Genomic DNA, 87,881 nt, shown 5'->3' on the forward strand with positions numbered 1-87,881 from the left:
AGTGCTTAACCAAGCAGTAGCAGACTTGTATGTGGCTCACATTGCCCTTCACCAAGTACACTGGTACATGCGTGGTCGTGGTTTCCAAGTATGGCATCCTAAGATGGATGAATACATGGATAGCCTAGATGGTTACCTTGATGAAATCAGCGAACGCTTGATTACACTTGGTGGCAAACCATACTCTACTTTGACAGAATTCCTTCAACACAGTGAAATCGAGGAAGAAGTTGGAGAATTCCGTAATGTAGAAGAAAGTTTGGAACGTGTTCTTGAAATTTATCGTTACCTCATCACTCTTTTCCAAAAAGCCTTGGATGTAACAGATGAAGAAGGTGATGATGTAACCAATGATATCTTCGTTGGTGCTAAGGCAGACCTTGAAAAAACTGTCTGGATGCTTGCAGCAGAATTAGGACAAGCACCTGGTTTGTAAGATACTCTATTTTGTCAAAAATCCGTAGAAAGTTTCTACGGATTTTTTCTATTTCGGAGGGCGTTCCAAAACAGTCTTTTTTCAAGATTTTTGATAAAATAGAACTATCAATAAAAAGGATGAAAGCATGACTAAGAAAATCGTAGCCATCTGGGCCCAAGATGAAAAGGGTGTAATCGGAAAAGAGGATCGCTTACCATGGCATTTGCCAGCAGAGTTAAAACATTTTAAAGAAACAACCTTGAATCATGCCATCTTGATGGGACGTGTCACCTTTGATGGGATGGGACGACGTTTGCTTCCAGGACGTGAGACTCTGATTTTGACGCGCAATCCTGAAGAGTCAATTGAGGGTGCTCTGGTTTTCCAAAATGTTGAGGACGTTTTAGACTGGTATCAGAACCAGGATAAAAATCTCTATATTATTGGAGGCAAGCAGATTTTTCAGCTTTTTGAACCATATCTCGATGAGATTATTGTGACACAAATCCACGCTCAAGTTGAAGGGGATACTTATTTCCCGGAAGATTTTGATTTGACTGTTTTTGAGACTCTTGCAAGCAAATCTTATGCTAAAGATGATAAAAATGCCTATGATTTCACCATCGAATATAGAAAGAGAAAGGAAGTCTAATGGAGCGCAGTATTTTTGGATTTTTTACAGCTCTTTTGTGTGCTGTCTGTCTTGTAGCTGGAACACACGCTTTTCGTAAAAAGCGCTTTGGACTTGCTACTCTACTTTGGCTAAATGCCTTTACAAACTTGGTGAATAGCATTCATGCTTTTTATATGACCTTATTTTAGATAGAAAAATCATTTAGAACGGAAGGGAATCATGCCTACTAATAGGAAAAATGATATGATGGTTTATTGCTCATTTTGTGGCAAAAGCCAAGAAGAAGTTAAAAAAATAATCGCTGGGAACAACGCCTTTATCTGTAATGAATGTGTGGAGTTGGCCCAGGAAATTATTCGTGAGGAGTTGGCTGAGGAAGTCTTGGCAGACTTGTCTGAAGTACCAAAACCAATCGAACTCTTAAACATCTTGAACCACTATGTAATCGGTCAAGATCGTGCCAAACGTGCCTTGGCAGTGGCTGTATATAACCACTACAAACGCATCAATTTCCATGACACTCGTGAAGAGACAGAAGATGTGGATTTGCAGAAATCAAACATTTTGATGATTGGTCCAACTGGTTCAGGGAAGACTTTCCTTGCTCAAACCCTTGCTAGAAGTTTGAATGTTCCTTTTGCCATTGCTGATGCAACAGCTCTTACTGAAGCTGGTTATGTCGGTGAGGACGTGGAAAATATCCTCCTCAAACTCTTGCAAGCAGCTGACTTTAACATCGAACGTGCAGAACGTGGAATTATTTACGTAGACGAAATCGACAAGATTGCTAAGAAGAGCGAGAATGTGTCTATCACACGTGATGTTTCTGGTGAAGGTGTGCAACAAGCCCTCCTCAAGATTATCGAAGGAACTGTAGCTAGTGTGCCACCTCAAGGTGGCCGCAAACATCCACAACAAGAAATGATTCAAGTGGACACTAAGAATATCCTCTTTATCGTGGGTGGTGCCTTCGATGGCATCGAAGAGATTGTCAAACAGCGTCTTGGTGAAAAAGTTATCGGCTTTGGACAAAACAACAAGGCTATTGACGAAAACAGCTCTTATATGCAAGAAATCATCGCAGAAGATATTCAAAAATTCGGAATTATTCCTGAGTTAATTGGACGCTTGCCTGTCTTTGCAGCCTTGGAGCAGTTGACTGTGGATGACTTGGTTCGCATCTTGAAGGAGCCAAGAAATGCCTTGGTCAAACAATACCAGACCTTGCTTTCTTATGATGATGTAGAGCTTGAATTTGACGACGAAGCTCTCCAGGAAATTGCAAACAAAGCCATCGAACGTAAAACGGGTGCGCGTGGTCTTCGCTCAATCATCGAAGAAACCATGCTAGACGTTATGTTTGAAGTTCCAAGTCAAGAAAATGTGAAAACAGTTCGTATCACAAAAGAAGCAGTTGACGGAACGGCTAAGCCAATTCTAGAGACAGCCTAGAGGTGACTATGGAAATCAATACACACAATGCTGAGATTTTGCTGAGTGCAGCCAACAAGTCCCATTATCCGGAGGATGAACTTCCTGAGATTGCTCTTGCAGGTCGCTCAAATGTTGGAAAATCAAGCTTTATCAACACCATGCTTAATCGTAAGAATCTAGCTCGTACTTCAGGAAAACCAGGAAAAACACAACTACTCAATTTCTTTAATATTGATGATAAGATGCGCTTTGTAGACGTTCCTGGTTATGGTTACGCCCGTGTTTCCAAAAAGGAACGCGAAAAATGGGGTCGTATGATTGAGGAATATTTAACTACTCGAGAAAATCTACGGGCGGTTGTTAGTCTCGTTGACCTTCGTCATGATCCGTCAGCAGATGATGTGCAGATGTACGAATTTCTTAAGTATTATGAGATTCCTGTCATCATTGTAGCGACAAAGGCAGACAAGATTCCGCGTGGAAAATGGAATAAGCACGAATCAGCTATTAAAAAGAAATTAAATTTTGATCCAAGCGATGATTTTATCCTCTTTTCATCCGTAACAAAAGCAGGAATGGATCAAGCTTGGGATGCTATTTTAGAAAAATTGTGAGGAATACAAATGGCAAAAACAATTCATACAGATAAAGCTCCAAAGGCAATCGGACCTTACGTTCAAGGAAAAATCGTTGGCAACCTTTTGTTTGCTAGCGGTCAAGTTCCACTATCTCCTGAAACTGGAGAAATCGTAGGAGAAACGATTCAAGAACAGACTGAACAAGTTTTGAAAAACATTGGAGCTATTTTAGCAGAAGCAGGGACAGATTTTGACCATGTTGTTAAAACAACTTGCTTCTTGAGTGATATGAACGACTTTGTACCTTTTAACGAGGTTTACCAAACAGCCTTTAACAAGGAATTTCCAGCTCGTTCAGCTGTAGAAGTAGCTCGTCTTCCTCGCGATGTAAAAGTCGAAATTGAAGTCATCGCAGAGATTGGATAAGCGAGTTGAAGTTTGGTTCTTCCAAACTTCTTTTGATATAAGGAGACAAAGATGACAAAAAAACAACTTCACCTGGTGATTGTTACAGGGATGAGTGGTGCAGGAAAAACTGTAGCTATTCAATCCTTTGAAGATTTAGGATATTTTACCATTGATAATATGCCACCTGCCCTCTTACCAAAATTTTTACAGTTGGTTGAGACCAAGGATGATGACCACAAGTTGGCCCTAGTGGTTGATATGCGTAGTCGTTCTTTCTTCTCAGAGATTCAGACTGTCTTAGATGAATTGGAAAATCAAGATGATTTGGACTTTAAAATCCTCTTTTTGGATGCAGCAGATAAGGAATTGGTGGCACGCTATAAGGAGACTAGAAGAAGTCACCCTCTGGCAGCAGATGGTCGTATCTTGGACGGGATTAAGCTGGAACGCGAACTCTTGGCACCCTTGAAAAATATGAGCCAAAACGTGGTAGACACAACAGAATTAACTCCTCGTGAACTACGTAAGACCATTGCAGAGCAGTTTTCAGATCAAGAACAGGCTCAGTCCTTCCGTATTGAGGTTATGTCTTTCGGGTTTAAATATGGCATTCCTATTGATGCTGACTTGGTATTTGATGTTCGTTTCCTCCCAAATCCCTATTATCTACCAGAACTTCGCAATCAGACAGGTGAAGATCAGGCCGTTTATGACTATGTTATGAATCATGAGGAATCTGAGGATTTCTACCGCCATTTGTTGGCCTTGATTGAACCAATCCTACCTGGCTATAAGAAAGAAGGAAAATCTGTTTTAACCATTGCAGTAGGTTGTACAGGTGGACAACACCGGAGTGTTGCATTTGCCAAACGATTAGCCACTGATTTGTCTAAAAATTGGCCTGTAAATGAAAGTCATCGTGATAAAGACCGAAGAAAGGAAACGGTAAACCGTTCATGAGAAAACCAAAAATTACGGTGATTGGTGGAGGAACTGGAATCCCTGTTATTTTAAAAAGTTTGCGGGAAAGAGATGTTGACATTGCAGCCATTGTAACTGTTGCTGATGACGGAGGTTCTTCAGGTGAACTGCGTAAAAATATGCAGCAGTTGACACCACCTGGGGATTTACGCAATGTCCTTGTGGCCATGTCTGACATGCCAAAGTTCTATGAGAAGGTTTTTCAATATCGCTTTTCGGAAGATGCAGGTGCCTTTGCTGGACATCCGCTGGGGAATATTCTCATAGCAGGGCTTTCTGAAATGCAGGGTTCAACCTATAACGCCATGCAATTGCTGAGTAAATTTTTCCATACGACTGGAAAGATTTATCCATCTAGTGATCATCCCTTGACCTTGCACGCAGTCTTTAAAGATGGTTCAGAAGTAGCTGGGGAAAGTCACATTGCAGACCATCCAGGCATGATTGACCATGTTTATGTCACCAATACCCTGAATGATGAAAAACCCCAAGCAAGTCGCCGAGTTGTCAATACCATTCTTGAGAGTGATATGATTGTCTTAGGGCCTGGTTCACTCTTCACCTCCATTTTGCCGAATATTGTCATTGAAGAGATTGGACAAGCGCTTCTTGAAACCAAAGCAGAGGTGGCTTATGTTTGTAATATCATGACCCAACGTGGTGAGACTGAGCATTTTACAGATAGTGATCATGTGGAAGTCTTGCATCGTCATCTTGGTCGCCCTTTTATTGATACAGTACTTGTCAATATCGAAAAGGTTCCAAGAGACTATATGGACACCAACCGTTTTGATGAGTATCTAGTTCAGGTTGAGCATGATTTCGATGGTTTGTATCAACAAGTTCCCCGTGTCATTTCATCCAACTTCCTACGTTTGGAAAATGGTGGTGCCTTCCATGATGGGGATTTAATCGTGGATGAATTAATGCGCATCATACAGGTGAGAAAATGAGTTTCACAGTAGCAGTAAAAGAAGAAATCCTAGGTCAACACCACCTGAGTCGCTATGAGTTATCAGCCATTATTAAGATGTCTGGAAGCGTAGGTTTGTCTAGTTCTGGCTTGACCTTATCCGTTGTTACAGAGAGTGCCAAGCTTGCCCGCCATCTCTATGAATCGTTCTTACACTTTTATGGTATCAAGTCGGAGATTCGTCATCATCAGAGAAGCAATCTTCGTAAAAATCGGGTCTATACTGTGTTTACAGATGAACAAGTCCAAGAACTTTTAGCGGATTTGCGTTTGGCTGATTCTTTCTTTGGTCTGGAGACGGGAATTGATCCAGATATTTTAGGAGATGAAGAAGCAGGTCGTGCCTATCTCTGTGGTGCATTTTTAGCAAATGGGAGTATTCGGGATCCCGAGTCAGGCAAGTATCAGCTGGAAATTAGTTCAGTTTATCTAGATCATGCCCAAGGGATTGCTTCGCTCTTGCAGCAGTTTTTGTTAGATGCTAAGGTTATCGAACGAAAAAAAGGTGCAGTGACCTATCTCCAGCGAGCAGAAGATATTATGGATTTCCTGATTTTAGTAGGAGCTATGCAGGCGAGAGATACTTTTGAAGGTGTCAAGATTCTCCGAGAAACTCGAAATGACCTCAATCGTGCCAATAATGCAGAGACGGCAAATATTGCTCGTACGGTTTCAGCGAGTATGAAAACCATTAATAATATCAGTAAAATCAAAGATAGAATTGGCTTGGATAATCTGCCAGCAGATTTGCAGGAAGTTGCTCGTCTGCGTATCCAGCATCCAGACTATTCTATCCAAAAGTTGGCAGATAGTCTGACAAATCCCTTAACCAAAAGTGGTGTCAATCATCGCCTGAGAAAGATCAACAAAATTGCAGAGGAATTGTAAAAACCACGAATCGGATGATTCGTGGTTCTTTTCTTATAGACTTGTAGAGTGTTTTGGTTGTACTTTTTGTTCGGGGTCAATGTAGTTAATGGCATTGTTGACAGCAGTTGGTGCTTCACCTAGACCTGTCGCAATCAAGTCAATCTTACCTTCGTAGTAGCAGCAGTCACCAATAGCATAAATTCCAGCCTGGCTTGACTCCTGCTTGCTATTGACGATAATCTTGTGGCGGTTCAGTTCTAATCCCCATTTTTTAAGATTACCGACAGAAGATTTAAAGCCATAGTTGACAAAGAGGTGGTCCAATTCAATGGTTTCGGTTTCATCGGATTTGACTTTTGTAATTTCAAGCTTGTCTAAAGTTTTTCCATCTCCAAGAAGTTGACTCGGCACAAATGGTGTTTTGATAGTTACAGAAGACTCTTGCAAGGCTTGTACGCTATGCTCAAGTGCACGGAAGTTATCGCGACGGTGCACAAGTGTAGTTGGAGCAATCTTTTCAAAAGCTAAAGCCCAGTCAACGGCTGAGTCTCCACCACCGAGAATGGTTATTTTCTGACCAGCGTATTGTTGAATGTTAGAAACGTGGTAGTGGATATTGTCATAGCCTTCAACACCTTCTAATTCAAGTGGACGTGGTTTAAAAGCACCGCCTCCCATAGCAATAATAACGGTTTTAGAAGTATGATTTCCCTTATTAGTTGTAATCTTAAAAACATCATCCTCTTTTTCAATCTCAAGAACAGTTTCATTGAGGTGAACAGGTGTCTCAAACCCTTCAAGTTGTTCCAAAAGGCGGTTAGTCAATTCTTCCCCTGTGAGGTTTGGAAAACCTGGAACATCGAGAATTTGTTTTTCAGGATATAGGATGGCAGGTTGACCACCTAGTTGAGGAAGAGAATCGATGATTTGTACTTTGGCTTGACGAAGGTGAGCATAAAAGGCTGCGAAAAGACCGACAGGTCCACCTCCTACAATGGTAATATCATATAGTTCAGACATGGTTTCTCCTTAATTCATTTCTATCATTTTATTCTATCATATTTTCTACCAATTTAAAATGAAGTAGGGGGAAGAAAATTTTCATATAAAATGATATAATGAAGAGTAGCTTTTTTATGGAGAGGAGGCCTAGAATGAATTTTCAACAATTATCTAATCTTCAATACTGGTCTAGTTTATTTTCCAGTCCTTGGAGTATTCTGATAAATGTGATTGATATTCTTATTGTTGCCTATATCTTATACCAATTTACAAAATCAATTGCAGGAACCAAGATTATGATCCTGGTTCGAGGTGTTTTAGTGTTTATCTTAGCTCAGATAGCAGCAAATACCCTAGGCTTAACAACTATTTCCTGGTTGATCAATCAATTGATTACTTACGGTGTTATCGCAGCGGTTGTTATTTTCTCTCCAGAAATTCGGACAGGTTTAGAGCGATTAGGACGTGCGACTGATTTCTTTTCAAGTACACCAATGAGTTCAGAAGAACAGATGATTCAGGCCTTTGTTAAAGCGGTAGAATATATGAGCCCGCGAAAAATTGGAGCACTTGTATCAGTTCAGCGTGTCAGAACTTTGCAGGAATATATTTCCACGGGGATTCCTTTAGATGCTAAGATTTCTGCAGAACTCTTAATCAATATCTTCATTCCAAACACACCTTTACATGATGGTGCAGTCATTATAAAAGGTGAACGAATAGCTGTAACATCTGCTTATCTTCCACTTACTGAAGACACTGGTATTTCTAAGGAGTTTGGAACGCGGCACCGTGCAGCCATTGGTTTATCTGAGGTTTCTGATGCTCTCACTTTTGTGGTATCAGAGGAAACTGGAGGTATTTCCATTACCTATAATGGTGTCTTTAAGCATGATTTAACGATGGAAGAATTTGAGGAAGAGCTACGTCGTATACTGATTCCGGAAAATTCACAAGAGCCAAGCTTAACAGAGCGTATATTAGGAGGCTGGAAGAATGAAAAAAAATAGTTTATATATCATCTCCTCACTCCTCTTTGCTTGCGTTTTATTTATTTACGCTACCTCTATTAATTATCAAAATAATAATAATGCAAGACCGGCTCGAACAGAAACCTATACCAATACGGTCGTAAATGTACCAATTGATATTCAGTATGATAGTGAGCAGTATTTTATTAGTGGTTTTAGTTCAGAAGTAACGGTATTTTTAACTGGATCCAATCGAGTGACCTTGGCTAGTGAGATGCAAGAAAGCACTCGTAAATTTAAGGTTACTGCAGATTTAACACAGGCGACAGAAGGAACCGTTGAAGTTCCCTTGACCATTGAGAATCTACCAAGTGGTTTAACAGCCCTAGCAACACCGCAGAAAATCACCGTTAAAATTGGGAAGAAAGCAACACGGGATAATTTACCAGTCACTCCACAGATTGACTCTGGTAAGGTTGATGAACGAATTCTTATCGATAGTGTGACTGTTTCAGATGAACGCGTTTCGGTTACTAGTGATGTTGATACCTTGTCTAAGATTGATAAGATTGTGGCTGTTTTACCAACTAGTGAAAAAATTACAGGAAATTATACGGGTTCAGTTCCTCTACAAGCTATTGATAAGAATGGAACAGTTTTACCAACGGTGATTACACCGTATGAAACAAGCATGAAGATAACAACGAAACAAGCTAGATCAGCAAGTAGTTCTAGCTCATCAACGACAAGCTCATCTTCGGGCAGTTCGTCTTCAACTGGTTCTGAAACCAAGCCAGACTCTTCAAAAAAAGATTAATAAAACAATAGAAAAGGATAAAAAAATGGGTAAATATTTTGGAACGGACGGAGTCCGTGGAGAAGCAAACGTAGAACTTACGCCAGAATTAGCTTTTAAATTGGGACGTTTTGGAGGTTATGTTCTTAGTCAACATACGACTGAAGCTCCGAAAGTGTTTGTAGGACGTGACACTCGTATCTCAGGTCAAATGCTGGAAGCAGCTTTGATTGCTGGCCTCCTTTCAGTCGGAATTCACGTTTACAAACTAGGCGTTCTTGCAACACCAGCAGTAGCTTATCTTGTTAAAACAGAAGGTGCGAGCGCAGGTGTCATGATTTCAGCTAGTCACAACCCAGCCCTTGATAACGGAATTAAATTCTTTGGTGGTGACGGCTTTAAACTTGACGATGACAAGGAAGCAGAAATCGAAGCCTTGCTAGATGCCAGTGAAGATACTCTTCCACGTCCAAGTGCTGAAGGTTTAGGTACTGTTGTTGATTATCCAGAAGGCTTGCGTAAGTATGAAGGCTACCTTGTTTCAACTGGAACTCCTCTTGAAGGGATGAAGGTTGCCTTGGACACAGCAAATGGTGCAGCAGCAACAAGTGCTCGTCAAATTTTTGCTGATCTAGGTGCTCAATTAACAGTTATCGGTGAAACACCAGATGGCCTTAACATCAACTTGAACGTTGGTTCAACTCATCCAGAAGCCTTGCAAGAACTTGTAAAAGAAAGCGGGTCAGCTATCGGTTTGGCCTTTGATGGTGATAGCGACCGTTTGATTGCTGTTGATGAAAATGGAGAAATCGTTGATGGTGACAAGATTATGTACATCATCGGGAAATACCTTTCTGAAAAAGGCCAATTGGCTCAAAATACGATCGTAACAACCGTTATGTCTAACCTTGGTTTCCATAAAGCCTTGGACCGTGAAGGAATCAATAAAGCAGTCACTGCTGTTGGAGACCGCTATGTAGTTGAAGAAATGAGAAAGTCTGGCTATAACCTTGGAGGTGAGCAGTCTGGTCACGTTATCTTGATGGACTACAATACAACTGGTGATGGTCAGTTATCAGCTGTGCAATTGACGAAGATCATGCAAGAAACAGGTAAGAGCTTGTCTCAGTTGGCAGCAGAAGTGACTATTTACCCACAAAAATTAGTCAATATTCGAGTTGAGAATAGCATGAAAGAAAAGGCAATGGAAGTTCCTGCTATCAAAGCCATTATCGAGAAGATGGAAGAAGAAATGGCAGGGAATGGCCGCATCCTCGTTCGTCCAAGTGGAACGGAGCCACTCTTGCGTGTCATGGCTGAAGCCCCAACCACTGAGGAAGTTGACTACTATGTAGATACTATTGCCCAAGTTGTTAAAACTGAGATTGGTATTTAGTAAATCTAGCAGAAAATAAAAAAATATGGTACAATGGCAACTATATTGTAATTGTACAAATGGAGATGAAAATGAATTTAAAACGTGAACAAGAATTTGTCAGCCAGTATCACTTTGATGCGCGTAACTTTGAATGGGAAAATGAAAATGGAGCACCTGAAACTAAGGTTGATGTAAACTTCCAGTTGCTTCAGCATGATCAAGATAATCAAGTTACTTCTTTGGTAGTTGTTTTGAGCTTTATGATTGTCTTTGATAGATTTGTCATTAGTGGAACGATTTCTCAAGTCAATCATGTTGAAGGTCGTATTGTCGACCAACCAAGTGATTTCAACCAAGAAGAAGTTGAGACACTAGCTCGTCCATGTTTGGATATGCTTAATCGTTTGACTTACGAAGTAACAGAAATTGCCCTTGATTTACCGGGAATTAATTTGGAGTTTTAAGAAATGAAATTAGCGGTCATAACAGACTCGTCTGCTTTTCTACAAGCGGAAACCTTGCGGAAAGAAGATTTATTTGTGCTAGACATTCCTGTGAATATCGATGGACAGGAGTATGTTGAAGGTGTAAATCTAACCGCTCAAGAATTTTATGAAAAAATGGCTTCAGCAAGCGAATTGCCAAAAACGAGCCAACCAAGTATTGCCAAGTTAGATGAAATTTTATCATCATTAAAAGCTAAAGGCTATACACATGCCTTGGGTCTTTTCCTATCTTCTGGAATTTCAGGGTTTTACCAAAATATCCAATACATGAAGGATGAGTTTGAAGGTTTGACCATTGCTTTTCCAGATACTCGAATTACAAGTGCTCCTTTAGGATACATGGCTGAAAGTGTCTTTAAATGGGCAGAGCAAGGAGATGGCTTTGAGTCTATCTTAGATAAAGTAACTGAACAGATTGAAAATACCTCAGCCTTTATTATGGTGGATGATCTTGACCATCTAGTTAAGGGGGGACGTCTTTCAAATGGTGCAGCCATTTTAGGGAATCTCCTTAGTATCAAGCCAATCCTATACTTCAATGACCAAGGTGTGATAGAAGTATATGAAAAGGTTCGTACAGAGAAAAAGGCTACCAAACGCTTGGTTGAAATTGTTAAAGAAGCAACAGCTATTGGGAATTACCAGATTACTGTCATTCACGGGAATGCTCCTCAAAAAGCAGCAGATTTACGTCAACTTTTGATCGATGGTGGAGTGGCTACAGATGTTTCAATTGCAACCTTCGGTAGTGTTATTGGGACTCACCTGGGAGAAGGAAGTATTGCTTTGGGCTATACACCCATAATCTAGACTATTTTTAGGGGCAACTAAGGTCCTTTGTATCTTGAAATTCAACACGCCTGAAACCCTGTGTGAAAAAGATAGTTCTTCCAAGAAGTATACACTCCTTGACCAGACCTCCTATTTTCACTTTGTGTTCTTACAGGCTTTGTATCTTAAAATTGAACACGGACTATCTGCCTCTTGAAAAAAGATGCCTGTCTTGCCTTTCGTGGAAAGTCAGCGCCATTCCCTATTTTTTATGGGCAGCTAACGTCCTTTGTATCTTAGATAGGAGTAAAGATGAGTATTCGAGTAATTATTGCTGGTTTTAAGGGAAGAATGGGCCAATCTGCTTGTCAGATGGTTTTGTCAGATCCTGAACTTGAACTGGTAGCGGTTTTAGATCCTTTTGAGTCTGCATCTGACTGGCAGGGAATTTCAGTATTCAATGATAAGAATGACTTGGCAGGTATTGAGGCAGATGTATGGGTGGACTTTACAACACCAGCTGTTGCCTATGAGAATACCCGTTTTGCGCTTGAAAATGGCTTTGCTCCTGTCGTTGGAACAACAGGTTTCACTAGTCAAGAGATTGAAGACCTAAAAGAATTTTCTCGTTCTAAAAACTTGGGTGGCTTGATTGCTCCTAACTTTGCCTTGGGTGCTGTCTTACTCATGCAATTTGCGACACAAGCTGCAAAATACTTCCCAAATGTAGAGATTATTGAGCTTCACCATGACAAGAAAAAAGATGCTCCTAGCGGAACAGCTATCAAAACAGCGGAATTGATGGCAGAAGTTCGTAAGTCTATCCAACAAGGTGCTAGTGATGAGGAAGAACTCATTTCAGGTGCACGTGGTGCTAACTTTGATGGTATGCGAATCCACTCAGTCCGTTTGCCAGGTTTGGTAGCTCATCAGGAAGTTATATTTGGAAATCAGGGAGAAGGATTGACCCTACGTCATGACTCCTATGATCGTAGCTCCTTCATGACAGGGGTGAATTTGGGAATCAAAGAAGTTGTCAAGCGTCATGAGCTTGTCTATGGATTAGAACACTTATTATGAGATTAACACAAATGCCTTCTGAATTTCAGAAGGCTTTACCAGTATTAGAAAAAATTAAAGAGGCTGGCTTTGAAGCCTATTTTGTTGGGGGCTCTGTTAGGGATGCCCTACTTAATCGTCCCATCCATGATGTGGATATTGCGACGTCATCTTATCCAGAAGAGACCAAGCAGATTTTCCCTCGTACAGCTGACATTGGGATTGAGCATGGAACCGTCTTGGTTTTAGACGGAGATGAAGAGTACGAAGTGACCACTTTTAGAACTGAGGATGTCTATGTAGACTACCGTAGACCAAGTTCAGTTTCTTTTGTTCGTTCGCTAGAAGAGGACCTCAAACGACGTGATTTCACAGTTAATGCCTTTGCCTTAGATGAGATGGGCGAAATCATTGATTTGTTTGATGGTTTGAGAGATCTAGAAAATCAAGTTTTACGAGCAGTTGGTGTAGCTAGTGAGCGTTTCAACGAAGATGCCCTACGCATCATGCGTGGCTTTCGTTTTCAAGCCAGTCTTGGTTTTGAACTCGAGCAAGAAACCTTTGAAGCGATGAAAACCTTAACGCCACTCTTAGAGAAAATTTCTGTGGAACGTACTTTTGTTGAATTTGATAAACTTCTTCTGGCTCCTCATTGGCGAGTAGGTCTGTCTTCTATGATTGCAAGTAAAGCTTATGATTATTTTCCAGATATGGCTGGTAGTCAGGACAAACTCCAATCTTTGTTTGACTTAGAGGCTGATCTTACCTTTGAATCTTCTGAGCAAGCCTGGGCTGCACTCTTATGGGTTTTAGAAGTGGAAGATGCTCAACAATTTTTGAAACATTGGAAAACTTCTCGTCAATTTGCCAAGCAAGTTCAAGATTTACTTACGATCTTAGAACTTCGTGAAGAAGGAGAACTAAGCAAGCGCGATTGTTACCGCTTTGATCTAGATTTACTTTTACAGGCTGAAAATCTTCGTCAGGCTCAAGGAAAAGAAGTCAATCCACAGGCCATCACAGAGACTTATCACAGCCTAACTATCCATGATAAGAAAGAAATTCAAATCAATGGTGGGATTTTGATCAAAGAATATGGCTATCAACCAGGACCAGAAATGGGAGAAATTTTAGCAGAGATTGAGTATGCTATTGTGGATGGAGATTTGGAAAATAACTTGGAAGCTATTCATGCCTACTTGAGGGAGAAAAAATGAGTGATTTTATTGTTGAAAAACTAAGTAAATCCGTTGGAGACAAGACTGTCTTTAAGGATATTTCCTTTATCATTCATGACTTGGACAGAATCGGTCTTATCGGCGTCAATGGAACTGGGAAAACAACCCTTTTAGATGTACTTTCAGGAGTTTCTGGTTTTGATGGTGATGTGAGCCCTTTTTCGGCAAAAAATGATTACAAGATTGGCTATTTGACTCAGGACCCAGATTTTGATGATAACAAGACTGTCTTGGATACTGTTCTATCGAGTGATTTGAAAGAAATCCAGTTGATCCGTGAGTATGAATTGCTCATGCTCAACTACAGTGAGGATAAGCAGGCACGTTTGGAAAGGGTTATGTCAGAGATGGATTCCCTCCAAGCTTGGGAAATTGAGAGTCAGGTCAAGACCGTTCTCAGCAAGTTGGGTATTCAGGATTTATCAACTCCCGTTGGAGCCCTATCAGGTGGTTTGCGAAGACGGGTTCAGTTGGCGCAAGTCCTTCTGGGCAACCATGATCTTCTGCTTCTTGATGAGCCTACCAACCACTTGGATATTGCCACCATTGAGTGGCTAACCCTCTTCTTGAAAAATTCCAAGAAAACAGTGTTATTTATCACCCACGACCGTTACTTCCTAGATGCGCTCTCAACGCGAATCTTTGAGTTAGACCGAGCTGGTTTGACCGAATATCAAGGAAATTACCAAGACTATGTTCGTCTCAAGGCTGAACAGGATGAGCGCGACGCAGCTCTTCTTCACAAAAAGGAACAACTCTATAAACAGGAATTAGCCTGGATGAGAAGACAACCACAAGCTCGTGCAACCAAGCAACAGGCGCGTATTAATCGTTTCCATGACTTGAAGAAGGAAGTTTCAGATAATAGTGTTGAGACAGACTTAAGCATGAATTTTGAAACTAGCCGTATCGGTAAAAAGGTCATCGAGTTTAAGGATGTTTCCTTTGCCTATGACGACAAACAGATTCTGCAACATTTTAACCTTTTGGTTCAAGCCAAAGACCGTATCGGAATCGTTGGTGACAATGGTGTTGGGAAGTCAACCCTTCTTAACCTAATTGCAGGAAGTCTTGAACCAACTGATGGACAAGTTATCATCGGCGAAACGGTTCGCATCGCCTATTTCTCTCAACAAATCGAAGGCTTGGATGAGAGTAAGCGGGTTATCAATTATCTGCAGGAAGTGGCAGAAGAGGTTAAAACTAGCGGTGGCTCTACGACCTCTATCGCTGAGTTACTAGAACAATTTCTCTTCCCGCGTTCAACACACGGTACTTTGATTGAGAAGTTGTCTGGTGGTGAGAAAAAACGACTTTACCTCCTTAAACTACTCCTCGAAAAACCCAATGTGCTCCTCTTGGATGAGCCAACTAATGACCTAGACATTGCAACCTTAACTGTTCTAGAAAATTTCTTACAAGGTTTTGCAGGTCCAGTCTTAACAGTTAGTCACGACCGCTATTTCCTTGATAAAGTTGCGACTAAGATTCTTGCTTTTGAGAATGGTAGCATTCGTCCTTTCTTTGGGCATTATACCGACTACCTAGATGAAAAAGCCTTCGAAGCAGAAGCGACAAATCAAGTTCAAAAGGCTGAGAAGGAAAAAGTCGTCAAAGTTCGTGAAGAAAAGAAACGCATGACCTACCAAGAAAAGCAAGAGTGGGCAAGTATTGAAGGTGACATCGAAGCCTTGGAAAACCGTATCTCTGTCATTGAAGAGGAAATGCAGGCTAATGGCTCGGACTTTGGGAAGCTAGCTACTCTTCAAAAAGAGTTAGATGAGAAGAATGAAGCCTTGCTTGAAAAATATGAACGCTATGAATATTTAAGTGATTTGGCGTAATGGAAGAAAAAATTATCAAATGGAGCAGTAAGAAAATCATTTGGACTATTGTTCTCTGCTTCCTTGAGTTAGCTTTTCTTCTTTGGATCCTATCTTTTATGATGACCTATCCCAAGGAGGCACCTGTGGGATTGGTGGCATTAAGACTCTTTGTCTTATTCTTAATCATCATTGTTGGATGGATTTTGTATGAACGTTTGCGACTTCTTTTTTCAGATAAAGAGTATTTGAAATGTACGGCCCAAGGTTTTTCCTATAAGCCACATCCTAAAAAAGATTGGCAGTTTTATTCCTGGGGGCAGGTAGAAACATTTTCTCTAATGAGAATCAAGGGTGGTAGAAGTTCAAGGGATTTTTATACTATTGAAGTTCATTTTAATGATAAAGATCTTTTGAAAACCAACTCTTTATGGAATCGTCTACGAAGTAGATTTTCGACTGCAAAGCAAGCAAATTTTTTGAAAATCCCAATCTACTTGCTGGATGTCGGTTTACCGCGAAGAGTATTTGAAACCATGTCCTACTTTGAGCGAGAGTGGCGCATCCAACAAAATCGTCAACGCAATCAAAACTCTAAAAGCAAAAAAAAGGCAAGAGTTCATTAAACGAGCAATAGTTACAGATTTGATCAGAAGCCTTGGACTCAGTTTCCAGGGTTTCTTTCTATTTCTCTTTTTTAAGAATTATGGTATAATAGGGAGTAAAAACTTAAAAAGAAAGAAATGCTATGAACTTAAAAGATTACATTGCAAGTATTGAAAATTATCCACAAGAAGGAATTACATTCCGTGATATCAGCCCTTTGATGGCCAACGGCAATGCCTACAGCTATGCTGTTCGTGAAATTGTTCAATATGCTACTGACAAAAAGATCGATATGATCGTAGGACCAGAAGCGCGTGGATTTATCGTTGGATGTCCAGTTGCTTTTGAGTTGGGAATTGGTTTTGCTCCTGTGCGTAAACCTGGAAAACTACCACGCGAAGTTATTTCAGCTGACTACGAAAAAGAATATGGTGTTGATACTTTGACTATGCACGCAGATGCTATCAAACCAGGACAACGTGTTCTTATCGTAGATGACCTCTTGGCAACAGGTGGTACTGTTAAAGCAACCATCGAAATGATTGAAAAATTGGGTGGAGTCGTAGCAGGTTGTGCCTTCTTGATCGAACTGGATGAACTCAAAGGTCGTGAAGCTATCGGAGATTACGACTATAAAGTGCTGATGCATTATTAATGAAAAACAGTCCCTAGGGCTGTTTTCTCTTCATTTGATATAAAAATAAGCTATATCTAGTTAGAGAAAAACTATAATTGAAAACTATATCTTCATACAGTATAATAAAGGGAAAGAGAAACGTCAGCATTTTTCCCCGTTGACGATACCATGTTTACTTGAGTCCAATATGATACAGTAAGGAGATTTCTATGCCGATTCGAATTGATAAAAAATTACCAGCAGTTGAGATTTTACGAACGGAAAATATTTTCGTCATGGATGACCAGAGGGCGGCTCATCAGGATATTCGACCACTGAAAATTCTGATTTTAAACTTGATGCCACTGAAAATGGTTACAGAAACTCAGCTTTTACGCCATTTAGCCAATACTCCTTTGCAGTTAGATATTGAATTTTTATATATGGAAAGTCATCAGTCGAAAACAACTCGTTCTGAGCATATGAAGACTTTTTATAAGACCTTCTCAGAAGTTCAAGACCAGTATTTTGATGGCTTGATTATTACAGGTGCTCCAGTTGAACATCTCCCTTTTGAAGAAGTGGACTATTGGGAGGAATTTACTAAGGTTATCGATTGGTCTAAGACTCATGTCTTTTCAACCCTGTATATTTGCTGGGGAGCACAAGCGGGTCTATACTATCGCTATGGCGTAGATAAATACCAGATGGACCAGAAGCTTTCTGGGATTTATTCTCAAGATGTTTTAAAAGAAGGTCATCTTTTGCTGAGAGGTTTTGATGACTTGTATGTGTCTCCTCATTCTCGTCACACAGAAATTCTCAAAGAAGACATTGTAAATAAAACCAATCTAGAGATTTTAGCATCTGGAAAAGAGGTGGGAATCTCTATCCTTGCAAGCCGAGATTTAAGAGAAGTTTATAGCTTTGGGCATTTGGAGTATGATCGTGATACGCTAGCGAAAGAATATTTTAGAGATCTAGATGCTGGTTTAGATCCCCATATACCAGAAAATTATTTCAAAAATGATGACATCCATGAACTTCCTTGTATGCGTTGGAGTTCCTCAGCTGCTCTCTTTTTCAGTAACTGGGTAAATTATGCAGTTTACCAAGAAACGCCTTTTGAGTGGAAGAGTGCAGAAGAAGATGTGTCTCATTTTGGATATTTATAAGAGGAATTATGACATATTTAGATGCTTTCAAATCAGGGAACTTGGTGCTACCAAGTGCTCTGCTCTTAAACTACAATCAACTGTTTTCATCAAGCGATGATTTCTTAGTTTGGCAATTCTTTTACCTGCAAAATACAACAGCTTTAGGGGAATTGTCCCCAAGCCAGATTGCTGAGAAAATTGGAAAGCAAGTCTTTGAAGTCAATCAAGCTATTTCGCGCTTGACAGAAAAAGGCTTACTTCAATACCGAACCATTGAACTCAATGGTGAGATAGAAGTGATTTTTGATGCGACTTTAGCTTTAGAGCGCTTAGACCAACTTTTTGAAAAGCAAGAACCAAATCAAATGGTACCTGCTAAAAATGATTTGAAAGACTTGGTGGAAACCTTCCAACAAGAGCTAGGTCGTCTCTTAAGTCCTTTTGAAATCGAAGATTTAGAAAAGAGTTTGAAAGAAGACGGAACCAGTGCGGACCTGATCAAAGAAGCCCTACGTGAGGCCGTTTTGAATGGAAAACCAAATTGGAAGTACATCCAGGCTATCCTAAGAAACTGGCGTCATGAAGGTATTAAGAGTGTAGTCCAGGTAGAGGCTAAGCGTCAGGAGAGAGAAGCGACTAATCCTCAAAATGTTCAAGTTTCTGCAGATTTTCAAAATGCTATGGATCTTTGGAAAGACTAGTTTTAAGTATTGATAATAGAAAAAAATGCCTACAGGCTAGAAAGAAAATCTAGCTTGTGGGCATTTTTTGTGTGTTTTATACTCAATGAAAATCAAAGAGCAAACTAGGAAGCGAGCCGCAGGTTGCTAAAAACAATGTTTTGAGGTTGCAGATGGAAGCTGACGTGGTTTGAAGAGATTTTCGAAGAGTATTAATTGATTAGTTAGCCAGTCCCCATACACTAAGCGAGCGTTCTGTAACTGGGAAATCTCCATAACCTTCAGCATTGATAGTTACTTGGTCAGGATGGTTACCAAGCAAATCAACAAAGGTTTGGTCAGCCCATTCTTGACCGACGAACATGGTTTTAGAGTTTGCTTGGGTATTAGAAATCACGATGGCAAGTGGTGATTGATTTTCAGCTCCTGAACGGACCCAACCGATACAATTTGGGTCATCAAAGTAGTCGATTTGCTCTCCGTAAGCCAACTCTTTTCGAATAGCTAGCAAACGGTCAAGAACATCTTTGAAATCTTGCTGAGCATATTGACCAGAAATACCGTAGTAGTCTCCGTAAAATACACATGGAAGCCCCTGCTCTCGCAAAAGAATGAGGGCGTAGGCTGCTGGTTTAAACCATTCTTCAACAGTAGACTCCAGAGCTTGACCTCGTTGGGTGTCATGGTTTTCGACAAAGGTTACAGCCTTATCTGGCTTGATTTGAACGAGACTATCATTAAAGATGGTACGCAAATCATAGTCTGCACCAGCTTGGCTTGCTTCAAAGAGATTCATATGGAGGCGAACATCGACAAGATCAAAGCGCTCTTCAATCTTTTCAAGGTAGTCCAGATTTGCTTCCTTGTCTGGATTCCAGAATTCTCCAAAGACATAAAAATCTTGACCATATTTTTCTTTGATATCGCGAATGAAGTTGCGCATAAAGAAAGAGTCTATGTGTTTAACTGCATCCAAACGGAAACCAGCTACACCAGTCGTTTTGATAAACCAATTTGCCCAATCGTAGATATTTTGTATGACTTCTGGATGCTTGAAATCTAGGTCTGCATACATGAGATAGTCATAGTTGCCATTTTCGTTATCAACTAATTCCTCGTTAGCCCAGCCTTTATTATCACCTTGAATCAAATAGATGCCAGACTTACGACGCTTGGCATCATAGTCAGTTCCAGTAAAGTGGTACCAGTGCCAGTGGAAGTCATTGTAGGTGTTTTGTCGTCCGTCAAAGGTAAAACCAGTCCAGCCATTGATGGTAAAAGGTTCGCCTAGTTCAACAGTTCTATCTTCTGGATCAACTTCGATGACTTGGAAAGATTCCAAATGGTCTGCAGCAGCCTTATGATTTAAGACGATATCAGCCATTGGTTGAATCCCATGAGATTTTAAAGTTTGGATGGCATGAAGATAGTCTTCTTTAAAGCCATACTTGGTACGTACAGTACCCTTCTGATTAAATTCTCCAAGGTCAAACAAGTCATAGACACCATAACCAACGTCTTTTTCATTTGTTGCCTTGAAGGCAGGGGGCATCCAAATGTGACTAATACCTAAGTTGGCTAGATGTTCAGCGTCGTCAGCTAGGCGTGTCCAGTGATTTCCATCGTGGGGGAGATACCACTCAAAATATTGCATTAGGGTTTGATTTTTCATAGTTGATCCTCTTACTTACAGTGATGAGAATTATTGTAGCACAAAGCCAAAGAATATGCAAACGTTTGCGTTATAATTAAACTCTTTGAAATTTATGTCTATTTTTCAACTGGAAGTGTTGAAATACTATAAAAGAAAAATAGTAGGACTAATGGGAGGAAAAATTCTCTCAGATAGGGCAAGATGATGGATGAATCAATAGTTTCTATTTTGTGAATTGTCACAAAATTTGTTATAATAGTATTTATGAATAAAGTATTCGTCAGTAGACGTGTTGAAAAAAAACTAAACCAAGGTCTAGTACTTTTGGAGGAAATTGATTTTCCAGAACTATCTGAAACTGATCAAGAAGTCGAGTTATTTAGTCAAAACAAGCAGTTTTTGGGCAAGGCCTATTTATCTCGTCAAAATAAGGGGATTGGTTGGTTTGTAACGAACCAGAAGCTTTCTTTTAACCAAAAATTCTTTGAAAGTTTGTTTGAAAAAGCCAAACAAAAACGTTCTTCTTACTATCAAGATGAGTTGACAACTGCCTTTCGTTTGTTTAATCAAGAAGGCGATGGTTTTGGTGGAATGACTCTGGACCTATACGGAGATTATGTTGTTTTCTCCTGGTATAACTCCTATGTCTATGGGCTTCGCCAACAGATCCTAGCAGCCTTTGCTCAGGTTTTCCCTGAAGTCTTAGGTGCCTATGAAAAGATTCGTTGTAAAGGTCTAGACTATGAGTCTGCCCATATCTATGGTCAAGAAGCACCAGAAAATTTTACAGTTCTTGAGAATGGAGTTCTCTATCAAGTCTTTATGAATGACGGTCTTATGACAGGCATCTTCTTGGACCAACATGAAGTGCGTGGTAGCTTGGTTGATGGTTTAGCTATGGGGAAATCCTTGCTTAATATGTTTTCCTACACAGCAGCTTTCTCAGTTGCTGCAGCTATGGGAGGAGCTAGTGAAACAACCTCTGTAGACCTAGCCAAACGTTCCAGAGAACTGTCAGAAGCTCATTTTCATGCCAATGGACTCAGTCTTGACAATCATCGTTTCATTGTTATGGATGTCTTTGAATACTTTAAATACGCTAAACGTAAGGGCTTGTCTTATGATGTGATCGTTCTAGATCCACCTAGCTTTGCCCGTAATAAAAAGCAAACTTTCTCTGTAGCTAAGGACTATCACAAGTTGATTTCCCAGAGTTTAGAGATTTTAAATCCGGGAGGTATGATCATTGCTAGCACCAATGCTGCCAATGTTTCCCGTCAAAAATTTATAGAACAAATCGACAAAGGATTTGCAGGAAGAAAGTACCAGGTTCTTAATAAATATGGACTTCCAGCAGACTTTGTCTACAATGAAAAAGATGAAAGTAGTAATTACCTTAAGGTGATTAGCATGAAGGTAACTAAATGAAATTAGTCGTTTCAGTAATGCCAAAGAGTTTAGAAGAGGCGCAAGGAATCGATGCCATGCGGTATATCGATGCTGATATCATTGAGTGGCGTGCCGACTTCCTACCAAAGGAAGTCATTTTACAGGTAGCTCCAGCTATTTTTGAAAAATTTGCAGGCCGCGAACTCCTCTTTACCCTGCGAACTCGTGCTGAGGGAGGCGAGATCGATTTGGATTCGGCGGAGTATGTACAAATTATCAAAGATGTAGCTCAACTCTATCAACCTGAATATATCGATTTTGAGTATTTTTCTCACAAGGATGTTTTCGAAGAAATGCTTGATTTTCCAAATCTAGTTTTGAGTTATCATAATTTCCAAGAAACTCCAGAGAATATGATGGAAATCTTATCCGAGCTAACCAGTCTAACGCCAAAAGTGGTTAAAGTATCGGTTATGGCTCATACAGAACAAGATGTATTGGACCTTATGAACTTTACGCGTGGCTTTAAAACACTGAACCCAGAACAAGAATATGTGACGATTTCTATGGGGAAAATGGGTAAGGTTTCTCGTATCACTTCAGATGTGACGGGTTCTAGCTGGTCTTTTGCAAGTCTGGACGAAGCCAGTGCTCCAGGACAGATTTCTCTATCTAGCATGAAAAAAATTAGGGAGATACTAAATGAAGATTGATGGCTACACACGTTTAGCAGCTGTAGTCGCCAATCCTATCAAACACTCCATTTCACCCTTCATTCACAATCAAGCTTTTGAGGCAACCAATACCAATGGGGTTTATCTTGCTTGGGAGGTAGAAGGAACTGACTTGGCAGAAACAGCTGCCAACATTCGTCGTTACCAGATGTTTGGAATCAATCTTTCTATGCCCTACAAGGAACAGGTGATTCCTTATTTGGATCAATTGAGTGAAGAAGCTCGTTTGATTGGTGCTGTCAATACAGTGGTGAATCGAGAGGGAACTTTAATTGGATATAACACAGATGGCAAGGGATTCTTTAAGAGCTTGCCTTCTTTTAAAATATCAGGGAAAAGAATGGTCTTGTTAGGAGCAGGTGGCGCAGCCAAGGCAATTTTGGCACAGGCAATCTTGGATGGAGTCAGTCAAGTTTCTGTCTTTGTACGCTCGGCTTCAATGGAAAAAACAAAACCTTACTTAGAAAAGCTACAGTATGAAACAGGTTTTAGAGTAGATTTGTTTGCCTTAGAGGATGCTCAAGAGCTCCAAGAGAACATTCGAAAAGCTGAACTCTTGGTCAATGCGACCAGTGTGGGGATGGATGGAGCATCTCAGCCAATCCCAATAAGTATCGTTTTACCAGAGAGGCTCTTGGTAGCAGATGTGATTTATCAACCCTTTGAAACACCATTTCTAAAGTGGGCAAGAAACCAGGGCAATCAAGCTATCAATGGCCTAGGCATGTTGCTTTACCAAGCGGCGGAAGCTTTTCAGTTATGGACAGGCAAGGAAATGCCAACCGCTCAAATCTGGGAATTACTAAAACAAAAGTATCAAAAATGAAAAAAGGAGAACTGCTATGAAAATCAAAATAGACCTTCCCCACCATCCTTATGATATTCAGATTGAAAAAGGATGCCTGTCTCAAGCAGGAAAATGGTTGCGGGAACTTTGGCAACCGCAAAAAGTCGTTATCATTACCGATAACCATGTGGCTTCTCTCTATGCAGAAAAGGTCAAGCTGAACTTAGAGGATGCTGGTTTTCAAGTGGCTCTATTTGCTTTTCTAGAGGGTGAAGAGCGAAAAAATTTAACCACAGTTCAAAAGGCTTATGAATTTCTAGTTAAGCAAGACTTGACTCGCAGTGACGGCATCGTAGCTTTAGGTGGTGGTGTCGTTGGTGATTTGGCTGGCTTTGTAGCCTCAACCTATATGCGAGGTATTCACTTTGTTCAAATTCCGACCAGTTTGACTGCTCAAGTGGACTCTTCAATCGGTGGTAAGACAGGAGTGAATACTCCTTTTGCTAAGAATATGGTGGGAACTTTTGCCCAACCAGACGGCGTTTTGATTGATCCAACCGTTCTTGAAACCTTAGGTAAGAGAGAGTTGATTGAAGGAATGGGTGAAGTCATCAAGTATGGCTTAATTGAAGATCCAGAACTCTGGGACCTATTATCCGATATGGATGGTTCTGTCGAAAGCATATTGGAACATTCAGAAAGTTTGATTGAGTACTCTTGTCAGGTCAAGCGCAAGATGGTAGTTGAAGATGAATTGGACAATGGCATTCGTCTGTATCTCAATTTTGGTCATACAATTGGCCATGCTATCGAAGCGACTGCTGGTTATGGACGTGTTATGCATGGTGAGGCAGTAGCGATGGGAATGGTTCAGGTCTCAAAGGTCGCAGAACAAAAAGGCCTTATGCCAGTTGGAATCACTCAGTCAATCCGAGAAATGTGTCAGAAATTTGGCCTTCCTGTGGATTATGAAAACTGGGATGTTGATAAGCTTTATCAGGCTTTAATTCATGATAAAAAAGCGCGTGGCAACACTATGAAATTAGTCTTGGTACCAGAACTTGGTTCAGCAAGGATTCACCCAGTTTCTCTCGAAGAAATGAAAGATTACTTGGTAAAATAAGGAGAATGTATGAGATATTTAACAGCAGGAGAATCACACGGTCCTCGTCTGACAGCAATTATTGAAGGGGTTCCAGCAGGTCTTCCTTTGACTGCCGAGGATATCAATGAGGATCTCAAACGTCGCCAAGGTGGTTACGGTCGTGGTGGACGCATGAAGATCGAGAGCGACCAAGTTGTCTTTACTTCTGGTGTTCGCCACGGGAAGACGACAGGGGCTCCCATTACCATGGATGTCATTAACAAAGACCATCAAAAATGGCTAGATATTATGTCTGCCGAGGATATTGAAGACAAACTTAAAAGTAAACGAAAAATCACTCATCCTCGCCCAGGTCACGCTGACTTGGTAGGCGGTATCAAATACCGCTTTGATGATTTGCGAAATTCTCTGGAACGTTCATCTGCCCGTGAAACGACCATGCGAGTAGCAGTTGGGGCCGTGGCTAAACGTCTATTGGCTGAGCTTGATATCGAAATTGCCAACCATGTTGTTGTCTTTGGTGGCAAGGAAATCGATGTTCCAGAAAACTTAACAGTCGCAGAGATCAAAAAACTAGCTGCCCAGTCAGAAGTTTCTATCGTTAACCAAGAACGTGAGCAGGAAATCAAGGACTATATTGATCAGATTAAACGTGATGGAGATACCATCGGTGGTGTTGTCGAAACAGTTGTCGGTGGCGTTCCAGTAGGTCTTGGTTCCTACGTCCAATGGGATCGCAAACTAGATGCAAGATTAGCTCAAGCGGTTGTCTCCATCAATGCCTTTAAGGGTGTGGAGTTTGGTCTTGGTTTTAAAGCAGGTTATCTCAAGGGTAGCCAAGTCATGGATGAAATCCTCTGGTCACAAGCAGATGGCTATACTCGTCGTACCAATAATCTTGGAGGTTTCGAAGGTGGTATGACCAATGGTCAACCGATTATTGTTCGTGGGGTCATGAAACCAATTCCAACTCTCTATAAACCATTGATGAGCGTTGATATTGAAACCCATGAGCCTTATAAGGCAACGGTGGAGAGAAGTGATCCAACCGCTCTTCCAGCAGCAGGTGTTGTTATGGAAGCAGTCGTAGCAACAGTTTTGGCCCAGGAAATTCTAGAGAAATTCTCTTCTGATAATCTGGAGGAATTAAAAGAAGCTGTTGCTAAACATCGGGAGTATACAAAGAATTATTAAGGAGTTCTTATGGCTAAAACCATCTATATCGCAGGACTAGGTTTGATTGGTGCTTCCATGGCACTGGGAATCAAGCGGGATCATCCTGATTATGAAATTTTAGGATACAATCGCAGTCAGGCATCTAGAGATATTGCCTTGGAGCGAGGAATGATTGATCGTGCGACGGATGATTTTGCCAGTTTTGCTCCACTTGCAGACGTCATCATTCTTACCCTGCCAATTAAGCAAACCATTACTTTTTTACAAGATTTGGCAACTTTGAATTTGAAAGAAGGTGTCATTATTTCCGATGCTGGATCGACCAAGTCAGCTATCGTGGCTACAGCTGAGAACTGTTTTGCAGATAAGCCTGTTCGATTTGTTGGAGCTCATCCTATGGCAGGTAGTCATAAGACAGGAGCGGCCTCTGCAGATGTTAATCTTTTTGAAAATGCCTACTATATCTTCACGCCTTCGAGCTTAACGACTCCAGACACGCTCGAAGAAATGAAGGACTTGCTGTCAGGTTTGCACGCTCGTTTCATTGAAATCGATGCTGAAGAGCATGACAGAGTGACTTCTCAGATCAGTCATTTTCCTCATATCTTAGCATCAGGTTTGATGGAACAAACTGCTAGTTATGCTGAAGAGCATGAGATGGCCCGACGTTTTGCGGCAGGTGGTTTCCGTGATATGACTCGAATCGCCGAAAGTGAGCCAGGAATGTGGACTTCTATCCTCTTATCCAATCGAGAAACTATTATTGAACGCATCGAGGATTTCAAGCAACGTTTAGATGAGGTTGGACAAGCTATTAGTAAGGGTGATGAAAACCAAATCTGGAACTTTTTCAATCAAGCGCGGGAGCAACGCCAAGCTATGGAAATCCATAAACGTGGCGGTGTTGACAGTTCTTATGACCTCTATGTCGATGTTCCCGATGAGGAAGATGTTATCTTGCGCATCTTGGAATTGCTAAGAGGAACTTCCTTGGTCAATATCCATATCAATGAGGAAAACCGTGAAGATATTCACGGTATTCTGCAGATTTCCTTTAAGAATGCTCAGGATTTAAAACGTGCTGAGCAAGTCATTACAGAAAATACGAATTACACAGTCGTTATTAAATAAGGAGGACAATTATGTCAAATATTTATGATAGTGCAAACGAACTTAGTCGTGGACTACGTGAGTTGCCTGAATACAAGGCGGTTAAAGAAGCTAGAGATGCTATTCAAGCCGATGCAGAAGCTAGCAAGATTTTTGCGGATTATGTTGCTTTTCAGCATGAAATCCAAGTGATGGCCCAAACTGGTCAAATGCCAGACGCTTCTTTCCAAGAAAAAATGGAAAGCTTTGGCAAGTTGATTCAGGGCAACGCTCTCTTGTCAGCCTTCTTTGCCAAACAGCAACAACTTTCTATTTATCTATCTGATATTGAAAAAATTGTTTTTGAACCAATTTCAGAACTTTTAAAATAAGAATTTACCTCATAAAGTCAGGAATTTTTAAGAAATTTCTGACTTTTTATGATAAAATAAGAAAAAGTATTGTCAGTATGAGGTCTAGTATGAAGTTAAAAACAAACATTAACCATTTGAATGGTAGTATTCGAGTACCAGGTGATAAGTCCATCAGTCATCGCTCGATCATTTTTGGGAGCTTGGCTGAGGGTGAGACTAAGGTTTATGATATCTTACGTGGTGAAGATGTTTTGTCAACCATGCAAGTTTTTCGTGACCTTGGTGTTGAGATTGAGGACAAAGACGGTGTCGTTACCATTCAAGGTGTTGGTATGGATGGATTGAAAGCCCCTCAGAATGCTCTCGATATGGGGAATTCTGGTACCTCTATTCGTTTGATTTCAGGCGTCCTTGCTGGTGCAGATTTTGAAGTGGAGATGTTTGGAGATGACAGTCTTTCTAAACGTCCGATGGACCGTGTGACCCTTCCATTGAAAAAAATGGGAGTTAGTATTTCAGGTCAAACAGAGCGAGACTTGCCACCCTTGCACTTAAAAGGTACAAAAAACTTAAAACCTATTCATTATGAATTGCCGATTGCCTCTGCTCAAGTTAAATCAGCCTTGATTTTTGCGGCTTTGCAGGCTCAAGGTCAGTCTGTCATCATTGAGAAGGAGTGCACTCGTAATCATACAGAAGATATGTTGCGTCAATTTGGTGGAGACTTAAGTGTCGATGGTAAGAAAATCACTGTTCAGGGACCACAAAAACTAAGTGGGCAAACGGTTGTCGTACCTGGAGACATTTCCAGTGCAGCCTTTTGGTTGGTGGCAGGTTTGATTGTTCCTAATTCTCGTGTGGTACTTAAGAATGTCGGTATTAATGAAACTCGTACAGGGATTATTGATGTTATCCGTGCTATGGGTGGCAAATTAGAGATTACTGATATTGATCCAATTGCTAAGTCTGCAACCTTGACTGTTGAAACTTCAGATTTGAAGGGAACAGAAATTGGTGGAGCTTTGATTCCACGTTTAATTGATGAATTACCAATTATTGCTCTCCTAGCTACCCAAGCTCAAGGGCAAACGGTCATCAAAGATGCAGAAGAACTCAAGGTTAAAGAAACTGACCGTATTCAAGTTGTCGCAGATGCTTTAAATAGCATGGGAGCAGCTATTACTCCTACAGCAGACGGCATGATTATCGAAGGAAAATCTACCCTCCATGGTGCCAGAATCAATACCTTTGGTGACCACCGTATCGGCATGATGACAGCCATTGCAGCTCTTTTAGTTGCAGATGGAGAGGTCGAATTGGATCGTGCAGAAGCCATTAATACTAGCTACCCAAGCTTCTTTGATGATTTGGAGACTTTGATTCATGGCTAAGGTTTTACTAGGTTTTATGGGTGCAGGAAAATCAACTATTGCTAGAGGATTAGATCCTGACTTTGTAGACATGGATGCCTTGCTTGAAGACCGACTGGGGATGCCAATTGCTCGTTTCTTTGAAGAAAAAGGAGAAGCAGCCTTCCGTCAGATAGAAGAAGAAGTTTTGGCTGACCTACTAAAAACGGACCAAGTCGTGTCTACTGGTGGTGGAGTGGTCATTTCTCAGAAAAATCGTGACTTACTCAAGCAAAATCCAGACAACATCTATCTTAAAGCAGATTTTGAGACCCTTTACCAGCGAATTGCAGATGATAAGGACAATCAACGCCCGCTATTTCTAAAAAATAGTAAGGAAGATTTGGCAGGAATTTTTAATGAAAGACAGGCTTGGTATGAGGAAGTGGCTAGTAAAGTTATCGATGTGTCCAAGCTAAGCCCAGAGGAAATTATAGAGGAACTAAGATGAAAATTGCCTATCTAGGTCCCAAAGGATCTTTTTCGCACCATGTGGTGCAGACGGCTTTTCCTCATGAGGAACTGGAGCCATTTTCAAATATTACAGACGTTATCAAGGCATATGAACAGGGATTGGTAGACTATTCAGTAGTGCCGGTTGAAAATTCCATTGAAGGTAGTGTCCATGAGACTCTGGACTATCTTTTCCACCAGGCTCGCATTCAAGCTGTGGCAGAGATTGTTCAGCCAATCCATCAACAGCTGATGGCAGTATCAGGACAGTCTAAAATAGAGAAAATCTTTTCTCATCCGCAGGCATTAGCCCAAGGGAAGAAATTTATCGATGAACATTTTCCAGACGCTCAATTAGAGGTAACGGCAAGTACAGCTTATGCTGCTCGGTACGTTTCCGAACATCCAGATCAACCATTTGCAGCTATTGCTCCAAAAAGCTCTGCTGAGGAATATGGATTAGAACTGGTCGCTCAAGATATTCAAGAAATGGAAGCCAACTTTACTCGCTTTTGGGTTTTGGGGCCTAACTTACCACAAATCCCTTTGGAAGCAAGTTCTGAAAAGATGAGCCTGGCCTTGACCTTGCCGGATAATCTACCAGGTGCATTATACAAAGCACTTTCTACCTTTGCATGGCGTGGGATTGACTTGACTAAAATTGAGAGTCGTCCCCTAAAAACAGCCTTGGGAGAATACTTTTTTATCATTGATGTCGCTTATACTGATAAAGAACTGGTCCACTTTGCTCAAAAAGAACTGGAAACGATTGGAATCCAGTATAAAGTACTAGGTGCTTATCCTATCTATACCATACAGGATAAAGGAAAGGAGAAGGAATGACTAGAGAGAATCCTTTGACACACCATGAAAAACTGAGATATGACTATCTTTTGAAAAATATTCATTATTTAAATGAAAAAGAAAAGAGAGAATTTGACTTTTTACATGCTAAGTTAGAAGGTCAAAAAGGTTCAGCGGAAGTTTTCAATCCAGAAGCCAAGGAACAACTTCTTTCAGATTCTGGTATCGACCTGCCAACCTATGCTAATCGTAGTCGCTCTAGCCGCCGTAGTGGTGGAGCTCAACTGGAAACGAAGGTTCCAAAAACTAAGAAGCTGAAGAAAAAAAGAGGTTTTCGTTTTAAACGCTTATTTGCTTGGTTAGGGATGTTATTCCTTTGTGTAGCAGTTGGAATGATCGTCATGTTCTTAAAGGGCTTCCAATCGGCGAATCCTAATAGCTCAAATGGGACCAAAGATGCCAAAGCTGCTCAGGTTGAAGTCTTCAATGGACAAGATACGCGTGATGGGGTTAATATTCTTATTTTAGGAACAGACGGCCGTATTGGACAGAATAGTGCAGAAACACGGACAGATTCCATTATGGTTCTGAATGTAAGTGGCAAAGATAAAAAATTGAAGCTCGTTAGCTTTATGCGTGATAACTTGGTCTATATTGATGGATATAGCCAAGTCATCAATGGTCAAAAACAGACCGACCATAAATTAAACTTAGCCTACGAATTAGGGGAACAAGAAGGTAAACAAGGAGCTGAAATGGTCCGCAAGGTCCTCAAGGATAATTTTGATCTAGACATCAAATATTATGCCCTTGTCGATTTCCAAGCCTTTGCGACAGCCATTGATACGCTTTTCCCTGATGGTGTGACCATTGATGCTCAGTTTTCAACTCTAAACGGGGTTCCAGTTACAGAAGCGACTGTAGGAGATGACTTGCACGCAACGGAAACTGAGTCACCGACTCAAACCATTCGAGCTGGGAAACAACAGATGAATGGTTCGACTCTTCTCAACTATGCACGTTTCCGTGATGATGATGAAGGGGACTATGGGCGTACTCGTAGACAGCAACAAGTCATGACTGCTGTTTTACAACAAATTAAAGATCCGACAAAACTTTTCACTGGTTCGGAAGCACTAGGAAAAGTATTCGCCATGACCTCTACAAACCTTCCATATACTTTCTTATTGACCAATGGCTTATCAGTCCTTGAAGGTGCGCAGAATGGTATTGAAAGATTGACAGTTCCAGAACTTGGAGACTGGGTAGATGACTTTGACGTATACGGCGGTCAATCCCTTCGAGTGGACCAAAAAGCTTACCAAAATAAATTGGCCCAAATGGGATTTAGATAAAATGTAAAATGAATCAGAGCTTGAGGTACATATGAAAAAATGTATCTTAGGCTTTGATTTTTCACATGGTCAGATGGATTTATAAACTATTTTTATGGTATAATAGAATGATGTATTCTATAGAAGAGGAAGAGAATAAGATGAGTGATTTAAAGGCAATTCAAGCTCGTAGCCTAGAGATGGCTGAATATTTTGTCGCCTTTTGTAAAGAACACGATTTACTCTGTTATTTGTGTGGTGGAGGAGCTATTGGAGCTCTACGAAATAAAGGTTTTATTCCTTGGGATGATGATTTAGACTTCTTTATGCCCCGCAAGGATTATGAAAAATTAGCAGAGTTATGGCCTCGTTATGCGGATGAGCGTTACTTCTTATCAAAAAGTGATAGAGACTTTGTTGATCGCAACCTCTTTATCACTATTCGAGACAAGGCAACAACTTGCATCAAGCCTTACCAACAGGACTTGGATCTTCCACATGGCTTAGCCTTGGATGTTCTTCCCTTGGATTACTATCCTAAAAACCCAGCAGAACGTAAGAAACAGGTACGTTGGGCTTTGATTTATTCTCTCTTTTGTGCCCAAACCATTCCAGAAAATCATGGAGCTCTCATGAAATGGGGGAGCACGATTTTATTAGGATTAACTCCTAAAGCCCTTCGTTATCGTATCTGGAAAAAGGCTGAGAAAGAAATGACTAAGTATGGTCCAGTTGAAAGTGATGGCATCACAGAGTTATGTTCAGGTCCGGGCTACATGAAGAAGAAGTATCCAATTCATGCCTTTGAAGATAGCATTTTCTTACCATTCGAAGGAACAGAAATGCCTATTCCAGTTGGTTACGATGCCTATCTAAGCACAGCTTTTGGTGATTACATGACACCACCACCAGCTGACAAGCAAGTGCCTCACCACGATGCCCTTATAGCAGATATGGATAAGAGTTACACTGAATATAAGGGAGAATATGGGGCATGATGAAAGAAAAAATTAGCGTTATTGTTCCAGTTTATAATGTAGAAGCTTATTTGGAACGATGTGTAGAGTCGATTTTAAAACAGACTTATACCAATTTTGAATTGCTTCTTATTAATGATGGTTCGACAGACCAGAGTGGTGACTTGTGTGATCAGTTGGCATCTAAAAATGAAAATATCAAAGTTTTTCATATTAAGAATGCTGGAGTTTCAAATGCTAGAAATGTAGGTATTCAACATTCAAGAGGAGAATGGATTACTTTTATTGATAGTGATGATTTTATTACACCAGATTATTTGGAAACTTTAATAAGTGTAGTTGATAGTGACGATTCTATCGGCTTTAGTATAGCGCGTCTCCACCATATAAAAAATGGTCAAATTACAGAATTACCAGTTTTTTCAGGAAAGAAAGAAAAGTGGTCGACAGAGGAGACAATGAGAGAATTATTGATAACAACCCGGACTTCTTTTTTCCCTGTTGCAAAATTGTTTAAAAGGGAGATTATTTCAGGTTTTATATTCAATACAGACTATCATTTGGCTGAGGATGCATTGTTTTTAACAGAAGTTTTACTAAAAACCAAATGTACAAGCGTATTTATTGATAAACCAATCTACTATTATGATCATCGTCAGGGAAGTGCGACAACTTCTGTCAACAATCATGTATTTGATACCATAGAGGTCTATAAGATTATTATTTCTGAAGTTTTTCAAAGATTTCCAAAACTCAGAACTGAATTAGTGAATAGAGAATGTTGGTCCTATATCACAGTGTATGATAAAATAATTTTTACAGATTCAAGCCAATATCGAACAGAAAAAGTTAAGTTGAGAAAGTGGATTATTAATCATTTATCTGAGATATTAAAAGACCCTTATTTTACTCATTTTCGAAAAATAGCCGTTTTGTCGCTCCTTGTTTCTCCATGGATCTATAGACAAATTGTCGGCTTGAATTAATAATGTCATTTAAAGGAGTTGAAGATGAATTTTTCAAAAACGAATGAATGCTTTGAAAAATCAAAATTTTGGATTTCATATCTGTTTGTTTTTATTTCGATTTTAAGCATGAGTTCACTAGTCTATAAAGTAACAAATCCTGTTTACAAGGGATTATCAGCAGTTGTTGTTCTTTGTATTTGTTTAACCTTATTGTTAAATTGGAAACGAATAGAAATCGATAAGAAATTCCTAGGTTTATTTGGGCTTTTGACGGGGAGTCATCTAGTAGCAACACTGGTTAATCGTTCAGGCCACTTACTTGGAAATATGGTTGAAATCTTCTTTATGATAACTTACATTTTACTATTTACCATGGTGAATTTAGAGTATCTAAAGAAGTTAATTCGCTTGATTGCAGGAACGGTTCAAATTGTTTCTTTTTTCTCAGCCATATTTGCTTTTGTTCTTTTAATATTTAGAGTCTTAATATTATTTAAAATTGGAGAACAATCCTATTATTATGGTGTTATGAATGGACGCTTGTGGGGAATTGTTAATCCAAATGCAAGTGCTATTTTTTCTTATATCAGCATTGTTTTTGCTTTGTACCTTATTCATAAAGGAAGTAAATACTCAGTTTATCTAAAGATAAATAATCTGATTCAGTTAATCTATTTTGCAACCATGCAGAGTAGAGGAGCACTCTTATCAGTCATTTTGATGCTTGGAATTTATTGTCTTTTTATTTCTAGAGGAAAATTACTCAAAAAATGGCTTACTTTTCTAGTAGCTAGTATCTTACTCACAGGTAGTAATATTGGTATTAGTTATGTAACTTCTATATACATTTCAGCAGCCAAGGCAACTGTAATTGACTTAAATAAAGGCAAATCATATTCAGAGACAGATTCGGACGTAGCCAAGAAAAACGGGGAACTTCACCTAATCGAGACGACACCAAGTGGTCGTACTTATATCTGGAAAAATGCTATTAAAATGGGAAGTGCAAAACCGTTATTTGGCTATGGTGTTCGAAATGTTACCGATTACTATAAAGAGTACTTTAGTAAATTTGAAATTCAGAATTCGCTGATTGGTGGGAACTTCCACAATATATTTGTAACAATTTTTGTAAGTTCAGGATTATTAGGTTTACTTTCTTTCATCATTTTAATAAGTTATATCGCTGGAAGATTTGTTACTTATTTAATTGTGTCTAAGAAGAATAGCGAAAAATTTATTATGATTCTATTTTTTGGTATTTTATTTGGACAATTGTTTGAAAGTCAGATCATGTATTCTACAAACTTTATCAATATTATTTTCTGGTTAGTGATTGGTTATGGTTTAACAGTCTGTTCGAAAGAAAAAAATATCCGTTATGAGGAAGTGACAGATATTTCTGAAATCCAACAGATGGAATTAGGAATCATGGAGTATATTCATGAAGTTTGTCAGAAAATTGGTGTTAAGTATTTCTTAGCTTATGGTAGCTTAATTGGCGCAGTTCGTCATCAAGGTTTTATTCCATGGGATGATGATATGGATATTTGTATGCTTCGAGATGATTATGAAAAATTACAAGATTATTTGATTGCCCATCCAGATGAACGATACGAAGTCATGTCTTATAAAAATAATATCAATTATGTTTATCCTTTCATGAAGGTTCAAGATAATCGAACCTACCTACTTGAGGAAGATGTGCGAATTGATTCAAATATGGGTATCTATGTAGATATTTTCCCTGTAGATGGTTATGAAGATGATCAGGCGTTTAAGGATAAAATGACTAAAATCATCAAGAAACGCCAGTTAAGTTGTTATACTTTCAAAGGAATTACGAATACTAAAAGTGTAGTAAATTCAATTATCCGCTATATTTCTGTTATTATCTTTTATTTCACAAACACAAATAAGTACGTTTCTCAAATCGATGAATTGGCAAAATCTAGAAAAGTAGAAGATTATGAACAAGTAGACTATCTTATCTATAAAGATATGAATAAACCTGTTTGGAAACGAGAATGGTTAGAAGATGTTGAAATTGGTAATTTTGAAGGGAAAGAATTTTTGATACCAAAACACTACCATGAAATTCTTACTTCCGATTATGGAAACTATATGCAGTTGCCACCAGTGGAGCAACAGGTTTCCCATCATGACTTCAAACTGTGGAAAATTGTAGAGAATGGATAATATTTTTTCATCTTAGGAAAGAGTAAAAAATAGGAGTGACAAAGATGTCTGAGAAAATTTTAAGTCTAGAAGAGATCAAGCAAGTAGAACTTGATATTCTAGAGTATTTACATAAAATCTGTGAAAAACATGATATTAAATATTTTATCGATTTTGGAACCTTGCTTGGGGCTGTACGTCATAAAGGCTTTATTCCTTGGGATGATGATACAGACATTTCTTTAGCTAGAGATGAATTTGAAAAGTTATACGCAGTTCTAAAAAACGATAACCACCCATACTATAAGCTGATTTCTTTTAGAGAAACGAAGGGTTATCCATATAGTTATATGCGTGTTTACGATATTCGAACACGGAGAGATTCGAATCTTTTAGATCCAAGTGTTGTGCTTGGAACTTGCGTAGATGTCTTCCCGTACGATGGTCTTGTTACGGACGAACAAGATCGTAAGAAAATGAAACTATATAAACAACTAATTCGTCTATCGTCTTTGAACTTTAAAGGAATTAAATACGAAAACGGAGGGATTAAAAATCTTCCTCGTTATATCGCGTCAGCAATATTCAGATTTACATCTCCTCAATTCTGGAATCAAAAGCTAGAACAACTTGCCTTAAAATACAGTGTTGAAAATTCTACAGACTTGGTTTGTTCAACTTATGATTCATACTATCCAGCTGGCATTAAAGCAGAATGGCTGTATGATACAATTGATATGCCATATGAAAATCTAATCCTAAAAGTACCAAGAAGATATCATGAGATTCTTGTCTATGAATTTGGGGAAGATTATATGACTCCGCCTCCTGCTGACAAACAGATACCAGGAAATGAGAAGAATTATTGGATTGATTAGCGAAAGAGTATATAAAAAATAGAAAGTTGAATGCCTTATGAAAACTATTAAAAAATCAATATTACTTAGTGCCTTGATCTTATCGGCATCAATAATTCAAGCACAAACAGTAAATGCAGATACAATCTCAGCAGGTTCAGGGAATCGTATCCACTTTATCAATACAAAAGCTAACTCTGGAAGTGATGCTATTTTACTAGAAAGTAATGGTCATTATGCTTTGATTGATATGGGAGAGGATTATGACTTTCCGGATGGAACGGATACACGTTATCCAAATCGATGGGGAATTTCTATTAACAATTATCAAGTTTTGGAAGATCGGTTGATTCGCCATCTTGATCAATTAGGTGTCAAGAAATTAGATTTTATATTAGGAACTCATGTTCATAGCGACCATATTGGTGGAGCAGATGAAATTCTTAATCGCTATCAAGTCGATAAATTCTATTTGAAAAAATATTCGGATCAACGAATTACAAGCACTTGGGGATTGTGGGATAACCTTTTCAATTATGATAATGCTCTTCGTGCTGCACAGAATAAGGGAGTTACACTTATTCAAGACATAAAAGATGAAGATAGCAAGTTCAAATTTGGGGATATGGATATTCAACTTTATAATTATAAAAATGAATATGATGCTGATGGAAACCTAAAAAGAGTTCTTGATGATAATTCCAATTCAATTGTTGCAGTAGTGACTGTAGCAGGAAAAAGAATTTATCTTGGTGGCGATTTGGATAATGCTGAGGGAGCTGAAGATAAATTAGGGCCTGTTATTGGAAAAGTGGATATGATGAAATGGAATCACCATTACGATGCCAAGGTTTCTAATACAATTGGTTTCATTGAACACCTTTCTCCTAGTATGATTATCCAAACAACTGGAGGAGATATTAACCTCGCTTCAACGAGAGACTATCTAAAAAATAAAAATATTCAAGTGATTCATGCATCAAGTAAAACTCAGGATGCAACTGTATTTGATATTAGTGATAAAGGCTTTACAAATGTCTCAGGAGATTTTCCGAATATTCCTACTGTTGAAGAGAAATGGTATAAAGAAGATGGTTACTGGAAGTATCGTTTAAAAGATGGTCAGATGGCTATTGGTTGGCATGATATTGCTGGTGCTACATATTTCTTTAACGGAAAAGGTCAAATGCAGAGTGGTCGTTGGCTCCGTATCACTGACGAATGGAATGGAGAACCAAAATTTAATGATTACTACCTAAACAATGATGGTAAAATGCAGACGGGTGGTTGGTTCTATCATGATAATACTTGGTACTATATCCAGTCAAACGGTGCAAGACGTTACAATGAACTAGCTGAAATTGGTGGTCAAAAATACCTCTTTGATAAGGATGGTAAAATGCTAACTGGCTTACAAGTCTTCAATGGTAAGAAGATGCTCTTTGCAAGTAGTGGTGCTCTTCAAACAGAAGGAACTGCATCTAGTTGGCAAAAAATAGATGGAAACTGGTACTACTTTGATGAAGAGGGAACTCGAATCGTTGGAAAAAAAGAAATCAATGGAGCTACCTATTATTTCAATCAAGAAGGGATGATGCAAACCGGTTGGATCTTTACTGAAGGTCATTGGAACTATTTTGCAAGTTCTGGAGCTATGAAAACAGGTTGGGTTAAGGATAAGGGTACATGGTATTATCTGGATAAAGACGGTGTCATGCTAACGGGTCTTCAAGAGATTGATGGCACTCGTTATTACCTCAATGCAAGTGGAGCTATGCAGACCGGTTGGAAATGGTTAGACAATCATTATTACTACTTCACAACTAGTGGATCTATGAAGACAGGTTGGCTTAAAGATAAAGAACTCTGGTACTATCTAGATAAAGACGGCATCATGTTAACAGGTCTTCAAGAGATTGATGGAACCCGATATTACCTTAATACAAGTGGAGCCATGCAAATTGGTTGGAAATGGTTAGACAATCATTATTACTACTTCGCAACTAGCGGAGCTATGAAGACAGGTTGGTTCAAAGATAAAGGGCTTTGGTACTATCTCAAACCTGAGGACGGTGTCATGGCAACAGGTCTTCTAAATGTTGATGGCACTCGTTATTATCTCAATGCAAGTGGAGCTATGGAGACAGGATGGCAATTGCTAGATAACCAGTATTACTACTTTACAGAAAGTGGAGCCATGAAGACAGGTTGGTTCAAAGACAAAGGACTTTGGTACTATCTCAAACCTGAGGATGGTGTCATGGCAACAGGTCTTCTAGATGTCGATGGCACTCGTTATTATCTCAATGCAAGCGGAGCTATGCAGACTGGCTGGAAACAACTGAATGGCAACTGGTACTATTTCCAAGCAGATGGTTCCTTATTGAGAAATGGAACAACACCTGATGGTTACAAGGTCAATCAAGATGGCATTTGGAGCTTGAATCCTGATAAAGTAGAAGTTCAGGAAAGTCAAGAAAAGCCTAAGAAGGATTCTGATAAGCTAGTAGAGAAGGAAGAAAAATCGGCAGAAGTCAATGAAAAAGATGAAGCTGCTGAAACAAAACCGACTTTGAAGGCAGATAAAGAATGATCTTAGTTGCTTTGCTAGAAAGCTGATTAGGTGCTACGTTCAGACCTGTCAGATACTTTTCTTTTAAAATAGTATTTATATACATCTCAGAGAATCAATCAATGTTTTTAGAATGAGAATATTGGTCAGCTTTGGGGTGTTTTTTGATTCTTTAAACCCTAACTTGTTGAAAGAACCCCTTCGTCTTCAAATAGAAATATTTTGATAAGAAATTTTAAAAAACACCGATTAGATAAATAAGAAAAATTATGGTATAATAAAACGATACAAAAAAGGAGTATATATGGACATTTCAGAAATTCGTCAAAAAATTGACGCCAATCGTGAAAAATTAGCTTCTTTTAGGGGGTCTCTTTGACCTCGAAGGGTTAGAAGAAGAAATTGCCATTTTGGAAAACAAAATGACAGAACCTGATTTTTGGAACGATAATATTGCGGCCCAAAAAACGTCGCAAGAATTAAATGAACTAAAAAATACCTACAATACTTTCCACAAGATGGAGGAGTTGCAGGATGATGCTGAAATCTTACTAGACTTTTTAGCAGAGGATGAGTCTGTTAAAGATGAGTTGGTGGAGAAGTTAGCTGAGCTAGATCAGATGATGACTAGCTACGAGATGACTCTGCTCTTGTCAGAGCCTTATGATCATAATAATGCTATTTTAGAGATTCACCCAGGTTCTGGTGGAACAGAAGCCCAAGACTGGGGCGATATGCTACTTCGTATGTACACTCGTTATGGTAATGCTAAAGGCTTTAAAGTTGAAGTCTTGGATTATCAAGCTGGTGATGAGGCAGGTATTAAGTCAGTGACCTTGTCTTTTGAAGGCCCAAATGCTTATGGACTTCTCAAGTCAGAGATGGGAGTTCACCGTCTGGTACGTATCTCGCCATTTGACTCAGCTAAGCGTCGTCACACCTCCTTTACTTCTGTAGAAGTTATGCCAGAGTTGGATGATACTATTGAAGTTGACATCCGAGAAGATGATATCAAGATGGATACTTTCCGCTCGGGTGGAGCAGGTGGACAGAACGTCAACAAGGTTTCAACAGGTGTCCGTTTGACCCACATTCCGACAGGGATTGTCGTTGCATCAACCGTTGACCGTACTCAGTACGGAAACCGTGATCGTGCGATGAAGATGCTCCAGGCAAAACTCTATCAAATGGAGCAGGAAAAGAAAGCTGCTGAGGTAGATGCCCTTAAGGGGGATAAGAAAGAAATTACATGGGGAAGCCAGATTCGCTCCTATGTATTCACCCCTTATACCATGGTGAAAGATCACCGTACCAGTTTTGAAGTTGCGCAGGTAGATAAGGTTATGGATGGGGACTTAGATGGTTTCATCGATGCCTATCTAAAATGGCGTATTAGTTAAAAGAAAGGAAGTCACATGTCGATCATTGAAATGAGAGATGTTGTCAAAAAGTATGACAACGGGACAACAGCCCTACGTGGCGTCTCTGTGAACATTGAACCAGGAGAGTTTGCCTATATCGTAGGTCCTTCAGGTGCAGGTAAGTCAACTTTTATCCGTGCCTTGTACCGTGAAGTTAAAGTTGAAAAAGGAAGTTTGCAGGTTGCAGGTTTTAATCTTGTTAAGATTAAAAAGAGAGATATTCCGCTTTTGCGTAGAAACGTAGGCGTTGTCTTTCAGGATTACAAACTCTTGCCAAAGAAAACTGTTTATGAGAACATTGCTTACGCAATGGAGGTTGTCGGTGAAAGCCGTCGCAATATCAAAAAACGTGTTATGGAAGTTTTGGATCTTGTCGGCTTGAAGCATAAGGTTCGTTCATTCCCTAATGAATTATCAGGTGGTGAGCAACAACGTATCGCCATTGCTCGCGCTATCGTAAACAATCCTAAGGTATTGATTGCCGACGAACCGACAGGTAACTTGGACCCGGATAACTCATGGGAAATCATGAACCTCTTGGAGCGCATCAATCTCCAAGGTACGACTGTTTTGATGGCGACCCACAACAGCCAAATCGTAAATACCTTGCGCCACCGTGTCATTGCCATCGAGAATGGTCGTGTGGTTCGTGACGAAGCGAAAGGAGAGTACGGATACGATGATTAGTAGATTTTTCCGCCATCTATTCGAAGCTTTAAAGAGTTTAAAGCGTAATGGGTGGATGACCATTGCTGCTGTCAGTTCAGTAATGATTACCTTGACCTTGGTTGCTATTTTTGCCTCAGTTATCTTTAATACTGCAAAATTGGCAACGGATATCGAAAACAACGTTCGCGTCATGGTTTATGTCCGTAAAGACGTTGAAGACAATAGTGAAACCATTGTCAAAGAGGGCCAAACAGTTACAAACAATGATTACCACAAGGTTTATGATGCCCTCAAGGCTATGCCAGCTGTTAAAAATGTAACTTTCTCAAGTAAAGAAGAGCAGTACCAAAAGCTGACTGAAACCATGGGTGACGAGTGGAAGGTTTTTGAAGGAGATGCCAATCCTCTTCATGATGCCTACATCGTAGATACCAATTCACCAAGTGATGTGAAACCAGTCGCTGAAGAAGCTAAGAAAATCGAAGGAGTTTCGGAAGTTCAAGACGGTGGTGCCAATACGGAACGCCTCTTCAAGTTGGCTTCCTTCATCCGTGTTTGGGGATTGTTCATTGCAGGACTCTTGATTTTCATCGCGGTCTTCTTGATCTCAAATACCATTCGTATCACTATCATTTCACGTAGTCGTGAAATCCAAATCATGCGTTTGGTTGGTGCTAAAAACAGCTACATCCGTGGCCCATTCTTGCTAGAAGGAGCCTTTATTGGTTTGTTGGGAGCAGCTCTTCCATCAGTTCTGGTTTACTTTATCTATAACCGAGTATTCCAATCTGTCAACCCATCCTTGGTTGGACAAAACCTATCCTTGATTACCCCAGATACCTTTATTCCATTGATGATTGGTCTTTTGTTCCTCATCGGAATCTGTATCGGTTCACTTGGTTCAGGAATCTCAATGCGTCGATTCTTGAAAATCTAAGTAAGATAGTTTACTAAAATCTATAAAAGTAGGATTCAACAGGCTTCACCGAGTCTGATGGTCCTACTTTTTATGTTGAACTTATAAAGCAGTTGCTTGCCAATTTTTGGGAAACAGTGTATGATAGGAAAGGACCTTTTTGCTAAAAGAGTGATAGGGACTAGAAGAAAGGAATCTTTTTTCTCTAGAGTAATATCTAGCTCTTTTGACTTAACATAAATAATGAATGAGGATAAGATGAAACAATTTTTGGAAAAAGTGAGTATACTTTCCCTGTCGTTAGTATTGATCACATCATTTTCTATATCAAGTGCCCTACCAGCCATGTTTGACTATTATCAGGGCTATTCGACTGGTCAGGTCGAGCTCTTGGTCAGCCTTCCATCCTTTGGGATTATGGCCATGCTCCTCTTAAATGGAGTTTTAGAACGGATTTTTCCTGAACGTCTCCAGCTGACCTTGGGACTTTTGATTTTGTCAATCAGCGGAACAGCTCCCTTCTGGTATCAGGGGTACTACTTTGTCTTTGCTACTCGTCTCCTTTTTGGAATTGGTGTGGGGATGCTAAACGCCAAGGCCATCTCGATCATCAGTGAACGGTACCATGGCAAAACTCGTATCCAGATGCTTGGTTTTCGTGGGTCAGCTGAGGTAGTGGGAGCCTCTATCTTGACTCTGGCAGTTGGTCAACTCTTGACCTTTGGATGGACTGCAACCTTCTTAGCCTATGCAGCAGGTTTAGTGGTTCTTGTACTCTTCCTTCTCTTTGTCCCTTATAACAAAGAAGAAGTTCATGAGTCCAAGCAAAAGACAGAAGAAGTAGCGAAACTAACTCGCTCCATGCTACAGTTGATTTTCTTTCTAGCTATCGGTGCTGCAGTCATTGTATGTACCAATACAGCTATTACCTTCCGAATTCCTAGTCTCATGATTGAGGCAGGCTTTGGAGATGCTCAATTGTCTAGTCTGGTCCTCAGTGCCATGCAGTTGATTGGGATTCTGGCCGGAATTAGCTTTTCTTTCCTCATCTCTGCCTTTAAGGAAAAATTGTTATTGGTTGCGGGTGTAACCTTTGGTATTGGGCAAATCATCATTGCTCTTTCACCTTCTCTTTGGGTTGTCGTTGCTGGTTCGGTCTTAGGAGGATTTGCCTACAGCATCGCTCTGACGACTGTCTTTCAGTTAATTTCTGAGAGAATCCCAGCAAAGCTCCTTAACAAAGCAACTTCCTATGCTGTCTTGGGATGTAGTTTTGGTGCCTCCTTAACACCATTTGTTCTTTCAGGAATTGGTTTAGTAACAACGAATGGTCGAATGACCTTTATCATTCTAGGAGCATGGATGATTGCGACATCAGTCCTTGTTTCTCTCCTATTGAAAAAAGAAGGTTAACAAAAAGAGGTTGAGAAAAAATCTTTACAATCAGAAAAACGCATATTATCAGGTGTTGAAAAGCCTTGATACTATGCGTTTTATTTTTTTTCATTTTCTGATAATACTCTTCGAAAATCAAATTCAAACTGCGTCAACGTCGCCTTGCCGTATATGTGTTACTGACTTCGTCAGTTCTATCCACAACCTCAAAACGGTGTTTTGAGCAATCTGCGGCTAGTTTCCTAGTTTGCTCTTTGATTTTCATTGAGTATAAAATTGAGTTTTTGATCAACTTTTTTTAGTGCTCAGGCGAACATTTGCCAAAAGTAATCAATGATGTAGGTCAAGCCGTATGTGTAAACGACCAGGGTAAAGGGCTTGGTCAGAACGATGATAGTCATGTAACGCTTGAAGCTCATCTTGGTTAGAGCTGCTAGCATACAGAGAAAGTCCGCTGGACTAACCGGCCAAATCATCATAAAGATAAAGAATCGATCAAAGCGATTGCCCTTGTCTAGCCAACCGATGTACTTATCATAGGTACGCTTGCTGACGACAGATTGAACAAAGGGTGCTCCGTAGAGGCGAACCAGGTAAAAGATAATGGCGCAACCAATGACAATGCCGATATAGTTGTAGATTGTCCCAATAATGTGACCGTAGATAAAGACACCTGCAACGGAGGTCAGAGCACCAGGAATGATAGGAACCACCGTCTGTAAAATCTGCAAAAAGATAAAAAGTGGTGGCCCCCAGATACCGGCCTGTTGGATAAAGGCAGATAGGGTTTCCTTGGAATGCAAAACGCCAGCCTGATAGGCCCAGATACAGAAAATCAAAGTACCAACTCCACCGATGATGGAAGAAATATTGATTGCTTGCTGTAGAAGGGGAGAAACAGCTTTCATTTCTTTATCGTGTGACATGTAAACTCCTCTTGAGTAGTATGATTCTACTATACCATATTTTGAGGAGAAAGACTATATGGGGTACTTCATGTGACTTTGCCTCAAGTATGGTAAAATGGGAATAAGAAAATGGCAGCTTAGAATGAGGAAAATCATGTTAGGATTGAAGTTTAATGGCACTTGGCGCAACTACCAAAGACAGGTCTTGGATAACTTTCAGGAATATCAAGCAGATGGCCATGTCCACTTGGTGGCAGCACCAGGTTCTGGGAAAACAACCATTGGTATCGAGTTGATTGCCCGATTTGATAAGCCAGCTCTGGTTTTGGTGCCAACGGTTACCATTCGGGAACAATGGGTGGATAGAATTCGCCAGGCCTTTTTAGAGGATGAGGACCAGATCAAAGGTCTCGTGTCTCAAAATCTTAAGGACATGAAGCAAATCACTATCGCTACCTACCAAGCTTTTCACAGTGCTATGCAACAGGTGCAATCTCAAGAAGAGAATGGTGAGACGGTGGATTTTGGCGGTTTTGACCTGCTTGCCAAACTCAAGGAAAAGGAAGTTGAAACCCTCTGTCTGGACGAATGCCATCACTTGAGAAATGAATGGTGGAAAAGCCTAGAAGATTTCCGTAAAAATTACCAACAACTGCAAGTCATCTCTCTCACAGCAACACCTCCTTATGACAGTGAGCCAGAACTCTGGGATCGCTATCTCCAGATGTGTGGCGAGATCGACCAAGAAATCACAGTGCCAGAGCTAGTCAAAGAAGACACTCTCTGCCCTCATCAGGACTTTGTCTATATCTGTTTTCCAACCAAGGAAGAGGACAAGCGTCTGGAAGAGTTTGAAGAGACCAAGTGGCAGTATGTCAGCCAACTAGTCGTTGATCCTGATTTTCAGACGCTCATTAGGTCTTCCAAGGTTCTCAAAGGGGAAATTTCTGCGGATATGCTCCTCGAAGATCCCAAGTATCTCTCAGCACTCCTCATTTATCTACAGGCTCAAAAGCTGGAAATCCCCAAGCATCTACAAGATTTACTGGGAGCTGAAGGCTTGCCTGCTCTCAATTATTATTGGCTCGAAGTTCTCTTGCAAGGTCTTCTCTATCAGACTCCTGACTGGTATGAGAATCCGCAGGAGACAAAGAAAAAGATAGAAGCAGAACTGAAATCAAGAGGACTGATTGAAAAACGTCAGGTCTTCTTGGTAAAATCCAAGGCCAATGACCAAATCCTCAACCAATCATTGGGGAAATTATCTGGAATTGCTGATATCTTTGCGACCGAGTATGCTAGCCTCGGAAAAGACTTGAGACAACTAGTCCTAGCAGACTATATTCGTAAGGACTTTGCTAACTATCTAGGGGATGATCAGGCACCTATCACTCAATTAGGTGTCCTACCTTACTTTGAAATAATTCGCAGAAGTGCACAAAAGCAAGGTCTTTCTGTCCCTATAGCAGTTCTTTCTGGTAGTGTCGTTATCATACCTGCCAGTGTCAAGGCTGAACTCGAAGCACTCATCCCAAACACTAGCTTGACCTTCTCTGCCATCGGAAAACTTGACCAAGGGACCTATCTCCAAGTAGGTTTTCCATCCAGCTTTAAGGGGATGGTCGCAGCAGTGACCGAGCTCTTCCAACGTGGTTCTATCCAGGTCTTGGTCGGAACCAAGTCTCTCTTGGGAGAAGGATGGGATGCACCTTGCGTCAACTCTCTCATCCTCGGAAGTTTTGTCGGAAGCTTTATGCTCAGCAATCAGATGCGGGGCCGTGCCATCCGTATCTGGCCAGGACATCCAGATAAGACTAGTAATATCTGGCACCTAGTAGCCATCAAACCGTACAAAAAACCAGCCTTTTCTAAGGAGGATCAAGAAGAACAAGATCTCAATCCTTATCAAGACCTCCAAACCCTTGCCCGTCGTATGGACCATTTCCTTGGTTTATCTTATAAGGAGGATACCATCGAGACAGGGCTGGATCGCTTGGACTTTCCTAAAGCTCCTTTTAAGAAAAGTAAGATTAAAGCCTATAATCAGAAAATCAAGGAATTGTCCAAGGACCATAGCTCCCTTCGCAAAAAATGGCAGGAGGCGTTAGTAGTTGTGGATAAACTGGAGATTGTCAATGAGGTAGCGACGGATCGTAAGCAAATCCCTCTCTTGACACTAGTTGATGCTGAAAAGTGGCTTCGCTATTCTTTCTTATTGATTGCAGTTAATCTCCTCCTCTATCTTTTTAAAACAAATGGTATTCGTCTTGCTTGGTTAACGACTATTAGCCTTGTTTTGCTGACTATTGCTTTGGTCCGTTATTTCTTTTACAAGAGTCCTTATGTACGCCTACGTCAGGTGGGTGAAGGTATTCGTAATGCCATGCTAAAGACGGGGCATCTTTCCGATGATCAGTCGCGCGTGCAGGTGGAAGAAGATAAGGATAGCTATTGCGTTTTTGCCTATCTTAAGGGTGGCAGTATGCGAGACAAGGAACTCTTTTCTCAGACCTTAGGAGAATTCTTTGCACCCGTTGACAATCAACGCTACCTCTTAGTCGCTAAAAAAGCACCAGCAGGTCAGTCCAAGTATTTTGTAGTTCCTAGCCTTTTTGAAAAGCGCAAGGAAGAAGCACAGCACTTCCAAAATGCCGTCGCCCCTCATTTAGGTGATTACCAGCTAGTCTACACCCGTAACGAAGCAGGCAGAAAAGTCTTACTCGAAGCCCGACTCAAATCCCTAGCCAACAAAAATGACCGCCTCATCACCAAGAAAAAAGTCAAAAGTGCGTTGAAGTAGGGAGGGAGAGGAGGTTTAATCTCCTCAGTAAATAAAAAAGAAAGAAATAATCATGGCAGATACATTTTTAATTCTAGGTAATGGTTTTGATATTGCAATGGGAAGAAAAACAAAGTATACAGATTTTATTGAGTTTGAAAAACAATTATTTTCTAATCCTGATGAGGAATTGCTAGAGTTTTTAAAAGCTAAAAAAGTAAGGATTGAGAAATACAGAGATAATTTGTATTTGAAATTTATTAATGAAAATAGAGATAGACTTGGAGAAAATTGGTCTAACCTTGAAATCATGATTTCTCAACTTGCGGATGCAATAATGTATTTTAAAGAGAACAATGAAGTACTATTTAAAGTTGCTACTACAGGACGAATTTGGTTATTGGAAGAGAGTTTATTACAAGAAAAAAATTATAGGTCAAGATTATATATTGCAAATATGTTTTTTTCACTTTTTCATGAAAAAGGTTGGAGTTCTTTAGAAAGAGAAGTTGCATTGGATAAATTAAATAACGAATTTATTAGGCAACTTGATTTACTAATTGAACTGTTAGAAATCTATCTGTCGTATTTGGACTATCTTGATTTTAGTGTAATAAATATTCAAGTAAGCCCAACAGCTCTAGACAGGGTTCCAAATTTATTAAATTCCTATGTTCTAAATTTTAATTATACCAACACATCTGGTCATCTATTTGGGATCTCTGAGGAGAATACTCACTTCATACATGGGCGAATTGATCTAGAGAGAACTTTCAATCGAATCAATACTATGGTCTTTGGAATTGAGGACAAAGAAAATAATATCAATAGTGGTTTAATTCCTTACCAGAAATTCTATCAACGAGTTGTTAAAGAAACCGGAAGTAAATTCGAAGATTTTTTTAGTATCACAAATTTAACAAAAGACTATATACATGTATCAGGAAAAAAGTTTCCTGTTACCCATAGAACTCCTAAAAACATAGTTGTGTTTGGTCATTCTGTAGACCCTTTGGATAAAGAGATATTCCAAAAATGTTTTGCATTAGCAGAGAAAGGTGAGTACTCTTATCGGTTTATTTTTACTTATTTTGATGAACCAGCTAAACGTTCGATTATTAAGAATCTCGCAATCATCCTAGGTAAAGAAAAACTGATAGAGTTGACAACAAAACGCAATATCGTATTTGTTAAAAGTGATGATAAAGAAAGTATGGAAAAATCCTTACTCCCATAATATAGTCATAAAGTAATTGAGTTTATAGAATACAATTGTAAAATTGTTTTCAAAAAAGTTTGTAGCCCACTCGTCCTTTCTAGTTCGAGTGGTTTTTCTTGAAATATGATAAAATAGAAAAGATAATACATGAATTAAGGAAAGTAAAAATGGCAAGTAAAGAAAATGCAGAACGCAAGGAGCTGCATCGTAAAATTTGGGCGATTGCGGACGATGTTCGTGGTGCTGTAGACGGTTGGGATTTCAAGCAATACATATTGGGAATCCTATTCTATCGCTTTATTTCTGAGCATATGGCTGACTATTTTGATCACGCTGAGCAAGAGGCTGGGGATTTAGAATTCCGTTATGCTGATTTGAGCGACCAAGAAGCTGAGCGAGATTTTAAACCAGGGACAGTTGAAGATAAGGGATTCTTTATTCTTCCTAGTCAACTATTTGAAAATGTCGTTAAGAACGCTTCACAAAATGAAAATTTAAACGAGAACTTAGCCAATATTTTCCAAGATATTGAGAAGTCAGCGATTGGATTCAAGTCTGAGGATGATATTAAAGGTTTGTTTGATAACTTGGACACACGAAGCAACATCCTTGGTGGAACTGTTCCAGAAAAAAATAAACGTCTTTCTGATATCCTCAATGGTATAAACGGTATTAACTTTGGGAACTTTGAGGAAAATGATATTGATGCCTTTGGGGATGCTTATGAGTTCTTAATTTCCAACTATGCCAGTAATGCTGGTAAAAGTGGTGGTGAATTCTTCACTCCTCAGACAGTTTCGAAATTACTTGCTCGTTTGGTGATGGTTGGTAAGGACAAGATTAACAAGGTTTACGACCCAACATGTGGCTCGGGTTCGCTCTTGCTCCAGATGAAAAAACAATACGAAGACCATATCTTGGAGGATGGTTTCTTTGGTCAAGAAATCAATATGACCAACTATAACTTGGCTCGTATGAATATGTTCTTGCACAATATCAACTACAATAACTTTGATATCAAGCGAGGAGATACCCTTTTAAATCCTCAGCATTTGGATGAAAAACCTTTTGATGCTATTGTTTCTAACCCTCCATACTCAGTCAAATGGGTGGGAGATGGAGACCCAACTCTCATAAACGATGACCGTTTTGCGCCAGCTGGTAAACTAGCTCCTAAGTCAAAAGCTGACTTTGCTTTTATTATGCATAGTCTCAACCACTTGTCTAACAAAGGTCGAGCAGCTATTGTTTGTTTCCCAGGTATTTTCTATCGTGGTGGTGCTGAAAAGACCATTCGTCAGTATCTAATAGATAACAACTTTATTGAAGCAGTGATTGCTCTGCCTGATAATCTCTTCTTTGGAACTTCTATCGCAACCACTATTTTAGTGTTAGCTAAGAATAAACTAGAAAATAAAACGTTTTTTATTGATGCGAGTAAAGAATTCAAAAAAGAGACCAATAATAATGTCTTGACGGATGATAATATCGAACATATCGTTGAGTTATTCACTAATTATCAAAGTGTTGACTATAAAGCAGCTCTTGTTGATAATGAAGTGATTGGTTCAGAGCAGGATTACAACCTTTCTGTCTCAACCTATGTCGAACAAGAAGATACACGTGAGAAGATTGATATTGATGAGCTCAATCAAGAAATCGCTGAGACTGTTGCTAAGATTGACCACTTACGTGCAGAGATATACAAGATTGTAGAGGAGCTAGGAGGTAAATGATGAATATCCTAGAAGAAATCCAAAACTGTCCCGTTGAGTGGAAAGAGTTGGGGGAAGTGACTGATACTGTTACAAGTCCAGTAAAATTAACTAAAAAGGAGTATCAAGTATCAGGGAAAATACCAATTGTTGATCAAGGGGAACAATTCATTGCAGGTTTTTCAGATTATGGGAAATATCTGAAAAAGGATGAATATATTATTTTTGGGGATCACTCAGAGCATGTAAAATATATAGATTTCGCTTTTGTTCAAGGAGCTGATGGTTTAAAAATTTTGAAACCTAAGAGTGGCATAAAAGCAAAATATATATACTATTGTTTTTGTAATTTTTATAAGAAAGAAGGAAGTTATAAAAGACATTGGAGTAAAGCAAGAACTACTCTTATACCAATTCCTCAAAGTGAAGAAATTCAAGAAAAAATCGTGCAAACACTTGACAAATTTACGGATTATGTTACAGAATTGACCTCAGAATTGACCTCAGAATTGACCTCACGTAAAAAGCAATATTCTTTTTATCGAGATAAACTCTTATCATTTGAGGATGAGGTTTATCAGGTTGAGTGGAAGATGTTAAATGAGTTTCTTAAAAAAGGGAAAGGAACTAAAATTACAGCTAGTCAGATGAAATTACTTCACAAAGAAGGTGCGCCAATCCGTATCTTTGCAGGAGGTAAGACATACGCTGATGTAAATTATGGAGATATCCCTGATAAAGATATTCATACTGAAGAAGCAATTGTTGTAAAATCTCGTGGAATTATTGATTTTGAATACTGTACAGAGCCATTTAGTTTTAAAAATGAATTTTGGTCATACAGTTCAGACAATGAAAATATCAACCTAAGATATATTTATCATTACTTAGTTCATAATAAAGAACATTTTCAAAACATTGCTAATAATATGCAAATGCCGCAAATTTCTAGTAATGATACTGAAAAATTCAAAATCCCAGTCCCATCCCTTGAAATTCAATCTCGCATTGTTCAAGTTTTAGATAACTTTGAAATTGTTTGTAACGACTTAAATATCGGACTGCCCAAGGAGATTGAACTGCGTCAAAAACAGTACGAATATTTCCGAGAAAAACTCTTGACATTCGTCGCCGAAGGCGAGTACACTGAGAGTAGAGTAGAGGAGTGGGACAACTCCGCTATTATTAAACTTTTACAGTGGGTATTTGGCCCAATTCGAGTGAAGGTGGGACAAGTTGTCAATTTGCAACGTGGGAAACGTCTTGTTAGAAAGCAACTAACTACTTCAGAAAGTTTTCCGGTTTATCAAAACAGTTTGATGCCTTTAGGATATTATACTGAATCAAACAGAGTGAAAAATACTAGCTTTGTAATTTGTGCAGGGGCGGCTGGTGAAATTGGATATAGCGATAGGGATTTTTGGGCAGCAGATGATGTCTACACATTAGAGACGTCAGATAATATTTCTGATAAATTTATGTACTATGTCTTGTTAAGTAAGCAAGATAGACTCAAATCACAAGTTCGAAAGGCTAGTATTCCGAGATTATCTAAGGATGCTTTTGATAAAGTAACGTTCTACTTACCATCTCTTACTGAACAAGTAAGAATCGTCTCCATACTTGACAATTTTAACACCCTAACCAACTCTCTTTCTGAAGGTCTTCCAAAGGAAATTGAACTAAGACAGAAACAGTATGAATACTGGCGAGAACAATTATTAAACTTTGCTAGATAAATTCTTTAATCAATGTGAGATGGAATCTCAATTAAAATAAAAAAGGAAGCATGCTATGGTTGATTATTCAAAAATACATGAAGTAATTGCGGAAACAAATGAAGGGATTCTCTTGGCTGAATATCAACCAGAGTATCGCACAGATAGAGAGTATCAGTCAGAGGCAGATTTAGAAAATCAGTTGATTTCTGATTTGGTGGATTATCTCAACTATGAACGCTTAAATATTCACACACCTGAAGAGCTTTTAGCAAATGCCAAGGTGCAAATAGAAAAACTTAATAAGGTGACTTTTTCGGATGCTGAGTGGGATCGCTTTGTAGTAGAGTATTTAGACTGCCCCAATGAAGGATTAGTTGAAAAAACTCGAAAAATTCAAGAAAATTATATCTATGACTTTGTCTTTGACGATGGACGAATTAAGAATATTTTTATCATTGATAAGAAAAATATTCACAACAATAGTATGCAAGTCATCAACCAAGTGATACAAGTAGGGAGTCATACCAACCGTTATGATGTTACGATTTTAGTGAATGGTCTTCCGTTAATTCAGATTGAATTGAAAAGACGTGGTGTTAGTCTTAAAGAGGCTTTTGAACAAATCCATAGATATAGTAAGGAAAGCTTCAATAGTGAAAATTCCTTATACAAGTACATTCAGATCTTTGTTATTTCTAATGGGACTTATACGCGCTACTTTGCAAATACGACAGCTCAAAATAAAAATCATTATGAATTCACCTGTGAATGGGCAGACCGTAAAAATAAAACCATTCACGACCTGGAAGACTTTGCTGTTACCTTTTTGAGCAAACGAGTTCTCTTGGAAGTGTTGACCAAGTATTGTGTCTTTGATGCTGATAATACCTTACTCATCATGCGCCCTTATCAGATAGCAGCAACAGAGAGTATTTTACGAAAGATTCATTCCACAAATGAAATGAAGAATTTCGGTACGATCAATGCCTGTGGCTATATCTGGCATACGACGGGTTCTGGGAAAACTTTGACCAGCTTTAAGACCGCTCGTTTAGCAACAGAGTTGGACTATATTGATAAAGTGATATTTGTGGTGGATAGAAAAGACTTAGACTATCAAACCATGAAGGAATATCAAAAATTCCAACCAAATTCAGTAAATGGTAGTAACAATACAAAAGAACTCCAACGTAGTATTGAAGAAAATGATGGTAAAATCGTTGTCACAACTATTCAGAAGTTAAATAAATTTATAACAGCAAATCCAAATCATGAAATCTACAGTAAGAAATGTGTCTTGATTTTTGACGAGTGCCATCGCTCTCAGTTTGGGAAGGCGCAAAAGCGTATCAAAAAAGCTTTTAAACAGTATGTTTTATTTGGATTTACAGGAACTCCGATTTTCCCAGAAAACAGCTTAACAGGAGAAACAACACAAGAGGTTTTTGGAGAGCAACTTCATAACTACGTTATCACAGATGCTATTCGAGATAAAAAAGTGTTGAAGTTCAAAGTTGACTATAACTATATCAAGCCAGAAATCAATAAATATAGAGAAGCAGAAAAGGCAGTCGGTCGAGAGCTCGATGAGAAGAAACTCAAAAAGATGGAGAAGGAACTCCTTTTGCATCCTGAACGGATTGCAACCATCACAGAGTATCTGTTGAGAGTTTATAATGATAAGACGCACCGAAATCAACACTACACTCACAAACAAAAACAACTGTCTGGATTTAATGCCATGCTGGCTGTACAAAGTATTGAAGCTGCGAAATTATACTATGAAGAACTTCAGCGACAACAAGCAGCATTACCAGAAGCTAAGCGTTTGAAGGTCGCGACTATCTTTAGCTTTGCGCCTAACGAAGAACAGTCAGCTTATGGAGAGATTCAAGATGAAGAGCTAGATCCTCAAGATACAGCCATGCCTCTCTCTTCTAAAGAGTTTCTGGCTAAGGCAATCTACGACTATAATCAAATGTTCAAGACTAACTTTTCGACTGATGGGAAAGAGTTTCAAAATTACTATCGTGACCTTTCTAAACGAGTTAAGTCCAAGGAAGTGGATTTGCTGATTGTAGTAGGTATGTTCTTGACAGGTTTTGATGCGCCAACCATGAATACCCTTTTTGTCGATAAAAACCTACGTTATCATGGCTTGATTCAGGCTTTTTCTAGAACCAATCGAATTTTTAACAAAGTTAAACCTTTTGGGAATATCGTATGTTTCCGTGATTTAGAAAAAGCTACGCAAGAAGCTATTAGAACCTTTGGGGATACCAATAAGCTTGATATTATCTTAGAAAAAAGCTTTAGTGAATACATGGATGGTTTCGTGGACCAAGTAACGGGTATCGAGGTCAAAGGCTATACTGCGGTTTGTCAGGAAATTCTGGAAAGATTCCCAAATCCGCAAGAAATTGAAACAGAACATGATAAAAAAGAATTTGTTAAGTTATTTGGTGAGTTTCTGAAGCTTGATAACGTCCTTCGAAATTATGATGAGTTTCAAGAAATCGATAAGCCTATTTCTGAAGGTTATCTCCAAGATTTAAGGAGTTCTTATGTAGAAATTCGAGATGAATTTTTGAACCTTAAAAATTATGAAAAGACCAAGGATTTGGATGTTGATCTTTCAGATGTTGAATTTGAAATCGAACTCTTAAAAACAGATGAGATTAATCTGGATTATATTCTGGCATTGATTGTTGAAAAATCTAAGAATTCTGAGTCTAAAGAAGTAATGAAAGCGGAAGTTAGTCGTGTGATTCGTTCTAGTATCGATATTCGTGCCAAAGAAGAGTTGGTTATCGGGTTTATCAATGACACTGATTTGCAAAAATTGAAAGACCATGATGAGATTATCAATGCTTTCTATGCTTATGGTAAAGAACGTAAAGCAGTCGCTATTCGTGAATTAGCAGAGTCTGAAAATCTTGTAAAAGATTATCAATTATTCATTGATCGTTCTATTCAACGTGGTTATGCTGAGAATAGTGGAGCTGATCTGGATTCGATTATTCCACCGACTTCTCGTAGACAAGGAGCTCGTGAACGTAAGAAACAAGAAGTTTTACATCAGATTCAAACGTTAGTAGAGATTTATTCAGGAATTTAGCGAAGTGGACGTTAGACTCATCTAAAAATCGATTCACTCATTTTATAGAAATAACTTTGTTTCCGTATTTCCTGGGAACTAATAGAAAGTAAGGAGAAATATGGAAAATAACAACCAACGTGTCCTTTGTCAGCAACTCTGGGCGGAAAATAAATACCTTGTTTTGAGCCATTCCAGCAATATTTACAAGGATATTCGCCAGTATCTCAAGCAAGAAGTGGTGGAGTTGAGTCATGTTCAAGAGATGATTGACTGTGCCTGCCAGATTCCAGAACACAGGGGTCAGGCTTGCAATGCTTTTCAGCATATTTGGGGCTATTTTAAAAAGGAAGCCAGTCCTGATGAGCGCAAAGACTATATGCTCTTGCTGGATCGCTATCGCTTTGGTCAGGCTTCCAAGCAAGACTTGATTGCTAGAACTAGAGATTTGCTTGAACGCTACCCAAATGCTTATCTGCAACATTCTACTTTGTTGAAAGGAGACTCCCATGAGACTTTGGCATGAGGCTTTGATTCCACACCTTCCCCGTCCTCAGCTCTTGGGGCAACATCGAGAGTGCTGCGCCCTTCGTGGCAATGGCTGGGGCAGAAAGCATGCGACGATTGACTATGTCTTTACCCACTCGCCCTATCGTCTCTATGCCTATCATCGTTTGATCATGGAGGAGATGGCTGACCGTGGCTACAATGTCAGTCCAGAGTGGCTGGACAAGAACTACCGTGGCAAGAGCTGCCCTCCTTATGAAAATTTAACAGAGGAGAAGCTGAGAAATCCTATCTATAGCGAACACGACTCTGCCTACCATGAGGAGTGTCTGGCTAATCTCCGTGAGAAAGGCATTGAGCTGGAGTAAGGGTCAGGATTAACTCTAATTAAGAACTCTTTTCGTAAATTTTTCGAATAATAAAAGTGAGACCTTTAGAATGATTCTAAGGTCTTCTTTTTACAAGTATTTGGATTTACTTTTAATAACTTTTAAGTTATAATTAAATTGAAAAGAGGTTGCTTGGTGCACACAATTTACTTCTATAAGGACAAAAATGGAAATGAGCCAGTCTTGGATTATATGAGAGAATTGGCTAGTCGTAAAAGTAAAGATAGTCGCATTAAACTGAATAAACTAAACGACTATATTGAGTTGCTTAGTCAGCATGGGACTAGAGCTGGTGAACCCTATATGAAACATTTGGAAGATGAGATATGGGAATTAAGACCTCTTAGGGATAGGATTTTATTTGTAGCTTGGCTTGATGGTAGTTTTGTTCTTTTACATCATTTTGTCAAAAAGACTCAAAAGACCCCTAGAAGAGAGATTGAAAAAGCCAAGCGTGAACTGAAGGACTTAAAAGAAAGAGGAGTAAGTGATGAAAAATAGTGCCATCGGGAGTAATTGGAAGGATGTTCGGTCTCAACTCTTTACCAAGGAAGAAATCCTTGAAAGTGATATGCGAGTAGCTATCATGAGTGAGTTGATTGAAGCTAGGCATGAGCAAGGAATTAGCCAGAAAAAGTTAGAAGAACTTAGTGGAGTGAGCCAGCCAGTCATAGCTAGGATGGAAACAGGAAAGACCAGTCCTCAGTTGGATACCGTCTTAAAAGTTCTAGCCAGTTTAGGCAAAACACTCGCAGTTGTCCCACTTGAACAGGAAAAAGGTTGATAGGGATGGAATGACTTGGTTTGCTAAAATCACCCACTGGATAATTTTACCTCCCGTCCGCACTTTATCAGGGAAATATCAAAATTACAAAAGAAAAGCAACATATAGTCTTTTCTAATAACAAGCCATAGTCAGGCTCCTAGTTATGAATCTGTGACGGTAATCTTGTTTTACTTGAAAATCTATTAACCATTGTCTATCAAGGATTTGGGGAATCTTCTCCAAATCTTTTTTTTTGCTTTAAAAAGCGATATAGTTTCAAACTATATCAAAGCCTAATTTTTTACAATTATACAGATGATTTCTTTTCTGTTAAGATAGTTTCAACAACAATTTTTGGAGGACAAAACATGTCAACTACAATTATCGGTTTCCCACGTTTGGGTGAATTCCGCGAATTAAAATTTACAACTGAAAAATACTTTAGAAAAGAAATCTCAGAAGAAGAACTTTTAGCTGCTGCTAAAGAATTGCGTGCAAAACACTGGAACATCGTTAAAGAAAAAGGCATCACTGAAATCCCATCAAATGACTTTTCTCACTATGACAACTTCCTTGATGCTGCCTTCCTTTTCAACGTAGTTCCTGCATCTGTTCAAAACTTGGACTTGTCAGACCTTGAACGCTACTTTGCTTTGGGACGTGGTTACCAAGGAGAAAAAGGTGATGTTCGTGCCCTTCCAATGAAGAAATGGTTCAACACTAACTACCACTACATCGTACCAAAATTTGAAAAAGAAACTCAAGTAAAATTGGCTGGTCACAAGATCTTTGATGAGTTCCAAGAAGCTAAAGAGCTTGGTCTTAACACTCGTCCTGTCCTTGTCGGTCCATTCACGTTCCTTCAATTATCAGACTTTGAAGAAGGCGTGAAAGCAGAAGACTTCGTAGATAGCTTAGTAGCTGCTTACCAAGATGTTTTTGCGAAATTGGCTGAACTTGGTGCAACTCGTATCCAACTCGACGAAGCTGCTCTTGTCAAAGACTTGACAGAAGAAGAAAAAGCCCTCTTCTTGAACATCTACAACAAACTTTTGGCTGACAAAAAAGGTCTTGAAGTCTTGCTTCAAACTTACTTCGGAGACGTTCGTGACGTTTACGCTGACCTTGTGAAATTGCCAGTAGATGCAATCGGTCTTGACTTCGTTGAAGGTAAGAAAACTCTTGAACTTGTTAAAGGTGGCTTCCCAGCTGACAAGACTCTTTATGCAGGTATTGTCAATGGTAAGAACATCTGGCGCAACAACTACGAAAAGAGCTTGGCTATTCTTGAGCAAATCCCAGCTGAAAACATCGTTTTGACAAGCTCATGTTCACTTCTTCATGTGCCATTTACAACTGCTAATGAAGAATTCGAACCAGCTATCTTGAACCACTTCGCATTTGCAGTTGAAAAATTGGATGAAATCCGTGACTTGGATGCTATCCGCAACGGTCAAGGTGCAGAAGCTCTTGCAGCTAATAAAGAACTCTTTGCGACTGAACGTGTTGGTGAAAATGCGGAACTTCGTGCGCGTATCGCTGGATTGACTGACGCAGACTACACTCGTTTGCCAGCCTTCGCAGAACGTGAAGCTATCCAAGAAGAAGCATTCAAACTTCCAGCTCTTCCAACAACAACGATCGGTTCATTCCCTCAAACTAAGGAAGTTCGTGCTAAACGTTTGGCCTTCCGTAAGGGTGAATTGTCACAAGAAGAATACGATGCCTTCCTTGCTGAAACCATCGACGAATGGATCAAATGGCAAGAAGAAGTTGGATTTGACGTGCTTGTACACGGTGAATTCGAGCGTAACGACATGGTTGAGTACTTCGGTCAAAACTTGTCAGGTTACCTCTTCTCTAAGAACGGTTGGGTACAATCATACGGTATGCGTGGAGTTAAACCACCAATCATCTGGGGTGATGTGACTCGTCTCAACCCTATCACTGTGAAATGGTCTAGCTACGCACAAAGCCGTACTGACAAACCTGTTAAAGGTATGTTGACTGGACCTGTTACTATCCTTAACTGGTCATTCCCACGTGAAGACATCTCTATCAAGGATTCTACTCTTCAAATTGCTCTTGCTATCAAGGATGAAGTTCTTGACCTTGAAGCTGCAGGCGTGAAGATTATCCAAATCGACGAGGCTGCTCTTCGTGAGAAATTGCCACTTCGTCGTAGCGACTGGTACGAAGACTACCTTGACTGGGCTATCCCAGCCTTCCGTTTGGTACACTCAACAGTAGCACCAGACACACAAATCCACACTCACATGTGTTACTCAGAATTTACAGATATCATCCCAGCTATCGACAACTTGGATGCAGACGTTATCTCATTTGAAGCTAGCCGTTCAAACCTTGAAATCTTGGATGAACTCAAAGCGAAAAACTTCCAGACAGAAGTGGGTCCTGGAGTTTACGATATCCACTCACCTCGTGTGCCTAACGAAGGCGAAATCGACCACACAATCGAAGCAATCCTTGCGAAAGTACCAAGCAGAAAAGTTTGGATCAATCCTGACTGTGGTTTGAAAACACGTGGTATCCCAGAAACGAAAGAAAGCTTGATCCGCCTTGTAGAAGCTGCAAAAGCTGCGCGTGAGAAATTGTAAGAAAAGACAATTCTCCCTACACGGTTGATCAGTAAGAAATCAACTAGAAAAGGTTCATACATATGTCACGTCAAACACCGTCCCTCTCATTTGAAGTTTTCCCTCCAAACCCAGCAGTAGGCAATGACAAAATTATTGCAGCCCTGAAAGACATGCAGGGCTTGGCACCACACTTCATCAGTGTGACTGCTAGTAATAATAAATTTAATATCAAAGAGACGACGGTTCGTTTGGCAGACTATATCCAAAATGACTTGGAGATTCCAACCATTGCTCACTTGCCAGCTATCTACTTGACTAAGGATAAGGTGGCTGAGACTATTGCAGATTTGGATAAGGTTGGGGTTCAGAAAATCTTGGCCCTTCGTGGAGATATCATTCCAGGTGTTGAGCCACAAAAGGATTTTCGTTATGCGACAGACTTGATTGAGTTTATCAAGGAGCAGGCACCACATTTTGATATTATTGGAGCTTGTTACCCAGAAGGGCACCCTGATTCACCAAACCAAATCTCAGATATTCAAAATCTGAAAAGAAAAGTAGATGCAGGCTGTTCAAGTCTTGTCACTCAGCTTTTCTTTGACAATGAGCGTTTCTACGATTTTCAGGACAAGTGCACCTTGGCTGGGATTGATGTACCGATTCATGCAGGAATTATGCCAATCCTGAATCGTAACCAAGCTCTTCGTCTCTTGAAGACTTGTGAGAATATCCATCTTCCACGTAAGTTTAAAGCCATCTTAGACAAGTATGAGAATGACCCTGAGTCACTCAGAGCAGCAGGACTTGCCTATGCCGTAGACCAAATCGTGGACTTGGTAACGCAAGACGTAGCAGGTGTGCATCTCTACACTATGAACAATGCAGATACTGCTCAGTACATTCACCAAGCAACCCATGCCTTGTTCAATCATCAATCTTAAAATATTAAAAAGCAAACCATTCTTCTTTTCATAGAGGAATGGTTCCTTTTTGATAGAAAAGACCGCACTTTTTAAGAAAAATATGATAAAATAGACTCTGTACGTACTTGATACAAAGATGAGGGTATTAAATAATACAATGCATTCAAACTGCAAGGTTTAGCGACACGAGCGAGTCAAATCGATATCATTTGACGAGGGAGTTAGTAAAGCATCTAGCTAATCGCCTAATAGCGATTAGCATGAAAGGCTTAGATGCTTTAGCATCAATCCTTTCTGATGACTAACGGTAGGAAGAGCGACACGAGCGAGTCAAATCGATATTATTTGACGAGAGAGTTAGTAAAGCATTTAGCTAATCGCCTGATAGCGATTAGCGTGAAAGGTTTAGATGCTTTAGTATCAAACCTTTCTAATGATTTGTATCTTGATCTTTGTAGGCAAGGCGTATAATTTTATCAATCCAAAGGGGATTAAAATGACAAAACAAGTGTTTCAAACGACTTTTGCGGGTCGTGAGTTGATCGTAGAGACTGGTCAGGTTGCTAAGCAAGCAAATGGCTCTGTTGTCGTGCGTTACGGTGAGTCAACTGTCTTGACTGCTGCCGTTATGTCTAAGAAGATGGCAACTGGGGATTTCTTCCCACTTCAAGTCAACTACGAAGAAAAAATGTATGCGGCTGGGAAGTTTCCTGGTGGCTTTATGAAACGTGAAGGACGTCCTTCAACAGATGCGACCTTGACAGCGCGTTTGATTGACCGTCCAATCCGTCCAATGTTTGCGGAAGGTTTCCGTAACGAAGTGCAAGTCATCAACACAGTTCTTTCTTACGATGAAAATGCATCTGCACCAATGGCTGCCATGTTTGGTTCATCATTGGCTTTGTCTATCTCAGACATTCCATTTGACGGACCAATCGCTGGGGTACAAGTGGGTTATGTTGATGGGGAAATCGTCATCAATCCTACTCAAGAACAAGCAGAGCAATCGCTTCTTGAATTGACAGTAGCAGGTACGAAGCACGCTATCAACATGGTAGAATCTGGTGCCAAAGAATTGTCAGAAGAAATCATGTTGGAAGCTCTTCTTAAAGGACACGAAGCCGTTAAAGAATTGATTGCCTTCCAAGAAGAAATCGTTGCGGCAGTCGGTAAAGAAAAAGCAGAAGTAGAATTGCTTCATGTGGATGCTGACTTGCAAGCTGAAATCATCGCAGCCTACAACAGTGACCTCCAAAAAGCGGTTCAAGTTGAAGAAAAATTGGCGCGTGAAGCTGCAACTCAAGCAGTGAAAGATCAAGTAACAGCAGTTTACGAAGAAAAATATGCAGACCACGAAGAATTTGACCGTATCATGCGGGATGTGGCTGAAATCTTGGAACAAATGGAACATGCAGAAGTGCGCCGTTTGATCACAGAAGACAAGGTTCGTCCTGACGGCCGTAAGGTCGATGAAATCCGTCCTTTGGATGCTCAGGTTGACTTCCTTCCTCGCGTACATGGTTCAGGTCTCTTTACTCGTGGACAAACTCAGGCTCTTTCTATCTTGACTTTGGCGCCAATGGGTGAAACGCAAATCATCGATGGTTTGGATCCAGAGTACAAGAAACGCTTTATGCACCACTATAACTTCCCACAATACTCTGTTGGTGAAACTGGCCGTTACGGTGCACCAGGTCGTCGTGAAATTGGTCACGGTGCTCTCGGTGAGCGTGCTCTTGCTCAAGTATTGCCAAGCTTGGAAGAATTCCCATACGCTATCCGTTTGGTAGCAGAAGTCTTGGAATCAAATGGTTCTTCTTCACAAGCGTCTATCTGTGCGGGTACTCTTGCCCTTATGGCAGGTGGTGTGCCAATCAAGGCACCAGTAGCAGGTATTGCCATGGGTCTGATTTCAGATGGAAACAACTACACTGTATTGACAGATATCCAAGGTTTGGAAGACCACTTTGGAGATATGGACTTCAAGGTTGCAGGTACTCGCGATGGGATTACAGCCCTTCAAATGGATATCAAGATCCAAGGGATTACTGCAGAAATCTTGACTGAAGCTCTTGCCCAAGCCAAGAAAGCTCGTTTTGAAATCCTTGACGTCATCGAAGCTACTATTCCAGAAGTTCGTCCAGAATTGGCTCCAACTGCTCCGAAAATTGATACCATCAAGATTGATGTGGACAAGATTAAGATTGTTATCGGTAAAGGTGGAGAAACGATTGATAAGATCATCGCTGAAACAGGCGTTAAGATTGATATCGACGAAGAAGGTAACGTATCTATCTACTCTAGTGACCAAGCTGCCATTAACCGCGCTAAAGAAATCATTGCTGGTTTGGTTCGTGAAGCGAAGGTGGATGAAGTTTACCATGCCAAAGTTGTGCGTATCGAAAAATTCGGTGCCTTTGTCAACCTCTTTGACAAGACAGATGCCCTCGTCCATATCTCTGAAATGGCTTGGACTCGCACTAACCGTGTCGAAGACTTGGTAGCCATTGGTGATGAAGTGGATGTTAAGATTATCAAGATTGACGAAAAAGGTCGTGTAGATGCTTCGATGAAAGCACTCTTGCCACGTCCACCGAAACCTGAACATTCAGAAGATAAAGGTGAAAAGGGTCATCGTCATGGCGATCGTCCTCGTCACCACAACAAGGATCACAAACCTAAGAAAGAAACTACAGAAACACCAAAAGACTCAGAATAAGAAAAGGAGAATTGTATGGGATGGTGGCGTGAAACCATTGATATCGTAAAAGAAAATGATCCAGCGGCTCGCACCACTTTGGAGGTTCTATTGACCTATCCTGGTGTGAAAGCCTTGGCTGCCCACCGTCTCTCTCATTTTCTCTGGAAGAATGGCTTTAAGCTCTTAGCTCGTATGCACAGCCAGTTTTGGCGTTTTTGGACTCAGATTGAGATCCACCCAGGAGCTCAGATTGAATCAGGTGTCTTTATCGACCATGGTTCAGGTCTTGTAATTGGGGAGACGGCTATCGTTGAAAAAGGAGTTCTTCTCTACCACGGGGTAACTCTTGGCGGGACAGGGAAGGATGTTGGCAAACGCCATCCGACCGTTCGTAAAGGAGCTCTCATCTCTGCTCATGCTCAAGTTATTGGACCTGTTGAAATCGGTGAAAATGCCAAGGTCGGTGCTGCAGCGGTTGTCGTAGCAGATGTTCCTAGTGATGTGACGGTTGTCGGTATTCCTGCCAAGATTGTTCGAGTACATGGACAAAAGGATGAACCCACCATTCATGAAGTTGAAGGAAAACGGGAATACTACGTCAATAAACTCGAGCAAGCGAGAGATGCTAGTCATAGATCGTCCGAGCTGTAGAGGATACCTATATGATTCAAGCAAGAAATAAGTTAAGCCATGAGGAGCTATCTGAGGCGAAAAAACTAATTAACTGTTGTCAAGCCTATGATGGAACTTATCGTGATCCCTATCTTTCTAACATGCTTAATTTTGACCCAAACATGCCCGCCTTTTTCCTTTATTATGAAAAAGGCGAACTTGTTGGTTTGTTAACTGTATATGCTGATGACCAAGATGTGGAAGTGACGATACTGGTTCATCCAAATCATCGCCGTCAGGGAATTGCGCGTGCTTTGTTTACGAGTTTTGAGAAAGAAACGGCTGCTTTTTCTATTCGTTCAGTTACTTTTCAGACAGAACGTATTTTTCTAGAGCGTCATCCTGATTTTGTCAGTAACTGGGGATTGGTCGAGGATGAAGAGACAGAAACCTGGTTAGGACGTGATCGAACTGCTTATGCATTAGATTCCCGTTCGGATGTCGATGTGCTCTTGGCAGAACCTTCTTATCTTGAAGCCATTGCCCAGCTCCACCACCAAACCTTTTCTGATGAAGTGGAAGCACCGGAAGTGAGCCACAGATACATTTCGGAGGCCTTGAAGGATCCTGATAGTCTGCTTTACATATTACTCAAAGAAGGTCAAGTGATTGGCGTTTGTACGGTCGATGTGTCTGGAAAATGCAATTACCTTTATGGACTTGCGATTGCTGAAGTCAATCGTGGGCAAGGTTACGGGAGCTATCTAGCAAAATCCCTCGTCAACCAACTGATTGAGCAAAATGATAAGGAATTTCAGATTGCAGTAGAGGACAGCAACGTAGGTGCCAAACGCTTATATGAAAAGATTGGCTTTGTCAAACAAACCCAAGTGGTTTATCTGAATGCGAAAGAGTAATAAATGCTATTAGAAGAATTTGAAAATGTACCTGCTGTTATAGAGCCAACTGATCGAAGCCTTCTTCGTGGTGGAGAAATCTGTGATACCATTATCTTGTCTTTTAATGGAGAAATCCTTGAACGAGTAAAGCAGATAGATGGTGTCTACGAAGGTGGCTATCTTACCAATCTAAATGGCAAACTGCCATGGTATATCTATGAAAAAGATGGGAGTAAGGTAGCAGTTGCTATGGCTACGATTGGTGCTCCAATGGTTGTTGGACTCTTAGAAGAACTCAAAGCAAGAGGATTTAAGAACTTTATTGTTTTAGGGTCTTGTGGAGTTCTAGACCAGTCTATTCAAGCAGATAAGATTATCCTACCAAGCTCGGCTTTACGTGATGAAGGTACTAGTTATCACTATGCTCCAGCAAGTGATGAAATAGCTTATGAGCGATCTCTACTCTTAAATATGGAAAAAGCCTTGGATAAAGCTGGTATTGAGCATATTCGAACAAAGTCTTGGACCACAGATGCCTTTTATCGTGAGACAGCTGCTAAGGTCAAACGAAGACTAGCGGCAGGAGCTAGAGTTGTAGATATGGAAGCTTCAGCTATCATGGCCTGGGCCCAATATCGACAAGCCAATGTCTATCAATTTTTCTACACAGCTGACTATGTCGACCATCACAATCATGAATGGGATGCTAGACGCGAGGATAGAAAAGCGGATGCTATGACTTTCTTTGAGATTGCCCTAGTCATTGCTCAAGAGTTAGTTTAGACTAGTCTTTACGATAAATTCGAAACAAGAAAGGAAGGGAGCCTAACGGAAAACATAGCAATAAAACTTCCGTAGTGACTCCCTTCATCTTTTTACTGTATTCTTCTTTTATGTTTAGAAAGGAGCAAGGAAATCCGATTTGTGACTAGCAATCGGACTAAAATTTAGTTGAACAGTTTAGTTATGAAAATATCTGTTTATGAATTTTAGCTTTCCTGACTATTATTTTATGATTAAAATCTATGACACCATGTCTCGTGATTTGCGAGAATTTGTCCCAATCGAGGACGGCAAGGTTAAGATGTATGTCTGTGGGCCGACAGTTTATAACTATATCCACGTGGGGAATGCTCGCTCAACAGTAGCCTTCGATACCATTCGTCGCTACTTTGAGTACCGTGGTTATGAGGTTGCCTACATTTCCAACTTTACGGATGTGGATGATAAGATTATCAACCGTGCCAAGGAAGAAGGTATCACACCTCAGGAAGTAGCGGACAAGTATATTGCTGCCTTTCGTGAGGATGTGACGGCTTTGGGGGTGAAGCCTGCGACTCGTCATCCTCGTGTAGTCGAGTTTATGGCTGACATCATCCGCTTTGTGGAAGATTTGATTGAAAAAGGCTATGCTTATGAGAGTCAAGGAGATGTCTATTTTCGTGTAGAAAAATCTCATAACTATGCTAAATTGGCCAATAAAACCCTAGAAGACTTGGAACTAGGTGCTTCAGGTCGTACAGATGAGGAAACAGCTCGTAAGGAAAATCCTGTGGACTTTGCCCTCTGGAAAGCTGCCAAACCAGGTGAGATTTCTTGGGATAGTCCATGGGGACCAGGTCGCCCAGGCTGGCACATTGAGTGTTCAGTCATGTCAACTGAGATTTTAGGAGATACCATCGATATTCACGGTGGTGGAGCAGACCTTGAGTTCCCTCACCATACAAATGAAATTGCCCAGTCAGAAGCTAAAACAGGCAAGACCTTCGCCAACTACTGGATGCACAATGGCTTTGTCAATATCGACAATGTCAAGATGTCTAAGTCTTTGGGAAACTTCATTACGGTACACGATGCTCTCAAAACTATCGACGGTCAAGTATTGCGTTTCTTCTTTGCGACTCAGCACTACCGTAAGCCTATCAATTTTACGGAAAAAGCAGTTCGTGATGCAGAGACAAATCTTAAGTATCTCAAAAATACTTACGAGCAACCATTTACTGGAACTGTATATGCTCAGGAGTTACAGGCATTTAAAGATAAGTTTGTAGCGGCTATGGATGAGGATTTCAATACAGCTAATGGAATCACAGTTGTCTTTGAAATGGCCAAATGGATCAACTCAGGCAACTATGATGCAACCGTTAAGGAAGCTCTTGCAGCCATGTTAGAAGTTTTTGGAGTGGTCTTTGTTGAGGAAGTTTTGGATGAAGAGATTGAAGCCTTGATTCAAAAACGCCAAGAAGCGCGTGCCAATCGTGACTTTGCGACAGCTGACCAAATCCGTGACCAACTAGCTGCACAAGGGATTAAGCTACTTGACACCAAGGATGGAGTGAGGTGGACACGTGATTGATGTCAATCTCATTAACGGGATTGCTCTAGCTTTTGAAGGAGATGCAGTATATTCTATGTATATTCGTCGCCATCTCATTCTCAAAGGTATGACCAAGCCCAATAAACTCCATCAAGAGGCAACCAAGTATGTATCAGCTAAGGCTCAAGCACACTTGATTTCCCTCATGCTGGAAGAAGAAATCCTAACGGAAAAAGAAGAAGAAATCTATAAACGGGGTCGCAATACCAACAGTCATACCAAGGCTAAGAATGCGGATGTGGTGACCTATCGTATGTCTACTGGTTTTGAAGCGGTCATGGGCTATCTTCATATGACTGAAAATGTGGAACGCCTAGAAGACTTGATTTCTTGGTGCATCCAAAAAGTGGAGGGCTAGAAATGATTGCAAAAGAACTACTGGATTGGTTTCCTGATGGTAAAATCTTAGATCAGCCAGTTGATAAAGAGGGTTATCTAAGTCTACCTCTGTCAAATTATCAGTGGCTTTTGCTTGAGGAAGCTAGTCTTAGTGAGCGTGAAAAACAACTGGTGGCTCTCTTAACTAAACAGGAGCAAACCATTTCCCTCAATCCCTGGTATAGTTATCTCATTGAAGGAAAAGGACAGGCACCGCAAAACTTTAAAAAATTGCAGCTTGTCTATTGTCACCTATCTTATTTTCAACAGGAGAATTTAACGTCTTGGTTAGAGATGATGGGAACCCTCTTTCCAAATTGTCAAACAGTGCTTCAGGTGGGAGCGCAGGATTACATTTTTGTTCTCCAACAGGATAAGTACACATCAGTTCGCTCTATCTTGATGGATACCTTGGAAGCCGTAGAATATGACTTTGGAGTACGTTTATCCATCATGTTAGGTCAGGTCTGGTCACAGACAGGATATCAGACTCTGTCAGATCTCATCAAAGCAGAACGTGATTTGTTCAAAAACTGGTGGCGACAAGGGCATCAAGGGTTCCATACTTTTTCTCAACTCTATCTGTGGAGTATGGGTGAAAGAATCGTGGATCTCCGAGTTGTCAAGGAATATCTGCATCAGATGATTGTGGACCAGGATCAGATTCAGGAAATCATCCTTTCACTGTGGGAAAACAGTGCAGTCCTGACTAAAACAGCACAGCAGCTCTATCTGCACCGCAATTCTCTCCAATACAAGATTGATAAGTGGGAAGAACTGACAGGACTGCAGTTGAAAGAATTGACTGATTTGACCTTGTGTTATCAGTTTATTTTACCAGATATAATCTAAAGTTTTGTGCAAGTTGCACAGAACTTTTTTATTTTTTTGGTCACCTTGCCATAGAAATGTAAAGCGTTTTCATCTATAATAAAACTATCAAATGACAAAAGGAGTTCACCGAAATGGTAGAATTAAATCTTAAAAATATTTACAAAAAATATCCAAATAGCGAACACTACTCAGTTGAAGATTTCAACTTGAACATCAAAGACAAAGAGTTCATCGTTTTCGTAGGACCTTCAGGATGTGGTAAATCAACTACACTTCGTATGATTGCAGGTCTTGAAGACATCACAGAAGGTACTGCATCTATCGATGGCGTGGTTGTCAACGACGTGGCTCCAAAAGACCGTGACATTGCCATGGTATTCCAAAACTACGCTCTTTACCCACACATGACTGTATACGATAACATGGCTTTTGGTTTGAAATTGCGTAAATACAGCAAAGAAGACATTGACAAACGTGTACAAGAAGCAGCTGAAATTCTTGGTTTGAAAGAATTCTTGGATCGTAAACCAGCTGACCTTTCAGGTGGTCAACGTCAACGTGTTGCCATGGGTCGTGCGATCGTCCGTGATGCAAAAGTATTCTTGATGGACGAACCTTTGTCAAACTTGGATGCTAAACTTCGTGTATCCATGCGTGCTGAAATTGCTAAAATCCACCGTCGTATCGGAGCTACAACTATCTACGTAACTCACGACCAAACAGAAGCGATGACACTTGCAGACCGTATCGTTATCATGTCAGCAACTAAAAACCCTGCTGGTACAGGTACTATCGGACGTGTTGAACAAATCGGTACTCCTCAAGAAGTTTACAAAAACCCAGTGAACAAATTCGTAGCAGGATTTATCGGAAGCCCAGCTATGAACTTCATCAACGTTAAATTGAATGGTGACCACATCGCTGCTGACGGATTTACTTTGAAAGTTCCAGAAGGTGCTTTGAAAGTTCTTCGTGAAAAAGGCTACGAAGGAAAAGAATTGATCTTCGGTATCCGTCCAGAAGACGTAAATGCAGAACCTGCTTTCCTTGAAACATTCCCAGAATCAGTTGTGAAAGCAACAATCTCTGTATCAGAATTGCTTGGTTCAGAATCTCACCTATACTGCCAAGTTGGTAAAGATGAATTCGTTGCAAAAGTTGACGCTCGTGACTACTTGCAAGCAGGTGCAACAGTTGAACTTGGATTTGACTTGAACAAAGCACACTTCTTCGACGTAGAAACTGAAAGAACAGTTTACTAAGATAGATTTTAAACAATGAGCACTACTAGAGTTTTTCTAGTAGTGTTTTTTTATCAAGTTTAGCAAACTCTTACATAATGGGCTTTACTAGTTTTCATATCCTCAAAAAAGTGTTAAAATGGTAGGAAGAATTGGAGAGTATGCATGCCGAAAGAAGTAATTTATTCAGGCGATGAAGTCGTCGCTTTAACGCAAAAATATTTATCGAAAGAAGATGTGGCTTTTGTACACAAGGCCTTGGTTTACGCTGTAGAATGCCATAGTGGCCAATATCGTAAATCAGGTGAGCCTTATATTATCCACCCTATTCAGGTAGCAGGTATCTTGGCTAAACTCAAGCTAGATGCTGTCACTGTTGCCTGTGGTTTTTTGCATGACGTGGTAGAAGACACAGATGCTACTTTAGATGACTTAGAACGCGAATTTGGTCACGATGTTCGAGTGATTGTAGATGGTGTTACCAAGCTTGGTAAGGTTGAGTATAAGTCTATCGAGGAGCAGCTGGCTGAGAATCATCGCAAGATGCTCATGGCTATGTCAGAAGATATCCGTGTTATCTTGGTCAAACTATCTGACCGCCTGCATAATATGCGCACCCTTAAGCACCTTCGTAAGGACAAGCAGGAACGTATTTCCAGAGAAACGATGGAAATCTATGCACCACTTGCTCACCGTCTGGGGATTTCAAGTGTGAAGTGGGAACTGGAAGATCTCTCTTTCCGTTATCTCAATCCAACTGAATTTTACAAGATTAGTCACATGATGAAGGAAAAACGTCAAGAGCGTGAAGCCTTGGTCGATGAAGTTGTGACGAAACTCGAGGAATACTCATCTGAGCGCCATCTTACAGGAAAAATCTACGGTCGTCCAAAGCATATCTACTCTATCTATCGCAAGATGCAGGACAAGAAAAAACGCTTTGAGGAGATCTATGACCTGATTGCTATTCGTTGTATCCTAGACACTCAGAGTGATGTCTATGCGATGTTGGGCTACGTTCATGAGCTTTGGAAACCGATGCCGGGACGTTTTAAAGACTATATTGCCAATCGTAAGGCCAATGGTTACCAGTCTATCCATACGACTGTTTATGGACCAAAAGGGCCGATTGAGTTCCAGATTCGTACTAAGGAGATGCACGAGGTTGCTGAGTACGGGGTTGCGGCTCACTGGGCTTACAAAAAAGGAATCAAGGGTCAGGTTAATAGCAAGGAATCTGCTATTGGAATGAACTGGATCAAGGAGATGATGGAGCTCCAAGATCAAGCAGATGATGCCAAGGAATTTGTGGATACTGTCAAGGAAAACTATCTGGCTGAGGAGATTTATGTCTTTACTCCAGATGGGGCGGTCCGTTCACTTCCAAAAGATTCAGGTCCGATTGACTTTGCTTATGAAATTCATACAAAGATTGGGGAAAAAGCGACTGGTGCCAAGGTTAATGGCCGCATGGTTCCATTGACGACCAAGTTAAAAACGGGTGACCAGGTTGAAATCATCACTAATCCAAATTCATTTGGACCAAGCCGTGACTGGCTCAATATGGTCAAGACCAGCAAGGCACGCAATAAAATTCGTCAGTTTTTTAAAAACCAAGACAAAGAATTGTCCATCAATAAAGGCCGTGAATTGCTGATTAGTCAGCTCCAAGAAAATGGCTATGTGGCCAATAAATTTATGGACAAACGCCACATGGATGAAGTCCTTCAAAAAACCAGCTACAAGACAGAGGAAGCGCTATTTGCTGCGATTGGTTTTGGAGAAATCGGAGCCATCACTGTCTTTAACCGTTTGACTGAGAAGGAACGTCGTGAAGAAGAGCGTGCCAAAGCTAAGGCAGAAGCTGAAGAACTGGTCAAGGGTGGCGAAGTCAAGGTGGAGAACAAGGACACGCTTAAGGTTAAGCATGAGGGTGGAGTAGTCATCCAAGGTGCTTCTGGGCTCTTGATCCGGATTGCCAAATGTTGTAACCCTGTTCCAGGTGATGATATCGTCGGCTATATTACAAAAGGACGTGGAGTTGCCATCCACCGTGTGGACTGTATGAACCTTCGTTCACAGGAAAACTACGAACAACGTCTACTAGATGTTGAATGGGAAGACCAATTCTCAAGTAAGGAATATATGGCTCATATTGACATCTATGGACTCAACCGTTCTGGTCTATTGAATGATATCTTGCAAGTCCTATCAAATACAACTAAGAATATCTCAACAGTTAATGCCCAACCAACCAAGGATATGAAATTTGCTAATATCCATGTTTCCTTTGGAATTTCAAATCTTTCAATGCTGACCACCGTAGTTGATAAGATTAAGAGTGTACCAGAAGTCTACTCGGTTAAACGTACCAATGGTTAAGTTGGCTTGATATCATCAGAAAGGATTGCTATGAAAATTGTCGTTCAGCGTGTCAAGAAAGCTCAAGTTTCTATTGAAGGTCAAGTATATGGGAAAATCCAGCAGGGGCTCTTACTCTTAGTAGGTGTTGGACCTGAGGATCAAAAAGAAGATTTGGATTATGCAGTCAGAAAGCTTGTCAATATGCGGATTTTCTCAGATGCTGAAGGCAAGATGAACTTATCGGTTAAGGATATTCAAGGCCAAATCCTCTCCATCTCTCAGTTTACTCTGTTTGCAGATACCAAAAAAGGCAATCGTCCAGCCTTTACAGGCGCTGCTAAACCGGATATGGCGGAAGCTTTCTATCAAGAATTTAACCAAGAACTAGCCAAGGAAGTTCCTGTTGAGACAGGAGTCTTTGGAGCAGATATGCAGGTGGAACTGGTCAATGATGGCCCAGTAACCATCATCCTTGACACCAAAAATAGATAAGAAAAACCAAGCTCGCGGGCTTGGTTTTTCTTATCTATCACAAAATATTCCAAAATGAAATGGGTTCTTGATAGGCTTGGGGGAAGTCTCTTTTCAGGCTTTGGCAGGTGCGATAGGAAGGGATGAGATATCCTAGGATGAGGAGACTTCCCTGAAGGAAAAGTGGGATACCACTTAAAAACAGCAAGGAGAGAATTATCAGGTTATCCCATAGGAGGATTTGTAAGGCAAAACGCCAGAATCTCGATCTAATCTGGGAATAGAGTTGACTAAAGTGGTCACAAAGTTGGTTGGAAAGATAGGTAAACAGCACAGGGTGAAAGAAGATGAGCCAACCATTGTAAATCAAAATCCAATCCCAAGTGAGCCCCTCTTTAAATGTCAAAAATGCCAGCATGATTCCATCGATGATGAGGAGTTGAATGGTTTTGATGGAGATGATTTTTTTCATGATAAAACCTTTTTTTCCTTAGAGACACTCCCACAAAGAGATATGTTTGTCATAAAAGTCTGGATAGTTTTCTCTTAGGTGGCTGGCCGTTATATAATAAAAAGTAGAATGACAGGAAGTAAAGACTGGAGTAAGAGAGTAAAAATGTTGAGGGCCAGTGATGGCTAAAAAGACAAATAATAGTAGGTCAGCGGAGAGAATCTCTAAGTAGTAAAGGCGAATTTTTTTGTTCATCTGAGGATAAATCTCAGAGAAATGTTTTTTGAGTCGATTGACCAAGCGAAATAGCAGTAGTCCTTGAGCAAGGATGAAAATGAAGCAAAAAATCAGGCCTCTCTCCAAAGAAAGTTCGTATCGGGGTCTGAAAGTTACCAACAGTAGCAAATCGCTGACTACGATGGCTGTAAAATGGATTCTAAAGAGATTTTTCATAAGATGACCTCCCTCTTTTATCTAGCTTCATTCTACTCCAAAAGAATGGGAGTTACAAGTAAAATGATAAAAAATTTTAGTAAGGAGATTCTATTAAGTCGGCTTGCTTTCTTTATTTGAGTTTCCTTCTATTTTTCCACTTCTTCATCATTCCAGACAAATAAAGCTCCGATTGCATTGAGGATATAAAAGATGTATTTTCCGATATTGGCAAAGTTTCCTTGAATGCCAGCCTTTGTCAGCTGAACGAAATTGTAAATCAACCAAAATCCCCACTGAGTTGTCAGTTTCAATGCATTCAAAGCATTGGCAATGAGGGAGAATGCAAAGGCAATAGTTGTTACGTAGGCAAGGAGATTCATCTTTCCTCCATAGCCGATATAGTTGGTCATAAATGCAAAGAGGAAGGCGATGATTGAAATGATGATGGCAGCTAATTTTATCTGTTTTTGGCTCATTTGGTTGGGTCTGCCTTCTTGCGAAGCTTCCCATTTCTTAATAGCAAAGGTATAAATGAGGAAGGTGACAGGATAGGTGATAATGGCCGCCTTATTTCCAAGGATATAGTCAATGGTGCCGGACAAAATCGTATTGACAATGCCAAAGTAATTTCCCCATTTGCTTAATTTTCCCGTGAAACGAGTGGACAACATGGAAATCCCAACGTTGGTTACGGAAATCAATCCAAAGGGCACAAGGGCAGTCCATGGGCCCCAGTCTACGAATTTATCGAGACGGGAGTTGAGGTAACCAGATGCGATCGCAATTCCAACGACCAGAGCAACCCCAAAGAGGTCAAACCATTTGGATGTCGCAAAAATTTTTAGTGATTTTTTCATAGGTTAAAATATCTTTCTTTTTTTTACAAACATTCTACAACAAAACGAGAGTAACATCAAATGCTAGAAATAAAACCCTGAAAATCAAGCTTTCAGGGTTGGTAGGGGACTTGAGAAATTAGTTCAGTTTTTCAACATAGAGCTGTTTGGCGATTTCTAGGCTGACTTGGAGTTCTTCATTCTTGTGAATCAGAGTGAAGGTATTAGAGAAGCCGTCAAACTGCTTGACTTGGAGTTGGTCTCCAATATGGATGCTGTGTTTTTCCAAATACTGGAGAAGTTCAAAGCTATCATGGACCCTAGTCAGTAGATAAGTTCCTGCTTCTTTGATATCAGAGAGAGGAAGGTTATTGATCTCAACTAAAAGCTCTCCCTTGGCAGGAATAGTTCCTCCATGGGGACAGGTTTTTGGAAAGCCTAACATTTTGTCTAATCTCTCGACAAAAAAGTCTGAAACCGTATGTTCTAATACCTCGGCTTCCTCATGAATTTGGTCGCTGGTATAGTCTAGATGGTGCACCAGAAAAACCTCAATCAAACGGTGTTTACGATAGAGCTCAGATACAAGTTTTAAACCAATATCAGTCAATAAGTATCCTTTTTTCTTGTCTTTTAAGATGAGATTTTCGGACTGCATGCGCTTGATCATTTCGGTTACAGCTGGAGGAGATACCTGCATTCGAGCAGCAATTTCCTTATTGGTAATCTTAGGAAGTTCCATGCCAATCTCATAAATACATTTTAAGTAATCTTCTTTATTTGGTGTCATTCGCATTTCCTTGTTTATTATCTCCATCTAGTATACCAAAAAAAGCTAGATTTCTCTAGCTTTCTGCCTTGTTATAAGTGGTCTTTCTTTTAGTCAAGCGACTTTGCTGCTTCAATCGCGGCTTCAAAGTTTGGTTCGCTGTTGATATTATCCACGTATTCGACATAGCGGATGATATTGTCAGTATCAAGAACAAAGACTGCGCGTGCAAGCAGATGCCATTCATTGATTAAGAGCGCGTAATCACGTCCAAAAGAGTGGTCGAAGTAGTCTGAGAGCATGATGGCATTTTCAATTCCCTCTGCGCCACACCAACGTTTTTGAGCAAATGGAAGGTCCATAGAAACAGTAAGGACAACAGTGTTGTCCAAGCTAGCCAATTCTTGGTTAAAGCGACGAGTCTGAAGTGAGCAGATACCAGTGTCGATAGAAGGAATGACACTCAAAATCTTTTTCTTACCATCAAAGTCAGCCAGTGATTTTTTAGAAAGGTCAGTTGTTGTTAGAGAAAAGTCAAGGGCCTTGTCTCCTACTTGTAGTTGTTTTCCTGTGAAAGTTACAGGATTTCCAAGGAATGTAGTCATAAGCTACTCCAATCTTTTTTCTTTCATTCTACATTAAATGTTCAGACTTTTCCAATAGTTTGACTGAAAATTGATTAGACAAAAACGCCAATTCAAGGAGAACGACGTTTTTAGAAATTTATTTAGACAAACCTTCAGCAATCTTTTCAAGATTGTATTTCATCATGTTGTAGTAGCTATCGCCTTCTTTGCCTTCTTCAGCGATAGAATCTGTAAAGATTTGAGCATAGATTGGGATGTTTGTGTCTTGTGAAACTGTCTTCATTGGACGGTCATCGACACTGGATTCGACAAAGAGTGATGGAACTTTTGTTTGACGAAGTTTTTCAACCAAGGTCTTGATTTGGTCAGGAGTTCCTTCTTCTTCGGTATTGATTTCCCAGATGTATGCACTTGGTACGCCGTAAGCTTTAGAGAAGTATTTGAAGCATCCTTCGCTGGTTACGATGAGTTTCTTATCAGCAGGGATAGTGTTAAATTTCTCTTTGGCTTCCTTGTCTAGGGCATCAAGTTTTTCAGTGTATTCTTTGAGATTTTTTTCGTAGAATTCCTTGTTGTCAGGGTCTTTTGCGATGAGCTGTTTGGCAATATTTTGCGCATAAATCATCCCGTTTTCAAGGTTGAGCCAAGCGTGTGGGTCTTCTTTGCCTTTTTCGTTTTGGCCTTCAAGGTAGATAACATCAACGCCTTCGCTGACTGCAAAGTAGTCTTTGTTTTCAGTTTTCTTAGCATTTTCTACCAATTTTGTAAACCAAGCATTGCCACCAGTTTCAAGGTTGATACCGTTGTAGAAAATCAAATCAGCTTGAGAAGTTTTCTTGACATCTTCAGGAAGTGGTTCGTATTCGTGTGGGTCTTGACCAACAGGAACGATACTGTGAAGATCAATCTTATCACCAGCAATATTTTTAGTAATATCAGCGATGATTGAGTTTGTGGCAACAACTTTTAGTTTTTGACCAGAAGCTGCATCTTTCTTTCCACTAGAACATGCTACAAGAGCAATGACGGAAAGAAAGAGAATCAGCAATGTACCTAATTTTTTCATTAGATCCTCCAATTTAGTGGGGTTTTGCCCCTTATTTTAACAAATGTTTATTTTTCAGTTTCAAATATCGTTGTTTTGGAGCGATAAAGAAGCTAATAAGAAAGAAACTAGCGGCTGTAAGCACGATACTAGAACCTGCCGCAACGTTAAAGCTATAGCCGATAAAGAGTCCCAAAACTGAAGCTGTAGCTCCAAAGGTTGAGGAAAGGAAAATCATACTTTTCAGGCTATTAGCATAGAGATAAGCAGTTGCTGCTGGGGTAATCAGCATGGCTACAATCAGGATAGTTCCGACACTTTGCATAGCTGTCACAGACACGAGAGTTAGGAGTACCATGAGTAAGTAGTGATAGAAATTGACAGGCATTCCCATGGCCTTAGCCAAGAGTTCATCAAAGGAAGTGATCAAGAGTTGCTTGAAGAAAATCCAGATTAACAAGAGAATGGCTGCTCCTACACCCATAGTAATAAACATATCCGTATCTTGGACTGCCAGGATATTACCAAAAAGAATATGGAAAAGGTCAGTTGAACTTTTAGCGACACTAATCAAGATGATACCGAGGGCTAAGAAAGAAGAAAAGGTAATGCCGATGGCGGTATCGCTTTTGATAATCGAGTTCCCCTTGATGTAGGTAATGATGATAGCAGCTAGTAGTCCAAAGACAATGGCTCCGATAAAGAAGTCAAGGCCCAAGATGAAGGAGAGGGCTACACCTGGCAAGACAGCATGTGAAATGGCATCTCCCATGAGTGACATCCCGCGTAGAATGATGAAACATCCTACAGCTCCAGCTACGACCCCGATAACAATAGCTGTTATCAAGGCATTTTGGAGAAAGTGGAAGTTCTGCAATCCATCTATAAATTCTGCAATCATAGGTCACCTCCATTGAAAAAGAGTCGATTACCGTAAGCTTCTTTAAGATTGGCTTCGGTAAAGGTTTCTTTGGTCGGACCAAAAGCAATCACTTCTCGATTGACAAGCAAGACTTGATCGAAGTAGTGGGGAACCTTGCTGAGGTCGTGGTGGACGATGAGAACCGTCTTCCCAGCTTTTTTCAGATCTCTCAGCGTATTCATGATGATTTCCTCACTGACTGAGTCAATCCCAACAAAGGGTTCATCCAAGAGGATATAGTCGGCTTCCTGCACCAAACATCTGGCAATCAAGACCCGCTGGAATTGACCTCCAGACAGTTGACTGATTTGCCGTTCAGCGTAGTCAGCTAGGCCGACGATTTCAAGGGCTTCTTGCACTTTCTTCCAATGTTTAGCATTTAAACTTCGAAAGAGAGGAATAGAGGGAAATAGTCCTAACGAGACGCATTCCTTGACCTTGATGGGAAAGTTGTAGTCGATATTGATTTTTTGTTCGACATAGGCGATTCGATGTAAGGATTTTTTAACTTCCTTGTCATCGAGAAATGCCTGACCTTGATGTGGGATAATTCCCAGTATCCCTTTTAATAATGTTGATTTCCCAGCACCGTTTGGACCAATGATACCGGTAATTGTTGGTCCTTGGAGCACTAGTGAAATATCCTTTAGTGCCAACGTTTCTTTGTAGGAGACACTGAGGTTTTCGATACGTATCATACAGTTATATTCCTCCTAATTTTTAATATACCTTAATTTTATTTTTAAGTCAAGTTAATTTTTGTAAAAATTTAAAATATTAATGATTAAAATAAGAGGGCAACTCGGCATTTTTAATTGCAATCCCAAGGGAATTTTGCTAAGCTAGGAATAAGTGAAAATAGGAAAGAGAGAACAAGATGACACGTTATCAAGATGATTTTTATGATGCTATAAATGGTGAGTGGGAAAAGACTGCAGTCATTCCAGCTGATAAATCAAGAACAGGTGGTTTTATCGACCTTGACGAAGAAATTGAAGAGTTGATGCTAACAACAACTGACAAGTGGTTGACTGGAGAAGATGTGCCAGAAGATGCTATCTTGGTAAACTTTGTTAAGTACCATCGTATGGTCAGAGATTTCGATAAGCGAGAAGCAGATGGGATCAAACCAGTTCTTCCTATGCTTAAGGAATACCAAGATTTGGAAAATTTTGCGGATTTCGCAAGCAAATTAGCAGAGTTTGAATTAGCTGGTAAACCAAACTTCCTTCCATTTGGAGTATCACCTGACTTTATGGATGCTAGAACCAATGTTCTCTGGGCTAGTGCTCCAGGAACAATCTTGCCTGATACGACCTACTATGCGGAAGACCATCCACAACGCGAGGAATTATTGAACCTTTGGAAAGAAAGTACTGCTAATCTCCTCAAAGCCTATAACTTCTCAGATGAAGAAGTCGAAGATCTTTTAGAGAAACGATTGGAGTTAGACTGTCGTATCGCAGCAGTCGTACTTTCAAACGAAGAAAGTTCAGAATACGCCAAACTCTACCATCCATACGCTTATGAAGATTTCAAAAAGTTTGCACCAGCTTTACCTCTCGACGACTTCTTCCAAGCTGTGATTGGGCAAGTACCTGATAAGGTCATCGTAGATGAGGAACGTTTCTGGCAAGCGGCAGAGCAATTCTATAGTGAAGAAGCTTGGCCTTTGCTCAAGGCAAGCTTGATCTTGAGTGTGATCAACCTTTCAACGAGCTATTTGACAGATGAGATTCGTATCTTGTCAGGTGCTTATGGCCGTGCTCTTTCAGGTGTTCCAGAAGCCCAAGATAAACGCAAGGCTGCTTACCACTTAGCGCAAGGACCATTCAAACAAGCCCTTGGCCTTTGGTATGCCCACGAAAAATTCTCTCCAGAAGCAAAGGCGGATGTTGAGAAAAAAGTGGCAACTATGATTGATGTTTATAAGGAACGCTTGGCCAAAAACGACTGGCTCACTCCTGAAACACGAGAAAAAGCTATCGTCAAACTCAATGTCATCAAGCCTTATATCGGTTACCCAGAAGAATTGCCAGCTCGTTACAAGGACAAGGTAGTAGACGAAAACGCTAGCCTCTTTGAGAATGCCCTATCCTTTGCGCGTGTAGAAATCAAACACAGCTGGAGTAAGTGGAATCAGCCAGTAGACTACAAGGAGTGGGGCATGCCTGCTCACATGGTCAATGCTTACTACAATCCACAAAAGAACTTGATTGTTTTTCCAGCCGCTATCTTACAGGCGCCATTCTATGACTTGCATCAGTCATCTTCTGCCAACTATGGTGGTATCGGAGCAGTTATTGCCCATGAAATTTCTCACGCCTTTGATACTAATGGAGCTTCCTTTGATGAAAATGGAAGTCTCAAGGATTGGTGGACTGAGAGCGACTATGCAGCCTTTAAAGAGAAAACGCAGAAGGTTATCGACCAGTTTGATGGTCAGGAATCTTACGGAGCAACCATTAACGGGAAGCTAACTGTATCAGAAAACGTTGCGGACTTAGGAGGAATAGCTGCAGCGCTAGAAGCTGCCAAGAGAGAACCTGACTTCTCAGCTGAAGAATTCTTCCATAACTTTGCGCGTATCTGGCGTATGAAAGGCCGTCCAGAGTTGATGAAACTCATGGCTAGCGTTGACGTGCACGCGCCAGCTAAACTCCGTGTCAATGTCCAAGTGCCAAACTTTGATGACTTCTTTACAACCTATGATGTCAAAGAAGGCGACGGTATGTGGCGTTCACCAGAAGATCGTGTGATTATTTGGTAATCAAAAAACCAAGGATCAAACATCCTTGGTTTTTAGTTTGCTAGAAAAATGGATTAAAGGTTTTTTCGTGAGCGATGGTCGTAGCAGGTCCGTGTCCAGGATAGACATCGTAGTTTGGGAGAGTAAAGAGCTGGGTTTGGATACTATGGAGAAGCTGTTCCATGCTACCAGTTGGTAAGTCTGTTCGACCAATGGTTTCACGGAAAAGAGCATCACCCGTTAAGACAAGCTGAGTATCCGGAAAGACAAAGGATACGCCACCAATAGAGTGGCCTGGTGTTGGTAATACAGTAAAGTGAAACTCCTCTATCTGGTATTCTTTATGAAAGACAAAGGTGTGTTCAGCTGGTCTACAGACAACATCTGCCATATCATCGTGACGAGGAAGACCAGAAAGATTATCAACAGGAGTATAGAGCCAAGTGGCCTCGCTTTCCGCTACATAAACGGGAGGATTTCCAAAAGTATCTCTAACCAAGTCTAGACTCAAGATATGGTCATAGTGGGTGTGGGTCAGGAGAATTGCACAGACTGGTTTGTTAATGGTCTCGATAGTCTTGCGAATAGCCTCCCAATGGCTACCAGGATCGACTACAATCAAGTGTTGGTCTCCTTCAAGATAATAAGTGTTTTCATAGGCAACAGGGTTCACAGTTTTATGGATTTTCATAGGATTTCCTCTTTCAAAGAATTTACTCCTACTAGTATAACACAGAAGAATAAAATAAGGAATCAACAAGAAAGTCCCTCCATAAAGGAAGGGACTTTCTTGTTATTAAAAATGATTTTTCCAGGCTTGGAAACGAGCATCCAGTAGGAGTTGTGTCAGATTTTTTAAGATTTCAACTTGCTCGGGCTCCAGTGTCTGGGCTTGAGAAACAAGTTGTCGAACATGGTCAATAGCATTTTTAGAAGACAGTTCATTAATGGAACTGATTCCAGATTCTAGAATGGTACCAAAGAAGAGATCGAAGTAGAGCTCCAGTTCCTCATCGGGAACACTATCCACCCATTCTTTGAGAGTGTCTTTAATTTGGAGACTCTCGCTACTAATTGCCTCAAGTTGGACAAAGTGGTGTCCTTCAGTTTGCCAGCTAAAGGTGCTATGTTGAGCAATACCCCCGAGAGCCGTAGATTTGACGACGATAGGAGTATCAGGAACTTCCAGCATCATGCCAATGACAGAACCTTGTGGGACGAAACGGTGAATTTTTGGAATAACATCTTGATAACCAGTGGTCTCAGTCAGATGAGCCTGCAAACCAGGTGCGTCATAGGTATAAACTGCGGAGACTTTTTCTTGCAATTCAGGCTGGATTTGACTGGCAGCATAGACAGCCAGATTCCCACCTTTAGAATGTCCAGCTACAATCACTTTTTGTTTTGGATGTTGGGTAAAGAATTCTTCCAAGTATTCAAGAGCATGTTTTTGGGCAGGTATTTCCTTCATGTAGGTCATATGGAAATCTTCCTTCCAACCAATAATACTATCGTCTGTACCTCGAAAGACAATCAGATAAGTATCTAAATCAAGGCGATAGGTCATAGCAGCGAACTGTTTCTGTTGCTCCGTATCAACCTCGTTTACAAAGTTAGAGAGTTTGCTATTTTTAAAACGTTTGTGCTGGGATAACTGATCGAGGAGCTGGAGACGTTCTTTATTGGTCAACATGTTAGTCTCACGAGGGACACGTGTTGCGACATCGCTTAAACGATTGACAGGCTGTTCCAATAAGTTATCAAAAGGAAGATAAGTCAGCTCTGTAAAAGCAAGTATATCCAGTTCATTCAAGGGAAGATCGTAAAAAGAATCGTATTGAACGTCAGTTAGGTAGTCGAAAATATTGGACATGGGAACTCCTTTCTTTACTTTTATCTTATCAGATTTGCATCAATTTCGCTAGTAGTGAGGAGAATTTTGCTATAATATAGAAAAAGGAGGAGCAGATGCATAAGATTTTACTAGTAGAAGATGATCCAGTTATTCGTCAACAAGTTGGGAAAATGCTCTCCGAATGGGGATTTGAGGTAGTCATGGTAGAAGACTTCATGGAGGTTCTCACACTATTTGTTCAGTCTGAACCTCATCTGGTTCTCATGGATATTGGCTTGCCTCTCTTTAATGGTTATCACTGGTGCCAGGAAATTCGCAAGATTTCTAAAGTTCCTATTATGTTTCTGTCTTCGAGAGACCAGGCTATGGACATCGTGATGGCCATTAATATGGGAGCGGATGACTTTGTAACCAAGCCTTTTGACCAGCAGGTTCTTTTAGCCAAGGTACAGGGCTTATTGCGTCGTTCCTATGAGTTTGGACGGGATGAAAGTCTCTTAGAGTATGCTGGAGTTATCCTCAATACCAAGTCTATGGATGTGCATGTCAATGGCAAAGCTATCAGTTTAACCAAGAATGAATTTCAGATTTTACGTGTCTTATTTGAGCATGCGGGAAATATCGTAGCGCGTGACGACCTAATGCGGGAGCTCTGGAATAGTGACTTTTTTATCGATGATAATACCTTGTCCGTAAATGTCGCGCGCTTGCGCAAGAAATTGGAGGAAGAAGGTTTGATTGGTTTTATCGAAACCAAGAAAGGAATAGGGTACGGATTGAAACATGCTTGATTTCAAAAGTTTTTTTCTAGCTTATATCCGTTCGCGTAGCCGTTTTTTCGTGTTTATTCTCTTACTTACAGGTTTACTTTTTCTCTTTGAGGTCTTATTTGATAACCAAGTGCCCTACTTTAATTATTTCTTCTTTCTATCTACCTTTTTAACACTTTTGTTTTTGGTCTATGATTTCTTGATAGAATTGCAACGCTATCGTAAGGAATTGTTTTACGGAAAAAGAGAAGCCAAGTCACCAATGGAGGCTCTATTGACTGAAAAATTAGAGAAAAGTGAAGAGGAACTCTATCAAAAGAAATCAGATGCGGAAAACCGCTATAATGATTTGGTGGACTACTATACACTCTGGGTGCATCAGATAAAAACACCCATTTCAGCCAGTAAACTCCTCGTGAGCGAGGTGGCAGATCGCCAATTGAAGCAACAGCTAGAACAGGAAATTTTTAAGATTGATTCCTACACCAACCTCGTTCTCCAATACCTACGCTTAGAGAGCTTCCATGATGATCTGGTATTGAAGAAAGAAAATGTGGAGAATTTGGTCAAGGAAGTCATTCGCAAATATGCCATTTTCTTTATCCAGAAAGGTTTAAGTGTTAATCTGCATGACTTGGATAGAAGCATTGTGACGGATAAAAAATGGTTGTTAGTAGTTATTGAACAAATCCTTTCAAATAGCCTCAAATACACAAATGAAGGTGGAATTGAAATCTATATGGACGGTCAGGACCTTTGTATAAAGGATACTGGGATTGGCATTAAAAACAGTGATCAATTGCGAATTTTTGAACGCGGATTTTCAGGCTACAATGGTCGTATGACCCAGCAGTCATCTGGTCTTGGACTCTACCTGACCCAAAAAATCAGCCAAGAATTAGGACATCAAATCCGTATCGAATCTGAACTGGGTCAAGGGACGACTGTGCGCATTAAGTTTTCAGAAGTAAACCTACTGATCGAATGAAAAGAATTGCTAAGAGCTTGGAAGAATCCTTTCAGGCTCTTCTTTAGACCTTGTTATGGTAAGAAAATAGGTTTCAATCAGATAAAAAATTTTAATCTTACAAAAATGTAAGATTAAAGCTCCATTTGTAAGGTTATGTTATGGCAAGTCCTCTTTATTTGGAGTAAACTTATAGCATAAAGATAAAGGAGCAAAACTATGAAAACAATCTTACAAAAGAAAGATACAAGTAAACCAAGTCCAAAAGAGATCGAGCGAGTTCAGCTCGGTTGCGCTATTATGCAGGCTCAGTTTCAATTAATGGGATATTAAAAAGGAGATTATCATGACACTATTAGATGTAAAACACGTTCAAAAGATTTATAAAACACGTTTCCAAGGCAACCAAGTAGAAGCCCTGAAAGATATTCACTTTACCGTAGAAAAAGGCGACTATGTTGCCATTATGGGTGAGTCTGGTTCTGGGAAATCTACTTTACTCAATATTCTCGCCATGCTTGACAAACCAACTCGTGGTCAGGTCTTCCTAAACGGAACAGACACAGCTACCATTAAAAATACTGAAGCATCAAGCTTCCGTCGTGAAAAGTTAGGCTTTGTCTTCCAAGACTTCAATTTGTTAGATACGCTTTCTGTTAAAGACAATATCTTACTCCCTTTGGTATTGTCTAGAAAGCCTATTACAGAAATGATGAAAAAATTAGTCGTGACGGCTGAAAATCTTGGCATCAACCAATTGCAAGAGAAGTACCCTTATGAAATTTCTGGTGGGCAAAAACAAAGGGTAGCAGTTGCACGCGCCATTATCACAGAACCAGAAATTCTTCTTGCTGACGAGCCGACAGGAGCTCTAGACTCTAAATCATCTGCTGCACTGCTTGATATTTTTGATCAGATCAACGAGCAAGGACAGACTATTCTCATGGTAACCCACTCAACAGCTGCGGCCAGTCGTGCGAAACGTGTCCTCTTCATCAAGGACGGCATTCTTTACAATCAAATCTACCGTGGTGAAAAGACTGAACGTCAGATGTTCCAAGAAATCTCTGACACCTTGACTGTTATGGCAAGTGAGGTGAACTAGTATGTTTCGATTAACCAATAAGTTGGCCATCTCCAACTTAATCAAAAACCGCAAACTCTATTATCCTTTTGCACTAGCAGTTCTCCTTGCAGTTACTATCAGCTATCTATTTTATTCATTAACTTTTAATCCTAAAATGGTAGAAATGCGGGGTGGATCTTCTATTCAATTTACCCTACAACTTGGTCTCATCGTAGTAACACTTGCATCTGCCATTATCGTCCTTTATGCCAACAGTTTTGTCATGAAAAATCGTTCCAAAGAACTGGGTATATATGGCATGTTGGGACTAGAAAAGCGACATTTGATTGGTATGACCTTCAAGGAACTCCTGATTTTTGGTCTAGTAACAGTCACTGCTGGGATTGGGATTGGTGCCCTCTTTGACAATCTGATTTTCGCTTTATTGCTCAAACTTTCAAAGATGAAGGTGGAGTTAGTCGCAACCTTCCAATGGTCCGTAGTCCTTTCCATCCTTCTGGTATTTGGTCTTATCTTTTTAGTAATTGTCTTCCTAAATGCTATCCGCATTATCCGTATGGATGCTCTCCAACTCTCTCGTGAGAAAGCAAAAGGTGAGAAGAAGGGCCGTTTCCTAGTGTTTCAGACAATCTTGGGACTACTCTCTTTAGGTAGTGGCTATTATCTAGCTCAAAGCGTAACAAATGCTCTATTGGCTATTTCTACCTTCTTTTTAGCTGTAATACTGGTCATTTTAGGAACCTATCTCTTGTTCAATGCTGGGATTACAGTTTTCTTGAAAATGCTCAAGAAAAACAAGAAATATTACTACAAACCTAACAATCTCATCTCTGTTTCTAACCTCATTTTCCGTATGAAGAAAAATGCGGTTGGTTTAGCGACTATCGCCATCCTTTCCACCATGGTTTTGGTCACCATGTCGGCAGCAACCAGTATCTACAATGGTTCTGAAAATATTAAAAAACTCCTGTATCCTCACGATATGTCAATTTCAGGACAAAATGTAGAAGTTGAGGATTTAGACCAACTTTTAACTCAGTATGCCAAGGAAAAGAACCTAACAATCAGCACTAAGGATGTTCTTAGCTATGCAAGTTTCGGCCTTTCTAGTCAAGATGGTACCAAATTAACCACCTTTGCAAAAGGTCAAAATAGTGTTATGCCCAAGACAGTTTTCCTAGTCTTTGATCAAAAGGATTATGAAAAAATGACTGGACAAAAGCTGAACCTTACGAATAATGAGGTGGGACTATTCGCTAAGAACGATGGCCTTAAAGGTCAAAAAGCATTCAGTCTGAACAATCAGAACTATACGATCAAGCAAGAAATCCAGCAAGATTTCCTCAGAGACCATGTTGCTAACCAGTATGTACTTTTGATCTCAGATTATAACTACCTTGTTGTCTCAAATTTGCAGGACTTTTTAGATAAATACCAGGATTCTGCTATATACACTCAGCTATATGGTGGAATGGATGTGACAGCAAGTAAAGAGGAACAGTTAAAGCTATCTGATGATTTCGATGCGTATGTGAATAATTTCAGTCACAATCTCAAGAACGAGGATGGTATGGTTTACGGTGCAAACATTGCGAGTGAGTCAACTGTCGAAATGAACGCTCTCTTTGGTGGAGTCCTCTTTATCGGTATTTTTCTCTCTATCATCTTTATGGTTGGTACTGTACTCGTTATCTACTATAAACAAATTTCAGAAGGTTATGAAGACCGTGAACGCTTTGTCATTCTGCAAAAGGTTGGTTTGGATCAAAAACAAATCAAGCAAACCATTAACAAGCAGGTCTTGACTGTTTTCTTCCTACCTCTGGCCTTTGCCTTCCTTCATCTGGCTTTTGCTTATCACATGTTGAGCCTGATTCTCAAGGTCGTTGGTGTTGTTGATTCAGCCATGATGTTAAGTGTAACCCTTTCTATCTGTGGTATCTTTGCTTTAGTCTATGTCCTAATCTTTATGATTACTTCAAGAAGCTATCGCAAGATTGTTCAAATATAAAAATAAAGGATATAATGTAAAGTCTGAAAGTTATTTTGACGGAGGAATCCTAGATTATATTGAATACTCTATCTTAGTAGTCATAATTTGCGGGTTTACCTTGGGGATCACACCACCTTGGGTGGTTTGCATGATACAAAATTGGAAAACCAAACACACTCATCATGTTTAAACATTAAAACGTTATCTTCTTTCAGAGGAGATAACGTTTTTTCTTTTTCGGATAAGGAAACAAAAATTTCTACCTTTCACTATCTTTCAAATTGATTGAGTTCTTCAGAGAAAGGTTGTAAAATTTTTGATATAATATCAAGGATGGACTGATGGATAGTTAAAAGATAATTTTCAAAAGAATGATAGGTGAGAAGAAAAATATGTAAGATTGGACAGAAGTCTCTCTACCATCGTCTATACAGAAACAAGATTATATGAAATAAAAGGAGTAACCAATGACCGGAAACTATTCAACACGTGAATACCGTGAAAAATTATATGATGATCTTCATGTTCGATTAAGAGATACACTGATTTTGATGTGTTCGATTTTTATTGCCTCTATAGGTCTAAATATGAATTCAACAGCTGTCATTATTGGAGCCATGCTGATTTCCCCTCTTATGACACCGATTGTTGGACTGGGATTCGGTTTAGCTATTTTTGATACGCGTTTAATCAAGCAATCTCTAGAGGTTTTATTTACTCAAGTATTGGTCAGTTTGCTTGTCTCGACTCTGTATTTCTGGATTACTCCCTTATCTTATGCAAGTAGCGAGTTGATTGCACGAACCTCTCCAACAATTTGGGATGTTCTCATTGCTATTGCTGGTGGGATAGCAGGTGTTATTGGTTCAAGGAAAAAAGAAGCAAACAATATCGTGCCTGGAGTAGCTATTGCAACAGCTCTGATGCCACCTATCTGTACTGCAGGCTATGGTTTAGCTAATGGAAATGTGCGATTTTTATTTGGAGCTCTCTATCTTTTCTTGATCAACTGTGTCTTTATCATGCTAACCAATATTGTTGGAACTAGAATTTTAATGAGAAAATCTCCTTTAAGTTCATTTAAAGAGCTAAACATTAAAATGAAAATTGCCTTGATATCCTTAATTGTATTATTGGTTCTTCCAGCCAGCTATTCAGCAGTCACTCTGACGATAGATCAAGCGCGAAAAGAAGGGATCAAACAGTTTGTAGGAAAAGAGTTCGCCAATCATACGGTCATTAATCAAGTCTACAAGTCAAGTAGCAATGAATTAGTCTTGACAGTTGTTGGAGATCCGATTTCAGAAGAAGAATTAGAAACAATCTGCCAAAAACAAGCCTCTTACGGTATTCAATCTGTTCAATTGAAAGTCAATCAAGTCCATAATTCGACAAAATTAGATAGTGAGATGACCAAGGAATTTTATGAAACCATTAACAAGTATATCGATCAAAAACTCTCTGAAAAAGATTCACAAAAAGATCTCGTAAAAGAGAATGAAGCAGACAAGGACTGAGGAAAGTCAACTTATCTAACTCATGGAAGCAAATCTTATAACTAAAAGTTAGTGGATAGAAAGGATTGTTGATGAGGATACCATTTGTGGTGGTTTGACCAATCACTACTAGCTCAGCTTAATCAAAATATAAAAAAAGCAACAACTGAAATGAACTGACCCCAAAAAGTTAGACAATTAATTTATCCAAAGGATTTAGTTCTGTATTGCACAGGACTGAGTCCTTTTAGTTTTACC

Annotated in this window: 81 protein-coding genes (1 of these 81 only partly in view); 68 read left to right on the plus strand and 13 right to left on the minus strand. The window is 40.0% G+C overall.

Annotation, left to right across the window (positions count from 1 at the left end):
* The 9 genes from HMPREF1116_RS07825 to whiA all read left to right on the plus strand — a co-directional run.
* On the plus strand, positions 1 to 436 hold the 3' portion of the coding sequence (locus tag HMPREF1116_RS07825; protein ID WP_000229851.1) for a Dps family protein. The gene continues 83 nt to the left of window position 1, outside the view; only the last 436 of its 519 coding nucleotides appear in the window; its start codon lies off the left edge, out of view; it ends in the stop codon at positions 434 to 436.
* A 127-nt stretch (positions 437 to 563) separates the two neighbouring features.
* A complete protein-coding gene (locus HMPREF1116_RS07830; RefSeq protein ID WP_000162497.1) occupies positions 564 to 1,070 on the plus strand; it encodes a dihydrofolate reductase in 507 nt (168 codons plus the stop codon).
* The gene (locus tag HMPREF1116_RS12135; RefSeq protein ID WP_000442255.1) at positions 1,070 to 1,240 is read left to right on the plus strand and encodes a hypothetical protein; all 171 of its coding nucleotides are present in this window, start codon (positions 1,070 to 1,072) and stop codon (positions 1,238 to 1,240) included. The genes HMPREF1116_RS07830 and HMPREF1116_RS12135 overlap by 1 nt, the downstream gene beginning before the upstream one ends.
* Positions 1,241 to 1,271: 31 nt before the next feature.
* The gene (gene clpX, locus HMPREF1116_RS07840; RefSeq protein WP_007555413.1) at positions 1,272 to 2,504 is read left to right on the plus strand and encodes an ATP-dependent Clp protease ATP-binding subunit ClpX; all 1,233 of its coding nucleotides are present in this window, start codon (positions 1,272 to 1,274) and stop codon (positions 2,502 to 2,504) included.
* A gap of 8 nt (positions 2,505 to 2,512) precedes the next feature.
* The gene (gene yihA, locus HMPREF1116_RS07845) at positions 2,513 to 3,100 is read left to right on the plus strand and encodes a ribosome biogenesis GTP-binding protein YihA/YsxC (protein WP_000405195.1); all 588 of its coding nucleotides are present in this window, start codon (positions 2,513 to 2,515) and stop codon (positions 3,098 to 3,100) included.
* A 9-nt stretch (positions 3,101 to 3,109) separates the two neighbouring features.
* Entirely contained in the window at positions 3,110 to 3,490 is a 381-nt protein-coding gene (locus HMPREF1116_RS07850; protein ID WP_001140424.1) for a RidA family protein, read from the plus strand.
* Between the two features lie 51 nt (positions 3,491 to 3,541).
* Positions 3,542 to 4,432 carry an RNase adapter RapZ gene (gene rapZ, locus HMPREF1116_RS07855; protein ID WP_000163050.1) on the plus strand — a complete coding sequence of 297 codons (891 nt, stop codon included), beginning with the start codon at positions 3,542 to 3,544 and terminating at the stop codon, positions 4,430 to 4,432.
* Positions 4,429 to 5,406 (plus strand): YvcK family protein, encoded by a 978-nt coding sequence (locus HMPREF1116_RS07860; RefSeq protein WP_001231099.1) that lies wholly within the window; start codon positions 4,429 to 4,431, stop codon positions 5,404 to 5,406. Before rapZ ends, HMPREF1116_RS07860 begins: the two co-directional genes overlap by 4 nt.
* Complete coding sequence (gene whiA, locus HMPREF1116_RS07865) at positions 5,403 to 6,314, plus strand: DNA-binding protein WhiA (protein ID WP_000011302.1); 912 nt, start codon at positions 5,403 to 5,405, stop codon at positions 6,312 to 6,314. Before HMPREF1116_RS07860 ends, whiA begins: the two co-directional genes overlap by 4 nt.
* A gap of 33 nt (positions 6,315 to 6,347) precedes the next feature.
* Here the strand turns inward: whiA and HMPREF1116_RS07870 are convergent, their stop codons facing one another.
* Positions 6,348 to 7,316, minus strand: a complete 969-nt coding sequence (locus HMPREF1116_RS07870) for an NAD(P)/FAD-dependent oxidoreductase (protein WP_001293215.1) — start codon at positions 7,314 to 7,316, stop codon at positions 6,348 to 6,350.
* A gap of 134 nt (positions 7,317 to 7,450) precedes the next feature.
* Here HMPREF1116_RS07870 and cdaA point away from each other — a divergent pair, with 134 nt between their 5' ends.
* The 12 genes from cdaA (at position 7,451) to HMPREF1116_RS07930 (ending at position 18,920) form a co-directional block, all read left to right on the plus strand.
* Positions 7,451 to 8,308, plus strand: a complete 858-nt coding sequence (cdaA, locus tag HMPREF1116_RS07875; RefSeq protein ID WP_001011056.1) for a diadenylate cyclase CdaA — start codon at positions 7,451 to 7,453, stop codon at positions 8,306 to 8,308.
* Positions 8,295 to 9,086 carry a CdaR family protein gene (locus tag HMPREF1116_RS07880; protein ID WP_000742292.1) on the plus strand — a complete coding sequence of 264 codons (792 nt, stop codon included), beginning with the start codon at positions 8,295 to 8,297 and terminating at the stop codon, positions 9,084 to 9,086. The genes cdaA and HMPREF1116_RS07880 overlap by 14 nt, the downstream gene beginning before the upstream one ends.
* A gap of 25 nt (positions 9,087 to 9,111) precedes the next feature.
* Positions 9,112 to 10,461, plus strand: coding sequence for a phosphoglucosamine mutase (glmM, locus tag HMPREF1116_RS07885; RefSeq protein WP_000521467.1), 1,350 nt, complete (start codon positions 9,112 to 9,114; stop codon positions 10,459 to 10,461).
* Between the two features lie 71 nt (positions 10,462 to 10,532).
* Entirely contained in the window at positions 10,533 to 10,907 is a 375-nt protein-coding gene (locus HMPREF1116_RS07890) for a DUF1149 family protein (protein ID WP_001050083.1), read from the plus strand.
* 3 nt (positions 10,908 to 10,910) lie between these two features.
* Complete coding sequence (locus tag HMPREF1116_RS07895; protein ID WP_000762149.1) at positions 10,911 to 11,759, plus strand: DegV family protein; 849 nt, start codon at positions 10,911 to 10,913, stop codon at positions 11,757 to 11,759.
* A 273-nt stretch (positions 11,760 to 12,032) separates the two neighbouring features.
* A complete protein-coding gene (dapB, locus tag HMPREF1116_RS07900; RefSeq protein ID WP_000027911.1) occupies positions 12,033 to 12,800 on the plus strand; it encodes a 4-hydroxy-tetrahydrodipicolinate reductase in 768 nt (255 codons plus the stop codon).
* The gene (locus tag HMPREF1116_RS07905) at positions 12,797 to 13,996 is read left to right on the plus strand and encodes a CCA tRNA nucleotidyltransferase (RefSeq protein ID WP_081478792.1); all 1,200 of its coding nucleotides are present in this window, start codon (positions 12,797 to 12,799) and stop codon (positions 13,994 to 13,996) included. Before dapB ends, HMPREF1116_RS07905 begins: the two co-directional genes overlap by 4 nt.
* Positions 13,993 to 15,861 carry an ABC-F family ATP-binding cassette domain-containing protein gene (locus HMPREF1116_RS07910; protein WP_001279094.1) on the plus strand — a complete coding sequence of 623 codons (1,869 nt, stop codon included), beginning with the start codon at positions 13,993 to 13,995 and terminating at the stop codon, positions 15,859 to 15,861. The genes HMPREF1116_RS07905 and HMPREF1116_RS07910 overlap by 4 nt, the downstream gene beginning before the upstream one ends.
* Positions 15,861 to 16,466, plus strand: a complete 606-nt coding sequence (locus tag HMPREF1116_RS07915; protein ID WP_000391483.1) for a hypothetical protein — start codon at positions 15,861 to 15,863, stop codon at positions 16,464 to 16,466. The genes HMPREF1116_RS07910 and HMPREF1116_RS07915 overlap by 1 nt, the downstream gene beginning before the upstream one ends.
* A gap of 122 nt (positions 16,467 to 16,588) precedes the next feature.
* Positions 16,589 to 17,101 carry an adenine phosphoribosyltransferase gene (locus tag HMPREF1116_RS07920; protein WP_001049312.1) on the plus strand — a complete coding sequence of 171 codons (513 nt, stop codon included), beginning with the start codon at positions 16,589 to 16,591 and terminating at the stop codon, positions 17,099 to 17,101.
* A gap of 191 nt (positions 17,102 to 17,292) precedes the next feature.
* Complete coding sequence (gene metA, locus HMPREF1116_RS07925; protein ID WP_001122702.1) at positions 17,293 to 18,237, plus strand: homoserine O-acetyltransferase MetA; 945 nt, start codon at positions 17,293 to 17,295, stop codon at positions 18,235 to 18,237.
* Positions 18,238 to 18,245: 8 nt separating this feature from the next.
* Positions 18,246 to 18,920, plus strand: coding sequence for a DnaD domain-containing protein (locus HMPREF1116_RS07930; protein ID WP_000221599.1), 675 nt, complete (start codon positions 18,246 to 18,248; stop codon positions 18,918 to 18,920).
* A gap of 199 nt (positions 18,921 to 19,119) precedes the next feature.
* Here HMPREF1116_RS07930 and HMPREF1116_RS07935 read toward each other — a convergent pair whose 3' ends face one another.
* A complete protein-coding gene (locus HMPREF1116_RS07935; RefSeq protein WP_000795956.1) occupies positions 19,120 to 20,571 on the minus strand; it encodes an alpha-amylase in 1,452 nt (483 codons plus the stop codon).
* 246 nt (positions 20,572 to 20,817) lie between these two features.
* Here HMPREF1116_RS07935 and HMPREF1116_RS07940 point away from each other — a divergent pair, with 246 nt between their 5' ends.
* From HMPREF1116_RS07940 to HMPREF1116_RS08035, 20 genes are all read left to right on the plus strand, one after another.
* Positions 20,818 to 21,981: a class I SAM-dependent rRNA methyltransferase gene (locus HMPREF1116_RS07940; RefSeq protein ID WP_001045026.1), complete on the plus strand. Its 1,164-nt coding sequence runs from the start codon at positions 20,818 to 20,820 to the stop codon at positions 21,979 to 21,981.
* The gene (aroD, locus tag HMPREF1116_RS07945; RefSeq protein WP_000780371.1) at positions 21,978 to 22,655 is read left to right on the plus strand and encodes a type I 3-dehydroquinate dehydratase; all 678 of its coding nucleotides are present in this window, start codon (positions 21,978 to 21,980) and stop codon (positions 22,653 to 22,655) included. Before HMPREF1116_RS07940 ends, aroD begins: the two co-directional genes overlap by 4 nt.
* The gene (locus HMPREF1116_RS07950; protein ID WP_000686854.1) at positions 22,645 to 23,502 is read left to right on the plus strand and encodes a shikimate dehydrogenase; all 858 of its coding nucleotides are present in this window, start codon (positions 22,645 to 22,647) and stop codon (positions 23,500 to 23,502) included. The genes aroD and HMPREF1116_RS07950 overlap by 11 nt, the downstream gene beginning before the upstream one ends.
* A gap of 16 nt (positions 23,503 to 23,518) precedes the next feature.
* A complete protein-coding gene (gene aroB, locus HMPREF1116_RS07955) occupies positions 23,519 to 24,586 on the plus strand; it encodes a 3-dehydroquinate synthase (protein ID WP_000693982.1) in 1,068 nt (355 codons plus the stop codon).
* A gap of 9 nt (positions 24,587 to 24,595) precedes the next feature.
* Positions 24,596 to 25,762: a chorismate synthase gene (gene aroC, locus HMPREF1116_RS07960; protein ID WP_001269895.1), complete on the plus strand. Its 1,167-nt coding sequence runs from the start codon at positions 24,596 to 24,598 to the stop codon at positions 25,760 to 25,762.
* Between the two features lie 9 nt (positions 25,763 to 25,771).
* Entirely contained in the window at positions 25,772 to 26,875 is a 1,104-nt protein-coding gene (locus HMPREF1116_RS07965; protein ID WP_001140472.1) for a prephenate dehydrogenase, read from the plus strand.
* A gap of 11 nt (positions 26,876 to 26,886) precedes the next feature.
* Positions 26,887 to 27,225 carry a YlbF/YmcA family competence regulator gene (locus tag HMPREF1116_RS07970; protein WP_000065982.1) on the plus strand — a complete coding sequence of 113 codons (339 nt, stop codon included), beginning with the start codon at positions 26,887 to 26,889 and terminating at the stop codon, positions 27,223 to 27,225.
* Between the two features lie 89 nt (positions 27,226 to 27,314).
* The gene (gene aroA / locus HMPREF1116_RS07975) at positions 27,315 to 28,598 is read left to right on the plus strand and encodes a 3-phosphoshikimate 1-carboxyvinyltransferase (RefSeq protein ID WP_000769883.1); all 1,284 of its coding nucleotides are present in this window, start codon (positions 27,315 to 27,317) and stop codon (positions 28,596 to 28,598) included.
* On the plus strand, positions 28,591 to 29,067 hold the full coding sequence (locus HMPREF1116_RS07980) for a shikimate kinase (RefSeq protein ID WP_001151350.1): 477 nt from the start codon (positions 28,591 to 28,593) through the stop codon (positions 29,065 to 29,067). The genes aroA and HMPREF1116_RS07980 overlap by 8 nt, the downstream gene beginning before the upstream one ends.
* A complete protein-coding gene (pheA, locus tag HMPREF1116_RS07985) occupies positions 29,064 to 29,912 on the plus strand; it encodes a prephenate dehydratase (protein WP_000686394.1) in 849 nt (282 codons plus the stop codon). Before HMPREF1116_RS07980 ends, pheA begins: the two co-directional genes overlap by 4 nt.
* Positions 29,909 to 31,228: an LCP family protein gene (locus HMPREF1116_RS07990; protein ID WP_000196420.1), complete on the plus strand. Its 1,320-nt coding sequence runs from the start codon at positions 29,909 to 29,911 to the stop codon at positions 31,226 to 31,228. Before pheA ends, HMPREF1116_RS07990 begins: the two co-directional genes overlap by 4 nt.
* Before the next feature lie 140 nt (positions 31,229 to 31,368).
* Positions 31,369 to 32,205: a LicD family protein gene (locus tag HMPREF1116_RS07995; RefSeq protein ID WP_001281439.1), complete on the plus strand. Its 837-nt coding sequence runs from the start codon at positions 31,369 to 31,371 to the stop codon at positions 32,203 to 32,205.
* A complete protein-coding gene (locus HMPREF1116_RS08000; protein WP_000975116.1) occupies positions 32,202 to 33,170 on the plus strand; it encodes a glycosyltransferase family 2 protein in 969 nt (322 codons plus the stop codon). The genes HMPREF1116_RS07995 and HMPREF1116_RS08000 overlap by 4 nt, the downstream gene beginning before the upstream one ends.
* A gap of 24 nt (positions 33,171 to 33,194) precedes the next feature.
* Positions 33,195 to 35,351, plus strand: coding sequence for a LicD family protein (locus HMPREF1116_RS08005; protein ID WP_001011705.1), 2,157 nt, complete (start codon positions 33,195 to 33,197; stop codon positions 35,349 to 35,351).
* A gap of 44 nt (positions 35,352 to 35,395) precedes the next feature.
* Positions 35,396 to 36,208, plus strand: coding sequence for a LicD family protein (locus HMPREF1116_RS08010; RefSeq protein WP_001290851.1), 813 nt, complete (start codon positions 35,396 to 35,398; stop codon positions 36,206 to 36,208).
* A 37-nt stretch (positions 36,209 to 36,245) separates the two neighbouring features.
* On the plus strand, positions 36,246 to 38,780 hold the full coding sequence (locus HMPREF1116_RS08015; RefSeq protein WP_000848951.1) for an MBL fold metallo-hydrolase: 2,535 nt from the start codon (positions 36,246 to 36,248) through the stop codon (positions 38,778 to 38,780).
* A 283-nt stretch (positions 38,781 to 39,063) separates the two neighbouring features.
* Positions 39,064 to 40,159, plus strand: a protein-coding gene (gene prfB / locus HMPREF1116_RS08020; RefSeq protein ID WP_155811949.1) for a peptide chain release factor 2 whose coding sequence is annotated in 2 segments (ribosomal slippage) — positions 39,064 to 39,135 and positions 39,137 to 40,159 — 1,095 coding nt in all. Because the reading frame shifts where the segments join, the coding sequence is not laid out codon by codon here.
* A 15-nt stretch (positions 40,160 to 40,174) separates the two neighbouring features.
* Positions 40,175 to 40,867 (plus strand): cell division ATP-binding protein FtsE, encoded by a 693-nt coding sequence (gene ftsE / locus HMPREF1116_RS08025; protein WP_000022259.1) that lies wholly within the window; start codon positions 40,175 to 40,177, stop codon positions 40,865 to 40,867.
* Positions 40,860 to 41,786: a permease-like cell division protein FtsX gene (ftsX, locus tag HMPREF1116_RS08030; protein WP_000625530.1), complete on the plus strand. Its 927-nt coding sequence runs from the start codon at positions 40,860 to 40,862 to the stop codon at positions 41,784 to 41,786. The genes ftsE and ftsX overlap by 8 nt, the downstream gene beginning before the upstream one ends.
* 237 nt (positions 41,787 to 42,023) lie before the next feature.
* Positions 42,024 to 43,178, plus strand: a complete 1,155-nt coding sequence (locus HMPREF1116_RS08035) for an MFS transporter (protein ID WP_007555392.1) — start codon at positions 42,024 to 42,026, stop codon at positions 43,176 to 43,178.
* A 287-nt stretch (positions 43,179 to 43,465) separates the two neighbouring features.
* Here HMPREF1116_RS08035 and HMPREF1116_RS08040 read toward each other — a convergent pair whose 3' ends face one another.
* A complete protein-coding gene (locus HMPREF1116_RS08040; protein WP_000017634.1) occupies positions 43,466 to 44,086 on the minus strand; it encodes a TVP38/TMEM64 family protein in 621 nt (206 codons plus the stop codon).
* Between the two features lie 136 nt (positions 44,087 to 44,222).
* Between HMPREF1116_RS08040 and HMPREF1116_RS08045 the strand changes: the two genes are divergently transcribed.
* The 21 genes from HMPREF1116_RS08045 to dtd all read left to right on the plus strand — a co-directional run bounded on the left by HMPREF1116_RS08045 (position 44,223) and on the right by dtd (position 71,682).
* On the plus strand, positions 44,223 to 46,868 hold the full coding sequence (locus HMPREF1116_RS08045; protein ID WP_000901077.1) for a DEAD/DEAH box helicase family protein: 2,646 nt from the start codon (positions 44,223 to 44,225) through the stop codon (positions 46,866 to 46,868).
* A 52-nt stretch (positions 46,869 to 46,920) separates the two neighbouring features.
* On the plus strand, positions 46,921 to 48,084 hold the full coding sequence (locus HMPREF1116_RS08050; RefSeq protein ID WP_000785715.1) for an AbiH family protein: 1,164 nt from the start codon (positions 46,921 to 46,923) through the stop codon (positions 48,082 to 48,084).
* A 149-nt stretch (positions 48,085 to 48,233) separates the two neighbouring features.
* Positions 48,234 to 49,802, plus strand: coding sequence for a type I restriction-modification system subunit M (locus tag HMPREF1116_RS08055; protein WP_000146972.1), 1,569 nt, complete (start codon positions 48,234 to 48,236; stop codon positions 49,800 to 49,802).
* Positions 49,802 to 51,520 carry a restriction endonuclease subunit S gene (locus tag HMPREF1116_RS08060; RefSeq protein ID WP_001022895.1) on the plus strand — a complete coding sequence of 573 codons (1,719 nt, stop codon included), beginning with the start codon at positions 49,802 to 49,804 and terminating at the stop codon, positions 51,518 to 51,520. The genes HMPREF1116_RS08055 and HMPREF1116_RS08060 overlap by 1 nt, the downstream gene beginning before the upstream one ends.
* Before the next feature lie 55 nt (positions 51,521 to 51,575).
* Positions 51,576 to 54,620 carry a type I restriction endonuclease subunit R gene (locus HMPREF1116_RS08065; RefSeq protein WP_000228825.1) on the plus strand — a complete coding sequence of 1,015 codons (3,045 nt, stop codon included), beginning with the start codon at positions 51,576 to 51,578 and terminating at the stop codon, positions 54,618 to 54,620.
* 100 nt (positions 54,621 to 54,720) lie between these two features.
* Positions 54,721 to 55,125 (plus strand): YbgA family protein, encoded by a 405-nt coding sequence (locus HMPREF1116_RS08070; protein WP_000429944.1) that lies wholly within the window; start codon positions 54,721 to 54,723, stop codon positions 55,123 to 55,125.
* Complete coding sequence (locus HMPREF1116_RS08075) at positions 55,109 to 55,474, plus strand: TIGR02328 family protein (RefSeq protein ID WP_001241784.1); 366 nt, start codon at positions 55,109 to 55,111, stop codon at positions 55,472 to 55,474. The genes HMPREF1116_RS08070 and HMPREF1116_RS08075 overlap by 17 nt, the downstream gene beginning before the upstream one ends.
* A 156-nt stretch (positions 55,475 to 55,630) precedes the next feature.
* Positions 55,631 to 55,996, plus strand: a complete 366-nt coding sequence (locus HMPREF1116_RS08080) for a type II toxin-antitoxin system RelE/ParE family toxin (protein ID WP_000556946.1) — start codon at positions 55,631 to 55,633, stop codon at positions 55,994 to 55,996.
* A complete protein-coding gene (locus tag HMPREF1116_RS08085) occupies positions 55,986 to 56,279 on the plus strand; it encodes a helix-turn-helix domain-containing protein (RefSeq protein ID WP_000797747.1) in 294 nt (97 codons plus the stop codon). Before HMPREF1116_RS08080 ends, HMPREF1116_RS08085 begins: the two co-directional genes overlap by 11 nt.
* Before the next feature lie 350 nt (positions 56,280 to 56,629).
* Positions 56,630 to 58,879: a 5-methyltetrahydropteroyltriglutamate--homocysteine S-methyltransferase gene (gene metE, locus HMPREF1116_RS08090; RefSeq protein WP_000108249.1), complete on the plus strand. Its 2,250-nt coding sequence runs from the start codon at positions 56,630 to 56,632 to the stop codon at positions 58,877 to 58,879.
* A gap of 62 nt (positions 58,880 to 58,941) precedes the next feature.
* Positions 58,942 to 59,802 carry a methylenetetrahydrofolate reductase [NAD(P)H] gene (metF, locus tag HMPREF1116_RS08095; protein WP_000089954.1) on the plus strand — a complete coding sequence of 287 codons (861 nt, stop codon included), beginning with the start codon at positions 58,942 to 58,944 and terminating at the stop codon, positions 59,800 to 59,802.
* Positions 59,803 to 60,280: 478 nt separating this feature from the next.
* On the plus strand, positions 60,281 to 62,503 hold the full coding sequence (pnp, locus tag HMPREF1116_RS08100; RefSeq protein ID WP_000166414.1) for a polyribonucleotide nucleotidyltransferase: 2,223 nt from the start codon (positions 60,281 to 60,283) through the stop codon (positions 62,501 to 62,503).
* Between the two features lie 15 nt (positions 62,504 to 62,518).
* Positions 62,519 to 63,136: a serine O-acetyltransferase gene (gene cysE, locus HMPREF1116_RS08105; protein WP_000539996.1), complete on the plus strand. Its 618-nt coding sequence runs from the start codon at positions 62,519 to 62,521 to the stop codon at positions 63,134 to 63,136.
* Between the two features lie 11 nt (positions 63,137 to 63,147).
* A complete protein-coding gene (locus HMPREF1116_RS08110; protein ID WP_000613636.1) occupies positions 63,148 to 64,014 on the plus strand; it encodes a GNAT family N-acetyltransferase in 867 nt (288 codons plus the stop codon).
* Positions 64,015 to 64,017: 3 nt separating this feature from the next.
* Positions 64,018 to 64,779, plus strand: coding sequence for a nucleoside phosphorylase (locus HMPREF1116_RS08115; RefSeq protein WP_000923419.1), 762 nt, complete (start codon positions 64,018 to 64,020; stop codon positions 64,777 to 64,779).
* Positions 64,780 to 65,008: 229 nt separating this feature from the next.
* Entirely contained in the window at positions 65,009 to 66,352 is a 1,344-nt protein-coding gene (cysS, locus tag HMPREF1116_RS08120) for a cysteine--tRNA ligase (protein ID WP_025171287.1), read from the plus strand.
* Positions 66,345 to 66,731, plus strand: a complete 387-nt coding sequence (locus HMPREF1116_RS08125) for a Mini-ribonuclease 3 (protein WP_000567905.1) — start codon at positions 66,345 to 66,347, stop codon at positions 66,729 to 66,731. Before cysS ends, HMPREF1116_RS08125 begins: the two co-directional genes overlap by 8 nt.
* Positions 66,732 to 66,733: 2 nt before the next feature.
* Positions 66,734 to 67,603 (plus strand): helix-turn-helix domain-containing protein, encoded by an 870-nt coding sequence (locus HMPREF1116_RS08130; RefSeq protein WP_000560733.1) that lies wholly within the window; start codon positions 66,734 to 66,736, stop codon positions 67,601 to 67,603.
* Positions 67,604 to 67,716: 113 nt separating this feature from the next.
* Positions 67,717 to 68,847, plus strand: a complete 1,131-nt coding sequence (locus tag HMPREF1116_RS08135; RefSeq protein ID WP_000229955.1) for an ABC transporter ATP-binding protein — start codon at positions 67,717 to 67,719, stop codon at positions 68,845 to 68,847.
* A 144-nt stretch (positions 68,848 to 68,991) separates the two neighbouring features.
* On the plus strand, positions 68,992 to 71,208 hold the full coding sequence (locus HMPREF1116_RS08140) for a RelA/SpoT family protein (protein WP_001123766.1): 2,217 nt from the start codon (positions 68,992 to 68,994) through the stop codon (positions 71,206 to 71,208).
* Between the two features lie 30 nt (positions 71,209 to 71,238).
* On the plus strand, positions 71,239 to 71,682 hold the full coding sequence (gene dtd, locus HMPREF1116_RS08145) for a D-aminoacyl-tRNA deacylase (protein WP_000707054.1): 444 nt from the start codon (positions 71,239 to 71,241) through the stop codon (positions 71,680 to 71,682).
* 37 nt (positions 71,683 to 71,719) lie between these two features.
* Here the strand turns inward: dtd and HMPREF1116_RS11900 are convergent, their stop codons facing one another.
* The 8 genes from HMPREF1116_RS11900 to HMPREF1116_RS08180 form a co-directional block, all read right to left on the minus strand.
* The gene (locus HMPREF1116_RS11900) at positions 71,720 to 72,133 is read right to left on the minus strand and encodes a hypothetical protein (protein WP_000720876.1); all 414 of its coding nucleotides are present in this window, start codon (positions 72,131 to 72,133) and stop codon (positions 71,720 to 71,722) included.
* Positions 72,134 to 72,151: 18 nt separating this feature from the next.
* Positions 72,152 to 72,565 carry a hypothetical protein gene (locus HMPREF1116_RS08150; protein ID WP_000792893.1) on the minus strand — a complete coding sequence of 138 codons (414 nt, stop codon included), beginning with the start codon at positions 72,563 to 72,565 and terminating at the stop codon, positions 72,152 to 72,154.
* Between the two features lie 128 nt (positions 72,566 to 72,693).
* Positions 72,694 to 73,404, minus strand: a complete 711-nt coding sequence (locus tag HMPREF1116_RS08155) for a nicotinamide mononucleotide transporter (protein WP_000749115.1) — start codon at positions 73,402 to 73,404, stop codon at positions 72,694 to 72,696.
* A 118-nt stretch (positions 73,405 to 73,522) separates the two neighbouring features.
* Entirely contained in the window at positions 73,523 to 74,173 is a 651-nt protein-coding gene (locus tag HMPREF1116_RS08160) for a metal-dependent transcriptional regulator (RefSeq protein ID WP_000188526.1), read from the minus strand.
* Positions 74,174 to 74,262: 89 nt separating this feature from the next.
* Positions 74,263 to 74,757 (minus strand): thiol peroxidase, encoded by a 495-nt coding sequence (tpx, locus tag HMPREF1116_RS08165; protein WP_000206531.1) that lies wholly within the window; start codon positions 74,755 to 74,757, stop codon positions 74,263 to 74,265.
* A 118-nt stretch (positions 74,758 to 74,875) separates the two neighbouring features.
* Positions 74,876 to 75,805, minus strand: a complete 930-nt coding sequence (locus HMPREF1116_RS08170; protein ID WP_000733053.1) for a metal ABC transporter substrate-binding protein — start codon at positions 75,803 to 75,805, stop codon at positions 74,876 to 74,878.
* A gap of 31 nt (positions 75,806 to 75,836) precedes the next feature.
* Complete coding sequence (locus HMPREF1116_RS08175) at positions 75,837 to 76,685, minus strand: metal ABC transporter permease (RefSeq protein ID WP_000559796.1); 849 nt, start codon at positions 76,683 to 76,685, stop codon at positions 75,837 to 75,839.
* Positions 76,682 to 77,404 (minus strand): metal ABC transporter ATP-binding protein, encoded by a 723-nt coding sequence (locus HMPREF1116_RS08180; RefSeq protein WP_000619160.1) that lies wholly within the window; start codon positions 77,402 to 77,404, stop codon positions 76,682 to 76,684. The genes HMPREF1116_RS08175 and HMPREF1116_RS08180 overlap by 4 nt, the downstream gene beginning before the upstream one ends.
* Positions 77,405 to 77,583: 179 nt before the next feature.
* On the opposite strand from HMPREF1116_RS08180, the gene HMPREF1116_RS08185 reads away from it, so the two are divergent.
* Entirely contained in the window at positions 77,584 to 79,476 is a 1,893-nt protein-coding gene (locus HMPREF1116_RS08185; RefSeq protein WP_000199247.1) for a M13 family metallopeptidase, read from the plus strand.
* Positions 79,477 to 79,516: 40 nt separating this feature from the next.
* Here HMPREF1116_RS08185 and HMPREF1116_RS08190 read toward each other — a convergent pair whose 3' ends face one another.
* A complete protein-coding gene (locus HMPREF1116_RS08190; protein ID WP_000690837.1) occupies positions 79,517 to 80,146 on the minus strand; it encodes an MBL fold metallo-hydrolase in 630 nt (209 codons plus the stop codon).
* Between the two features lie 105 nt (positions 80,147 to 80,251).
* Positions 80,252 to 81,328, minus strand: a complete 1,077-nt coding sequence (locus HMPREF1116_RS08195; RefSeq protein WP_000065158.1) for a DUF2974 domain-containing protein — start codon at positions 81,326 to 81,328, stop codon at positions 80,252 to 80,254.
* A 95-nt stretch (positions 81,329 to 81,423) separates the two neighbouring features.
* Between HMPREF1116_RS08195 and HMPREF1116_RS08200 the strand changes: the two genes are divergently transcribed.
* The 5 genes from HMPREF1116_RS08200 to HMPREF1116_RS08220 all read left to right on the plus strand — a co-directional run bounded on the left by HMPREF1116_RS08200 (position 81,424) and on the right by HMPREF1116_RS08220 (position 87,644).
* Positions 81,424 to 82,101, plus strand: a complete 678-nt coding sequence (locus HMPREF1116_RS08200; RefSeq protein ID WP_000548968.1) for a response regulator transcription factor — start codon at positions 81,424 to 81,426, stop codon at positions 82,099 to 82,101.
* Positions 82,094 to 83,068 carry an ATP-binding protein gene (locus HMPREF1116_RS08205; RefSeq protein ID WP_000883859.1) on the plus strand — a complete coding sequence of 325 codons (975 nt, stop codon included), beginning with the start codon at positions 82,094 to 82,096 and terminating at the stop codon, positions 83,066 to 83,068. The genes HMPREF1116_RS08200 and HMPREF1116_RS08205 overlap by 8 nt, the downstream gene beginning before the upstream one ends.
* 325 nt (positions 83,069 to 83,393) lie before the next feature.
* A complete protein-coding gene (locus tag HMPREF1116_RS08210) occupies positions 83,394 to 84,152 on the plus strand; it encodes an ABC transporter ATP-binding protein (protein WP_000173364.1) in 759 nt (252 codons plus the stop codon).
* Between the two features lies 1 nt (position 84,153).
* Positions 84,154 to 86,145 carry an ABC transporter permease gene (locus tag HMPREF1116_RS08215; protein WP_000489334.1) on the plus strand — a complete coding sequence of 664 codons (1,992 nt, stop codon included), beginning with the start codon at positions 84,154 to 84,156 and terminating at the stop codon, positions 86,143 to 86,145.
* 449 nt (positions 86,146 to 86,594) lie between these two features.
* Positions 86,595 to 87,644, plus strand: a complete 1,050-nt coding sequence (locus HMPREF1116_RS08220) for a DUF389 domain-containing protein (protein ID WP_000147502.1) — start codon at positions 86,595 to 86,597, stop codon at positions 87,642 to 87,644.
* The last annotated feature ends 237 nt before the right edge of the window (positions 87,645 to 87,881 follow it).

The organism is Streptococcus sp. SK140, assembly GCF_000259525.1.
Taxonomy (GTDB): Bacteria; Bacillota; Bacilli; order Lactobacillales; family Streptococcaceae; genus Streptococcus.

Coding starts and splice junctions, on each gene's coding strand:
- HMPREF1116_RS07950 (WP_000686854.1), top strand. CDS start 22,645: ATGAAGATTGATGGCTACACACGTTTAGCAGCTGTAGTCGCCAATCCT.
- HMPREF1116_RS07970 (WP_000065982.1), top strand. CDS start 26,887: ATGTCAAATATTTATGATAGTGCAAACGAACTTAGTCGTGGACTACGT.
- HMPREF1116_RS07890 (WP_001050083.1), top strand. CDS start 10,533: ATGAATTTAAAACGTGAACAAGAATTTGTCAGCCAGTATCACTTTGAT.
- HMPREF1116_RS08050 (WP_000785715.1), top strand. CDS start 46,921: ATGGCAGATACATTTTTAATTCTAGGTAATGGTTTTGATATTGCAATG.
- HMPREF1116_RS08140 (WP_001123766.1), top strand. CDS start 68,992: ATGCCGAAAGAAGTAATTTATTCAGGCGATGAAGTCGTCGCTTTAACG.
- HMPREF1116_RS08160 (WP_000188526.1), bottom strand. CDS start 74,173: ATGACACCAAATAAAGAAGATTACTTAAAATGTATTTATGAGATTGGC.
- metF (WP_000089954.1), top strand. CDS start 58,942: ATGTCACGTCAAACACCGTCCCTCTCATTTGAAGTTTTCCCTCCAAAC.
- HMPREF1116_RS08005 (WP_001011705.1), top strand. CDS start 33,195: ATGAATTTTTCAAAAACGAATGAATGCTTTGAAAAATCAAAATTTTGG.
- HMPREF1116_RS08215 (WP_000489334.1), top strand. CDS start 84,154: ATGTTTCGATTAACCAATAAGTTGGCCATCTCCAACTTAATCAAAAAC.
- HMPREF1116_RS07870 (WP_001293215.1), bottom strand. CDS start 7,316: ATGTCTGAACTATATGATATTACCATTGTAGGAGGTGGACCTGTCGGT.
- glmM (WP_000521467.1), top strand. CDS start 9,112: ATGGGTAAATATTTTGGAACGGACGGAGTCCGTGGAGAAGCAAACGTA.
- HMPREF1116_RS08170 (WP_000733053.1), bottom strand. CDS start 75,805: ATGAAAAAATTAGGTACATTGCTGATTCTCTTTCTTTCCGTCATTGCT.
- aroA (WP_000769883.1), top strand. CDS start 27,315: ATGAAGTTAAAAACAAACATTAACCATTTGAATGGTAGTATTCGAGTA.
- cdaA (WP_001011056.1), top strand. CDS start 7,451: ATGAATTTTCAACAATTATCTAATCTTCAATACTGGTCTAGTTTATTT.
- HMPREF1116_RS08210 (WP_000173364.1), top strand. CDS start 83,394: ATGACACTATTAGATGTAAAACACGTTCAAAAGATTTATAAAACACGT.
- aroD (WP_000780371.1), top strand. CDS start 21,978: ATGAAATTAGTCGTTTCAGTAATGCCAAAGAGTTTAGAAGAGGCGCAA.
- HMPREF1116_RS08115 (WP_000923419.1), top strand. CDS start 64,018: ATGCTATTAGAAGAATTTGAAAATGTACCTGCTGTTATAGAGCCAACT.
- pheA (WP_000686394.1), top strand. CDS start 29,064: ATGAAAATTGCCTATCTAGGTCCCAAAGGATCTTTTTCGCACCATGTG.
- HMPREF1116_RS08135 (WP_000229955.1), top strand. CDS start 67,717: ATGGTAGAATTAAATCTTAAAAATATTTACAAAAAATATCCAAATAGC.
- dtd (WP_000707054.1), top strand. CDS start 71,239: ATGAAAATTGTCGTTCAGCGTGTCAAGAAAGCTCAAGTTTCTATTGAA.
- HMPREF1116_RS07965 (WP_001140472.1), top strand. CDS start 25,772: ATGGCTAAAACCATCTATATCGCAGGACTAGGTTTGATTGGTGCTTCC.
- HMPREF1116_RS07905 (WP_081478792.1), top strand. CDS start 12,797: ATGAGATTAACACAAATGCCTTCTGAATTTCAGAAGGCTTTACCAGTA.
- HMPREF1116_RS08205 (WP_000883859.1), top strand. CDS start 82,094: ATGCTTGATTTCAAAAGTTTTTTTCTAGCTTATATCCGTTCGCGTAGC.
- ftsE (WP_000022259.1), top strand. CDS start 40,175: ATGTCGATCATTGAAATGAGAGATGTTGTCAAAAAGTATGACAACGGG.
- HMPREF1116_RS08040 (WP_000017634.1), bottom strand. CDS start 44,086: ATGTCACACGATAAAGAAATGAAAGCTGTTTCTCCCCTTCTACAGCAA.
- HMPREF1116_RS07990 (WP_000196420.1), top strand. CDS start 29,909: ATGACTAGAGAGAATCCTTTGACACACCATGAAAAACTGAGATATGAC.
- HMPREF1116_RS07980 (WP_001151350.1), top strand. CDS start 28,591: ATGGCTAAGGTTTTACTAGGTTTTATGGGTGCAGGAAAATCAACTATT.
- HMPREF1116_RS07860 (WP_001231099.1), top strand. CDS start 4,429: ATGAGAAAACCAAAAATTACGGTGATTGGTGGAGGAACTGGAATCCCT.
- HMPREF1116_RS08045 (WP_000901077.1), top strand. CDS start 44,223: ATGTTAGGATTGAAGTTTAATGGCACTTGGCGCAACTACCAAAGACAG.
- HMPREF1116_RS08110 (WP_000613636.1), top strand. CDS start 63,148: ATGATTCAAGCAAGAAATAAGTTAAGCCATGAGGAGCTATCTGAGGCG.
- HMPREF1116_RS07995 (WP_001281439.1), top strand. CDS start 31,369: ATGAGTGATTTAAAGGCAATTCAAGCTCGTAGCCTAGAGATGGCTGAA.
- clpX (WP_007555413.1), top strand. CDS start 1,272: ATGCCTACTAATAGGAAAAATGATATGATGGTTTATTGCTCATTTTGT.
- HMPREF1116_RS07930 (WP_000221599.1), top strand. CDS start 18,246: ATGACATATTTAGATGCTTTCAAATCAGGGAACTTGGTGCTACCAAGT.
- whiA (WP_000011302.1), top strand. CDS start 5,403: ATGAGTTTCACAGTAGCAGTAAAAGAAGAAATCCTAGGTCAACACCAC.
- HMPREF1116_RS08185 (WP_000199247.1), top strand. CDS start 77,584: ATGACACGTTATCAAGATGATTTTTATGATGCTATAAATGGTGAGTGG.
- HMPREF1116_RS08155 (WP_000749115.1), bottom strand. CDS start 73,404: ATGAAAAAATCACTAAAAATTTTTGCGACATCCAAATGGTTTGACCTC.
- HMPREF1116_RS08130 (WP_000560733.1), top strand. CDS start 66,734: ATGATTGCAAAAGAACTACTGGATTGGTTTCCTGATGGTAAAATCTTA.
- HMPREF1116_RS07830 (WP_000162497.1), top strand. CDS start 564: ATGACTAAGAAAATCGTAGCCATCTGGGCCCAAGATGAAAAGGGTGTA.
- HMPREF1116_RS08200 (WP_000548968.1), top strand. CDS start 81,424: ATGCATAAGATTTTACTAGTAGAAGATGATCCAGTTATTCGTCAACAA.
- pnp (WP_000166414.1), top strand. CDS start 60,281: ATGACAAAACAAGTGTTTCAAACGACTTTTGCGGGTCGTGAGTTGATC.
- HMPREF1116_RS08000 (WP_000975116.1), top strand. CDS start 32,202: ATGATGAAAGAAAAAATTAGCGTTATTGTTCCAGTTTATAATGTAGAA.
- metE (WP_000108249.1), top strand. CDS start 56,630: ATGTCAACTACAATTATCGGTTTCCCACGTTTGGGTGAATTCCGCGAA.
- HMPREF1116_RS08075 (WP_001241784.1), top strand. CDS start 55,109: ATGAGACTTTGGCATGAGGCTTTGATTCCACACCTTCCCCGTCCTCAG.
- cysE (WP_000539996.1), top strand. CDS start 62,519: ATGGGATGGTGGCGTGAAACCATTGATATCGTAAAAGAAAATGATCCA.
- HMPREF1116_RS07895 (WP_000762149.1), top strand. CDS start 10,911: ATGAAATTAGCGGTCATAACAGACTCGTCTGCTTTTCTACAAGCGGAA.
- dapB (WP_000027911.1), top strand. CDS start 12,033: ATGAGTATTCGAGTAATTATTGCTGGTTTTAAGGGAAGAATGGGCCAA.
- HMPREF1116_RS08150 (WP_000792893.1), bottom strand. CDS start 72,565: ATGAAAAATCTCTTTAGAATCCATTTTACAGCCATCGTAGTCAGCGAT.
- HMPREF1116_RS08065 (WP_000228825.1), top strand. CDS start 51,576: ATGGTTGATTATTCAAAAATACATGAAGTAATTGCGGAAACAAATGAA.
- HMPREF1116_RS08220 (WP_000147502.1), top strand. CDS start 86,595: ATGACCGGAAACTATTCAACACGTGAATACCGTGAAAAATTATATGAT.
- HMPREF1116_RS07940 (WP_001045026.1), top strand. CDS start 20,818: ATGAATAAAGTATTCGTCAGTAGACGTGTTGAAAAAAAACTAAACCAA.
- ftsX (WP_000625530.1), top strand. CDS start 40,860: ATGATTAGTAGATTTTTCCGCCATCTATTCGAAGCTTTAAAGAGTTTA.
- HMPREF1116_RS08195 (WP_000065158.1), bottom strand. CDS start 81,328: ATGTCCAATATTTTCGACTACCTAACTGACGTTCAATACGATTCTTTT.
- HMPREF1116_RS08070 (WP_000429944.1), top strand. CDS start 54,721: ATGGAAAATAACAACCAACGTGTCCTTTGTCAGCAACTCTGGGCGGAA.
- HMPREF1116_RS08055 (WP_000146972.1), top strand. CDS start 48,234: ATGGCAAGTAAAGAAAATGCAGAACGCAAGGAGCTGCATCGTAAAATT.
- HMPREF1116_RS08190 (WP_000690837.1), bottom strand. CDS start 80,146: ATGAAAATCCATAAAACTGTGAACCCTGTTGCCTATGAAAACACTTAT.
- rapZ (WP_000163050.1), top strand. CDS start 3,542: ATGACAAAAAAACAACTTCACCTGGTGATTGTTACAGGGATGAGTGGT.
- HMPREF1116_RS11900 (WP_000720876.1), bottom strand. CDS start 72,133: ATGAAAAAAATCATCTCCATCAAAACCATTCAACTCCTCATCATCGAT.
- HMPREF1116_RS12135 (WP_000442255.1), top strand. CDS start 1,070: ATGGAGCGCAGTATTTTTGGATTTTTTACAGCTCTTTTGTGTGCTGTC.
- HMPREF1116_RS07880 (WP_000742292.1), top strand. CDS start 8,295: ATGAAAAAAAATAGTTTATATATCATCTCCTCACTCCTCTTTGCTTGC.
- HMPREF1116_RS08175 (WP_000559796.1), bottom strand. CDS start 76,685: ATGATTGCAGAATTTATAGATGGATTGCAGAACTTCCACTTTCTCCAA.
- HMPREF1116_RS08015 (WP_000848951.1), top strand. CDS start 36,246: ATGAAAACTATTAAAAAATCAATATTACTTAGTGCCTTGATCTTATCG.
- HMPREF1116_RS08085 (WP_000797747.1), top strand. CDS start 55,986: ATGAAAAATAGTGCCATCGGGAGTAATTGGAAGGATGTTCGGTCTCAA.
- HMPREF1116_RS08060 (WP_001022895.1), top strand. CDS start 49,802: ATGAATATCCTAGAAGAAATCCAAAACTGTCCCGTTGAGTGGAAAGAG.
- HMPREF1116_RS07910 (WP_001279094.1), top strand. CDS start 13,993: ATGAGTGATTTTATTGTTGAAAAACTAAGTAAATCCGTTGGAGACAAG.
- yihA (WP_000405195.1), top strand. CDS start 2,513: ATGGAAATCAATACACACAATGCTGAGATTTTGCTGAGTGCAGCCAAC.
- aroB (WP_000693982.1), top strand. CDS start 23,519: ATGAAAATCAAAATAGACCTTCCCCACCATCCTTATGATATTCAGATT.
- HMPREF1116_RS07915 (WP_000391483.1), top strand. CDS start 15,861: ATGGAAGAAAAAATTATCAAATGGAGCAGTAAGAAAATCATTTGGACT.
- HMPREF1116_RS07935 (WP_000795956.1), bottom strand. CDS start 20,571: ATGAAAAATCAAACCCTAATGCAATATTTTGAGTGGTATCTCCCCCAC.
- HMPREF1116_RS07920 (WP_001049312.1), top strand. CDS start 16,589: ATGAACTTAAAAGATTACATTGCAAGTATTGAAAATTATCCACAAGAA.
- HMPREF1116_RS07850 (WP_001140424.1), top strand. CDS start 3,110: ATGGCAAAAACAATTCATACAGATAAAGCTCCAAAGGCAATCGGACCT.
- HMPREF1116_RS08010 (WP_001290851.1), top strand. CDS start 35,396: ATGTCTGAGAAAATTTTAAGTCTAGAAGAGATCAAGCAAGTAGAACTT.
- metA (WP_001122702.1), top strand. CDS start 17,293: ATGCCGATTCGAATTGATAAAAAATTACCAGCAGTTGAGATTTTACGA.
- tpx (WP_000206531.1), bottom strand. CDS start 74,757: ATGACTACATTCCTTGGAAATCCTGTAACTTTCACAGGAAAACAACTA.
- aroC (WP_001269895.1), top strand. CDS start 24,596: ATGAGATATTTAACAGCAGGAGAATCACACGGTCCTCGTCTGACAGCA.
- cysS (WP_025171287.1), top strand. CDS start 65,009: ATGATTAAAATCTATGACACCATGTCTCGTGATTTGCGAGAATTTGTC.
- HMPREF1116_RS08035 (WP_007555392.1), top strand. CDS start 42,024: ATGAAACAATTTTTGGAAAAAGTGAGTATACTTTCCCTGTCGTTAGTA.
- HMPREF1116_RS08180 (WP_000619160.1), bottom strand. CDS start 77,404: ATGATACGTATCGAAAACCTCAGTGTCTCCTACAAAGAAACGTTGGCA.